The sequence below is a fragment of the Type-E symbiont of Plautia stali genome, assembly GCF_059731115.1.
This window is the reverse complement of sequence record NZ_AP035906.1, coordinates 1,897,515-2,012,857: the sequence shown is the minus strand read 5'-3', so window position 1 is coordinate 2,012,857 and position 115,343 is coordinate 1,897,515. Positions and strand designations below refer to the sequence as shown.

Here is a 115,343-nt window from a genome sequence, read left to right as displayed (position 1 = left end):
TTTGCCGTGGCGGCTGGGGCTAAAATCCGCGCTATTCAGGCCTCACAATATTTGGGTAACGGGCTGCTGGTTAAAAAGGATAGCGCCGTCCATACCATTGCCGACCTCAAAGGCAAAAAGGTGGCCACGGTGAAAGGTTCATCGGGTCAGAACATGGTGCTCAACGCGCTGCACCAGGCCGGTTTGCCTGATGACAGCGTTAACTTTGTTTTCACCACGCCTGCTGAGGCGACATTGGCATTGGATAACGGTGCCGTGGATGCGGTGGCGACATGGGAACCGTATGTCTCTTTTGCGGTGGCTCAGTCAGGTGATCGCATCGCCATTGACGGCAAGGAGGCACCGGTCTCCAACTATCTGGTGGCGACCGATAGCGCTATCAGTAATAAACGTGCAGAGCTGGCTGATTTCCGACAGCGTCTGATTCGCGCTCGCGCCTGGGGCGTGGATCATCCGCAGGAGTATGCCAATGGCATCGCGTCTTTACTGCGTCTGCCAGATGCCGTCGCCTTGAGTAAGGTTCAGCGTGAAAACAACGCTCCGGTGGAAGACTACACGCTGGTGGCGCAACGCCAGCAGGCTGCGATTGATACCTTCGCACGCAGCGGGTTAATCAAACCCGGCTTGCAGGCGAGCAGTCTGGTCGATGCGTCATTTTTTGCCAAAGCTGGAGCCACTAAACCATGATGAACCTGGCGCTGTACCTCGACTCAGGCATTCATCAGGGTGGCTGGCGTCATCCGCAAGCCGCCACGACCGGTGGCCGCAACTGGCCGCTGTACCGCAAAATTGCCCAACGCGCTGAAGCGGCAAAACTCGATATGATCTTTGTTGCGGATAAGCTGGCGATTGATGATGTGTATGGCGGACATCTGGCGCACACCGTGCAGCATCGCCAGGTGGGCTGGTCTGAGCCGCTCACCTTGCTGGCCGCGCTGGCGGCGGTCACCGATCGTATTGGCTTAGGCGGCACCGTCTCATCCTCCTATTCCGAGCCCTATACCACCGCTCGACAGCTGGCCAACATCGATCACATCAGCGATGGGCGTGCCGCGTGGAATGTGGTGACTTCATTAACCCATGCCGAAGCACGTAATTTCGGCCGCAGCCAGCACTTCAGCCATCAGGATCGCTATCGCCGCGCAGCAGAGTTCATCGACGTGATGAAAGCGCTCTGGGACAGCTTCGAAGAGGATGCATTGGTGGTGGAAAAATGCAGCGCACGCTTTGCCGATCCGGCACGTTTCCACCGCTTCGACCATCAGGGCGAGTCATTCGAGGTACAAGGACCGTTGAACCTGCCCCGGCCACCGCAAGGGCATCCGGTAGTGATTCAGGCTGGTGTTTCTGAGGCATTTATTGACCTGGCGGCCCAACACGCGGAGATGCTGTTTGTCGTGCAACCTAACCGGGAACGCGCTCAGCAGTTCTACCAAACGATCAAGGAGCGTGCGCAGCACTATCAGCGACAGCCTGATCAGCTGCGAATCCTGCCGGGATTAGTGCCGATTGTCGGCCACAGCGAGCAGGATGCACGCGACCGCGCTGAATACCTCAAATCACTGATCACCGTGGAATCCGGGCTCAGTTTTGTTTCTGCCAGCATGAACATCGATCTGTCACAGTATCCGGTGGATGGACCGGTGCCCGACTTGCGCGAGCAGATTACCGGCAGTAAAGGACGTTTTCAGTATGTGATTGCCAACGCCATAGAGCAGAAACTCACTCTGGGGGAGATGGCCAAACGCTATGCGGAGAGCTTGTCGTTCCCTTCACCGACCGGCACGGCGGATCAAATCGCGCAACAGATGATTGACTGGTATCAACATCAAGCCTGCGATGGGTTTGTGATTCTCCCCACCTACATTGATGAAAATGAAGATCTGTTCCTCAGCCAGGTGGTACCCCGTTTGCAGGATGCGCGCGTGTTTCATCAGGATTATGCTGCGGGCACGCTACGCGAACGTTTAGGCCTCGTGAAACCAGCTAATCGCTTTCATTGATTAATTTTGATCATCGCAAGCAATCTCAAAAGACATGATTTTTGAGATTACTTGCGATTACTCAGTGTTTTTTTAGCCACTCTTTCAGTTTCCATAAGGAGACTGGCGCCTGATACACCGTGCCCTTTCCCTCCTTAATCGGTCTTAACAATCCAAGATCGGCCAGATTTTTCAGCCGACTGCGTGCGGTATTATCGGCGACACCCAGTCTTAATTTCACCCCTGCTGCGCTCAATAGCGAACCCGGCGCATGTAGCGCAATCGCCATGATGTCCAGCTCACCTTTCGCCAACGACATATTTTCCTCTACCCAATGCACCAGACGCGCCCGTTCCTGACGCAGCGTAGTGATTTGCTCTGTGAAGGCATTCACCGCACGCATCACAATTTCACACTGGAATTGGACAAAATAGGTTAGATCGAGCTCATCCGTTTCGCTGTAAAGGTATGACATACCGTATTTAATGGAGGCCGCCTTGAGGAGTTTGCTGATCGAAATGTATCGGAAGGCGTGATAACCACGACGAATCAAATGATGATAGAACAAGCCCCGTGCGGTGCGGCCATTGCCATCATTGAAGGGATGAATATAACCAATGGCAAAGTGCAAAACACAGGCCACCAGCAATGGGTGTGTTCCCTGCTGTTCCAGGAATTCGACTTCAGCGCACAACTCATCCAGCATTCCATTCAATGCGGAGTGATCGGGCGGCTGATGGATGATTTCGCCATCACGACCTGCCACAAAAACATCATTGTTGCCGCGCACCTCACCGGGCCGATATTTTTCGTCATTGATGCCTGCACACGCGATGTGATGCATGTGCAGGATATCGGCACGCGTTAGCGGTCCATCGCCCATGGCGGCAATATGCTGCATCAGCCGCCAATTGCCCATGATCATGCTCTCATCTTCGTTGCGGGGTTCCCGCCCCACCGCCAACAGTTCCATCGCCACACGCGAGGTCGTTGCTGCGCCTTCGAGTTGACTGGAGGAGATCGCTTCTTCCATGATCAATTGTGACATCAGATAGGAGGCCGCGTCCTCATCAGTGGGCTCACCATTGCGCGCAAAGGTCATGCGATCCACCAGGGAAATAGCCGCGTTGATTTTGGCGGTAAAGTTGCAACTGACGTCTTGTGACGCAATGACAAAATGTTGAGCCGTACTGCGCCGTTTAAATTTTAACGCGCTCCACACCGCCAACCGTTCATCCGCATCCCGGATTCGACGACTAAGTTCGTCAAAATGCAGATAGCGCAAATCCCACTCAGTATATCGGCTCAGCATCTCAGCACTTTCAGCGCTCGTCTGGGTATCAAGCAGTTGTTTGGGCGGGCGGCGTAATCTCATCGCGAGAAATCTCAAAAATGACGTATTTTGAGTTTACTTGAGATATAAGTATGAGGCAAACGTAAACAATCAATGGTTAATTTATTGATTTTACTAATTAACTAACATCAAAACTAAATAAAACACAAGGCAGATAACCATGCATTAAAGACGATTAATTCGTAATTTTTCATGTCTGAATAGCTTATTCCAGCGGCGATCACAGAATCAGGATAAGTGTGAGACAAATAAAAGTGCTTTGTCTTTTTTGCCAGAAAAGCGTGTGGCTTTAATGAAAATTCCATGCAAATGACCGAGGCGCAACGCCACTTTTGTCGTCAGACTTGAATGTCAGGAAAAGTAAATAACCCCCGATAAGAGGTTGCCCTGCGATGTCTGAAAGTCACATCCTAATCAAAAATGCTGAAGTTATTGATCCCGCCAGGAATATCCAGGAGCGCCAGGATATTCATATCCTCGATGATTTGATTGCCTCTCCCGATACCCCCGTTAGCGCCCGTACCGAGATCGTTGATGCTAAGGATTGCTACCTGTTTCCAGGACTGATTGATTATCATGCGCATGTCTTTTATGGCGGAACGCACAGTAGCGTCCCGCCCGATCTCGCCTCATTACCTTTCGGCGTGACCACCATTGTTGATGCCGGCTCCGCAGGCTCTGCGAATGTTGAAAGTTTTTTACGTGACCAGATTCCCCGCAGCCTGGTGCGTATCAAAGCGTTTGTGACGGCTTATCCCGGCGGACAACTTTGGCAAGAGGAAAACCATAACCCGGACTATTTTGATTTCCCCCGTCTGCAGCAACTGTTCCGCCGTTATCCCGAAACGCTGCTGGGGCTGAAGCTGAAACAGGAGCGTGCAGTCGTGGGCGAGCTGGGTTCCCAGCCCTTTCTTCGCGCGGTAGAGATGGCCACGCAGCTCGACTGCCGTGTGGCTGTTCACATGACCGATCCGGTGCATACCACCGAACAACTGCTGGAAATATTCCGCAGCGGAGACGTCTTCGCGCATTGCTTCCACGGCAAGGGTGACACCCTGCTCGACGACAATGGCCGGGTCAAAGCTGCGGCTCGACAAGCTCGCGCAAGAGGCGTGATCTTTGATTGCGCACACGGACGCAATAATTTCTCTCAACGCGTCGCACAGCTGGCCGTCGCCGATGACTTCTTACCCGACATCATTAGCAGCGACCTCTCCGCTCTGACGCTCAATCGCCCGCCGGTGTTTGGCCTCCCCTGGGTGATGTCTAAATTCCTTGCCATGGGCATGTCACTGTTTGATGTGGTGGAGCGCTGTACTGCACGCCCGGCTGCATTGCTGGGCATGTCTCAACAAATAGGCACTCTGCAGCCTGGCAGTTGTGCCGATGTGGCACTGTTCCGACTCGAAAAACGCGATGTCACCTTCACCGATGTCCATCAGCATACCCTGACGGGTAGCCAGTTGCTGGTGCCTCAACTCACTCTGAAATCCGGCATGCCACTGTGGCGCGCCAATTTTGGCCTTCACTGAGGTATTCCCTATGCGATCTCCCTGGCTTCGTATCGGCGGTACGCTGATGTTTGGTATGTTTATCTCCTACATCGACCGCACTAACCTTTCCGTCACATTAAAAGAGGTGGCGAGTGATCTTGGCTTCAGTGGCGCAGATTTTGCCACCACCTCAAGCCTGGTATTAACCGCCTTCCTGATTGGCTATATTGTGGCCAACATTTCGGGTGGCATTTTCACCACCCGCTACGATCCAAAAACCATCGCTATCGGCATGATGGCGCTGTGGTCTGTCGCGACACTGGCTACCGGCTTTGCCAGTACCGTCATGCTGTTAGTTGCCTGCCGATTTGTTCTGGGTGTGGCGGAAGGCATCTATTGGCCACAACAATCCCGTTTTGTACGCTTATGGTTTACTCCTTCGGAACTGACGCGCGCTAACAGCCTGATTCACTATTACGGGCAGTTTCTGGCGCTGGGCCTTGGCTTTATCATTTTAACGCCACTGCATGACCTGATGGGTTGGCGCAATCTGTTCTTCCTGTGTGGGGGCATTGGTTTACTGATCATGGTGCCATTGTATGCACGCGTATTATTAAACACGCGCGATGCACCGGTTCAACAGGAAAAGGTCGCCCCACGTCAGTCGCGCCTCACACGTGCAGATTTCGGCGGACTGTCATTTGTATTGCTGATCGTTACCTATCTCACACAGGGCATGTTGTTCTGGGGGATTACGTTATGGATTCCAATGGCGGTAAGTTCTCTGGGCTTCAGTGGCTGGAGTGCAGCCATCGCGAGTTCGCTGCCTTATCTTCTCGCCGTGGTGCTGGCCATACCGATGTCCTGGCTCAGCGATAAAACCGGCAAACGTATTCTTATCGCTTCGCTTGGGTTGCTAATCCCCGGCGCCATGTTACTGGTGCTGCCACTGGTACAGAGCGGCGTGATAAAAATGACGCTGATAACGCTCGCTATGGGTTATTACGCCAGCAGTTTCACGCCAAACATCTGGTCGATTATCCAGTCCAGCGTGCGTCCTCACGCGGTAGGCGCGGCAGCCGGGATCGTTAATGGCCTGGGTGCGGGAGGTGGTGGCACACTGGCGGGCTTTATGGTTGCGATTTTGTATGCCCGAACCGGAAGCTATACCTCAGGATTCGCCCTGCTCGGTGCACTGGTGATTGTTGGCGGCCTTTCATTGTTGGCATTTGGCTGGTGGCGTAATCGCCACCCGATGGCTCAGGTACAATCCGCCGCACTATAAAAGAACGCTTATGTGATCATGCTGGTGCAGACAGACATACAATGGGCGTCCTGATGGTCGCCCTTGCTACAGAAAGGCCTTACCTTGTATATCCGCGCTAATTGTTAGCAGCCTTACCATTCTGGCATCAGCTTTGCTTAATGAATCCTGTGTTCTACTTCAGGAGTCGCGCTATGCAAGCATCCTCTACTCGCTACACTATTTTTTCACTGCTGTTTCTCATCGCGCTGATCAACTACGTTGATCGCGGCGCACTCTCGTTTGCTGCTAACGCTATCTCTCAGGAATTTCACTTCACCAAAGTTCAACTGGGTGCGGTATTGGGCTATTTCGGTTTTGGCTACCTGTTCGGCTCGCTGTGTGGCGGTTTTCTCGCTGATAGATTGGGCACCAAAAAAGTGTGGTTGATGGCGGGGATTCTTTGGTCCTTGCTGGAAATTGGCACTGCATGGGCCGGTGAAGTCGGCATGGCGCTGTTTGGTGGTTCAGCCATTATGGGATTTGCTGCATTGCGTATCCTGTTTGGTTTTTCCGAAGGCCCGGCCTATGCGTTGATGAACAAAACCATTGCCCACTGGGCCCCGGATAATGAACGCGGTTTTGCGCTGAGCATCGGCTTGCTCAGTACTCAGGTGGGTTCACTGCTGACCGCACCCATTGCCGTGGGCTTGCTGCTGTTAACCGACGACTGGCGCATGATGTTTATCCTGCTCGGTGCCTTCTCACTGCTGGCGATGTTGCTGTTTGCACGCAACTTTACCGACACACCGCTGCTGCACCCACGCGCCAATGCGGCCGAACGTCAGCTGATCATCAATGGACAAAAGCCTGAAAGCCAACATGAGGGCGCACTGCCGTGGTGGCGTTTCTTTACCAGTCGCACGCTGGTGTGCAACGCACTTGGCTACTTCAGCTTCCTCTATATCACCTTCACGCTGGTCACCTGGTTGCCCAAATATCTGCAGGATAACTTCCACTACGATCTACATTCGTTATGGTACGTGGCGATGATTCCGTGGAGCGGTGCCTGTTTCACCGTGTTGCTCGGCGGACGTATAGCTGATCGTCTGCTGGCACGCTTTAACAACCTTCGCCTGGCAAGGAACGTCTTCGCAGCCGTCACGCTGTGCGCGACCGCCTGCTGTTTTATGGCGATTCCGTGGGTGAGTTCAGCGGCAGGGATCATCGCTCTGATGACGCTAGGTAACGCGCTCAATGCGCTGGTGAATAACGTGTATTGGTCGGTGGTGATTGATGTGACGCCAAAAGCTTCGGTAGGTGCTTACAGTGGCATGACGCTGGCGATAGCCAACCTTGCCTCCATCATCTCCCCGATGCTGTGCGGTTGGCTGGCGGAATATTACGGTTATAACGCCATGTTCACCGTTACCGCCTGCATTGCGTTTGGCAGCATGCTGGCGATGACGCTATTACAACCTGAGAAACGCCTGCAGGCTGATGCACCCACAGTGGCAGCACAGCAGGCGATGTAATTTTACACCGCGTGCCGCTGGCAGAAGGCAGCAATGTCTGGCGATTGAAAATCCGCCAGATGCGTCATCAGCTTCTCCAGCGGCCAGTTCCACCACGCAATCGCCTGCAACTGCGCCGCGATTTCTGGCGTGAAGCGGACACGAATGGGTTTCGCAGGGACACCGCCCACAATGGTGTAAGGGGCCACATCTTTGGTCACAACCGCGCCAGCCGCCAATACCGCGCCGTCACCAACGGTCACGCCCGGCAGCACAATGACGCCATGACCAATCCACACATCATTACCGATGATCACGCGGTCCTCTCGACGGTTGGCAAAGAACCCGGCATCACGCTGCGCCTGCGTATCATAATATTCCGGGCAGTAGGTAAAACGATGTTGGGAAGCACGATCCATCGGATGATTTGGCGCACCAATACGCACCTGATTGGCTATCGCGGTAAAGCGACCAATCTGCGCATCAGCGACACAACAGTGCTCGCCGAGGTAAGAAAAATCGCCCAACTCGCTATATTCAAGATAACTTTCGGCGAGGATCTCACATTGCTGACCAATGTGGGTTTCGCGCATACGCACGCTAGGATCGATGACGGTGTGTTGCAGTTTAGCCGGTTGGACAGCGGCAAGGGCCATAGCAAGCTCCAATGTGGTCAGAGGTCTGGATACCGGGTTGTAATAGGTCAAGCGCGAAGCACAACACTAAAGCGGCAAGATGACAGAAATGCTATCGTAGCGGCTTCGTTTGAGGCCATTTAAGGAAAGGGAATGAGAACACCGTGGTCACTGTTAGCTCTATTGTGGTCTTCTGGCCAGGCGTCAGCGGCACTGCCCGCTGATATCAAAGCAGGTGATATCGTGCAGGTGCAGTTATCACAATTGCATCCCACGCAAGCCGCGATTGGTTATCGCCAGTTGGATTACAAACTGCACCGTTACCAGGCCGATCCCAAAAAGCTGTTCGATGATTTTTGTGAAAGCATGGGGCAGAAAGGCGTAGACAAGTTCAACAGCAAATCACGCATCTCCGATCCTGACAGCTTCACCTGTAAAGCCCCGGTGGGTGCGCAGCCAGGACCGATGAAAACTGCCGTCATCGCCCCGGATAATGCGCTCTATCTCACTGATGGGCATCACACCTTCAGTAATTTCGCTGATGTTGGTGGTTTGAAAACGCGCGTACAGGTGCGCATCACCAATGATTTCCGCAGTCTGAAAACGATGAATGCGTTCTGGCAGCAAATGGAAGCCGCCCATCTGGTCTGGCTGGATACGCCTAAAGGCAAAATCACCCCGCATGACCTGCCGAAAGAGTTGGGCCGTAAACACATGCAGGATGATGAATATCGTTCGCTGGTCTATTTCGTGCGCGATATCGGCTTTGAGAAAGAGGACAATCCGCCGCCGTTCCTTGAATTCTATTGGGGTAAATGGCTTGAGACTGAACTGCCACTGAAATCATTCGACCTGCATGACCGCAAAGGCTATGGCGCTGCAGTTACCGCCATTGCTGAAAAAATCACCGAAGTGCCCAAAGACACGGTCATTGCCCAGAGCGATGCCGGGCCGCTCACCGCTGAAAAGCTGGGGGCGATGAAAAAGGTCAACGAGAAGAAACTCGATAAAATAATTTCTGCGGATGGAAAATTGGGTTGGGCATTTAAAGAATAATAGTCAGTACGGGGACATGTCGTGCCCCCGTACTGATCTCCATCTTCCGATGCGATTAACCCCTTACGCCAGCTCGCAATCCTTAACATCCGCGGAAGGGGCTAAGAGATTTTTATCAAACTCACGCAAGGGTGCTGCATCACGGATACGCATCGGCCAGTCGGGGTTGGCCAGCGCGCTTTTACCCAACGCGACATAATCAGCGCCCTGCTCCAGCGCCTGAGACGCGCTGCCGCTGTCTGACAGCGAACCATTCGCCACAATAGTCAGGCTTGGTGCCGCCTCTCGCGCTATCTGTACCAGCGAAAGCGCATTGTCCGCAAAAGCGGGCTGAAGTGCGTTGTATTCGGTGAGATGCAGGTAATCAATGCCTGACTCAGCCAATAAGCGAAACACCTGTTTTGCCCCCGCTTCCCCTTCCTGCCACTTATGATGGAAATCATTCACTTTGCCTTGTGAAATACGCACACCTAAAGTGACATCGTGGCCTATACGCTGGCGTACCGCGCGGATCACCGCCAGGGTCAGTGAAAGGCGGGCAGCGATATCACCGCCCCAACGATCACCACGCTGATTGGTGTAATCCGTAAAGAATTGATCGAGCAGGTAGCCATTGGCACCGTGAATTTCAATGCCATCAAATCCCGCTACGCCAATGGCGCGCGCAGCGGTCTCGGCAAAACTGTCAATCGCCTGCTGAATCTGATCTTCGCTCATTTCTCCTGGCAACGCATAGTCGCCATGACCATGATAAAAGCCCAGCTGTTCTCCACGCGGTTGCACGACGGAGGGAGCCAGGGTATCGCGTCGGTAAATATTGCCCTGGGAAATCGCGCCGGCATGCATCAGCTGCGCAATGATCTTGCCACCATGCTGATGCACACCATCAGTAATGGCACGCCAGCCTGCGACCTGGCGGCTATTAACCAGCCCCGCTTGAAACGCATACGTCTGCGACCAGGCTTCGTCGATATACAGCCCTTCGGTGATGATGGTGCCAAAACCCCCCCGCGCGAAACGTTCGTAATAGTGCTTCATGCGGTCGCCCGGTACGCCATCTACCGTGGCGGAGATGCGCGTCATGGGTGCCACCATGATGCGGTTTTTCAGCGCGAGTCGATTTAATGTCCCGCTCTGAAATAAGTGTTTATCGGCCATTTGCTACATCGTGTTCCCTGATTATCGTCAGAGCGCATTGTAGTGTGTCGCTTTAGCGGCAAAAATGACCGAAGATGATACGTCTGTATAACGGAAATCGTTACAATGAACTCCAAAGATATTGAGGTTTTCCTGATGGTGTCGCAAACGCGCAGCCTGACGCAGGCGGCACGGCGGCTGAATACTACGCCGATGACGGTGTCGCGTCGGCTGGCCTCGCTGGAGGACGATCTCGGCGTGCGGCTGATGCACCGCACGACTCGCGCCATCGCGCTGACTGTGGAGGGCGAAGAGTTTCTGCCCTATGCGAAATCGCTGGCGGAAACCGAACAGAGTGCACGCAATCTGTTTTCACCACACCAGCAAGGTGCGACTGGTCAGTTGCGAATTACGGCGCCTTCTGGCTTTGGTCGTCGCACCATCATTCCGCTGTTGCCAGCCTTGATGGAGGCCAACCCGGAACTGCGCATAGAATTTCAGCTGAGCGATGACGTCACCGACCTGGTAGGGTTGGGCTACGATGTCGCTATCCGCATTGCGCCGCTGCGTGACTCCCGTTTAGTGGCTCACCGTCTCGCTAACAACCCGCGTATGCTGTGTGCTTCACCCGATTATCTCCAACGCTTCGGCACGCCTCAGACATTAAACGACTTACATCATCACAACTGCCTGCGACTCTCAGGCGTGGTGCAGTGGAGCTTCATCATTGATGGGCATATTTCGAGCTTAAGCGTGGAAGGCCGTTTCAGTGGCAGTAACGTGGAAGGGGTGCGTACTCTGTGCGTGGCGGGAAGCGGCATTGCTCAGTTATCTGAGTGGGACATCCGTGAAGAGCTTGCTTCGGGCGAGCTCATCGCCATTGAATTACAGGATGCTCAACCGCAGATGCTCGGTGTCTGGGCACTGTTCCCGACGACTCGTCAGTTGCCAGCACGGGTGACGGTATTTCTTCATGCGTTAAAACAAGCGATGGAAAAAACAGATAAGTTACCTGTCACGGCACCCCGTTTATAGGCTTAAATTGTTGACTCACTGATTCACTTCATGGAGGCCCCTTTTGAAACCAGAAATTCAAACCCTCACATCGACAGAGATCTATCGTAACCGCTGGATGACGTTAAAAGAGGACAAAATTCAGCGTGCCGATGGCAGCGAAGGCCTCTATTCGGTGATCGAAAAAAACGATTTTGTCGTCATCCTTCCGGTGGAGCAGGACAGCATTTTTGTGGTGGAACAGTATCGTTATCCGATAAGTGAACGCACCATTGAGTTGCCGCAAGGCAGCTGGGAGCTGGACCCTGGCGCGACACCGGAAGCACTGGCGGCGGGCGAACTGCAGGAAGAGACGGGATTGATTGCCGATCGTTGGCAGTACGTGGGCTATCAAAAACTGGCGCAGGGATACTCCGCGCAGGGTTATTACATCTATCTTGCCAGCGAATTACGCTATGAAGGGCAGAATCTGGATGCCGAGGAAGTCGGACTCACTGCACGCAAAATGAAAATCAGCGAGTTTCTGCAGCTCGTGCTGGAAGGTAAAGTGACCGATGCCACTTCAGTGACCGCGTTTTTACTGGCGCGGGCCAAAGGGTTGCTTGATTAAGCCGGGTAACGCACAGAGCCACATTGATGTCAGGTCGCTGTGCGTTTGAAGAGTGCGCATTGCTGCGCACTCCTCCCTGAACAATGACGCTTAGTGACTCGCTATCTCCGCCAGCACTGCTTGCGCATCTGCCGCAGCAACCGCGACACCATCAATGTAAAGCTGGCGCGTTTCTCCGGCTGGCAAAGCAATTTGCAGCGTTTTCCATGCTGGCTGATAATCGCCTTTGCGTGTGAAGCTCAGGTGGATTGCCTCGGCATCGCTGCGCATCTCCCAGCTTAACCACAGCGCATTACCCTGCTGATAACCCCAGGACTCACCGTCATCTTCAAATACCAGGCCTTTGCTCTCGCCTTTACCCTGTAATGGATAAAGTTGCAGCGTGCGACGGTCATCTGCTTGTGCATCAACATGACGCAGACGCTGGCTCAGTGGCAAGGCCGCACCGGCGCGAACCAGCATCGGCTGGGTTTCCAGCGGTGCTGGCAGCGTGATCCATTGACCGCCGCTGTACCACTGTTGCGTTGCGAAGTCATACCAGCCAGTTTGGTTATCTGGCAGCCACAAACTGCGTTCACGCTGTCCTGCTTCCACCACGCTGGCCACCAGCAAATCGCGGCCCAGCATAAACTCATCGCACTCGGCGAAAGTCTGTTTATCCTGCTCATGGTCGAGGAAGGTTGGACGCAGCATCGGCTCATCATCAGCATGCGCTTGCCACAGTAAGGTATACAGATACGGCAACAGGCGATAACGCAGTTCGATTGCAGCACGAATCGCAGGCGTGACCGACGGATACATCCACGGCTCATTCACCGTGTGATCGTCATTCCACGAGTGAATGGTGAAACGCGGGTGCATTACGCCGTTTTGTACCCAGCGTACAAACAGTTCAGCGTCCGGCTTATCACCTGAAAAACCGCCGACATCGTGCCCGACGTTATACAGACCCGACAAGCTCATCCCCAGGCCCATACGGATGTTGTAACGCAGTGACGTCCAGTTAGTACGGTTATCGCCGCTCCATGTCTGCACGTAGCGTTGCATACCGGCACAGCCAGAACGCGAGATCAGGAAAGGACGCTTCTCTGGCGCGAAACGCTGCTGCGCTTCCATCGACGCACGCATCATCAACAACGGCATCACCGGGCGAATATGCTTGATGGCGATGGGCGTACCAAAGCCATGGCAACGCGCTTCGCCGTCCCACACTTCATATTCGTTGTTGTCATTCCAGGTCGAATCGATGCCCTTCGCCAGCAGCTGTTGGGTGACGTTCTCCTGCCACCACGCCACCGCCTGAGGATGGGTGAAATCGAGGTGTGAACCCTCGTCGTCCCAGAACACTGAACGCTCTGGCGCATCTTCTTCTGAATCGCGAATAAACAAGCCCTGCGCCGCGACTTCTTCGTAGCGCGGATGGTCCTGCAACAGGCAAGGTTTGATGTTGGCAGCCAGACGCAAACCGGCATCGTGGAACGCCTGGCTCATCACTTCCGGCTGTGGCACTTTGTCGTAGTTCCAGTTGAACACATAGCGCTTGTTATTGATCGAGGTATAACCCGATGACAATTGGAAAGAGTCGCACGGAATATCATGCTGTTCGCACAGGCGAATGAAGTTCATCAGCTGATTTTGTGCATCCGGTGCATCGGTGTAGTGCATGGTTGAGCCGCTGTAACCGAGGCTCCATTTTGGGCCAAACAGCGTTTTACCGGTCAGGCGCACAAAGGCCTTGGTGACATCCAACACTTTGTTGCCAACAAACAGGTAATAATCAATATCCCCGCTTTCCGCCTGCCAGCGGCGATAAGGCTGATGGTAGTTATCCAGCTCGTTACCGAGATCAAACCAGCTGCTGCTGAGGTTATCGTAGTAAAGACCGAAACTCACATCGCTGCGGCGCGTAATGGTAAACGGCACGTGTTTGTACAGCGGATCGGTTGACGAGGCGTTGTAGCCCATCGCATCGAGGTTACGCATCTCATAACGTTTGCCATTGCGTTGAAGGTCACCGGTTTTCTCGCCCAGACCGTAATAGGCATCGTCATTCATACGGCGCTGGTAGTGCGCCACACCATCACCGTGCGCGTTAATCAGGTAGGCACTGGTTGGGCGGTCGCAGGTCAGCAGTTGCCAGGCGCCAGCGCTATCACGATGTTGCCACTCCAGCGCCAGTGGCTGATGGACAATCACGCGCAGCACATCGGTGGAAACCACCAGCGTGTCGCCCTCTTCTTCCAGCGTGAACCCTGGCAGGGTAAAGCCCGCCAGGCTGTCACGTGGACGCCCTTCCCACTGCACATCGCTGTCTGGCGCTATGCTCCAGGTGCGGTCCAGTGCATAGCCGCTCTGACGTTTAATCGAAACACGGAACATGCCTGATTCCAGCACGAATAGGTTCAGCTGGTACTTCCCATCGACGGTTAACGCAACATGGTGTTGATCAGAATGCGTGAGTGACCAATTCTTTAAGGTTTTCATTGTTACCTACTTTAATCAGGCGCGCTGGGCGCGACGTTCAGCAATAAATGCAATCAGGAAGACCGCGCCAATCAGGTCGAAGAAGCCCATGGCGACAAATAACGGGTTAAAGCCAATCTTGTCGGCGGTGACACCAATTACCAGTGAGAACAGGAAGCTGGATATCCACGCGAAGGAACCGCGCATGCCATTGACGGTGGCCATCTGGCCTTTATCAAACTTCTCCACCACCAGCGCGCTGAGCATGCAGGAGATGATCTGGTGACCAAAACCGCCAATCGAGATCAGTGCAATCGCGACGTAGGGATCTTTGGTCATTGCCACCAATGCGAGGGAGAGCATCAGGAAAGCGCCGGTGACCGAACTGGCAACCACGGAGTTGACCAGTCTGAAACCAAACAGGCGGGTATAGAGGCGCGTCAGATAGCCACTGGCGACGCTACCGAGATCCGCCGCGAGGAATGGCATCCAGGCGAACATGGCGATCTGTTTGAGATCCATGCCGAGATCTTTCGCCAGGTAGAGCGGCACCCAAAAACTCAGCACGCCCCACGCCGGTTCGGCCATAAAAGCGGGAATGGCGATACCGTAAAAACGTTTATTCTTTGAGACACTTTTCAGGGCTTTAAAGAACGGTAATTTGACGGCAGGCGGTTCATTATCCTGACGAATAAATTCCAGTTCCGATGCAGACAGATTGGGATGAATTTCCGGATCGCGATACAGCAACCACCAGAGCACCACCCACGCCAGTGCCAGGCAACCCGTAAACAGGAAAGCGCCCTGCCAGCCGAAAGAAGCGTGCGCGAAGTAGATGATGGGCGGCGCCAGCATAGCGCCAATTGAGAAGCCCACGCCGGCCCAACCCGCTGCAACCGGACGCTCTTTTTTCGGGAACCATTCCCCTATCACTTTGGCGTTGGCTGGCGTGGCTGCGGCTTCCGCTCCGCCCATGACAAAACGCAGAATGGCAAGATGTACCCAGCTCGCCGCGCCGGCATGGAACAGACAGGCGACCGCCCAGACCGAGGCACAAATCAGGAAGCCGACTTTCAGGCCGATGACATCAATCAGCCAGCCGCAAATTGGTTGAAAGAAGGTGTACGCCAGCTGAAACGCACCGACGATCCATGAATATTGTTCAGTGGTGATGCCCAGGCTGGTTTTCAGCTCAGGTGCCAGAATGCCTAATGAGTTACGCGTGATGTAGTTGACGGTAACGCCCGCTAAGAACAACACCAATACCCACCAGCGCAAATTGCGGAAGGTGCGTTTGCTGCCAGCAGCAGCGATCCCTGGATTCAAACTGCGGTTCATCTGGTTCTCCATTCTTTATTAACATCATGAGCTTACAAATCCTGTGGTGAATGCGCGGGCAAGCGATAAACCGGAAATATCGCTGGCTGCCGCCCAGGAATTGCTGCTTGTTGTTGAGGAGCGACTTCAGTGAGTCATCTCTAACCATCCGCCAGGAGTGAACCACAGATGCGGAACCTGGTCGCCACTCAGATGCCGCATTTGTGATCTGGTTAACCAAAATGGCTTGCGAGGTTGACATCAGACGTTAAAGAGCCGAATTTTAGGCTCTGAGAGCGCAATCCACGCCATAAGCGGTGCGCTAACCGATTAATAGGTCAACCAATATAAGAATTGTCCTGGGTTTCATTTTCAGGACCTAAAAGAGGTAACAACATGAAGCAGACCTGGCGCTGGTATGGCCCAAATGATCCCGTTTCTCTTGCCGATGCACGACAGGCTGGCGCGACCGGCATCGTCACCGCCCTGCACCACATCCCTAACGGCGAAGTGTGGTCGGTGGACGAAATTATGCAGCGCAAAGCCATCGTGGAAGCCGCTGGGCTGGTGTGGTCAGTGGTGGAAAGCGTGCCGATTCACGAAGAGATAAAAACCGGCAGCGGTGAGTGTCAGAAGTGGATCCGTCATTACCAGCAGTCTCTGCGAAATCTGGCGCAGTGCGGTATTAAAACCGTCTGCTACAACTTTATGCCGATTCTCGACTGGACGCGCACAGACCTTGAATATCTGTTACCCGATGGCGCGAAAGCGCTGCGTTTCGATCAGATCGAATTTGCCGTATTTGAGCTGCACATTTTGCAACGTCCCGGTGCGGAGAAGGATTACAGCGCCACGGAAATAGCGCAGGCAGCTGAGCGTTTCGCCAACATGAGCGAAGCACATAAAACCCGCCTGACGCGCAATATCATCGCTGGTTTACCGGGTGCAGAAGAAGGTTACACGCTGGACCAGTTCCGTGCTCAATTAGCCCGTTATGACGGCATCGGCAAAGCTGAGTTACGTGAAAACTTCGCCACCTTCCTGCGCGCGATTATTCCAGTGGCGGAAGAGGCGGGTGTTCGGATGGCAGTGCATCCGGATGATCCCCCGCGTCCGATTCTGGGTTTACCACGCATCGTCTCTAACGCAGAAGATTTGCAGTGGATGATCGATACCGTACCCAGCCCGGCGAATGGCTTCACCATGTGCACCGGCTCTTACGGCGTGTTGGCAGATAACGATCTCGCCGGCATGGTGAAACGTTTTGGCCCACGCATTTACTTCGCACACCTGCGGTCAACCAAACGCGAAGAGAACCCGAACACCTTCCACGAGGCAGCGCATTTAGGCGGCGATGTTGACATGTTCGCCGTCATTAAGGCGATTGCTGAAGAAGAACATCGTCGTAAAGCGGCCGGTCAGGAGGATTTGATTCCGATGCGCCCGGATCATGGTCACCAGATGCTCGACGACTTGAGAAAGAAAACCAACCCCGGCTATTCGGCGATTGGTCGTCTGAAAGGGTTGGCGGAAATTCGCGGTGTGGAGCTGGCGATTCATCGCGCTTATTTCTGATGGCATTCGTTGCTGCCGGGTGCCATTGATGGCGCACCCGGCTAGATGGAGTTTACATGAAACCTAACCTCGCCAATGGCGAACTGAACGTGACCCGCCCCGCCTGGAACCATCAGCGGCTGGTGCCGCGTATTGTGCATATCGGCTGTGGCGCCTTTCATCGCGCGCATCAGGCGTTGTATCTGCATCACCTGCTTGAAATCAGTGACACTGACTGGGGCATCTGTGAGGTCAACCTGATGTCGGCGAGCGGCAAACTGTTGGTCGAACAACTGCGCCAGCAAGATCTGCTCTACAGCGTGACGGAAAAAGGTGCCGGGCAGAACGACGTTCACCTCGTTGCGGCCATCAAAGAAGCCTTGCATCCTGCACTGGATGGACACGACGGCATTATCGAAGCGCTGGCTCGTCCGGAAACCGCTATCGTTTCATTGACGGTGACGGAAAAAGGCTATTGCACTCAGGGTGCCAACGGTGAATTGGATGCGGATAATGCACTTATTCAACACGATGTTGCGCACCCTGGCACGCCGAAATCCGCCATTGGTTTTATTGTCGAAGCATTACGTGTGCGTCGTGAGCGTGGTTTAGGGCCGTTTACTGTGCTCTCCTGCGACAACCTGCGTGATAACGGCCATGTCGCGCGCGCCGCTGTGATAGGCCTGGCGCGGTTGCACGATGCGGCACTGGCGCATTGGATTGATGAGAACGTTACCTTCCCCAGCAGCATGGTTGACCGCATCGTTCCCGCAGTGACCGACGAAACACATCAGGAGATTCGCGACTTGCTGGGCGTACCCGATCCCTGCGGCGTGGCCTGTGAGCCGTTTCGCCAATGGGTGATCGAAGATAACTTTGTCAACGGCCGTCCTGACTGGGATCGCGTGGGCGCGCAGTTTGTGGCAGACGTTGCCCCTTTTGAAATGATGAAACTGCGTATGCTCAACGGCAGTCACTCATTTCTTGCCTACCTCGGGTATTTGGGTGGCTGTGAAACCATCGCTGACACAATGCAACTCCCGGCCTATCGCCAGGCGGCATTGGCATTGATGATGCAGGAACAGGCACCTACGCTCTCAATGCCAGAGGGTATCGATCTGCAGGCCTATGCTAATCAGTTGATCGAACGTTTTAGCAACCCTTCCCTGCGCCACCGGACGCAACAGATTGCGATGGATGGCAGTCAGAAGCTGCCACAGCGCTGGCTCGATTCCGTGCGCTATCACCTGAAGCACGGCAGTGACTATCGCCACTTGATGCTGGGAATTGCCGGCTGGATGCGTTACGTGCTTGGGCAGGATGAGCGTGGTGAGCCTTATGATGTGGTTGACCCATTACTTGCCACGTTGCACGACATCAACCAGCACACGCCAGAAGGCGATGCGCGCGTTAGCGCCCTGCTTGCCGTGAGAACCATTTTTGGAGACGATTTGCCCGCCAATCCGCGCTTCGTCAGCCATCTTCAACAGGTGTACGCGCAGCTTTGCCAGCATGGTGCCCGCGCCGCCGTTGCATCCCTGAATCAGGAGCCGAAATGAAGCACTTTATGGATGACGATTTCCTGCTGCAAAGCGACGTTGCGCGTCGTTTGTACCATGACTATGCGGCTGACATGCCGATTTATGACTACCACTGCCACCTCAATCCGCAAGAGATCGCCGAGGATCGTCAGTTCGCCAACCTCGGACAAATTTGGCTGGAAGGTGACCATTACAAATGGCGCGCCTTGCGTGCTGCGGGCGTGGATGAATCGCTGATCACCGGTAAATCTACGAGCGATTACGATAAATACCTCGCGTGGGCCCACACCGTGCCCAAAACGCTGGGCAATCCGCTCTACCACTGGACTCATCTGGAGCTGCGTCGCCCGTTCGGCATCACCAATACGTTATTTGGGCCGGACACCGCACAACGCATATGGGACGAATGCGCCGAGAAACTGGCAACCCCGGCATTTTCTGCACGCGGCATTATGCGTCAAATGAATGTACGTATGGTTGGCACCACCGATGATCCGGTTGATTCGCTGCAATATCATCGTCAGATTGCTGAAGACAGCAGCTTTGATATTGATGTCGCCCCAAGCTGGCGCCCTGATAAGGTGTTCAAGATTGAGCTTGAAGGCTTTGTTGAATACCTGGGACGGCTTGAGGCAGCAGCGGATGTGGCGATCACCGACTTTGATGCGTTGCGCACCGCGCTGTTGCGCCGGTTAGATCACTTCTCTGCCCATGGCTGTCGCGCAGCGGATCACGGGATTGAAGTGCTGCGCTTTGCACCTGTTCCCGACGATAGCGTGTTGGACGCCATTCTGGCGAAACGTCGCAATGGCGACACGCTAAGCGAGCTGGAAATCGCGCAGTTTAGCAGCGCGGTGCTGGTCTGGTTGGGTTCCGAGTATGCACGACGTGATTGGGTGATGCAGTTACACATCGGTGCCATTCGCAACAACAGCACTCGCTTGTTCCGTTTGCTGGGTGCCGACAGCGGTTTTGACTCGATTGGCGATAACAATATTGCTTTGCCGCTCTCGCGCCTGCTGGATGCGATGGATGTTAACGACCAACTGCCAAAGACCATTCTGTACTGCCTCAATCCGCGTGACAACGAAGTGCTGGCGACGATGGCAGGTAACTTCCAGGGTGCGGGCATCGCCGGTAAAGTGCAGTTTGGTTCCGGCTGGTGGTTCAACGATCAGCGCGATGGCATGCTTCGCCAGTTGGAGCAACTGTCGCAAATCGGTTTGCTCAGCCAGTTTGTCGGGATGCTGACCGATTCACGCAGCTTCCTCTCTTACACACGCCACGAATACTTCCGCCGTATTCTGTGCAACCTGCTCGGTCAATGGGTGCAGGATGGCATTGTGCCGCACGATGAAGCGGTACTCGGCAACATGCTGCAGGATATCTGTTTCAATAACGCACAGCGCTACTTTACCCTCAATCCACGTTGAGAATTCCGCCCTGTGCTATAGTGCAGGGCGCCATTGATGGCAGCGTCAGTGGTCGTCAACTTCTTAATCAGCAGAAAAGAGCTCATGAAAACACAAGCATCAGCGCAGCGCCCTTATCAGGAAGTGGGGGAAATGTTGCGTAACATGATTATGCAAAAGCAGTATGCCGTGGGCGAACGCTTGCCGCCTGAGCGTGAACTGGCTGCGCTGCTGGATGTCACGCGTACGCTGGTGCGTGAAGCACTGATCATGCTGGAGCTGGAAGGCTTGATTGAAGTGCGTCGTGGTGCCGGGATCTACGTGGTAAACGACAGTCCTGCACCGCGTGCAACGGCACAAGCCGCCTGTAACGATGCCGGCCCGTTTGAGATGCTGCAGGCGCGTCAATTGCTGGAGAGTAATATCGCGGAGTTTGCCGCGTTGCAGGCCACACGTGAAGACATCATCAAGATGCGTCAGGCGCTGGAACTGGAAGAGAGAGAACTGGCATCCGGCGCCGTGAATGAGAGCGAGAACGGCGATCGTAACTTCCATTTAGCGATTGCCGAAGCGACCCATAACAGCATGCTGGTCGAGTTGTTCAAACAATCCTGGCAGTGGCGTGAAGATAATGTGATGTGGAGTCAGTTACATCGTCATCTGGTGAACACTCATTATCGTAAGCAGTGGCTCGACGATCACAAGAAGATCCTCGCCACATTGATCAAGAAAGATGCACGCGCCGCCAAGCAAGCCATGTGGCAGCATCTGGAAAATGTGAAACAGCGACTGCTGGAATTTTCAGATGTCGATGACATCGATTTTGATGGTTATCTGTTTGAATCCTGGCCGCTGGACAGTGCCAACGGCTAGAACAAGCCCTTGTTACCAAGGGCTTTCAGGCGATTACTGCGGTAATGAAGCTTTCAAACGCTGTGCTGCTACGGCCAGATTGGTTTCCGATACTGAGGCATACGAAATACGCAGCGTTGAAGTATCTGGATTATCACAGTAGAAAAACTCGCCCGGGACATACACCACACCCTTGCTCAGCGTGGTTTTCAGCCATTCGGTGGTGTTGAAAGCTTCCCTGAACGTTGCCCACAGGAACATGCCACCCAGCGGGCGATAGAAGTGTAGCTTATCCCCCAACTCCGTCTCCAGCGCTGCACATAATGCATCGCACTTCTGCTTATAGGCCGCGCGGATCAAGCGAATCTGCTCCGGCAAGCGACCGGTTTCCAGATAATGACGCGTCAGGGATTGTGACAAGGCACTGGTGTGCAGATCCGTTGCCTGCTTCAGGTTCACCACTGATGACTTCAACCAGCCCGGCATGGTGATCCAGCCAACGCGCGCGCCCGGTGCCAGGATTTTGGAGAAGGTCGAGGTATAAATCACATTCTCGCTGGCCCCCATCGCTTGCGCATGGGATTTTAATGGGCGGAATGTCTGATTGGTGAAGTTGATCTCGCTGTAGGGATCGTCTTCAAAAATCAGGAAATCATACTGCTTCGCCAGCACGACTAACTGCTGACGACGCGCATCAGATAAGGTGACGCCGCTTGGATTGCCAAAGGTCGGAACGATATACACGGCTTTGATTGGTGTCTGTTTGACTAGCTCTTCCAGCTCATCAACAATCATGCCTTCGCCGTCAGTGCCAACAGATTTGAACTGCGCTTCAGCCAACTGGAAAACCTGCAATGCGGCGAGATAAGTTGGACGTTCCACCACCACCACATCACCGGGGTTGATCAACGCGCGGGCGAGAATATCCAGTGACTGCTGGGAGCCAGAAGTGATCACCACGTCGTCTGGCGTGCAATCAATACCGCGGTCGGCTGAAATGCGGCAGATCGCTTCACGTAACAGCGGATCACCTTCACTCAAGCCATATTGAAATGCGTTGTGACCATCCTGCGACAAGGCGCGATCCATGGCGATCTGCAGGCCTTCGGTATCAAACAGGTCGGGATTTGGGATGCCACCACCCAGAGAAATCACCCCTTCCATTTTGCTGTGTTTCAATAAATCACGAATGGCAGATGAATGAATGCGTTGAACGCTTTTGGACAATTTTTGCGACGACATAAAACCTTTACCTGATTATTTTTTTCTAAGACTAAATTCATAACATAAGTTAGCTAAGCTGATAATCACATTTTCACTGTCTGGCAAAGAGAATTTAGTGCCGGAAGGTAACTACAGGCATTGAGAAAAAATCACCCGGTGAAACTAACGAAAAAAGGCGGAGGGGTGAGCTCCGCCTTGCTTCAAGTTCCGGTCAATGTGCCTGACCGGTCAGTTGCAAAAGGGCAACGATGATTTGCAGGACGACCCGGACCAGGTCCAGGAGCAATCGAACAAGTTCCATCACTTTCCTTCTCCTCTGACAGGAGCGCGCTTTTCAGCCTTCGGAGCTTTGACTCCACCCGCCGATGGCCTGAGCACAGCTGTGAGGAGTGCTGAGCGCCACTCATTGTGGAAGCCACAGGCCAGCACCACCTGAAACCTGCCGGGATTTGACAATCCGCGCCCCTGGGAGTCATCAGAAAACAATGAGACTGCGCTCGCCACTCAACACCTGTATAACCATACAGTACTTTTGCGAAACTTGAAATATTTCCCCGCACATTTTATGATTTGATTTGTGAGGAGTGCTGAGCACCCCGTTCGCAGCGCGGTTACCAGCCGGTTAGCGAACATAAAAAAAGGATTTGGCTATCAAGCCAAATCCTTTTTTATTGCCTGCAGAAATCAATTGGCAGAGCTGATACGCCAAATGGCATTACCCGCATCATCCGCGATCAGCACACCGCCCTGCTGATCTGACGCCAGTCCGACCGGTAAGCCCCGTACCTGTTTTTGGTCATCGGTGAGGAATCCGCTCACCACCGGCTGTGGCTGACCAACCGGTTTCCCGTTTTCGAATTTCACCCACACCACCTGATAGCCATTCAACGGCGTGCGGTTCCAGCTGCCGTGCTCACTGATAAATGCCCCTCCGCGATACTGCGGCATGTTATCTGCGCCATAGAACAGCAAGCCAAGCGGTGCCACGTGTGAACTGAGCGCGTAATCTGGCTTGATGGCTTTTTCTACTAAGTCAGGCCGCTGAGGCTGCGCCCGCACATCGACATGTTGGCCATAATAGCTGTATGGCCAGCCGTAAAAGCCTTTGTCCTGCACCGAGGTCATATAATCCGGCACCAGATCCGAGCCAATCTCGTCGCGTTCATTAACAATCGCCCACAGCTTGCCCGTTTGCGGCTCCCATTGCAGACCGGTGGGGTTGCGCAGCCCACTGGCATAGATACGGCTGGCACCGCTCGCCGCATCGACTTCGAGTACCGCCGCTCGACGATATTCGGCACCAATGCCATTTTCCGTAATGTTACTGTTCGATCCGACCCCGACATACAGCTTGCTGCCGTCGGGGCTGGCCAGCAGTGACTTAGTCCAGTGATGGTTAATCGGCCCGCCGGGCAGTTCAGTCACCACCACCGGCGGCGTACGAATCTCAGTTTGTCCGGTTTCATACGGGAATTTCACCAGGCTATCGGCGTTGGCAACATACAACGTATTGCCCACCAACTGCATGCCAAACGGCGCGGTCAGGTTATCGATAAATCTATGCTGCTCCCACTTGCCGTTCACATTACGCAACAGCGTAATGCGATTGCCACCGGCCCCGCCTTTGCCCGAAGCATTTTTTACGATGCCGGTAATGAGATCTTTCGGCGCGGTTGTCGGTTTCGGTGTGCCGTTGGATTCGGCCACCAGCACATCATTGTTCGGCAGCACCAGCACCTGACGTGGATGCTGTAAGTTATCAGCGATCTTTTCAATCTTCAGCCCCTCCGCCACTTTTGGCATTTCACCGGCTTTCCAGGAAATACCCTCCGGCACCTGCATCGGCGGTACAAAGAAGTTTTGCGCCTGAGGGAGTTCAGGATTGGGGCCAATCTGTTTTTGCGGATCGATAAGTGCGCCATCATCACAGGCGCTGAGAAGCATGGCGAGGGTCACAGCACTCAGAATCTGTTTCATGCGCGACCTCCTGCTGTGGTGCGTCCACGCAGCGCTAACTGCACGTTGGCGAGCAACAGCAGTGCCACCACCAGAGTCGATAGCGTTACCCCTAGCGGTACCACGGCATACGCATCACGACTGTGAATAAAGGCATTTGCGATAGCCACGACGATGGCCAGCAGTGACAGCCAGAAATGGGTCTTTTCACTGGGATAAGATCCGCGGAATAAGTAAACAAGACTGATTAATCTTGGCAGGATGGCGAGCACCAGACCGATAGCAATCAACCAACTGGCTGATTTGGTCCACATGATGACGAAGGTTTGCAGATAGATGATATCGAACAGCCAGGCCGCAACAAAAAAGCCCAGCGGTAGCGGTTCCAGCAGAGCGTAAAGCCCCACCGCAAACGCGGAACGTCCCGAGGTATACAACATTTCACTCTCCCTATTACGTTTATTATTCAGGCGACGGCTGCGTTTCGCTTCCCCGAAATCGCAGCCAACCGCCTGTAAAATATTAGTAAAGATGAAGAGTAATGCGCGCGATTACCGCAAAAAGCCTAAAGGTTATGACTTATCAGCAGGCAGCGTCACCCAGTAGCCCGGCTGATAAGGCAGTGGCAGAAACTTCTCATGGAACTCACGGAAGGTGGCGTCAGGATCGAGATCTTTGAACAGATCCGGATGCAGCCACTTGGCCATCGCCTGAATCGCGACAAACTGATATGGGCTATCGTAGAACTGGTGCCAGATGGCGTGTGCATTGCCGTTGTGGGCAACCGGCAAGGTTTTAAACGCATCGCGCATCATCAGCAATTTCAGACGTGCCGTGGCTTCTTTGGTGTCTGCGCCAGGGCCAACGCCCACCCATTTGCCCACGGTGTTGTAGTTCTTCCAGTTGGCACCGGTCACTACCACCACATCCGGACGGCTGGCAATGATTTGCTCTGGATTTAGCGTACCGAAGGTGCCAGGGATCAGATCTTTAGCGATATTGCTCCCGCCGGAGATTTCGACCATCTGACCAAAGTTCTCATTACCAAACGACATACAGCATTCATCGGTGTAGCCGCCTGCACGGTCAATCATCACTTTAGGACGTGTACCGCTGAATTTTTTCAGGCGATCGGTCACCTTTTCGATCTGCGCGCGGCGGAAAGCCACAATCTCTTCAGCACGCTGCGGGTTGTTGACCAGTTCGCCCATGATGCGGATGCTTTTCTCGGCGTGCTCCATCGGCTTCTCGCGGAAGTCGATAAACACCACCGGAACGCCAACCGCCTGCAACTTCTCAATCAACTTGCCTTCATCCGTCGCCGCTTTGGATTCCAGATTCATCAGCACCAGATCCGGTTTTAACGTCAGGGCTTGCTCAACGTTGAAGGTGCCGTCTTTTGCGCCACCGAAGGTCGGCAGCTTTTTAATTTCCGGATACTTTTTCTCATAAGCCATATAACCGTCATAGTCGGCCTTATGGAAATCATCACGCCAGCCCACTACGCGATGGAAAGGTGCGGCGGTATCGAATGCCGCCAGCAGATACATCTGACGCCCTTCACCCAGAATGATACGTTTGGATTCTTCTTTGACTTCAACCTGACGCCCTGCGATGTCAGTGATGATTTTTGCCGAAGCAGAACCCGTTACAGCCAGTAACCCCAGTGCTAACAGCCATTTTTTCATTATGTCTACCCATACAAATGATAATGATTATTATTAAAATTTCGCGGCGTCACTATTACCTGGCAGAGGCGAAATGAAAAGCCCCTGAGACACATTTTTTTACATCCCCTTGCCGTTTTTCTTACTGTGTAGCCGCTCACAAAACGACCTTCTTTCGTGAAAGTGCTCACAGCACCCCATGCAACTGCCCAGGTAATGACCTTCTCTTCCCGCACTTCACCTAATGCGTAAACAAATTGTGAACGCTAAATTACGAATTGAAACGCTGTTTTATTTTTAATTTAACGCTCGCCCTGAGCATGTAAATCCTGTCTGGAGGTCTTACCGTGAAGATCAGCGCCATTGATGTCACTCTCTTTACCTACCCTACGCGCCGCGTATCAGATAGCGCGGGCCACTCGCACCCTGGTGCAGAAACCGATGCGCAAATGGCGCTGCTCACGCTGACCAGCGAAGACGGCGATTGCGGATATGCTTTCGCACCAGCCGAAGTCATACGGCCGCATGTGGTCAACGCCTTCTTCCGTAAGGTGCTGATCGGGCAAAACGCCTTTGATCGTGAACGCTTGTGGCAGGATTTGGTGCACTGGCAGCGTGGCAGCGCGCACCAACTCACTGAGCGCGCACTCTCCGCTGTCGAACAGGCGATGTGGGATCTCATTGGCCGCAAACTCAAGCAACCGGTGCACAAACTGCTGGGCGGCTATCGTGAAAAAATTCCCGCCTACGGCAGCACCATGTGTGGCGACGAACTGGAAGGCGGCCTCTCAACGCCGGATGAGTATGCACAGTTTGCTGAAAAGCTGGTGGCGCGTGGTTATAAGGCGATCAAGTTACATACCTGGATGCCGCCGGTCTCCTTTGCACCCAGCACCACGATGGACATCAAGGCCTGCGCGGCGGTGCGTGAAGCGGTGGGCCCGGATATCGCCCTGATGCTGGATGGCTACCACTGGTATAGCCGCAGTGAGGCGCTCACCATCGGCAAAGCGCTGGAAAAGCTTAACTTCGTCTGGTTTGAAGAGCCGATGGAAGAGGAGAGTATGGCCTCTTACGCCTGGCTGGCGGAGAACCTCAGCATTGACGTACTCGGCCCGGAAAGCCTCGGCGGCAAACACCACAGTCGCGCTGATTGGGTGCGTGCAGGTGCCTGTGACATCCTGCGTGCCGGAGCCAACGGCGTCGGCGGAATTTCTGCCACCATGAAAGTGGCCAGCCTGGCAGAAGCCTTCGGCATGGATTGTGAAGTCCATGGCAATGGCGCGGCCAGCATTGCGGTGGTGGGTGCGATTCGTAACTGCCGCTGGTATGAACGGGGGTTGTTGCACCCTTTCCTCGATTATGAACAGCCAGCGGCCTATCTCAACAGTCTGGTCGATCCGATGGACGATCAGGGCTTTGTGCACCTGCCTACCCGGCCTGGACTCGGGGAGGACATTAATTTCAGCTGGATTGAAACCCATACGCTCAATCGCTGGTAAGCGTCGAACACAAGCAGTACGGCAAACAACTACAAACCTCTGACCTGCTGGACTTTGCTTATGAACATCTCTCGTTATTGCAGAGCGTGGTGCGCCGCGCTGCTGCTGCTCACGGGTAGCCCGTCGCTGCTGGCCGCCACGCCAGACGACCAGCTGATCGTGGGCATGAACATGAACAACCTGTTGACGCTTGACCCCGCCGCGATGACCGGCAATGAAGTGGTAGGCATTGTGGTCAATCTCTATGATGGGCTCGTCGAGTTAGATCCGCGCCAGCTCACCCACGTGCGCCCTGCTCTGGCGGAACGCTGGGAGATCAGCGCCGATCATCGCCAACTCACTTTCCATCTGCGCGACGGCGTGCATTTCCATTCCGGTAATCCGCTCACCAGCGAAGACGTGATTTGGTCGATGCGCCGGGTGTTGCACCTTAATCTGGCGCAAGCCTCCGTGTGGAAATCCTACGGCTTCACTAAAGACAACGTGGATCAGATGATCACTGCACCGGATGCCCGCACGGTGGTGATCCAGCTGCCTAAGCCTAACGATCCGCAACTGGTGATCTACTCCCTGGCAGCACTCGGCAGCATGGTGGTGCTGGACAGTAAAACTGTACAGGCCAACGCGGTGAACGATGACTGGGGCAACCGCTGGTTGACCACGCACGAAGCCGGTTCCGGCCCGTTCCATCTTGATGTCTGGCAGGCCAAAGATGTATTGCGCATGAGCAGGGATGAAAATTACTGGCGTGGCACTCCCAGGTTAACCCGCGTGGTTTTCCGCCATTTGCAAGAGTCACAAACCCTGCGCTTGATGATGGAGAAAGGCGATATCGACATTGCCAGTAACATGGCGATCCCCGATGTGCAGGCGCTGCGCCACGATCCGGATCTCACCATTGATGCGGTGCAGAAAGGCACCCTTTACTACCTGGCGATGAGCATGAAGGATGACCATTTCGCCAATCCGCAGGTGCGCGAAGCCGTGCGCTACTTAGTCGATTATCAGGGCATCAATAAAACCCTGATGGCCGGTTATGGCACCTTGCATCAGCGTCCAATCCAGTCTGGTATGCCTGAAACACTGCCCGATCCCGGTTATCGCCTCGATGTGCCGCGAGCCAAAGCGTTGCTGGCCGCAGCGGGCTACCCTAATGGCTTCGACACCACCTTGCGTGTGCTGGCTGATCAGCCGTTCCTCAATATCGCCATCGCCATTCAATCCACGCTGATGCAGGCAGGCATTCGCGCCAAAATCATCACCGGCACTGGCAACCAGATTTACGGTGCGATGCGTGAACGTCAGTTCAATCTGCTGGTGGGCCGTGGCGGCAGTGGTGTGGAGCCGCATCCGCACTCCAGCCTGCGTTCGCTGGTGTATAACCCCAACAATGCTGACAGCGCCCGACTCACCAACTTCCAGGGCTGGCGCACCGGCTTCTACGATGCTCAGCTTAATCAGATGATCGATAAGGCGCTGCTGGAACGAGACAGCACCAAACAGCAGCAGGATTACGTCGCCATCCAACAGCGCTATGACCAGCTTATCCCCGCACTGATGCCGATTTCGCAGATGACCGATTCCGTGGTAGTGAATAATCGCGTGCAGGATTACGTGCCGCATCCTTCTGCCACCACCTTCCTGCGTGATGTATGGAAAACGCCAGACAGCCTGGCCGGAGGTGTCCAATGACCTTAACCAAACGTCACTGGCGGCGGGTGCGTAGCCGCGCATTGCAGGTCGCCATCACGCTGTTCGGTCTGTTGCTGCTGACCTTCTTTATTGGCCGCGTGATGCCGCTCGACCCGGTACTGGCCATTGTCGGGCCAGACGCCGACCACGCCACTTACCAGCAGGTTTATCACCAGTTAGGCTTTGATAAACCGCTGTGGATGCAGTTCTGGATCTACCTGCAAGGCTTGCTGCACGGCAACCTGGGCCTGGCGCTGCTCACCGGGCAGCCGGTGATCAACGATATCCTGCGTGTGTTCCCGGCCACCCTGGAACTCGCCACGCTGGCGATTGTACTTGGCACCGGACTCGGCGTACCGCTGGGCGTCTGGGCTGCGGCACGCCGCAACAGCCTGGTGGATTATCTGGTGCGCATTATCAGTCTGGCCGGTTACTCCACGCCAATCTTCTGGGTTGGCATGATCGGTTTACTGCTGTTCTACGCGCATTTGGGTTGGGTTGGCGGTGCCGGTCGGGTTGATTTCAGTCTGGATGGCATTGTGCCGCGCCGCACTGGCCTGCTGCTGGTGGATGCGCTGCTGGCGGGCAATATCACGGTGTTTAACAACGCGCTCAATCATCTGATCCTGCCCGCTTCGCTGTTGGGTTTCCACTCGCTAGCCTACATCAGCCGCATGACGCGCAGCTTTATGCTGGCGCAGCTGTCACAAGAGTTCATCCTGACCGCGCGGGTGAAAGGACTGACCGAGTGGCAAGTGATTTGGCAACACGCTTTCCGCAATATTCTGGTGCAACTGCTGACGGTGGTGGCGCTGGCATATGGATCCCTGCTTGAAGGGGCAGTGTTGATTGAAACCGTGTTCTCATGGCCCGGCTTTGGCTCTTATCTCACGGGCAGTTTGATGCTCGGCGATATGAATGCGGTGATGGGTTGCGTATTGGTGGTCGGCCTGATTTTCGTGCTGCTTAACCTGCTCTCTGACCTGCTTTATCAGGTATTCGATCCGAGGACCAAAGTATGACTGCCTCTCTCGATCTGCTTCATGCCAGCAGCACGCGCGAACGTGTGGCGCGCTATCGTCGTACGCTTTCGCGAATCGGCCATTTCCTGTGGCAAATGGCTTGTAACCCTCTCACGGCCATCGGCGGCGGCATCATTTTACTGTTGCTGATCGTGGCGCTGTTTGCGCCGTGGATCGCCCCCTACCACCCCTTGATTCAGGATTTGAATAACGCACTCACGCCGCCGAACGCGCAGCACTGGTTTGGCACCGATGAGTTTGGACGCGACATCTTCAGCCGCTTAGTGTGGGGCGCGCGCATTACCTTGTATATCGTCATGCTGGTGTCGATCACCGTCGGGCCATTAGGCCTGCTGTTGGGCGTCACCGCCGGCTACTTTGGCGGCAAAGTGGACAGCGTATTAATGCGCGTCACCGATATCTTCATCTCATTCCCGAGCCTGGTGCTGGCGCTGGCGTTTGTCGCGGCACTGGGCCCCGGCCTGGAACATGTGGTGATGGCGATTACCCTCACCGCCTGGCCGCCGATTGCCCGTCTGGCGCGAGCAGAAGCGCTGTCGCTGCGTCAGGCGGACTTTGTCTCTGCCGTGCGCCTGCAAGGTGCCTCGTCTCTGCGTATTTTGTGGAAGCACATTGTGCCGCTGTGTCTGCCTTCGGTGATTATCCGCATCACCATGAATATGGCGGGCATCATTTTGACCGCGGCAGGTCTGGGTTTCCTCGGTTTAGGCGCGCAGCCACCCGACCCGGAATGGGGCGCGATGATCGCCAGTGGCCGCACGTATATGCTGGAGTGCTGGTGGGTGGTCACCGTGCCGGGGTTAGCGATTCTGATCAACAGTCTGGCGTTTAACTTCTTAGGAGATGGCTTACGTGACATCCTCGATCCTCGCAGCGAATAGCGCTGCTCCCCTGCTCGACGTGCAGGATCTTCAGGTTAATTTCGTTAACGGACGCCAGATTACCCCAGCAGTGCGCGGCATCTCTTTTCAGTTGGGCAAGGAGAAGCTGGCGATTGTCGGTGAATCGGGCTCGGGCAAATCCACGGTGGGCCGCGCGCTGTTGCAACTGCATCCGCGCAGCGCGCAAGTCACCGCCCAGCGCATGCAGTTTGCTGATGTCGATCTGCTGCGGGCTTCCCCTGCACAGATGCGTGCCGTGCGCGGCAAGCGTATTTCGATGATCATGCAGGACCCCAAATACTCGCTGAATCCGGTTGTGCGTGTTGGCGAGCAAATTGCCGAAGCCTGGCGCAGCCATCATCCGGGGCAGCGTGACATTGCACGTCAGCGAGCAATGGAGATGCTCGAAGTGGTGCAGATTCGCGATCCCCAGCGCGTTTATCAGTGTTATCCGCATGAGATTTCAGGCGGTCAGGGACAGCGCGTGATGATCGCCATGATGCTGATTACCGACCCGGAACTGCTGATCGCCGATGAACCGACCTCAGCGCTGGATGTTTCCGTGCGCTTGCAGGTATTGACGCTGCTGGATGGACTGGTGCAACAGCGCGGACTGGGTCTGATCTTCATCAGTCATGACCTCAATCTGGTGCGGCGCTTTTGCGATCGGGTGTTAGTGATGTATGCCGGACGCGTAGTCGAGTCGCTGGCCGCCGATCAACTCGATCACGCCCAGCATCCTTACACCCAGGGATTACTGGCCGCGCTGCCGGATATGGATGCGCGCCGTTCTCGGTTGCCAGTGCTACAGCGCCAGGCCAGCTGGTTACAACCTTAAGGAGAGAGCATGAGCGAGATGATCCGTATAAGTCACCTTAACCTGAGCTTCGGCGACGATGAACAGCGCAATCAGGTGCTGTATGACGTTAATTTGTCGGTGCGTGAAGGGGAAATTTTTGGCCTGGTCGGCGAGTCCGGATCGGGGAAAACCACGGTGCTGAAATGCCTTGCCGGGCTGTTTACCCATTCGGATGGTGAGCTAGCGATTGCCGGAGAAAAACTGGAGCATCGCATTGCCCGCGCACGCTGCCGCGAGGTGCAGATGGTGTTCCAGGATCCTTATGGCTCGTTGCATCCGCGCCATACTATTGGCGACATTCTTGAAGAGCCGCTGCATATTCACGGTATCGGACAACGTTCCCAGCGCGTGATGACCATGCTGGAAAAAGTGGGCTTGAACCGCGCCTGGCAAACTCGTTATCCGCATCAGCTTTCGGGCGGTCAGCGTCAGCGTGTGGCGATTGCACGTGCGTTAATCCTCGAACCGCGCGTGCTGTTACTGGATGAGCCGACCTCGGCGCTGGATGTTTCGGTACAGGCGGAGATCCTGAACCTGTTGAGTGATTTACAGCAGCAGGAGAATCTCACTTATTTAATGGTGACACACGATCTCGGTGTGGTGGCGCATCTGTGCCATCGGGTTGCCGTCATGCAGCACGGGAAAATGCTGGAGACGCTGGATGTCGATGCATTGGTGGGGAATCGCGCGCAGGTGGCGTATACACAGATGTTGGTGGAGTCGAGTCGGGCTTAAACGGTACGGGTTGCCATTAACGGGGATGGCGCTGAGGTGAGTTCTGGTCAGGTGCGCAAGGGTGCGCACCTGATTTGAGTAGCAAGATCCGCTTAACAGCAGCGCATTACAGCAATTCACGCACGTATCGCACGATATCCTGATTCTGTCCGTGTTCGAACAGGCACTCCTGCAAACGCGCCCCGCTCACTGCGGTTTTTACCAACTCAGGGTCCAGCGCGCGCAGTGAATCGAGGTAATTGTCTTTCATCAGCGCGGCTTTGACTTCATTGAGAATGCCCGCATTGCGCACCTGCGGCTCTTTGCGCTCTGGCGGATAGCCCAGGCCTTTCTCGCCGGTGAAGGCTTTCTCGAAGATAAAGCGCAGATTTAGCTCGGCACCCCAGCCAAAACCTTTGGCGAACGGCAGCGAAAGCGCATTGCCATTATTAATTTGGGCAAACAGATAGGCATCAGCAGGATCGATACAGTAGCCACACACCACGCCAGGATGCAGGTTGAGCGATACCAAGGCGCCCTGTCCGGTGCCACAACCGGCGACCACAAAGTCCACCGCTTTGCTGTTCAGCAGCACGCTGGCCATGATGCCGAGGTGAATATAAGTCAGATGGTGATCCTGCTCGTCGCTCATGCCGACGTTAAATACCTGATGGCCGAGCGGTTGCGCGACGTTTTGCAGTTCTTTCCATACGGTTGCGTTCTTAGCGGCCTGGCTATTTTCCATCATCAAAGCGATTTTCATGATCCATCCTCAAATTAAATTGAAACACTGTTTCATTTTAATCAAGATGCGCTAAAATGCAGCCCTGAAATGTCCCTTTTGGTGTGAGTTACTTCACACATTAATGAAGTCACTGGTGAGGAGAACCCATGTTTATTTATAAAAGCGCAACCACTCAGGAAGACCTCGGTAACGGCGTGAAGAGGCGAGTCATGGCCCACGGGGGACGGATGATGGCAGTCGAAGTGACCTTTGAGAAGGATGCGGTTGGACCGTTGCATCATCATCCACATGAACAACTGACCTACGTGTTGTCGGGCCGTTTCGCTTTTACGATTGATGGGCTTACGCAGGAGGTCGGCGCTGGAGATACGTTGTATAAAGCGCCCAATGTGGTGCACGGCTGCGTTTGTCTGGAAGCGGGTACCCTGCTCGATACCTTTACACCGCAGCGTGAGGATTTTCTCGGAGCGCGGTAGATAGCGGATACACATGCAGTTGCATCTCTGGATAGTGCATGAGTTCCTGCTGGATTACCGCTTGTCTGTTAAACGACCAGCGTGAACGCAGTCTGGGGCCCCTTTGGGGCTGGCGGTCCTCGCACCGCTAACGCGGTGCCTTCACGTCATTCGTTTGCCTTAGCACGAAAAAAGCTGCCACTCCGAGAAGTGACAGCCTGGCTAAGCAGTAATCCTATCTGTCAGTCAATACGCTGTTTAGCGCGATCTGACATTCACTTACGCGCTAGCTAAATTTTTCCGCCCACCAGAGCCGCAATTTCAGTCCCCAACTGCTGCTCCAGCCGGTGGTGGTGCTCACCACTTTGCCCTGCTGCAATACGATAAAGGTCGGTGTCACGCTGATGTCCCAGCGTTGACTCACTGCACCGTTCTCATCGTTCACCGCCGGACCGCGCAGACCTTTCTTCTCCAGCCAGGTCGCGACACGCGGGTCATCACCCGATCGCAGCGCCACAGTCACCACCTGCGTACCGTTCTGGCTCAGTGCAGCCACCGTTGGCGTGGTAAGTTTGCACACCCCACACCAGGTGGCCCACACATACACCAGCACCGGCTTGTCCTGGCTTAATGTGGCCAGATTGACTTCGCCTTGCAGCGTCGTTAGCGGCTTTTGTGCCAGATCGGCTGGCAGCTGCGGCGCGCGCAGCCAATCCATGCCCCAGATTATCGCCGCGGCGATCAGCACCAGCACTGCTGCTTCACGCAGCCAGCGCTTGAGACGCATCATGGCTTCGCCTGCAACGCGCCTTTCACTGCCGCTTCCAGTTGCGCATAAGGCACCGCGCCGCTGATCAGCTCATTGCCCACCAGCGTAGCAGGCGTGCCCTGAACACCTAACTGCTGCGCCAGCGTCAGATTCTCATTGATGGTGTCGAGGCTGGCTTTGCTGGGTTCTTTCAGCTTGATACCGGTTTTATCCAGCGCCGCGGCAATGCTCGCTTCGTCGTGGTTGCCCTTTTTCGCCATCAACCGCTCGTGGAGTTTCAGGAAGTTTTTAGGTTGCTGTTCCCAAACCGTCAATGCCAGACGCGCGGATGTCAAGGAGGTTTCGGCACGATACGGCAGCGGTTTTAATACGACCGCCACCTGTGGATAGGTTTTCAGCAGCTTCTCAATATCCGCATCGAATTTCTTACAGAACACGCAGTTGTAGTCAGTGAAGTACACCAGCGTCAGCGCGGGTTTTTCAGCGCCGATGCGTGGTGAACCCGCATCGTTGAACAAGGCATCGTGGTTTTTCTTCACCATCTGCGCGACAACGCTCTGCTGCTGTTTCGCCGCTTCTTTATCAAAGGCATCCGCTGCTTCGGCCAGAATCGCCGGATTCTGCACCAGCGTTTCTCGAATCAGCTGTTTGATGCGTGCCTCTTGTTCAGGTGTAAAGGGTGCCGCCGCCAGCGCAGGCAGAGTCAGAAACATCAGGGACAGTAACAGGGATTTTTTCATCATTTTTTGGCCTCAGAGAGAGTAGAAATCACCGCTTCACGACTCAGCAACGGTGACAAAATGTGGCCATGCGGCAGTGCCGGGCCATAAATTTGGTTAAAAGGGATGGCGACACGGTCGCGTTTACGCAGGAATTCACCGATCGCCGGATCGGGCTGGGTCCAGTCACCGCGCAGCAGCACCACATCGTCGGCTTTCAGCGCGGCGCGCACGTCAGGTTGATTCAGCACGCGGGATTTATTCACCTTGCAGGTAATGCACCAGTCGGCGGTGACATCGACAAACACGCGCTTATCTTGCTCCAGCGCCTGATTGATTGCCGCTTCGGTCAGCGGCTGCCAGTAGAGCGTTTCCTCCTCTGGCTCAATGCGCGTCATCAGGAATACCGCCCCCACCAACGTCAGAGTGATAAATACCACACCGGCTTGTTGCAGCGCCCGACGCTGAATTAACCAGCCACAGAGCACCAGCAGCAATACGCCACCCACTACCGTGGCAACGGTGCTACCCCAATGCGGGATCAACAGCGTGACCAGCCAGAAGGTGGCGAGCAGCATTAACAGACCAAGCAGAGTACGCAGATGAATCATCCAGCGCCCCGGACGCGGCAGACAGCGCGCCAAACCTGGCAATGCCGCCACTAGCAGCCATGGCAGGCTCATGCCAATACCCAATGCAGCAAACAGCAGCCACAGCTGCGGCAAGGGTGCGGTAAGCGCATAGGCCACTGCGGTTCCGAGAAACGGCGCGCTGCATGGCGTCGCCAGTAACGTAGCAAAAGCCCCCTGACCAAAATGCCCCAGCAGCCCGCTACCGCCCTGCGTTGCCAGTCGAGTATTAAGGCCTGAAGGTAAACGGAAATGCAGTAAATCGAACAGACTGGCGGTGAACAGGAACATCACCAGTACCATCAATAGCAGGAAACCACTGCTCTGGAACTGGATGCCCCAGCCCAGCGCCTGCCCGCTTAGCCGCAGGCCGGTCATCAACGCCGCGAGCAGCAGGAACGAAAACAGGATCCCAGCGCTGGAGGCAAGAAACTGCTGCCTGGTCTGACGCCGCGATTGGCCTTGTTGCTGCACCAGACCGCTGAGTTTTATGGCCAGCACCGGCAGCACACATGGCATCAGATTGAGGATCAATCCGCCCAACAGCGCCAGCAATATCACCGACCATAGGGTCTGTGATGTGCTGTCGGAGACAAGGGGCTGAGCGCCGATGATCACCGAACTTTGCTGGGCAATACCCGCGTCAACAACCACCAGCGACAAGGTTTTACCGCGCAAATCGGGTGCTGCTTCGCCCCACTCATCGGTGATCGCGACCCGAGCGCTGAGTATGTCGCCCTTCACCGTGATCTGCGGTGCAGCCAGCATGCTCCCTTGTGGATAGTCGAAGAACAGCTCAGGTTTAGTCCATCCACCCTGACGCTGAGCGCGGATTTGCAGTTCGCTATTGACGTTGCTGACGTCCAGTTGATCGGTCAAACCGCTTTCAGCGGGGATCTGCCCCATCGCCCGGGCGTAATCGCGGGCAAAATCGGGGTCAGCCTGCTGGTCGAGATCCAGCGTGAAAGGGAAATCGGTCAGAATGCAGACATCGCTACAGGTCGACAGCGTGAGCGTGCCGGCGAGGTGTTTATTTGACACCTTCGCCAACGCTATCGGCAGCGTGATATCGCCTTTATAGCCTTGGGTGGTGAGTCCGCTCACGTCAAAACGAGCAGGTGCTGGCCAATACCACGTGGCATTGACATCGGGGGTTTGCCAGCGAATTTCAGGGGCCACGCCGCCTTCCCCCGGCGACCGCCAGTAGGTTTTCCAACCCTTTTCCAGGCGGATATCCAGCATTGTTTGCGCATCAGCGCCATCATTTGCGCTGCGTAAGCGCACTTCTGCATTGCTGTTTTGTGCATTACGCAGCCAGCCTGTGTCGGCAGCGTGCACAATACTCGTGCAACTGACCAACAGGAGCAGCAGGCTCCTGATAAAGAGATTCATGAATTTTTCTCCGGTGAATAACAAGGTTTACGCGATGGACAGCGTGGTGTTATTCCCGGAAGACACAGAAGGTCAGATGCCGCCGCTGTATCGGCGGAAAGAGGGGTTCGCGACGATAGGCGCTAACCGCATTAGAAGTGCATAGCGTGGTAAACAGAGCCACGACCATCAATAAAAACGGCATGACGCTGTCAATAATCGGGGCAGCCGCGTGCAGTGATTTTCCGCTGATGGAGCAGAGTTTTTCGCCACCGAACGTTTCATGATCGCTGAACGACGAGGCGCTGATCTGCGCCTGAGGGGCACTTGGCAGATTAAAGCTACGCTGGGCGAGACAGAACGCCAGCACCAGACAAAGCAGTGCCAGAATCCATTTTGCGCGTTGTGCTGATTTGGTCATGCCATCGCCCCAGAGTAAAGTGCGGGCATTTTATTCACTTGCAGCAGAAACACCAAGCTTTGCTGTGTAAACTTTTGTCTTGGTGTTTTGCATATCGATAGCGTAGCAGCGCAATACTTTCTGGCAGCTTGATTGCTGTCAGAAGGCGCGATAAATCTCGCCGCTACGGTTTTGTGCTTACCATCAATGGTTAAACAATATCATCCACCACACCGCCATCGACGCGCAATGCCGCGCCGGAGGTAGCTGATGCCTGTTGTGAACAGACGTATACCACCATATTGGCAACTTCATCGACCGTTGCCGCGCGCTGAATCACCGAGCTCGGCCGCTGTGCCATCACAAACTCTTTTGCCAGCACCTCTAACGATTTTCCGGTACGTTTTACCTCGTCTTCCATCATCGCGGCAAAGCCATCGGAGATCGTAGGGCCAGGCAGCACACTGTTTACCGTCACGCCGCTCCCTGCCGCGACTTTCGCCAGCCCACGCGCCAGGGAGAGTTGCGCGGTTTTGGTCACACCGTAATGCACCATATCCGCGGGGATATTGCGCGCCGATTCAGAAGAGATAAACACCACACGCCCCCAACCGCGTTTCACCATCTCCGGCAACAAAGCGCGAGACAGACGTACGCCCGACATCACATTGGTCTGCCAGTACGCTTCCCAGGTTTCATCATCGGTGGCGTAAAAGTCCTGCGGACCATAAATCCCCGCATTGTTGACCAGAATATCGATGGGAGGTAACCCGTTAAGCAACTGCTTCACGCCTTGCGCGCTACCCAGATCGGCAATAAAAGTATGAATTTTGGCCCCCGCCACCAATCCATTCAGCTTCTCACGCGCACGGCTTACCGAGGCTTCACTGCGCCCGTTAAGCACCACTTCGGCCCCACTCTCAGCCAATCCCTGAGCGATGGCGAAGCCAATGCCGCCCGTTGAGGCAGTGACTAATGCGGTTTTACCGTGCAAATCAATTTTCATACAGATCTCCTTGATGGATGCGCAATATCATGCAGAACATCCATCAAGCCTGGTTGAGCATATGAAATATGCCTTATCAAATCATGCGGTTATTATCACGATCCGGGATGACCATAAGCGTTTGCGGCCCGTTTTCTTCCCCGCCAAATCGTCCACAGCGCCACCGTCAGCAGTAATAAAAGTGCCGGGGCAAAACCGCTGACGCCGACGCTATGCAATAACGTACCCCCGAGGATTCCGCCGCCGGCAATCGCCAGATTCCAAACCGTGACCAGCATCGATTGCGCAACATCCACCGCATTACCGGCATGCTCCACCATCGCGGTTTGGAACAGTGTGGCCGCTCCGCCAAACGCCAATCCCCACAACATGACCGCTAACCCGATTGCCATTGCCGAGGTGGAAAACAGTTGCAGCAGCAGCGCGGCAGCCATAAACAACAGAATGCTGATCAACAATATCGGCTGTAAGTAGCGGTCCACCCACCAGCCTGTGATAACAATGCTGATCAGCGAACTGATACCAAACATCAGCAATATCGCGTCAGCGCAGGGGGCCAGCCCGGCAGGTTGTAAAAATGGCACGATAAAGGTGTAGAGGATGTTGTGCGCCAGCACTACACAGAGCACCAGCATCAGCACTCTGGCCACACCGGGTAGTATTAACACCTGGCGCAAAGGCAAACGCTGCTGCGCCGGGTCTGCTGGCTGCTGTGGCGCAGTCAGCCGCAATATCAGCATCAGCAGCAGCGATAAACCACTCAGTGCGGCAAAACTCAGGCGCCAGCCAATTACGTTGCCCACCAGGGTTCCCAGCGGCACGCCAAACGCCAGCGCCAGGGGCGTGCCGGCCATCGCCATGGCGATGGCTTTGCCCTTCTGCTCAGGCGGTACCATGGCGGCGGCGTAACCCGCCAATAGCGCCCACAGCAGACCCGCTGCCATACCGGCCAGAATCCGAGCCACTAGCATCAATGAATAGTGGCTCACTAGCGCGGTTGCCGCGTTGGCGGCGGTGAATCCTGCCAGCGCAAAGAGCAGCAGGCGACGTCGTGGTATGCCCTGCAACAAGGCCATCAGCGGTATGGCAGCCAGGAGGGAACCTATCGCAAAAGTCGACACACTCTGGCCCGCAGCAGCCACTGATACCTGTAAATCTTGAGCCATGGGTACCAGTAATCCGGCGGGCAAGGCTTCGGTAACGATGGTGACAAACGCCGCCAGACTGAGTGTGAACAGAGGCACTAACGGTAAACGTGCGCTCATTCGGCCCCCTGTAATGCCTGGTAAACAGCATCGCGCAGGTCATTAACAAATTGTCCGGACATGCCTTCATAAAGCGTGTTGGTAAAGGCCACCACACTCAAAGCCTGTTGTGGATCGACAAACCATGCGTGACCGTAAGCGCCACCCCAGCGCCAGGTGCCAATAGATTCAGGTGAGTCTGCCAGCAGCGGAGCGCGCAATACCGAGAAGCCCAGTCCAAACCCGACCCCGGGCATATCCGGCAAGACGTGCTCGCTGACTTGATCCCGGGCCATCTCTGCAATCCACTCTGGCGACAGTAGAGTACCGCCTCCGCTGCGCAGCATTTCCAGCAGCGTCATGAGATCACTGACCGTTCCGACCATGCCTGCGCCGCCAGACGGAAACGCCTGTGGATCGTATACACGAGCAGGGCTATACGGGATCCCCACCGTCCCTTCAAACGGGGCAACCACCTCTCCTTCGCTCAGGATATGTGGACGCGGCGTGTCGCTGACATAAGCGGTTGCAACAGATTGGTCGGCTGACAGTGAGAAGCCCGTCTGTTTCATCCCCAGTAACCCGGTGACCAGAGAACGTATGGCCTCAGGCAATCGCTGCTGCTGGACCTGTTCAATGATCGCCCCCACAACATCCATAGCCAGTGAATAGCACCACGCTGTTCCCGGAGTGAACAGCAAGGGAACCGTACTCAGTCTCTGAAGGTTCTCCTGCAGGGATAATGGGGTCGCATCCATACCGTCCGAGACCCCTGCCCGCGCATAGGGTCCATCGGGTGTGGCTTCAAGGAAGCGATAGCTAAGACCGGCGCTGTGGCTTAGTAGTTGACGCAACGTGATCAGCGCCCGGCTGCCGTCAGGCTGCAGCGGTTTAAACGTTGGCAGCCAGCGCGTGATATCGCTATCCAGTGACAGCCTTCCCGCTGCGACCAGCATCACCGCCGCAGTACTGACTATTGGCTTGCTGACGGAGGCGAGGCGAAAACGCTCACCCACGCTCATCAGTCGTTGGCTTTCGCGATCGGCATAGCCCGCTGCCTGATGGAACAGGGTTTCGCCATCGCGCTTCACCATGACCTCCATCCCCACCAGACGCTGTTCATCCAGTGCCGTTTGCATCACCTGCTTAAGGATCTTTTGCATCGTTCTCGCTCCTGAGTCATAAGTCCGATTAAGGTAGCCACTTCCCGATTACGGAAAAAGTAGGGTACATTTCATGACTCACAGGACATTTTTGTCCTGAATAAGGGGTCAAGATGGACAGCCTCAATGGATTTATGGTGTTCGTTCAGGTGGCGGAAACACGCAGTTTTGTGGCGGCGGGACGACATCTGGGGGTTACGGCGTCGGCGGTCGGGAAGAGTATCGCCCGTCTGGAGGACCGGTTGGGTGTAAGGCTGTTTCACCGCAGCACGCGTAGCATCACCCTCACCGCTGAAGGCACGCTGTTTCTGGAGCATAGCAGGCGTATTCTTGCCGAGATAGAAGCAGCCGAAAGCGAATTATCGCAGGCCGCACAGCGTCCGACCGGGCGATTAAAACTCAGCCTGCCAATCGTTAGCTCACTGATTTTGCCGGCGCTGGGTGATTTTATGGCGGCCTATCCTGATATTCAGCTGGATCTCGATTTTAGCGATCGCCTGGTGGATGTGATTGCCGAAGGCTATGACGCGGTCATGCGTGGCGGCCCGCCGACGGATTCTCGTCTTTCGGCGCGCAAGTTGGGTTATGCCTGCTCGCTTGCCGTCGCGTCACCCGATTACCTGGCGCGTCACGGCACGCCGCAGATGCCGGAAGATTTGCAACATCATGCCTGCCTGCATTATCGCTTCAACACCACCGGCAAGCTGGAACGCTGGGTACTACGCGGTTATGAAGATGAACATGAGCTGGCTTTGCCTTGCAGCATGGTGTGCAACAACATCGATACGCGAGTCTGTTTTGCGAAGCGAGGTTTAGGGATTGCTATGCTGCCTGATTTCTCAGTGCGGGAAGCCCTCGCGCAAGGCACACTGGTCGAAATCCTTAGCGATTACGCCTGTCACCGCAATGTGTTTCATCTGCTGTGGCCCGCCAGTAAACATCCTTCACCCAAAGTCCGCGCGTTAATTGATTTTCTCAGCACGCGCGTCTTTTCGCCGGGTTAACGGTTGTATTTGCTTGCACTTCCCTGCACACGATCCTTTTAGCACGTTCCATACTGAGAAGTTAATGCCTGAAGGAGTTATCGTGATGACAACCATTGCTATCGCCGCACCCGGCGCTATGGGCGCGGCCATCGGGGCTGTGCTTGCCCAGCACGGGGCGCGGGTGATTACCCCGCTAAGCCAACGCTCCGCCCAATCTCAACAGCGTGCACAACAGGCAAATATTGTCGACTGCAGCGCAGAGGCACTGTGTGAGGCCGATATTATCCTGTCGATCCTGCCGCCCGAATCGGCACTCAGTTGGGCGCAGCAGATGGCCCCGCTTCTGCAAGCTGCCGTACATAAGCCGCTGTATGTAGATTGCAACGCCATCAGTCCGGAGACGCTAAAGCAGGTGGCTCAGGTGATCGAAAGCACCGGCACACCCTTTGCTGATGCAGCGATTATTGGCTTGCCGCCGGGCGAGCAAAATCCCACCGGACCACGCTTCTGGTTTGCAGGGCCCCATGCCGGGAAACTGGCGCAGTTAAGTGATTATGGATTGCGGATACGGGTGATGAACGCTGAAAACGGCGCCGCCTCAGCATTGAAGATGGCGTACGCCGGTATCAACAAAGGCATCACTCTGATGACCTCAGCAATGCTGATTAATGCCAGCCGCGTGGGTGCTGCGGATGCGTTACGTGAAGAGATGCAGGAGAGCCAGCAGGCGTTACTGAAACGAATGGAAAAAGCCGCCCCGGATATGCTGCCAAAAGCCTGGCGCTGGGCGGCGGAGATGGATGAGATTGCCACGCTCAATCACGGCGAACTCGCCACCGATCAGCTTTATCGGGCTTTAGGGGAAATTTGCCGCCAGCTGGCTGACGATCGTCAACACGATCAACAGTTCAGCACTTTGCTGGCGGACTTCTTTCAACCGGATGCAGATAAAGCAGGCTGAGCACTCACCGGCAGCCGCAGCTGGCGCTGCAACCAGGCAATCGCGGCCGCTTCATCCGGATCGGAGGCATCAAGTTGCAGCACCGGTCCGAGCGCCATCGGCTGCGCCGTTTCCGCCAGCTTTCGCAGTTCCGGCAGATATTCGGCACCTGGATGGCCCGGCATGCGATCGGTCAGTCGTGACTGATAGCGCGCGACCGCTTCGTCCGGTGTGATGGAAAGCCACAGCTCCAGTACCCGGGTAATACCCGCCTGCTGCAATCCTTGCTGCAGCACTTCTTTGGGCTGGAAACCAAACCAGGCGTCAATCAGGTAAACGCAGCAGTTGGGAGCCTGTCCGACCACCTTCCAGATCGCCTGATAGGCCGCGCACCCCAACTGCCGGTTACGCAGTCGGTCCACCGGCGCGAAACTGGCCATAAACGGTTCTTTCAGGCTGTCCAGCGTCAGCACTGGAAAACCAAACTGCTCCGCCATGGCGCGTGTCAGGGTGCTTTTCCCCGAGGCTGGAATACCGTTGACCAGCACCACCACCTTTTCTGCAGTGTGAGAAGTCATAGGATTTCTATCACCTCCGCCACACTGCTGGCCTGGCGTAACCGCACCAGCGTCTCTTCATCTTCCAATAATGAGACAATTGCGCGAATGCCCTCTTCGATGTGCGCATTGCTGTCGCGCGCGCCGAACATGATCACGATATCGGCTTTGTCACTCCCTTCAAAAGAGATCGGCTCATCCAGCACAATCATGCTGAAGCAATCTTTCAGCACGCCCGTTTCCGGACGCGCATGCGGAATAGCTATCCCTTCCTCAAACACATAATAAGCGCCGTGCGTCAGGGTATTGGCTATCACCGCCTCCGGATACGAATCCTTCACATATCCACCGCTTACCAACGGTTGTGCGGCCAGCGCGATCACTTCGCGCCAGTCCGTGGCGCTGATCCCCACCTGAATCGCATTCGCTTCTTGCAGCAGTCGCTTAATACTCATACTGCCTCCTTAAATTGATTTGCGGATGGTATTACGCAGTTCATCAATTTTAACGAACAGCGGATCAATTTCCTGACGAAAACGGCGGCTTTTCGCAAAGATATTTAATGCACGATTATATTCCAGCATTAATTGTTTCTGCGTATCAACTGCCTGCGGATTAACAGCGAGCTGTTGTTCCAGCTCGCTAATTTTTCCACTGATGGTTTCTGCCTGAAGATCTATTTCTTGTGAATCCTGGCTCTTATTTTCTGAGCCCTTTTTCAAGAATCCAAACATAGCGTCTCCTGCCCCGAATGGCGCCAGGGCACCTCAGGTTTATTACGTCATGAGTGAGTCGTACTTAACGGAACAGTGAAATCTTTTCTACCAGCACATTGGTAACGGCATCATTTGCGGGCACCAGGAAGTTGCGTACGCTGTCATTCACTTTACCTTTTTCAAACGTCTGCTTGCAGTTTGCCACCCACTGCACATTCATTTCCGTGCCGACGTTCACTTTTTCGATACCGCTGCGCACGGCCAGGCGCATGTCTTCATCACTCACGCCCGTACCGCCGTGCAACACCAACGGGGTTTTAGTCGCTTCAGTAATATCGGCCAGACGCTGATGCTGAATATGCGCTTTACCGGTATACAGTCCATGTACAGTACCGATGGAGATGGCCAGCATATCAACGCCTGTTTCATCCACGAAACGCTTAGCATCATCTACGGTGGTAAAGGACGCATCGTTCATTTCGACTTCTTTACCGTCTTCTGAACCACCGATAGCACCCAGTTCGGCTTCAACCGATACCTGCAATGGACGCGCCATATCAATCACGCGACGCGTATTGGCAATATTCTCTTCAATCGATAAATGCGAGCCGTCGTACATAATGGAGCTGAATCCGGCGTCCAGTGCCGTTTGAATCGCATCGAGATCTGAACAGTGATCCAAATGCAGGCACGTCGGTACATTACGGCTTTCAGATAATGAGCGAATCGCATCCACTAATAATTTGTGTCCGAGATATTTCGCCGTACCGGTTGAGATCTGAATCATTAATGGACTGTTGGTTTTCTCTGCTGCTTTAAAAAAGGCCGGTAACATTTCCAGGCAGTGCAAATTAAAGGAACCTAGCGCTTTAAATTCACGTTGTTTAGCCACCTGTAACAGATCGGTAAAGTTATAAAGTTTCATGAAGCTTTTCCTCGTGGGATTTAGGGGATTTTCCGTTAACAAACCAGGCGATCAGAGTGATAAAGACAATAAAGAGTGCGACGAACAACCAGTTGCCCTGGAACGCATGACCCAATACCAGTCCGGTACTGATGACGTCAGAGTCACTGAAGGTCACTCCGGTGAAGCCGTAGCTTTCGAGCATCGGTACCAGAATGGCCGGCAGGAAGGTGATAAACAGACCGTGTACAAAGCCGCCAATCATCGCTCCGCGACGTCCACCCAGCGCGTTACCAAACACGCCAGCGGTGCCACCGGCAAAGAAGTTAGTGAGCAGGCCAGGCAGAATCATCGCCAGACCGAACATCGGGAACACCAGCATACCGACCACGGAACCCAGCGTTGTCGCCAGGAAGCCGACGATCACGGCATTTGGTGCGTAAGGGAACATCACCGGGCAATCGAGTGCCGGTTTGGCATCCGGCACCAGGCGCATAGCGATACCACGGAAGGCTGGCACCAGTTCGTTCAGCAGTAAACGCACACCGCTGTACAATACGAATACACCCGCAACAAACTGAATCGACTGCATGAAGGCATACATCAGGTAGTTCATGCCATTGCTGTACTGACCGATAAATTCTGGGCCTGCTGCCACTGCCGGGATCAGGTACATCGGTACCATCACCACTGCCATCGACAGATAGGTGTCCTGCAGGAACTTGAAGTTGTCTGGCAGCTTGAGATCTTCCGTTGAGCGCGAGCCTTTACCGACCACCTTCGCCACTGCCGCTGTCAGCAGGTAGCCAATGGTGCAGAAGTGCCCCAGTGCAACATCATCGGAATCCGTGATTCGGCGCACCACCGGCTGAGCCAGCGCTGGCATCACGACCGCCATAATGCCGCCGAAGATGCCGCCCGTCAGGATCAGCGGTAAACCTGTCAGCCCGGCTTTGTAGCCAATCACCGCGCCGATGGTTGCCATCCACAGCAGCGCCTGGCCGGTGAGGAAGATGTATTTGAACGGCGTCAGACGCGCGATGATGATGTTGACGATAAAGATCACCAACAATGTCAGCGCCACTTCTGATCCCAATTCGCGGCTGGCTAATCCGGCAATGGCGGCCACATCGGTGATATAGCCCTTCATGCCAAAACCGTGGGTGAAGATGGTATTCAGGAAGGTCAGCGTACCGACAATAATGTTGATACCCGCCATCATAATTAAGAAACCCAGCAGCGTTTTAAAGGTGCCTTCCACCACCTTACCTGCGGATTTTTTCTGCAGTAGCAGACCAATCAGGGCAATAAAGGCGATCAGAATCGATGCCTGCCCTAATAAGTCTTTTACCAGGAAGTTGATCACACTATTCATGGTTAGCAACCTTCAGATTACGTTCTTTCATAAACGCCACGATTTTTTCTTCAATTTCTGCCTTGTCGGTCAGCTTATTGAGAATAATCACCCGTTTGATTTGCTCGGGGCTGGCATCGGCATTCAGGACATCCGCAAAGGCTTTTTGGGTTAGAATCATGTCGGATTTAAAAGCATTGGCTTCTGAAATCGTGGTGTGATCAATATCCGCTTCAATTTCGAGTTTCTTTAATACGGATTTGGCACTCATTTCGATAGCGAAACTGGAGCCCAGACCACATCCACAGACACATAATATTTTCAGCATGGCGTTTTCCTCACAGAATATGCAGTTGTTTAGCGAGTTTGTAATGATGCCCTTCGGTATCAACCAGGCGTTTTTTCATGCTTATAAGATCAATCGGTATCGGTCGATTACTGCCATTAATAATCACCGCTTTGTTGCGCATCCCCGACTGAATACAGCGCGCAACTTCACTGGCCATAATGGTGCCTTGATAAATCTCTTCACAGGTCGGGTCACCACTACGCAAGCCGTAACCAATAATAGTTTTACGAATTCGTACCCCTATTAGCGGCTCAATCTGTTTAATTAAGGTATCAATCGCGCCCTGAAAGCCCGGCGAGTATTCGCGGGTGTAGCCTTCAGAGCAGAGGATTACCACACTGTTTTGTGCAGCAAGTCGTTGCGTGATGCGCTCTGCCAACTCTTGTGTTGGGATTTGGCACTCCGGAATCAGCGCAAAATCAGCATTGGATTTGATCGCTGACTGCAGCGTCAATTCACCACAATAACCGCCGAGCAACTCCACCATGAATACGCGACCTGTTAATGCACGGCCGGTATTTCTTAACTTCGAAACTTCTTTTAAGACTTGCTCACAAGCGGTAGAGAAACCAATGGTGTAGTCACTGCCAAAAACATCATTATCAATGGTCATACCTACACCAAAGCAATTCACGCCGAATTTACTTAATGTATGTAAAAACTGTAATGAGCCATCCCCCCCGGCCATAATTAATACATCAATGCGCAGCGATTTGAGTTGTTTGGCGATCATCTCATACTCAGGGCGAATTAATTTTCGCGTGGTTCGTCCTGATTGCATCACGGGAATGGAAGTGATGGCATAGTCCACCAGATCGCGCTGTGACATTTCCTGATGGCGATTTTCTAATAAACCGGGAATGCCGCCATTAAATAACACCATATCCGCCTGCGTCATACGTGATATCTGAAACACAAAGTTATTTATTCCGGTAACATCGCCACCGCTTATCACTATGCCAATTCTCATTGTCATCACTCCGTATGCTGCGCGTCTGACATTCATTCTTTCGGTGAACGACTTTTCTATTTGCAACAGAGATCACATTTTTGCCATGTATTTCATTCCATCTGACGTTGACAAGGATTAATAGTCACTGTTTTTTGTGATGATTATCACATTGCAATTTTCACCCATCATTTAACAAAACCAATAAAATCATCCGGTTATATTTATTTCATGGTGTGAAACGCATTTAGCCTGCCATCACGTTTTTGCCTGAGTTTCTTTCGATCTGAATTGTGATTGCCCGCGCATTTTTATCGGTACGCCGACTTTTCCCCACGAAAGATAAAGGGATAATGATTCAGTGCGTTATTTGTTGATCAGTGCCGATGAATGATTGACGTCACGTTTATCTGGCTGTCCAATATCGCAGCAAATAAATGACGAAGAAGAGAAAACATGACCAACTCGCAGGAGATGTTGCGTCAGCTCGCTGGCATAGTGGGCGACAAACAGGTATTGATCCATGCTGATGATAAAGCCTGGTACAACAAAGGATTTCGTGTCGGTCGCGGTGAGGCACTGGCAGTGATATTGCCGCAAAACTTGCTACAACTTTGGCAAAGTCTACAGATATGCGTGGCACAGGACGCCATTATCCTGATGCAAGCCTCGAATACCGGTGTGACCGGCGGCTCAACGCCGGATGGCAATGATTATGACCGCGAAGTGGTGATCATCAGTACCCGACAGCTCAAGGGCGTGCAGGTGATCGATCAGGCGCGTCAGATCATCGCCTTCCCCGGCACCACCCTGACCGAACTAGAGCACACGCTGCAACCGCTGGGACGCGAACCGCACTCGGTGATTGGTTCCAGCTGCATTGGCGCTTCTGTCGTGGGCGGTATCTGCAACAACTCGGGCGGTTCGCTGATTCGCCGGGGCCCCGCCTTTACTGAAAAATCACTGTTTGCCCGTATTCATGATGATGGGCGCTTAGAAATGGTCAATCATCTGGGTATCGATTTGGGTGAAACGCCGGAAGCAATGCTGAAGAGTCTGACTGAGCAACAGTATCAGACCGGCGACCAGGCAGACTGGGACGGCAAAATCTGGGCCGATGATTACGCCGATCGCCTACGCGATGTCAACGCCGACTCCCCTGCGCGTTTTAATGGTGACCTGCGCTATCTGCACGACAGTTCTGGCAGCGCGGGTAAAGTGGTGGTGTTTGCGGTGCGCTTGCCCACCTTTGAGGCCAGCGCGGGTAGCGATACCTTCTACATTGGCACAAACGATGAACGCGAGTTGGTGGCACTGCGTCGTTTTCTCCTCACCGAGATGAGCGAACTGCCGCTGCAGGCAGAATACATTCATCGCAACGCCTTCGACTTAACCGTGCGGTACGCCAAGCATATGTATCTGGCGATCCGTAAACTCGGCCCGCAGGCTATTCCTAAAATGATGAGCAATAAAGCGAAGTGGGACGTGCGTGTCAGCCATCTGCCCTTCCTGCCGCGTAATTTTATTGATCGGGTGCTGCAATGCTTTAACCAGCTCACGCCGAGCTTTATTGCCCCGCGCATCATGGCTTATCGCGATGAATATCAACATCATCTGATGATTAAAGTCGATGCCCAGCAGACCCCTGAATTGCAGACGTTATTGCAGCAGTTCTTTGCCGGGCACAGCGGCGGCTTTTTCCATTGTGATGCCCGGGAAGGCGCAGATGCCTTCCTGGTGCGCTTTGGCGTGGGCGGTTGCACCATCTCTTATTGTGATGCGCTGAGTTATAACCCGAATGAAAGGCTGGTGGCCTTCGACGTGGCGCTACGCCGTAATGATGAGGACTGGCGTTTAATCTTACCCGATCACTTAGCAGCACAGGTGCAGGTTGATTCCTGCTGCGGGCACTTTTTCTGTTATGTGAATCATCAGGATTATGTGTTGAAAGAAGGGGTCGATGCGAAGGCGTTTAAGGAGGCGGTGAAAGTCTATCTGGCTGAGCGTGGTGCAAAGTATCCGGCTGAGCATAATGTGGGGCATCTCTATCAGGCATCGTGCGAGCATGTGGATCACTGGAAGCAGTTGGATCCGACTAATAGCTGCAACCCTGGCGTGGGTAAAACCAGTAAGAAGAAGTATTGGGCGTAAAGGCATAACCTGGCACCATCCTATCTTCCCAGCCGTTACGCATCCTGATCCCTGTCCCGAAACAGGATGCGTAACCTTACTTTACTGACACGCCGTGTGAATTACTTCGCGTACGCTTCGGTAGACAAGGTCAGCGTCACATCATCGCTTACCGCTGGCACATATTTATCCAGTTTGAAATCCGAACGTTTGATCACGCCTGTAGCATCAAAACCAATCGCCTGCTTCTTCACCATCGGGTGCATGCCCTGTTGATTCAACGTCGCGTGCAGCGTGACCGGCTTAGTGATGCCTTTCAACGTCAGATTGCCTTCCACATCAAACTTATTGTCACCCTTCGCCACCACTTTGGTGCTGTGGAACACAGCTGAAGGATATTTAGCCGTATTGAAGTATTCCGTACCGAGGAACTCTTTGGTCAGCGCGGGCACATGCGTATCAATCTGTGAAACCGGCAGCGTAACGTCGACGCGCGACTGCTCTGGATGATCCTTATCAAACACCAGCGTACCTTTGCTGTTGGGGATGTCAGCTGTTGGATGGGAAAAACCGAAGTGCGTCCAGGTCACAATAACCGAGGTATGCGCGGGGTCGAGGTCATAATGCATCGCCGCAGCCTGAGAAACAGGTGCATACAAAGCAGCGGCTGCCAACATTGGCAGGATTAAACGGGTAACGTTTTTCACTCAGCGTTCCTTTTAGATCGGGAGAATCTATTGAGTGTCTCCAAATCGGAGGCTGAGGAATAGTGAAGAGATTTGCCCGTGACTTTCAAATATATTCAAAAATATCAGTGGGTAATGGTTTAGTGTGGTGAAGGTTTCATAACTTTTCGGTCGCAACAAGTATTCGCCAGCGGCGGCGTTCGCGCATTAAGCGAGTATGAAGTTGCTGAATAAGGGGCAACGTCAGGGATGCAATCGCATCACGCGTGAGGGTCGGCAATCCCTGCTGTTGTCGTAATCCCTGTAGTGCGGCTTCCGCGTTATCGCTGCTATCGCACTGTTCGCGCAGTGTGGCTTGCCAGGCCGCTAAGGTTTGCGCCGTGATAGCATCTAGCTCTGCCACGATTTCGCGTAAAACGCGTTTGCAGTGTCCAAGCAGCGTTTGCCATGGAATCTGTGGCGACTGCAGTGCCAGCATTAGCCCATCGACATCCGCCACGCGCTGGTAGCGTGCTGACACCACATAGCCAATTTGCTGATCGACCCGTAATCGCTGGAAAAAGCGCGGTTCCAGCAACAACGACAGCGCGCGCAATGCGGCTAATTGCCTGTCATCAGCTAGCGGCAGCGGAATAAACAGCAGCAGTGCCTGATCACCTCCGTTACATGGAACCGGCTTAATGCCCCGCTGCAAGCGCGGCGGCTGTGCACCGCTTACTAAATCAGGCGTGAAGTCGCTGAGCAGATGCGATACTCGCTGATGCAATGACGTGTGCTTACCGCACCATGCTACCAGCCATCGAGTGTCACTGGCCGGGGCAATCAATTGAGCGGGCAAGGCGGCAAGAAGCTGCCGAATCACAATCGTTTGGGCATGCGGCAGCGGTTTTGGCTGGGGCGTCAGGTTCAGTGCCTCAAGTGCATGATGCACAGCCAGCAAAGCGTGTGACTCACAGACAGGCAGATTCAGCACCAACTGCCAGACCCCCTGCTTCTGCTGCCAACTGCCACTTCCTCCAGCATGCCGCAACGCCGCCAGCACTGGACGCAGCCGGATTTGCCGTGCCTGCGCTTCGGCATCACTCATCGTGTAATAAAAAGCGGGTCGCAACAGCAAGGTTTCAACCTGTTGCCGGGGCGCAAAACGCGGCAGCGGCATTGCTATCGGTGATAACAGTGGCAATACGGCCGGTTGCGCAGTGGGATAGAAAAAGAATGCAGGCGTTGAAAATGTGCTCGGACTTTGCGGCAGCCCTTTTTTGCGCAAGAGCGTGAAACCTTGCGTCTGGACGAATTCTGGCGAATCCAGTTGCTGCTGTGTGAGCAAACGTGAGCAAGGCACCTGCGCCAATGCGGCTATAAAAGCACTGAACCCCTGCGGCACATAATCGGCAGGCGCAAAGCCCAGCGCCCGGCCACGCAACTGCTCCAGTGGCGATAAGCAGGCAAAATCGTGCCGCGCCAGCTGCGCATAATGTTGCTGTTGCTCCGAAGAGCAGAGTTTGATGGCGTCTAAATGCTGCCAGAAGCAGTGTTCAATGTGATGAGCCTGCTCCGCACTGATTTTAGGCCCGCTGAAGCGCAGTGCTAGCCAACCGTGCTGCGCATCCTGCCACAGCCATTGTCCCTGCAGCGTATCGCATAATTCAGCTTCTCTGAGCGCGCTCAGCAGGCTGCCTGGCGCCTCATCTTGCCAGAACACACTGAGCAAGGTGACATTGTCACGTAAAGTCCGTTCATCACCGGATAACATCAACGTCAGCCAGAAGCTTTCATCACCTGCCAGCTGCAACATCACGTCGCCTGGAGGCTGTGTGAGTGTGAGATTTGAAGGTAAGATTTTTGCCGAGCTGATCGAAGAAAAATGCAGCGCCAGTTCCGCCAGCTCATCTAACGATTGCGGTCCCTGCAACCACAACTCCATGGCATTCGCGTGATAAAAGCGCTGATGGAAGTCGCGCAACGCAACTTGCAATGAAGTGACATTGTCACCAAAAACCTGCTGATTGCCGACGCGAAAACGTTGAAATGCCCCGCCCAACCTATCCACCAGCGCCGTTTCACAAAGCGTGTCGGCATGCTGTTGCAGAAGTTGACATTCCGCATCAATCACCGCCACTTCCTGCTCAATAGCCTGCTGACTCAACAGTGGTGCGGCGATCATATCGCTCAACCGCTGCACACCCTCAGACAGGTTCGCCGCGGGAAGCTGGAAAAAAAAGGCGCTGTGGCTAAGTTGCGTGGTGGCGTTGACCTGCCCGCCGCGCTGTTGCACCCTCGGCATCAGGCGCTCAACGTCTTTAAAACGCTCGCTGCCGCAGAACAACAGGTGCTCCAGCAAGTGCGCCAGCCCCGGCCAGCGGTCGGGTTCATCCAGACTGCCAGCCTGCACGCGAATCAGGGCTGCAGCGTCGCGAGCATCGGCCTGATGATGCAGGTGGCAACGCAGGCCATTGGCTAACACCAGCTGGCGAGAGGTCATCAGGTGACTCGCTGCTTGAAGATCAGTTCGGAGTTGGAACGATTGCGGAACTGAAGCTGGGCGATTTTGATGTCGCTGCAGGTAGCTTCGCGGCGCGCTTCCAGGATCTTGCCGTGATGGGGTGACTTACTGCATACCGGATCGGTGTTATCCGCATTGCCGGTCAGCATGTAGGCCTGGCAACGGCAACCACCGAAGTCTTTCTCTTTCTCATCACAGGAGCGGCACGGCTCCGGCATCCAGTCATAGCCGCGATAACGGTTAAACCCAAACGAGTTGTACCAGATGTCTTCCAGACTGTGCTCAAGCACTGATGGGAACTCAACCGGTAACTGGCGTGCGCTGTGGCAAGGTAACGCCGTACCTTCCGGTGTCACACTGAGGAAAATTGAACCCCAACCGCCCATACAAGGCTTTGGCCGCTCTTCGTAATAATCCGGCGTGACGAACAGCAGATTCGTGAGGTTACCGGTTTTGCTCATACGCTCACGGTACTCCGCTACCACCGCTTCGGCATGCGCAATCTGTTCCCTCGTCGGTAATAAGCCCTGGCGGTTAAGATGCGCCCAGCCATAGAATTGGCAGGTCGCCAGTTCCACGTCGTCCGCTTCCAGCTCAATGCACAGGTCGATGATTTTATCGATCTGGTCGATATTATGGCGATGCAGCACGAAGTTCAGCACCATTGGATAGCCGTGTGCTTTTACCGCTTTCGCCATTTCCAGCTTCTGCTGGAAGGCTTTTTTCGAACCGGCCAGCGCGGCATTGAGGGTTTCATCACTTGCCTGGAAGCTAATCTGAATATGATCCAGACCCGCATCCGCGAAAGCGTCGAGTTTTTTCGCCGTCAGACCGATACCGGAAGTAATCAGGTTGGTGTAGAAACCGAGATCGCGCGCTGCCTTGATCAACTCGGGCAGATCTTTCCGCGTCAGCGGTTCGCCGCCCGAAAATCCCATCTGCACACTGCCCATGGCACGCGCCTGACGGAACACCTCGATCCACTGCTCAGTCGTCAGCTCTTTCTCCTGTTGCGAGAAGTCGAGCGGATTCGAGCAGTATGGGCACTGCAGCGGGCAGCGATAAGTCAGCTCAGCCAGCAGCCACAGCGGCGGCGTGGCGGTTTTATTCAGGTTCACGACACTGGATCCATTTCTGTTCTACGGCGGATTGCAGGAATTCCTTCACGTCATCATCCACGCCGCCCGCTTCCGGGAAACGGCTGTTGAGAATGGCGATGATGGCGGCCACATCCTGTTTGCCGGTGACCAGTTCAAGGATCGCCGTCGCGGTTTCATTCAGCTTCGCCATGCCTTCGGGATACAGCACCACATGGCTATCCTGCGCCGCTTCCCACTGCATGCGATAGCCACGACGGAAGGCCGGAATCAGATTATCTTTTATCATGTTACACCAGTCTTGTGCTGTGCCAGGACACCTGATCGGTGACCGTGTGATAAGGCGGGCGTTGCAAAGAATACGCCATGGTCATGGCATCCAGCAGCGTCCAGAGAATATCGAGTTTGAACTGCAGAATTTCCAGCATGCGGTTCTGCTGCTCAGCAGTGGTGAACACTTCCAGCGCCAGCGCCAACCCGTGCTCCACATCGCGGTTTGCCTGGCTCAGGCGGCTGCGGAAATAGAAGTAACCCTCTTCTTTGATCCACGGATAGTGCTGCGGCCAGCTGTCGAGGCGCGACTGGTGGATTTGCGGTGCAAACAACTCAGTTAATGAGCTACAGGCCGCTTCCTGCCAGTTGGCGCGACGGGCGAAGTTAACGTAGGCATCCACAGCAAAACGCACGCCCGGCAGCACCAATTTTTCGGACAGCAGGACTTCACGATCCAATCCCACCGCTTCACCGAGTTGCAGCCAGGCTTCAATACCGCCTTCCTGGCCGTTGCTGCCGTCATGATCGAGGATGCGCTGCACCCACTTACGGCGGGTTGCGGGATCCGGACAGTTCGCCATAATCGCCGCGTCTTTCAGGGGAATATTGGTCTGGTAATAGAAGCGGTTCGCGACCCAGCCCTGAATCTGTTCACGCGTCGCTTCACCATTATGCATCGCGATATGGTATGGATGATGAATGTGGTAAAACGCGCCTTTGGCACGCAGCGCCTGCTCAAACTCTTGAGGCGATAAGGCTTCGGTGATGATCACGATGCGCTCTCCTGCAGATGAATCGCCATCCCGTCCCAGCTCACTTCAATGCCCTGCTGCGTCAGATACTGACGCTGCGGCGACTGCTCGTTGAGGATCGGATTGGTGTTATTAATGTGAATCAGAATTTTGCGTGGTGCAGGCAGTGACGCCAGCAGCGCCATCAGGCCATGCTCTTCCGCGAGGGCCAGATGCCCCATCGCTTTGCCGGTGTTTTTACCGACGCCAGTGGCGAGCAACTCATCGTCTTGCCAGACGGTGCCGTCAATTAACAGGCAATCGGCTTTCTCCAGCCACGGCATGATCACCGCATCGGGCTCGCCCAGACCTGGCGCATACAGCAGCGTCTGCCCATTGGCGGTATTTTCAATAAACAACGCGACGTTATGACCCGGTAACGGGCGGTCGCGATACGGTGAGTATGGCGGCGCGTTGCTGAGAATCGGAATCGCGGTGAACTGCAGGTTACGACAGACATCGACGCGGAACGGTTCGAGTGGCGTAAGACCATGATGCTGCAGCCCGCCATTCCAGTGCTGCAACATGGTGAAAATCGGGAAACCGCTGGTGAGATCGGCATGCACCTCGGGCGTACACCACACCTGATGCGGGCAACCTTCGCGCAGACTGAGTAAACCGGTGGTGTGATCGATCTGACTGTCGGTAAGGATGATGCTGCCAATCGCCGTGCCGCGCAGCACCCCTTTTTTATTCAGTTCGGGTGTGTGGGCGATCTGCTGGCTGATATCTGGCGATGCGTTACACAGCACCCAATCTTCGCCGTTGTCACTGACAATGATCGAGGATTGCGTCCGCGCCTGAGCCTGAATCGTACCGTTGCGCAGGCCGCTGCAATTGGCGCAGTTACAGTTCCACTGCGGAAAGCCGCCGCCTGCCGCTGAACCGAGCACTTTAATAAACATGAGAGATAACCAGAATGAAAAATAAAATGCCCGCACGAACGGCGGGCAGAAAGTCTTAGCGGTTGGAGATGTACAGAGTCACTTCCAGGCCCAGACGCAGGTCAACAAATTCAGGTTTTTTCCACATAACTTTCTTCCTCAAAACAAATAACGCAGAGCAGGCTCTGCTGGAAATGCTTGCACCAGTAAACGAATTTTCTGGCAGCAAGGCACGACGCGGGCTGATGTTGCGCCAATGTAGCGGACAGATCAACCCTGATTCGGTAAGGGAATTGTGCTAATCCTGCCAAATCCGTTGCAGGACGCGCAGCCAGTTCCCCCAGGCAAACTGCTCAATCATAACTTGATCATAGCCGAGCGACGTCAGCAGCGCATAGAGATGCGGTAGCCCTGAAACATCTTTCAACGCATCGGGCACGCTAATGCCGTCGAAATCCGAACCAAATGCTACGTTTTCTGGCCCCATTATTTCAACTAAATGATCCAGATGTTTAACAATTTCGATCAATGGCGTATCACTATCACGCTTGCCATCCGGTCGTAAGAAAGCGTTACCAAAATTAATCCCTACCACTCCGCCGCTGTCGCGAATGGCACGCAGTTGCTGGTCGGTAAGATTGCGCGGCTGGGCGCAAAGCGCGTGCACGTTAGAGTGGCTAGCCACCAGCGGTGCCGTTGACAGCCGTCCTGTGTCCCAAAACGCTTTCTCATTCATATGCGACACGTCAATCATCATGCGATGGCGATTGGCAGCAAGGATTAACTGCTCACCGGCGGGGGTCAGGCCCGGTCCGGTGTCTGGCGAATGCGGGAAAGCACCGTTTACTCCCTCACCAAATCGGTTAGGTAAGTTCCAGAAAGGCCCGATGCTGCGCACGCCTGCCTGATAAAAGGCATGCAGATCTTCGCCATCGGCATCGAATCCATCCGCCCCTTCAATATGCGCGACCATCGCCAGCACGCCATCGTGGCGACAGCTGGCAATATCCGCCGCCGTCAGGCATAGACGGGCGCGCCCGCCGGACTGCGCTGCCAGCGTTTTGAGGATATCGAGTTGTTGCCAGAGAATATCGAGCGGCTGCCACTGCTCGTTTGCACGTTGCGGCGCGACCTCATTGATGTAACGCTGCGGCGGGACAAACAGTGCAAAGAGCCCACCGGCAAAACCACCCTGCTGCATACGAGGAAAATCCAGATGCCCTTTCTCAATGCCAGAAAAAAAGGCGCCAGCGGGATCGTCACGATGATGCAGCCACAGATTAAGCAGCAGGTCGTTATGACCATCGAAGGTTTTAAATAACATAGGGGATCACACAGCGAGACAACGTAGGCGCTATGCTACTCGCGCCCGGTTGATTCGCCAAACAAAGGGGCACAAAGCGTTAGTTTTGTGCAACCTTTAGGCCATGATAAAAGGTGGGTTTGACGTCGAGATGCTGCTTAATCAGGCCCTGTTTTTGATAAAAATCGGCGGTGTCCTGCTGTTGTGCGATGGTGGCGTCATCAATGGCTTGCCAATGCGACTGGCGGCGTGCAAAGGACTTCGCCGCGGCTTCTTTCGGGAAGCCGATGATTTTCGCCAGCGTGGTGGAGTACGCATCAACATGGCTGTTCGCCCAGCGATCCGCCGCCGCAAGGCGATTAACGTAATCCTGCAGCGCTGCACGTTTGGCCTCGTCATTGATTGCCGCATCGGTCGCCGCGAGGAAGCTGTTGCCGCTGGAGAGGCCAACGCCATTGATCAGCACACGTCCAGTATGCGTGACTTCCGCCAGCGCGGTATAAGGATCCCAGGTTGACCAGGCATCGACTGAACCGTTGGCTAATGCGATGCGTGCATCGGCGGGCGTCAGGAAGCGAAAGTTGACGTCTTTATCCGTTAAACCGGCCTTTTCCAGTGCTTTCAGCGCTTCAAAATGGCCAATGGATCCACGCCCGGTGGCAATATTTTTCCCTTTGAGATCGGCCACGGTTTTAAGTTTTGAATCCGGGCTAACCAATACCGCTAAGCCTTCAGGCACAGATTTACTTACCGCCACCGCTTTCACCTGCGAACCCGCCGCCAGCGAGAACAGCAGCGGCGCATCACCAATAATACCCGCATCGACGGCGCCCGCATTCAGTGCCTCCGCCAGCGGTGCCGCTGCCGGGAACTCCGCCCATTCGATTTTATAATTGAGATTATTGAGCTGCTGCGCCGCTTCCATCTCGGCATGCATATTGCCTTTCTGGTCGGCAATGCGCAGTGTGACGGTTTCCGCCGCAGCGGTTCCACTGGCAAGCATCACTAACAGGGCTAAAGCTTTTCTTTTCATTCTATTTTCTCTTATAGCGCAAAATCCCAGACTACCCTGTTGTGCTAAAAGCCCAGATGCCGATTTCGTCTGAGGAAAATCATCCTGCGCATAAGCAGTACAACGCTTTTGGCCGTCGATTCTCATCATCCCACATTTGTTGTGAACGGTTGGGATAGCGAGGGTTCACAGAATGTGGGCCCGGCTGCTGCGGCAACTTCGCAACGAAATGTCAGTTACGCAATGTAGCTTGTCAGTTATGCGTGAGCAGCGTGCGGCGATGTGGTCCAGACTGAGTACAGACCCATAAGGAGAACCTCATGCTGAACCACCCTGCTGAAAAATATCGCCCCTTCCCGGTGATCGATTTACCCGACCGTCAGTGGCCATCGCGCCAGCTCACCCAGGCACCGCGCTGGCTTTCTACCGATCTGCGCGACGGCAACCAGGCGCTGGCTACGCCCATGGACAGCGCCCGCAAGCTCGAGTTTTGGCAGCTATTGCTGCGCTGCGGCTTCAAAGAGATTGAAGTGGCGTTTCCTGCCGCCTCACAAACTGATTTCGACTTTGTACGCCTGCTGATTGAGCAGCATCATATTCCGCAAGGCGTTGCGATTCAGGTACTGACGCAAGCACGCAGCGATCTGATTGATCGCACCTTTGAAGCCCTGCGCGGCGCACCGCAGGCGATTATTCATATGTACAACGCCACGGCACAGTTGTTCCGCGAACGCGTATTCCGCCAGAGCAAAGCAGAGATCATTGAGCTGGCCTGCGCTGGGGCACGGCAAATCCGCGCCCAATGTGAAGCACAAAACGACACCGCCTGGACCTTCCAGTATTCACCTGAAACGTTCTGCTTTACCGAACCAGAATTCGCGCTGGAGATTTGTGAAGCAGTCGCAGCGATCTGGCAGCCGGGGCCTGAACGCCCGATGATTATTAACCTGCCCGCCACGGTGGAAGTGAATACTCCGAACGTCTATGCGGATCAGATCGAGTATTTCTGCCGTCACTTTAGCCAGCGTTCACAGGTGGCGATTTGCGTGCATCCGCACAACGATCGCGGCACCGGCGTGGCCTGTGCCGAGCTGGCGATACTGGCCGGAGCCGATCGCGTTGAAGGCTGCTTGTTCGGTAATGGTGAGCGCACCGGCAATGTCGATATCGTGACGCTGGCGCTCAATTTGTATACTCAGGGCGTGGCACCGGAACTCGATTTCAGCGATATCCAGCAGGTGCTGGAAGTGGTGACCCGTTGTAACCAATTGCCGGTGCATCCGCGCCATCCGTACGCTGGTGAGCTGGTATTTACCGCGTTTTCGGGTTCGCATCAGGATGCGATTCGTAAAGGCTTTGCCGAACGCAATGAGCGTCAGGAAGCCATCTGGCAAATGCCGTATCTGCCACTTGATCCGATCGATATCGGTTGCAGCTACGAAGCGGTGATTCGCGTCAACAGTCAGTCGGGTAAAGGCGGAGCGGCCTGGCTACTGGAGCAAAACCATGGACTGCAGTTACCGCGTGGGTTGCAGCAAGACTTCAGCCGCATTGTGCAGCAGCAAACCGATGCTCACGGCCAGGAAATGACGCATCACGCACTGTGGCAACTGTTCTGTCAGCATTACGGCTTAACACAGCCTGCACGGCGCTTACTGGACGCGGAAAGCCATAGCGATGAGAAAGGTGAAACGCGATTTAAAGCGCGCCTGCAGGATGGCGGACAAACGCTGACGCTGGAAGGCAAAGGCAACGGACTGCTGTCGGCGGCGGTCGCGGCACTGCGTCAGCGCTATGATCTGGCAATCAGCATTGAGGATTACCACGAGCATACGCTGGGTAAACGCAGTGACAGCCGCTCCGTCACTTACATCAGCTGTCTCAATGCGCGCGGCGAACGCGCCTGGGGTGTCGGCATCGATAATGATGTAGCACGCGCCTCGTTACAGGCTTTGCTCAACGCAGCCCACGCTTTTCTGCCGCAGGAAAGTAGTTCGCCGGTGTAACGCCGAGCACGCGGCGGAACATCGCACTGAAGGCGCTCGGGCTGTCATAACCGAGTTCGAGCGCCACCGTTAACACCGTTTCGCCCTGCGCCAGCCGCGCCAGCGCCACGCTGAGGCGTGCGCGGCGCACCCAATCGCTGAACTGCAAGCCCGTTTCGCGGTTAAAATGTCGCGCAAGCGTGCGTTCAGCGACACAGAGTTCGCTGGCCGCTCTCGCGAGTGTCCAGATCTCGCCCGGTTGCTGATGGATTTGCTGGCACAGTGCACGCATCCTCTCACTTTCCGGCCACGGCAGGCCGAAGGGCAGCACATCCATTACGCGAATTTCATCGAGAATCAATTCATAAATGCGTTCTGCACGGCTGCCAGAAGCGTATTGATCCGGCAATGCCAGAGCACTGACGATCAGCTCACGCAGCAGCGGGGAAATCTGCACCACCTGACAGCTGGCAGGCAAATCCGCCCGCGCCAGCGGATCAACAAACAGCGTGCGGGCCGCCACCGACCCCACAATATGCAGCGCATGCTCCGTGCCTGCGGGTAACCACACGCCACGACTTGGCGGCACAATCCAGCTGCCCTGCCGGGTTTCGACTTTCACTACGCCGCTCAAGGTATGGATCAGCTGCGCACAATCGTGGTGATGCCATGACTCAGCATCACCGTGCACATAATCGTGCGCATAAGGCACAAGCGGACGAAAGCTGAAATCGAAGTTGAGCCGCTGACTCATTTAGCGTTTCAGGTACTGGTAGACCGCCGCCAGGTCCTGCTCGCCGTAACCGGCATCGACCGCTTGCTGCCAGACGTCAACGATGTTCTCCAGCGCGGGCAGCTTGCTATCACCTGCGGCATCCAGCGCCAGTCTGGCATCTTTCAATGCCCACACCAGATGCATCTGCGGGGTGTAATCACCACTGGCGATCATACCCAGTTTCATTTTGGCGTACGGGGCTGCCAGCGGGCCGCCATCCAGCACTTTCCACAGATCGTCGGTGCTGAAACCAAACTGCTCCGCCAGGCGTGTACTCTCCGCCAGACTTTGCATCAGGCCAATCAGCCAGCTGTTGACCACCAGTTTCATACGCGAGCTGGCACCCGCCTCACCCAGCCACTGTGTGCCTTTTCCAATTGCAGCAAACACCTGCTCAGCGGCCTGCGCTTTGCTTTGATCGCCGCTGGCCATCACCAGAATCTGCGCATTTTCGGCAGGCGCTTTGGTACCGGAAACCGGCGCATCGATAAAGAGCACATCCGGACGTGCGTGTTGCAGGTCGGCAATCAGCGCATCAGTCGCTTCCACGCCAATAGTCCCCATCTGGCAGACGGTCGCGCCCTGCTTCAATGCACTGCTTGCTTCGGTCAGGGTCTGACGCGTGGTGTCGCCGTCAGAGAGCATGGCGATCACCACGTCTGCGCCTTCAACGGCCTGCGCTGCGCTGTCAGCCAGTTGCAAACCGGCATCCAGCAGATCTTCACCCTTCGCACGTGTGCGGTTCCAGCCACGCACCACGAATCCTTTTTTCAGTAAGTTGGCGGCAAATGCATGCCCCATTGCGCCTAAACCTAATACCGCGACAACCGGTTGCTGACTCATTTTCACTCCCTTTTGTGCTTGCAGACAAAACCGCCAGACTGACAGAAAATCGTGCTGACAGCCAGGCGAGAGGTGCGGGGAAAAACATGTTTCACGTCTGCAGGACGCTCACAAACGCCATTCGATTATTTTTAGGCGTTCACTTATAATCAATTGGAAATATTCACACTATAAATCATTACTTATGGCATCAGATATTCAAACCACAAAAGTGACACGCGAGCGTGGCAGGCCAAGAGTCTTTGTCATGGATGAAGTCCTGGATAAGGCAATGATTGTCTTCCGGAAAAAAGGATACCACGCATCATCCATCGCTGACCTTGGCGAAGCCATGGGCCTGACAGCGGGAAGCATATACAAGGCTTTTATCGATAAACGCACGCTGTTTTTGCGCGTTTTTGAACGCTACATTGCCATACGCAATGCGGACTTGCGTCAACGCCTGCAGCATTTTCCGAATGGCAGAGCGCGCATTGAAGAGTTGCTCCAGTTCTATCTGGATTCCGCTGTTGAGATTGAAGGCCGCAGAGGATGCCTGGTGGTCGGAAGCACCGTTGAACTTCAGACGCTCGATGAAGAGTTGTCCGAGCTTGTTCGGCAAGCCGTGATGCGCAACCAAAATTTTCTGATTTCGCTTGTCGCGGATGGCCAAAAAGATGGCTCTATTTCATCTCATGTTGATGCTGAAACAGCAGCAGGGCTACTATTGTGCGTGGCATTTGGCATGCGCGTGGTGGGTAAGGTACAAGATGTGACTAACGGAAAAAAAACCATTAGTATGGTCATGAAGGTTTTGGATTAATTCATTTGCCCTATTAGGAAATATGCATTTCCTAATTAAACCGGGTTATTCACCCTGATGGATTGTTGTCGAACAGGCTTAAGCGAGCCGTAAATGGCAAGACATGCGCAGCCCGATGTTTTTAACTTTTGCGATTAGCCTTAGGGAAATTAATATGTGCACCAATGATGCAGCAGATTCAAAAAAGCCTTTAACCGGGGATGAAGCAGAAAATCGCTCAGAAATTTCTGAAGAGGAAGCGCTGGGAAAACTCGTGGCCGAAATTTTAAGTTCAGGTAAAACGTTGAGCAGAAAAACGCTTTGCTTTGAGTTATTGAAACAACTTGACGTCTGCGAAGAGGCATCTGCAAAACAACACTATGCAAATATATTCAAGAAATTACTCTCCTGTTAAGGACAGCACGAATAAGCCAACCGTTGGATGACTGCTTTTCAGTTGCCCAGAAAATAGACACTTTCTGCGCACTGCTTTCAGGTGTTTTCACAGGGAACATAGCAATGCGATTTTACGCCTCGGTTATATTACTGCGTAGATGCCAGATTATTAGCAAACTGAATGATTTCACCCCAACACCGAGACATTGAAGTAACACTGACTCTCATCGGCGTTGAGGGTAATCCACTGTTATGCCACTACCCTCTCTATTTAAAATGCGATGCTCGCTTTGATATTCAACCTGCTACCTGATACGGACCCCGACCAGAGAGCCAGAATGCTGGCAAACGCATAGGGCAATAAACCCGCTACGCTTTAGGATTAAATCGCTCTCTTCCATGAATCAAAGTACTACGCCTGCTTTTTATACGGAACCGGGCATGATTAATAACAGTTCTCCAGAGCGGATCTGCGGTACTGCTTTGAAAACTTTCGAGTTTATTGAGAAGTTCCGTCCACTTAACCACCTGATAATCCTTATCTTTATCTAATGAATCTTTCATGTCTTGTATGATCTTATCGACACCTTCTTTTGCGTGCTTTAGGCTAGCGCCTGACTGGTGCTCAGCTGCGTGCTTTTTTATCAGGCGTGCAAAAACATCAACATCATTTTCATATGCGTCCAAGCGCACCTCTACAATGTTAGAAACTGCATATATCAATAGTGGGTTCCAGTGATTAATAAAGCGAAGCGGAATTACTAAACTTAAGATGCATATTAAATATATTTATTAGCCTTACTGTAATTTACCTTCAGTCAGATGAAAACGCATGGGTGACTTTGAATAAAATTGTACGGAATTTGACTAAATTTTGCTTTCTTTTATTAATCGTAGATTCATACACTATTTTTGAACAACTTCACAGGAAAAACTCACGATCAGCACTCCAGACATTCATAACTGTGAGTTTTATTTCATTTATTTTGAATGAATATAAAGATATAAATAATATACATGTCAGACCACACGAATTGATCATGAGCTTATTGTACAAGTTTTTAATATTTGTATAAATTTGATTGCCTGAGCAAGCCTTGTTGTGGATACCGAGCCGTGATGGCTAGGAAGATCGCTTCTCTTTTCAAAATTGTAGTTTTAAGATAACCCAATCTTGCTGGATCCTGCAATAACGCTAACGGATACACATAACTTCTACCCTTACTTTAATTGAGGCTTTTATGCAAGAATCGACTACCGCTAAGTCTCGACTACTCGACTATTTCCAGACGACTGGCGAGCAATATTTAAGCGAACGCGTGATTATTTCTGAAATCCGCATGGAACTGCTGGCTAAAAAACACCGCATTACCAATAAGGATATCATTCTTGCACTGATATTAAGGCTTGAGTGCGAAAGTGACATTATTAAGCAGGATATTTACCGAAACGCACTGGAAATAGTTGTCCAGCGCACCCCGGATGACATTTCATAAACAAAGATTTAAGTGGAACCCGCGTTGTGATGAGCAAGGATGCCTAATCAATGTATACAATGCACACCCCGCGGTTTAACTGCTTACATTCACCCTGCATATTTTCAGCCCAAAGATGCCCCAGATTCGTCCCCTCTCTCTGTCGATGCCATCAAATACGTTGTCTTATCCCCATTAAAAACAGGCCCAATGGCCGCATTTATTGAATAAATTCGCTGAAAATGTAATACCCTGTATCACCAAAAAAGAATTATTCTATGCGCGATTAATGTTCCGCCTGGTTCATTCCACGTCTTTTATACGGTCTTTCATAATGAAAATAGCTTTACTGCGACAGGCACCGTTGCTGATGCTGCCTGCATTATTCCCCCTGCAACTGATGGCGGCGGATAGTGCCAGCAATACCATGGTGGTCAGTGCCGCGCCAGCCGGCAGCGGTTTGTCCGAGCTGGACACGCCCGCGGCGGTGAGTGTGGTGTCCGGTGACGATATGCGTCATGCAGCACCACGCGTCAACCTCTCGGAAAACCTCGCCAGCGTGCCAGGCATGCAGATTCAGAATCGCCAGAACTATGCGCAGGATTTGCAAATTTCCGTGCGTGGATTTGGTTCGCGTTCGACTTTCGGTCTGCGCGGTATCCGCCTGTATGTTGACGGTATCCCCGCCACGATGCCGGATGGCCAGGGACAAACCTCAAATATCGACATTGGCTCGATTGACCACGTTGAGGTGCTGCGCGGCCCGTTTTCCGCGCTGTACGGTAATTCTTCAGGCGGCGTGATTAACGTTGAAACCCAAACCGGCCAGCAGCCTACCACGCTGGAAGCCAGCACCTGGTACGGCAGCTACGGCAGTTGGCGCAACAGCGTCAAAGCCAGCGGCACCACCGGTGATGGCACCCACGCCGGTGACGTGAATTACACCGTATCGGCCTCGCGCTTTACCACACATGGCTATCGCGACCACAGCTCGGCACAGAAAAACCTCGGGAACGCCAAACTCGGCGTGCGCATTGATGATGTCAGCACCCTGACGCTGCTGTTTAACAGTGTTCATGTGGATGCACAGGATCCCGGTGGTTTAACCGAAGCGCAGTGGAAAGATAACCCGCGTCAGGTTGCCAGCAACGTGACGCTGTATAACGCGCGCAAAACCGTCGACCAAACCCAGGCTGGGCTGCACTATCAGCGCCAGATGAGCGAGAACGACGACCTCAGCGTAATGATGTACGCCGGTGAACGTGAAACCACGCAGTATCAATCGATCCCGGCTAGTGCGCAGATTAATACTAAAGGACATCCTGGAGGCGTGATTTCGCTGGCTCGCCATTATCAGGGGATTGATACGCGTTGGACGCATCGCGATACCGTGTTCACCCTTCCCGTGACGCTAACCGCCGGTCTCGACTATGAAACCATGACCGAAAAGCGTAAGGGTTATCAGAACTTCACCACCAGCAATGGCGTGACGGATTACGGCGTTCAAGGCGACATGCGCCGCAATGAACGCAACCTGATGTGGAACCTCGATCCTTATCTGCAAACGGCGTGGCAGTTCACGGATAAGTGGTCACTGGATGCTGGTGTGCGTTTGAGCACGGTGAATTTCGACTCTAACGATTATTACGTCACTTCCAGCGATCCCGATGACAGCGGTAATCGCCGTTATCACCGCTGGCTGCCAGCCGCCTCACTGAAATATGCGATTGATAATAGCTGGAATGCCTATGTGTCTGCGGGCCGTGGCTTTGAAACGCCTACGCTAAATGAGTTGTCTTATCGTTCTCTGAGTCAGTCTGGGCTAAATTTAGATCTCAAACCTGCAACGAGTGACACGGTGGAATTAGGCACTAAAAAAAGAATAGGCAACGGCCTTATCACTGCTGCAATATTCCAGACAGATACCTCTAACGAGATTGTTTCAGCGGGAAGTTCTAATGGGCGTTCAATATACAAAAATGCCGGTGAAACCCGTCGTCGCGGGCTGGAGTTGGGTCTGGATCAGGAGTTTGGCTATGACTGGCACCTGAAAGCGGCGTGGACCTTGCTGGATGCGCGCTATCGCTCTAACGCCTGTGGCACTGAAAGCTGTGACGGCAACCGTATTCCAGGCATCGCACGTAATATGGCCTATGCCGGGTTAGCCTATGCGCCGGATCAAGGCTGGTATGCCGGCGGTGATGTGCGCTACATGAGCGACATTGCAGCGGACGATGAAAATGATGTCAAAGCACCCTCTTATACCGTATTTGGCCTGAACTCGGGTTATAAGTGGCTGGTGCAGAACTGGACGCTGGACTTGTTTGGTCGCGTGGATAACCTGTTTGACCGCACCTATGTGGGTTCAGTGATCGTCAATGAGAGCAACGGTCGCTATTACGAGCCGGCACCAGGACGCAACTACAGTGTAGGTCTGACGGTAAGTTATGCGTTTCAGTAACTGACATCGCGTCTGACAAAAAGCCCTGCAACCTTATTCGGATTGCAGGGCTTTTTTTATGCCGTTTCGACAGTGCGCATGCAGTGCATGAGCATGCCTGACCAGTCGTTTACTTCAGCAGAGCCAGCACGTCGGTGGTTGAGCCGGTTTCGCCCAGACGCGGGAAGATACGCTCAACGCTGTTTTGATGAGTATCGGCGTTCAGGCAAGTCATCGCATCTGTTGCCAGCGTGACGTTGTAACCTAACTCGTAAGCCTGACGCGCCGTTGATTCCACGCCAATGCTGGTGGCGATACCGCACACCACCACCTGAGTGATGCCACGCTGCTGCAACTGATCGTGCAGATCCGTGTTGTGGAAACCACCCCAGGTCTTTTTCGTCACGGCAATTTCATCGGCTTTCAGCGCCATTTCCGGCACCAGCACAGCCCAGTCGGCTGGCAGTTCGCCACTATGACGAGCCTGCTCGTTACGGCCTGGTGCGCCACCGGCGACATTCACTTTCACCACCGGCAGGTTTTTGTCATGAAACGCCTTAACCAGCTGTGCACAACGCTCAACCACGACATCGGCTGACAAAGGCGCAACAGGAAGACGGACAATCCCGTACTGCAGGTCAATCACAATCAGGGCGGTTTTTGCGTCTAAGGTCGTTAAAGCCATGGGAATTCCTCTCAGGATTATTGGTCGGCAATACGTTGCAGTAAGGGAATAGCGGCCATTAAAATTTTCTGTTCCGCACTATTAAGCGTGGTTGCCATGCTCTGGAGTAGCCAGTCATCACGTTGTGCACGATTGGCGGCGATCAGCGTCAGGCAGCTTTCGGTCGGCAGATAGCGGGTTTTACGGCCGTCCAGCGGATCGGCTTCGCCTTTCACGAGTCCCTGCGCCTGCAAGCTGGCAACGGTTGCACCCATCGACTGACTGCGCACGCCTTCTAACCCGGCCAGTTCGGTTACCGTCATCGCGCCATCGCGCACCAGATAACCCAACACAGAAACCTGTGGCCAGGTGAGATCGCCCGGTGGGGCCGATTCGCGCAGACGTCGCGCCAGTTTGCCATTCACGCTGCGTAGAGTCGCAGCCGCGCTATTCAGGTCGCTCATGGCACCTTCTCCTTACTGATGAAGCGCGAGTATATAAATACGAAGGCAAACTGTGTAGTTTACCTTCGTATCAATTTGTAGTTGGCACTCACGGCCGCTTGATGTAATGAATCAGACTGTGAAAACGCAGCGGCGTGCTGAGGGGATTGCGATAACTGTGCGCGACATCCGCCGCAAACTGGTGCGCTTCGCCGTTGAGCAGGCGACGCCAGGTTCCCTCCACGCACAGCAGCAGCTCACCTTCCAGCACCACCACCTGCTCAATCACGCCACTTTCGTGCGCGGAAGAGTCGCTTTGTGCACCGCCAGCAAGCGTGACTTCCAGCAGATCAAAACGCAACGCGGCATCATATGGCAGCAGCGGCTTCACCTGCATTTGCGCATTGGGTTGGCTAAACGTCGCGGCGATACCCGGCGGTTGATCGCTACCCTGAACAAAAAACGAGAAAGGCACATTGAAACCGGTAGCGATTTTCCACAATGTCGCCACCGTCGGGCTGGATTCACCGCGTTCGATTTGGCCCAACATCGCTTTGCTGACACCGGTGCGATCCGCTGCCAGTGTCAGGCTCCAGCCGTTCGCCTGGCGCAATTGTTTTAACGCCTGGCTCAAATGTTGATGCAGATTTTCCATGCTATCTCCTGGCAAATTCGCGCGCAGTGTAGCACTTGTGCGTTATAACACACTCGTGCAATAGTGTGCGTTATAACGCACAGCAGGATGCAAATCGATGATCACCGCCACTTCGCGCAACGCTTTCTCTTTCCCTATGCTGGTTTCCGGCTTTATTGCGGTGCTGGTGGGATACAGCAGCACTGCCGCATTGATTTTCCAGGCCGCCCAGGCTGCAGGCGCCTCGCCGGAACAGATCGGCGGATGGCTGTCGATGCTCGGCATTGGCATGGGTTTAGCCTCTTTTGGTCTTTCGGTGTGGACACGCATGCCGATTCTGGCCGCCTGGTCGACGCCGGGGGCGGCCCTGTTGGCCACCAGCGTGCAGGGCCTGACCTTAAATGAAGTGGTCGGCGTGTTTGTAGCGACCAATGCGCTGATCGTACTGAGTGGCGTGACCGGACTGTTTGCCCGCTTGATGAACCACATTCCGCAATCTTTGGCCGCGGCGATGCTGGCGGGGATTTTACTGCGCTTCGGGATCGGCACCTTCACCGGTTTACAAGGCAACTTTGCGTTGTGCGGTAGTATGTGTCTGGTGTGGCTGTTAAGCCGACGCTGGCTGCCGCGTTATGCCATCATTCTGGCGCTGATCGCTGGCGTGCTGGTGGCGGTGGGTCAGCAGGCGATTCATTTCCCGCCGCATGCCCTGACGCTGAGCGTGCCGGAATTTATCATGCCGCAGTTCACGCTGGCATCATTGATTGGTGTGGGATTGCCCTATTTCCTGGTCACCATGGCCTCACAAAATGCGCCTGGGATTGCGACCTTACAGGCGCATGGTTACCAGCCTCCTGTCTCTGCCCTCACCGGCTGGACCGGTTTTATTGCGCTGATCTTGTCTCCTTTCGGCGGCTTTTCGGTGTGTATAGCGGCCATTACCGCTGCCATTTGCATGGGAGAGGATGTGGATGCCGATCCGAAACGACGCTGGATGGCCTCAGCCATTGCCGGCATTTTCTATCTGCTGACCGGCTTTACCGGCGCGCTGATTGCCATTCTGTTAAGTGCCTTGCCGCAGGTGCTGATCGCCACGCTGGCCGGGCTGGCGCTGCTGGCCACCCTCTCCGGCAGCCTGCAACGCGCTCTCGCCGAGCCCGATCACCGTGACAGCGCCATCGTCGCCTTTTTAATCACCGCCAGTGGTATCTCTCTGCTGGGGATTGGTTCTGCCTTCTGGGGATTAATCGGCGGCATGATCACCCATCTGGTGCTGAGCCACCGCGCACGCGCTTAAAATTTCAGCAACCGACCCTTACACGCGGGAAAAACACCCTGTTTTTCCCCCTTTATCAGCCGTTTGATTCCCTGCATTTGGCTTAAGATCACCAGCATCGCCAATTACACACACTGTTTTGCTTTAGGCAACCACCGATAAGGGCCCTACGAGTGGCAAAAACTTTTCTGCGCAGCGGCAATCTGGATTCGGTACTGGCACTGGGTGAAAACGGCCAGCCGGTCTGGGCCTCTGCCCTGCAAATCCGTGAAACACTGCGTTTACGTCGCCAGACGGCGCTGGCTAATTGCCTCGCCATTCCCCAGGCCAACGAGCGCGGGGACCGCCTCGACTGGTATGCGCCCTTTAACGGCAAAGTAAAATCCTGGCGCAGTGCCAGCGATCATGAACGGCAAAAAGCGCTGGAACTCCTGACGCTCAATCAGCAGGATTTACTGGCTGCAAGTCTACGCGCGCGTGACGCTGAGAATCCGGCGATGCGCCTGTTTGGCGCCCTACTGAGCAAGACGCTGCAGTTCCCGGATCAGCAGTACGTTTATCTGGTCGACGGCAAACCCGTCATCACCTTCTGGGGCTTTGTCGATCCGCAGGCGCGCTCTCGCGATGACGCACTGGCCTGCCTGCGCGACAGTCTGGAAGAAGATTTACCGCCGTTGCTGCCAGAACCACCGGCTGCGGTTATCGTGGCACCGGTTATTGCGCCTTTGATTGAAGTGCCTGCCGTTGTGGCTGCACCCGTGGTGGAAGAGCCCGTTGAGATCGCCCAGCCTGAACCTGAAGCGCCACAACCCGCACCTGAGCCTGAGCCTAAAGTTGAGCAGCCGCCTGTTCGCCGCCCTTCCGCATTGCGTCCATTGGCATTGCTGCTGCCGGTTGCCGCCGTGGCTGCGGCTGGCGTAGCGTTCTGGCTGCACAGCACAGCGCCTGAAGCCACACCGCCTGCCCAGGTTGCCGATGCACCGGCTCCCGTTTTCACGCCACCGCCAGTGGTCGCGAAAGCTGAGAAACTGGCCGCCACGCTGCCACAAAAAACCGCCACGGTCACCGCTGCGCCTGTGCCTGCCGCGCCTCCTGCGCCGCCTGAGGTGATTGCTGAACATACTGAACCGGCCAAGGCCGATGACCTGGTGATGACCACCGAAGATGCGCGTATCGGTTCCGTGAAGTTTATCAACGGGACCTGGCGCGTGATATTACGACAGACTAACCTGCCAACCGGTAAGCCACCGAGCCTGCGCTATCAGCTGCGCAACGGCAAAGGCATCGCTACCATTACACAAGGCGATAACATCCGCTGTAAAGCCGATGTGACTGCCGCAATGACGGTGGACGGCACCATGGTGGTTCGCAGCCGCTATACTGCGACCTGCAGCGACAAATCGCGCTACCGCATGCCGGAACTGGTGTGTAAAGCCGGTGATGGCATTGCCAGTTGCACTGCGCAGTACGGCGCAGATCAGGTCTTCCCGTTGACGATTAAGCGTGAGAGTAAGTAAACATGTTGGCTCCCCTCATCGATGACAAACAAAAAATCACGCTGATTGAAGATAGCGGTGTGCAGTTTCTCGATTTTGGCTTACGTCTGCCTGCCTTGCAGGCGCGCCGCCAGTTCGTTCGTCAAACCGCTAACGGTCCGCTGCTGCGACTGAACGTGGACGGTAACAGCGGCAAATTTTTGCTCTATCCCGAAGATGGCGGTGCAGCAGAGGTGGTACGTCCCGAGTCGGACATTGCACTGGCAGATTCGTTAACGCTGCTGGCGCATCAATGGCTGCCGCTGCCGGTGCTGCGCTGCACCAGCGGTCGCCGTTTTATTGGCGGCCCGGATAACTGGGCACGCCTGCACCTGGCACCGCTGGCACAGCCCGATGCCGCAGGTAACACCCATCGCATTACGCTGGCGTTTGATACCCGTATCGTGCCGGAACAGGACGGCGGTGAACAGCACGGTCTGAGCAAAGCCGATGCGCAAAACGGCGTGAGTTTCGCCCTTGCCTGGCACAACTATGAACTGGGTGAGTTTCTGGACCACACCTGGGTGGATGGCTGGCTGCGTGAAACCTTTACTCAGCAGGTCAACGCGCTGGAATCTCGCCGCGAGCAGGAGCTGAATCAGGCGCTGCGTGAGTTTGAGTATCAGGCACATTATCTCAACCTGCTGGAGCTGCTGGGTGAGCAGTTGGACCTGGCCGAGATCTACATTCAGGCCACCTCGCTGCAAACCCCGGCGGTGAATGTCGATATCATCCTCGACGTCGGTAACTCGCACACCTGCGGCATTCTGGTGGAAGACCACGCTGAAGAGAGCAACGGACTGCGCCAGACTTACGAACTGCAACTGCGCGACCTTTCTGAGCCACATCAGGTCTACAACGAGCTGTTTGACAGCCGTCTCGAATTCGCAGAAACCCGCTTTGGTAAAGCAAACTTCTCGCTGGAAAGCGGCCGCGAAAACGCTTTTATGTGGCCATCGCTGACGCGCGTTGGCCGTGAAGCCAGCCGCCTTGCCCTGCTGCGCGCGGGCACAGAAGGCAGCACCGGTCTCTCCAGCCCGCGCCGTTATCTGTGGGATGAAGCACGTTATCAGCCAGGCTGGCGCTTTAACGCCCATGGCAGCAGTGATGAGCCACAGGCAACTGCGCTGCCTTTCACCCTGTTGCTGAATGACGAAGGCCAGCCGCTGCACGCGCTGGCGGAAGACGATCGCCTGCCGGTGTTCTCTGCCAGCTACAGCCGCAGTTCGCTGATGACCTTTATGCTGTGTGAGCTGCTGGCTCAGGCGATGATGCAGATGAACAGCGTGGCACAGCGTCAGCGCATGCCGCAGAGCCAGGCTCCGCGCCAGCTGCGTCATGTGATCCTCACGCTGCCTTCCGCGATGCCGAAACCGGAACGCGAGATTTTCCGTCGTCGCATGCAGGAAGCCATCGCGCTGGTGTGGAAAGCCGAAGGCTGGCATCCGGCTGAGGAAGATTTCAGCGTGCAGAGTCAGGCGAAAAGCCTGCGCCCGGTGCCGGATGTGCAGATGGAATGGGATGAAGCCACCTGCGGACAAATGGTGTGGCTGTTCAATGAAACCCAGGTGAACTTTGCCGGGCGTGCGGAAGATTTCTTCAGCAGCATGGCGCGTCCGGATCGTCCACGTGAAGTCGACGAAGTACCGGGCAAAAGCCTGCGCATCGCTTCTATCGATATTGGCGGCGGCACCACCGATCTGGCCATCACCCAATATCGTCTCGATGACGGCCAGGGTAATAACGTTAAAATCACCCCGCGCCTGCTGTTCCGTGAAGGCTTTAAAGTCGCAGGCGACGATATTCTGCTGGATGTGATTCAGCTTTGGATTCTGCCTGCACTGCAACAAAGTCTGCAGAAGGCTGGGCTGACGCTGGCCGAACCGCTGATGAACAAGCTGTTTGGTCACGACAGCCGCATGGATGGGCAAGCCACGCTGCGTCAGCAAGTCACCCTGCAGCTGTTCATCCCGCTGGCGCAGGCCGTGCTGGAACGCTACGAAAATTGGGATCCGCTCGACAGCCACAGCGAAATCAATGCGCTGTTCGGTGAGCTGGTGTCACAAAAACCGGCCAGCAGCGTGCTGGCGTTTGTTAACGGTGAGATTCAGCGCACGCTGGGCGGCGACAACCGCTTCGATCTGCTGGATGTGCCTTTGGTGGTCAGCATGGCGCAGCTGCACGGTGAGTTCCTGCAGCATCGTATGGCGATCATCCCGGCCCTGCGTGCCATGTGCGAAGTGGTGTCGCTGTATCAGTGCGATGTACTGCTGTTAACCGGCCGTCCTTCGCGCTTCCCCGGCATTCAGGCACTGGTACGCCATCTGCAGCCGCTGCCGGGCAGCCGTATTTTGTCGCTGGAAGGCTATCACACCAGCGACTGGTATCCGTTCAACAAACAAGGCCGCATTGATAACCCGAAATCCACTGCTGCCGTCGGCGCGATGCTGTGCCTGCTGGCGCTTGATCTGCGTCTCAGCAGCTTCTGGTTCCGTGCGGGTGATTTCGAGCCTTATTCCACCATTCGCTATCTCGGCGTGCTGGATGAAACGGCCACGCTGAGCGATGACAACCTGTGTTACAGCGAGATCGATCTCGACAAAGGGGATTTCGCTCTGGATCGTAAAAGCAGCTTCCGCATTCGCGGCAATGTCTGCCTCGGTTTCCGTCAGCTGGATAATGACCGCTGGCCAGCTTCACCGCTTTACAGTCTGAGCATCACCGATCCGAATCTGGCGCGTAAAGTGGCGGGCGAAAGCATCCTGCGTATTAAGCTGGCGGTGCAGCCGGGGCCGGACAATTTTGGTCCGGAGCGCCTGGTGCTGAGCGATGCCCGCATGGATGACGGCACTCGCGTGCCGCTGGAACAACTGAGTCTGAAACTGAATACGCTGTCTGCGACCGGCAATGCCAACGCGCAGTATTGGATTGACAGCGGGAGCGTCTGCAAACGATGAGAACTGCCAAGAGAGCCACCTCTGTTACGCCCGCCAAACGTCTGAGCCTGATGCAGGAGACGCTGGACGGCGCACTGAACTGGATTGAAACCCATCAGGCGCAGGCACCGCGTCTGGCACTGGAAGCGGATACGCTGCGGCTGCAACTGCGCCGCGCGCGCGTGGAGAGTCATGCGCTGGCGCGTCAACTGGCACGTCCGGTGACGCTGGCGATGTTTGGCCAGTCACAGGCGGGCAAAGCCTGGCTGTTGAGTGAAATGGTGGGTGATGCGCAGGGCCAACTGATGGCGCGTCTGGGCGATAGAATCGTGAACCATTTCCAGAACATCAATCCCGGCAATCTCGATTTTGCCATTGCCACTCGCTTCAGCCACCAGCGTGAAACCCAGTCCAGCGCCTGGCCACTGGAGATGACGCTGCTCAATGACGTGGAGCTGATTCGTCTGGTGCTGGCCTGTGCCAAAACTGAAGCACAGCCAGACAGCGCGGTGATCGATGCCGCGCTGCAGCGTTTACAGCGCCATCGTCAGGACGAGCCGCAGCCGGGCCTCGACAGCGATGCGTTGATTACATTGTGGGCGTGGAGCCGCCGCCAGCATCGTCACGCCGAGGTACTCGATCGTCACTTCTGGCCACAGGCGGTGGAACTTGCTCCGTGGTTAAATGTCGATGACCGCATTCAGCTGTTTGCGCTGCTGTGGCCTAATCAGGCGGCGCTTAACGAACAGCTGCGTAATCTGATGCACCTGCGTCATCAGCTGCGCCAGGCACCGCGCCTGCTGGCACCTCTGAGCCTGTTAACCGATGACGCCTCGCTGCCTGCGGAAAAACTGATTAGCAACGATGCCGACTGGCAGGAAATGATTGAAGTCTGCCCGATTGTCGCCAATCGTGTCGGCAAACCACAGCAGGTGCCGCTGGGCCTGCTGGCGTTGCTAACGCTGGAAATCACCGTTCCGCTGAATTCAACGCCGCGTCAGGCACTGTATGACGAAGCCGATATGCTGGAGCTGCCAGCGCCCGGCCAGCCTGCCGACGTGGGTCAGCAAGAAGAATTAGCCCAGCTGCGCAAACGCGATCCTCTGCGGGCGGCGCTGCTGGAGCAGAAACGCGCAATGCTGCCGGGACTGTATGCCGCGCGTCAGGGCATCGACCTTATGCTGATCTGTACCGCCGCCAGTCAGCGTCAGGACACCGACATTGCGGTTAACGCACTGCGCGAATGGCATATTCATCAAACCGTAGCGGCCAGCGGTGAAAAGCCACGCCTGATTTGGGCGATCACCCCGCACGATGCGCGCTATCAGCAGCAGCAGATTAATGTTGATGAAGCCGTGCAGCGTCAGATTGGACAACCAGGGCAAAGCTGGGGCTCCATGCTGGCGCTGGATCGCGCTGGCGTCGATCGCATGGGCAGCTGGTTGCAGGATGAAATGCAGCCGGAGGCGCGTCGTGATCGTCTGGCCCAGCAGTTAAGCACCTTGCAGCAGAAGCTGGTAGAACGTTTGCAGCCGTGGACTGAATCTACCGCTACGCCAGAGCAGGCGGCACGCAAGCAGGCGATTTCCGATACCTTGCTGAAGTGCTTGCAACATCGCACTGGCCTGCACGGCGAACTGCTGGAGCGCTTGCAGCCTTCGCGCGAAGCGGTGCGTCAGCTGTGGCTGAGCCAGAGCAGTGGCACTGTCGTGCAGCACAGCGCGAAAACCGCTGCGGCTGAGCAGAGCTATTTTGGTATTGGCTTTGAGTTTGACCTGTTTAAAGATGAACCGGTGGCCCCTGCGGAACCGCGTAACAGCAGCGGCCAGCGCGATCAGCAATTCCCGCAGCAGGTGTTTGCGCTGTGGCTTGAACATCTGCGACAGTTGCCGGAAAGCCGGAGTTTGCTGACGCTGCTGAACGTGGATAAGCCGACCATGGAATTGCTGGTAGAAGAGCTGATTACCGCCAGCTTCCGCCTGAAGGTATTAAGTAAGCTGCAAAGCGCGCTTAACGAACCGGATGCGCAGGCCAGCGCGCATGAAGCGCGGACCGATCGTCAGGTCTCGCGCGCGATGACGGTGTTGGGTGATTTTGTCGCCTGGCTCGGCTTCCTGCAGCGTCCGGAGAGCGAGCGGCCTGAGAGTCGTGTTAATCGCGGACAAACCATCTTCGCCCGACCACCTGCGCCGAGCGTGAGCTTCTCGCCAGGTCAACGTTTAACACGTTTGTCAGCCGCACCCGCCAATCATACCGCCTATTATATCTATGACTGGCTGGTGGGATTAAATTCGGTCATTGTGGAAAACAACGGCTATACCGGCGGCAGCGACCTGCCCGCCAATGCCCGTCAGATGCTGGCGATTCTACTGCTGCCGCTGCACGCGTAATCAGTCATGAATCAGGCGCAGCTCGCCTCGCAGCTGCTGCGCCGCCTCTTCCATCAGCGCCAGCACCGGTGCAAATTCCGCCTCACTGGCCAGTGCAACATGACGTAAATGCAGTTCAGCCGGCAACGCAATCCCGCCTGTCAGCCAATCCCACAGCGCATCCAGATTGCAGCCAAACTCCCCGCTGCAGCCGCTTTGCGCCACAAACTCACTGTAAAACGCCTGGCGATCGGCCAACTGCTGGAAATCAAAAGAGAGGGTCAACATGGTTAGTTCACCTGTTTGAAGCTGCGATAGTGATCGGTGGTGAGAAAGATCAGCCCATCTGAAGAGTAAAGCAGACGATCGGCATCGCGGTGGCCGCAGTCGTAATTCACATCGGCTTCATACCACTGACGCCCTTGTTTCATCGGCAGACGCTGCTCACGATTGCTAAAACGATCGCCACCAATCGCCCGGCCAGGCAATACGTTGCACAAGTCGCCTTTGCTGGGGTTCCAGCCCTGACGGCGTGCTTCACTTTTGGTGAGATAAAGATCCGGCAACTGATGATTTTGCTGTAACCACTGCGCCACCGTGTGGGCATCGGTGAGTTTGGCAATATCTGTGCCCTGTGCGGCGGTTTTACCGGTTAAATGCGGCTTGAGTCCGGCCCAGGTGGCGGCCAGCGCGAGAATGAGTCCAATCCAGAGTTTCTTTGACATAGTGACATCCCGAAGTGCAGGACGCCGATAATAGCAGGATTATCGTGAAGAAGAACGCGGGCCAGCATGGCTGGCCCTGGCGGAGGTATTACTGCATCGCACTCGCGGCTGGCACGGCATGTCGACGCCATGCGCCAGGCGCCACGCCATACTGACGTTTGAAGCTGCGATTAAACGACTGCTGCGAATCAAACCCCAGTGAAATCGCCACATTGAGGATCGGTTCGTTGGTGGTCGTTAAACGGTCCGCCGATTTTTTCAGTTTCTTATTACGAATGTACTCGCCCAGCGGATAGCCGGTGTGCTCTTTGAACATACGCTGCAGGTGCCATTTCGAATAACCGGCGCGCCCTGCTACGGTGTCCAGATCCAGACGTGCTTCAATGTTGTTATCAATCCAGTCGATCAGATCGTGAATAAATGCGTCGCTCATCATCCCATTTTCTCCCGTCGCCTTAACGAACAGTATCAGTATCAGTTGCAATTACACTTTAAGGGTGACTGACTATGACATTTAATGCAAGTTTTATTATTGCATTAAATGCCGCACTCGCCGTAGGGGCTTTTCCCCACTGAAACGAATCGATCAAAACAGCACATAAAGTGTATCAGATATTCTTGCAGATGCAGTTTGCAGCAGCCTACACTCATCGCGTTTTAATGCAATCTTAAAAGTTGCAGATTTTTCGTACATGTCCTTTCTTTTTTCACACCAACGCGGAATAACAACAATGCATCTGCAAACATATGGGGTTCGTCGGGCAGTAAGCCTGTCAGGAGTGATGTTGCTGGGAAGCCTGCTGGCCGCTTGCGATCGGGGTGTGGCGCAAAACGCCCCGCCACCGCCGCCCGAAGTGAGTGTCGCGCAGGTGGTCGAACAAAAAGTCAGCCAATGGGATAGCTTCAATGGTCGCTTTGAAGCGGTGCAGAGTGTGCAGCTGCGCCCTCGCGTTTCCGGCTATATCGATCAGGTTAACTATCGCGAAGGCGATGACGTGAAAAAGGGTCAGGTGCTATTTACCATTGATGACCGCACCTATCGCGCGACGTTAGAGCAGGCACAAGCTGAACTCGCGACCGCGCGCAGTCAGGCATCGCTGGCGCGCAGTGAGTCGGCACGCACCGATAAACTGATTGGCACCAATGTGGTATCCCGTGAAGAGTGGGAACAGCGTCGTTCTGCAGCGAGTCAGGCGCAGGCCAATGTGCTCTCCGCGCAGGCCGCCGTTGATATGGCGCAGCTGAATCTCGATTTTACCCGCGTCACTGCCCCGATTGATGGCCGTGCCAGCCGCGCGATGATCACCACCGGTAACCTGGTGACCGCCGGTGACAGTGCCAGCGTGCTGACCACGCTGGTGTCGCAGGATCGTATGTACGTCTATTTCGACGTCGATGAAGCCACCTATCTGCAGTATCAGGCGATGGCACGTCAGGGACAAAATCGCGGTTCGCTGCCGGTGGAAATCGCGCTGACCGGCGAGCAAGGTTATCCGCATCGTGGCACCGTTGACTTCCTCGACAACCAACTCACCGCCAGCACTGGCACCATTCGCATGCGTGCCACGCTGGATAATCATGAACGTCAGTTCACCCCAGGTCTGTTTGCCCGCGTGCGTTTACCCGGCAGCGCCGCGTTTAACGCGCTGTTGATCGACGATAAAGCGGTGCTGACCGATCAGGATCGTAAATACGTGTATGTGGTCGATGCGCAGGGTAAAGCCGAGCGTCGCGATATTCAGGCTGGCGAGCTGGCTGATGGCCTGCGCATTGTGCAATCCGGTTTGAAGCCGGGTGACAAGGTTATCGTCAATGGCCTGCAGAAAGTCTTCATGCCTGGCATGCCGGTGAAAGCTCAGCCGGTGGCAATGCGCTCCGCTCAATAATAATCGAGACTGCCTGTTATGGATTTCTCCCGCTTTTTTATCGACCGACCGATTTTCGCGGCGGTGCTGTCGATCTTGATATTTACCACCGGTCTGATCGCCATACCGCTGCTGCCGATCAGTGAATACCCCAACGTGGTGCCACCCAGCGTGCAGGTGCGCGCGGAATACCCTGGTGCCAACCCCAAAGTGATTGCTGATTCGGTGGCGACGCCGCTGGAAGAGGCGATCAACGGGGTGGAAAACATGATGTACATGAAGTCAGTGGCCGGTTCTGATGGCGTGCTGGTCACCACCGTCACCTTCCGTCCAGGTACCGATCCAGACCAGGCGCAGGTTCAGGTGCAAAACCGTGTGGCGCAGGCAGAAGCTCGCTTGCCGGAAGAGGTGCGTCAACTCGGTTTGACCACGCAGAAGATGTCACCGACGCTAACGCTGGTGGTGCACATGTTCTCGCCGAAGGGCAAGTATGACTCACTCTATCTGCGTAACTACGCCACCCTGAAGGTGAAAGATGAGCTGGCACGCCTGCCGGGTGTCGGCCAAATTCAGATCTTCGGGGCGGGCGAGTATGCGATGCGCGTCTGGCTCGATCCGAATAAGGTGGCCGCACGTGGCATGACCGCTTCTGATGTGGTCAGCGCTATGCAGGAGCAGAACGTGCAGGTGTCTGCCGGTCAGTTGGGCGCAGAGCCGACCAAAAAGGCCAGTGACTTCCTGCTGTCGATCAACACCCAGGGTCGTCTGGAGAGCGAAGAACAGTTCGGCAATATCATCCTGAAAACTGCCGATGACGGCTCGCTGGTGCGCCTGCGTGACGTGGCGCGCATTGAGATGGGTTCCGGTAGCTACGCCCTGCGCTCGCAGCTGAATAACAAGGATGCGGTCGGTATCGGTATCTTCCAGGCACCGGGTGCCAACGCCATCGACCTGTCTAACGCCGTGCGTGACAAGATGGCCGAACTGGCCACCCGCTTCCCGGACGATGTGCAGTGGGCGGCACCGTACGATCCAACCGTGTTCGTGCGTGATTCGATCCGTGCCGTGGTGCAAACGCTGTTTGAAGCGATTGTGCTGGTGGTACTGGTGGTGATCCTGTTCCTGCAAACCTGGCGTGCATCGATCATTCCGTTGCTGGCCGTGCCGGTTTCGGTGGTGGGAACGTTCAGCGTGCTTTACCTGCTGGGCTTCTCGCTCAACACCCTCAGTTTGTTCGGGCTGGTGTTGGCGATAGGTATCGTGGTGGATGACGCCATTGTGGTGGTAGAGAACGTCGAACGTAATATCGCGATGGGACTCTCACCGACGGCGGCTGCGCATCAGGCGATGCGCGAAGTGTCGGGGCCGATTATCGCGATTGCGTTAGTGCTGTGTGCGGTATTCGTGCCGATGGCGTTCCTGTCTGGTGTAACCGGTCAGTTCTACAAGCAGTTTGCGGTGACGATTGCCATCTCCACGGTGATCTCCGCCATTAACTCATTGACGCTCTCTCCGGCGCTGGCGGCCAAGCTACTGAAGTCGCATGATGCACCGAAAGATATGCCGACGCGTCTGATTGATCGCTTGCTCGGCTGGATTTTCCGTCCGTTTAACCGCTTCTTCCAGCGCAGTTCTGATGGCTACGAGTCAATGGTCGGCAAAACCCTGCGTCGGCGCGGTGCGGTATTTGGCGTTTACGTCATACTGCTGGCGGGCGCGGGCTTTATGTTCCACACCGTGCCGGGCGGCTTTATTCCGACGCAGGATAAGCTGTATCTGATTGGCGGCGTGAAAATGCCAGAAGGTTCGTCACTGGCGCGTACCGATGAAGTGATTCGCAAGATGAGCGAAATCGGCATGAACACCGAAGGCGTGGCCTATTCGGTCGCCTTCCCTGGCCTGAATGCCTTGCAGTTCACCAATACGCCGAATACCGGCACCGTATTCTTCGGCCTGAAGCCGTTTAATGAACGTACCCGTACGGCTGCGGAAATTAACGCTGAAATCAACGCGAAAATCTCCAAAATCCAGCAAGGCTTTGGTTTCTCGATTATGCCACCGCCGATTCTGGGGCTGGGTCAGGGTTCGGGTTACTCGCTGTATGTGCAGGATCGTGCGGGCTTAGGTTACGGTGCGTTGCAAACCGCCATCAATACCCTTTCCGGTGCGGTGATGCAGACGCCCGGCATGATGTTCCCGATCTCCTCGTATCAGGCCAACGTGCCGCAACTGGATGTGCAGGTGGATCGTGACAAGGCCAAAGCGCAAGGTGTTTCTTTGACTGACCTGTTTAGTACGTTGCAGGTGTATCTTGGCTCCTCTTACGTCAACGACTTCAACAAGTTTGGTCGTACCTGGCGTGTGATGGCGCAGGCGGACGGGGATTTCCGTAGCAGCGTACAGGATATTGCCAATCTGCGTACCCGTAACAATCAGGGCGAGATGGTGCCAATCGGCAGTATGGTCAACATCACCACCACCTATGGCCCCGATCCGGTGATTCGTTATAACGGCTATCCGGCGGCGGATTTGATTGGTGATGCCGATCCACGCGTGCTCTCTTCAGCGCAGGCAATGGAGAAGCTGGAAGCGATGTCGGGCCAGGTGCTGCCGAATGGCATGAACATCGAATGGACCGACCTGAGCTATCAGCAAGCCACTCAGGGCAACACGGCGTTCATCGTCTTCCCGGTTGCGGTACTGCTGGCGTTCCTGGTGCTGGCGGCATTGTATGAGAGCTGGACGCTGCCGCTGGCGGTAATCCTGATTGTGCCGGTCACCATGCTGTCCGCGCTGGTTGGCGTGTGGCTCACCGGCGGTGATAACAACGTGTTTGTGCAGGTTGGTCTGGTCGTACTGATGGGGCTGGCATGTAAGAACGCGATTCTTATTGTCGAGTTCGCCCGTGAACTGGAGATGCAAGGCAAAGGGATTGTCGAGTCCGCGCTGGAAGCCTGTCGCCTGCGTCTGCGCCCTATCGTGATGACCTCGATTGCCTTTATCGCCGGTACCATTCCGCTAATCCTGGGTGAAGGTGCCGGTGCTGAAGTGCGCGGTGTCACCGGGATTACCGTGTTCTCGGGCATGCTGGGCGTGACGCTGTTTGGTCTGTTCCTGACGCCGGTGTTCTATGTGACGTTACGTAAACTGGTGACGCGAAAGCAGCCGGATGCGGAAGTTCAGACGGTGTAAATCTGTTTTAGGGTAAATTGGGGCGGCCAGAGATGGCCGCCTTTTTTATAGGGGAACGAAAAGCTGGAAGCAGGCACCCGGCGCGGGTTTCAGGGCAATGTCGCCGCGATGCAATTGCAGCATGCGACGAACGATGACCAGCCCCAATCCTCCATTATCGCGACGATCCGGATCGATGATTGAGGGACGTTCAAACAGGGTCTGACTGACTTCCGGTGAGATACCCGGACCGTTGTCTTCCAATTCCATCATCACTTTTTCCCCTTCCAGCCACAGACGCAGGGTAATGTTTCCACCCGACGGCGTATGACGGATGGCATTATCCACCAGGTTGGTCAGAACACGCTCTATCATCGACATATCCGCGTCGATCATGGGCAAACCCGACGCGATATCAACCGACAAATTCAGGCGGAATTTTTCCAACGCAAGTTCAAATTTCTGGATGACGTCCTGAACCAAATCCGGCAGCGAAAACCGTTCGTACTGTGGCGTGACGACACCATGTTCCAACCGCGCTAATTCAAAGAGTTGCTGCGCGAGCATGCCGACCTTTTCACTTTGCGTCAGGGCAATCTGCAAATATCGGCTGCGCTCCGCTTCGGTCAAGCTGGCAGCTTTCACTGCCAGCGTCTCCAGATAACCCTGAATCGACATCAGCGGCGTGCGCAAGTCATGCGAAATGTTGGCGACAAACTCACGACGCTGCTGATCTTTCAGCTCCAGCGTCTGTACCTGAGCATCAATACGCTGCGCCATATCGATAAAGGCGTTTTGCAACTGCGCCACTTCATCCTGTTGCGGGGAATGAGGTAGCGCGGCAAGGCGTTGTAGCGCATCCGCACCCGCTGTCACCTTTTGTGTCAGCTGTCGCACCGGTCTTGTGACCCAATAATAGGCCGCACCACCCGCCATCAATCCAAGCAGGACGATAACCACCACCGACCAAAGCATGGCGCTGCGCAGCACGGACATTTTAACGCCCTGCTGCAGATGTTGATAATTCTCCCCCTGCAAAATCACATAGAGATAACCCACCGTTCTGTTGCCATCCAGAATAGGCGCAGCGCTGAACACTTTGAGCGCGGAAGGTGAACGAGGATCCTCACCATACACCGGCAGTGGCGCCCCATTCAGCCACTTTTGCAGTGGACGCACGTCGACCCGATCGCGATGGACATGGCCGGCTGGCGCATCATTGGCCAGAATCTGTCCTTGCGCATCCAGCAGGTAAACTTCAACGCTCGGGTTGTAGGACATCATCTGGCCGAACAGCTGCTTGAGTGCCGGAGCATCGGTGTTACCGGCACTCATCAATGCGCTACTTTTGGCAATAGAAGCGGCCAGATTTCGCGATAAATTCTGCATCATGGCATCGCTGTATTGCTGGCGGTTGTTGTCCTGAATCAACAGGATCAGCGCACTACTGATTAGTAGCATCAGGGCAAAGACCAGCGTCAAACGCTGAGTGAGTGACAGACGTTTCATGTAACCTGATCTCCCTCACCCGGCACCACGAATTTGTAGCCCTGTCCCCACACCGTAAGAATCCAGCGTGGCTCAGCTGGCGTCGCTTCAATTTTGAGGCGTAATCGGTTGATATGGGTGTTAACCGTGTGCTCATAACCTTCGTGCTGGTAGCCCCACACCAGATTCAGCAAGCTAAGTCGCGAAAAGACCTTTCCTGGATGACGGGCAAAATAGTAGAGCAACTCGAATTCACGAGGCGTCAGCTCAATTAGCGTCTGAGCCAGCCGAACCTCTCGGGCAACCGGATCAATACTCAGGCTGCCAAGACGCAGGTTTCCCGCATCCTGACGTAAATTTTGGCTCATCGCTTCCTGGCGGCGGAAAAGTGCTTTAACGCGCGCCACCAGTTCCAGCATCGAGAAGGGTTTGGTTAAATAGTCATCAGCGCCCAGTTCCAACCCCAGTACACGATGCACTTCACTGGCGCGAGCGCTGATCATCACAATCGGCGTGTAGTGCGGCATATTGCGTGCACGACGGCACAGTTCTAGCCCATCAACGCCAGGCAACATAATGTCAAAAATCAAGGCATCCCAACGCTGGCTTTCCAGCAGCTGACTGCCACTATCACCATCCGCAGCATGCGTAATATCAAAGCCCTCGTCACGCAGATGAATGTGCAACAGCTCGGCAATATTGCCATCGTCTTCAACGATTAAGATCTTCTTCGCCATGTTGACCGCCTCAATGAACATCTTTTAAATCTTATACAGAATTGCCCCCCGGAGTTATCACATTTTGTTTAACTCTGCGTGAGGACTCTGTGATCAATATCGGCGCAAAGTCTCTTCATTCCAGACGGCATAGCAATATGCAGAGGTGCAGAGTGAAATGTGCTCCCGATAAAAAGGTTCATCCGTTGTGGTTGAGATTGACTCACTGGATCAATGCCGTTGCGATGACATTAATGATTCTCAGTGGCTGGCGGATTTATAACGCGTCTCCTTTATTTCCATTTGATTTTCCCAATAGTTATACCCTGGGAGGATGGCTGGGTGGTGCACTGCAATGGCATTTTGCGGCAATGTGGCTTTTTGCCGGTAATGGCGTGCTCTATCTGACGCTGAATCTTCTGAGCGGACGTTTTCGCCAACGTTTTCTGCCCTTAAGCATGACTCAATTAGTAAAAGATGGCCTATCTGCATTAAAAGGACATCTTAGCCATCACGATTTACGCCAATATAATATGGTGCAAAAATTTGCGTATTTGCTGGTGGTCATTGATGGCATGTTATTAGCCTTTTCAGGGTTAGTCTTGTGGAAGTCGGTGCAATTTCCATTTTTGCGAGAAGTATTGGGCGGCTATGACACGGCTCGCTTCATTCACTTTTTTGCCATGGCCTTTTTATGTGCCTTTGTTGTTATCCATCTGATCATGGTGGCACTGGTACCTAAAACGTTATTATTGATGACACGCGGACGCTAAAAATGACGATGAAAAAGATTGAACGTCCCAGCAGTGAAACTGACGCCCTGTTAAAAGACGCCACCACGATTCTGGCGAAAAAAATGTCTGGCCATTCACGACGTCAATTTCTGCGCATGGGCTTGACTGCGGGCGGTGTGGCGTTGCTGACCGGGTGCGACATCGACAATAATCCTGACATCGAAAACATTTTAAGCCGCATGTCACGTTTTAATGACCGTATTCAGGGATGGTTATTCAGCGGTTATCAAATGGCGCCAGAATATACCCTAAAAGATATTACGCGGCCCTTCCCGTTTAATGCCTTTTACGGTGAAGAGGATATTCCGCAGGTAAACGGTGATGATTACCAGTTGCAACTGAGCGGACTGATACGTGATAAACGCAGCTGGCGAATGCCTGAGTTATATAAATTATCTCAGCATGAACAAATCACCCGCCATATTTGTGTAGAAGGATGGAGTGCCATTGGCCGCTGGGGCGGCGTTCGATTCAGCGACTTCCTGCAACTGATTGGGGCTGACACCAAAGCGAAATATGTCAGCTTTCGCTGTGCCGATGATTATTACACCAGCATTGATATGGCGACGGCATTGCACCCGCAAACCTTATTAGCACTGAGTTGGGATGGTCGGATATTACCGCCGGAATACGGTTATCCCATGAAATTACGGATTCCGACCAAACTGGGCTACAAAAACCCCAAGCATATTATTTCAATTGAAATCACCAACCGCTTCACCGGTGGCTACTGGGAAGACCAGGGCTATAACTGGTTTGGCGGCAGTTAATCTCCCCAAAACCCTGTAAGGAAATGAAGATGAAAAAGATTATTGCAACTGTATTCGCTGGCGCACTGTTGATGGCTTTCTCTGGCGCTTATGCTGCTGACAATATGGCTAAAGATGGTATGCAGAATGAAAGCGGTATGTCGCACGACGGCATGAAAAAAGACCACATGAAAAAACCGATGAAGAAACATGACAGCATGAAGAAAGATGGCATGTCTAAAGATGGCATGGCTAAAGACGGTATGGCGAAGGATGAGATGTCTAAGTAAGGGTGCGGGTTACCGGGCTAATGTCCGGTAACCGTTTTACTGATTTCAGCGGGATTTTTTGCAGAGATCGTCGATTTCCAGGTCAGGCAGTTCATCGCAGGCGCTGGTATCATGTTTCTTCAGCTCAGCCAGCGCATCTGCCACCGTCCGCGTCTCCAGCACTTTCAGCGAGGCTTCTTCTGCCTCTTCTGCAATCGATTTGAAGTACCAGCACAGGTTGGCACTCACCAGACAACGCGGTGCGACATCAGGGCGTGAAGCCCAGAGCTTTTTGTCTTCAATCACAGAGGTATAAATATCGCGCAGCGTGATCTCTGCGGCCGGACGCCCGAGGTGAATCGAACCAGTACGGCCAAGCGTAGAGACAATGATGCCATCGCGAGTTAACGGAACCATCAGTTTCCGAATGAAACTGGGGTTCGCTTCAAGACCATACGCCAAAATAGCACTGGTCGAGCGTTTGCCCAGTTGCTCCGCCATCGCTACGCTCAAAACCATCTGCAAAGCTGTCGGGAAGCGGTAATCAAGCATTTCTGTATCCTGAGTTGCGGTTTATCTTATTGTTTTTTTGCCGCGGCAGTGAGTAATCAATGAGCAATAAATATAACAAACACTGTTGCTTTTTAGAAGCGAGCTGCTGTGATCAAGGCACGTATTCATCATTTGATCAGGCAGAAGCGCACAGGCTGCTTAGTTTACGGCTCCCTTTTGCGGTTGCGGATTGGGCGCGGGCAATTTCTGCTTTAGCACGCCCACCAGCACCACATTCACGAACGCCAACAGGCACAACAGCCACAATGTGGCATTCGCCCCGAGCTGCTGAAAAACATATCCCCCTACCAGCGGCGTTAATGCCTGACCAATCAGTGCAGGACGCGCCATGCGCCCTACCACAATGGCGTAGGCCTCTGGTTTGACCATGACCAGCGGTAAAGTTCCCCGCACTATCGCCCGCAAACCGTTTCCAGCACCGTATAGCATCATACTGACCAGCGCAAACTGCGGAAATAAGGTCAACAACAGCAATCCGATGGCCACCAATCCTACCGAGAAAAACGTCGTCCAGATCGGATGTCCCCGTTTGAACGCGATATCCACAATCCGCGAACCAACCTGACAAGGACCCAGAATCGTGCTGATGGCTAAGGCGGCGGTTAATGAGTGGCCGCTGGCTTGTAATAGACTAATCAATTGCACCGAAATAGCGGTCATGATCACTGAAGCAAGGGTAAAAATGCTGCATAGCAGCCAGAATAGCGCCGGTGCCAACTCACCACTGGCGTTATGCTGCTTTTTCGCCGTTTTCACGATGGGTTTAATCGGCGCAGGCAGTGCATACCAGTAGGCTGGCAGCACGGTGAGCCATAACAGCGCGGCGATGGCAAAACAGGCGCCGCGCCAGTCAAGCCAGTGAATCAGCAACGCAGTCCCCGGCCACACCAGCGTGGTGCAAAAGCCGGAGATTAAGGTAATGCCGGTAATCGCGCCACGAGCCTGTCCACCATAAAGCGTTCCGAGGGTGGCAAACAGGGCGTCATATAAACCCATCGCCATGCCGATGCCGATAATCAGCCAGGCAAACAGAAACAGCAGCAGATGGTGGCTTAATCCCATGATCACCAGGCCCAGCGCCATCACCGCCCCGCTCGACGCCAGCAGCACGCGGCCATAACTGCCCGCAATCAGTCGGCCACTTAAGGGGGCTAACAGGCCAGAAACCAAAATACCTAAGGATAATGCGCCATACACCCACTGCTGCGACCAGCCGGTTTCTGCAACAATCGGATTCGCCATCACGGCCATAAGATAAAACGAACCGCCCCACGAAAGGATTTGAACGCCTCCCAGTGTCACAATGGCAGGAACCGCAGGTTTAGGGTGATGCTCCACGACAGGTTTCCGTTAGCAGGCAAAGCATTGTTATAACATGTTCATCCTGCTGGAAAAATGTTTGTGTGCCCTGCTTAGCGAAATCACGTTTCAGAGTGGAAGATTGGCACCAAATACGATAAGGTAAATGGTATGTTGTAACTATGGAGCGTAACATGTCTCGCTATGATCTAGTGGCTGATTTGCACGAGTGCGTCAACGCACTGGAACGCGGTTTAAGTAGCCTGCGCCAGCAAGTCGAACAGCAGCCGTTGCTGATCGCGCGCGCATTCAGCTTGCCCGAAATCGAGAAAGGCCACGAGAATGATGAAATTGAGCGTATCGCCGTGACTCAACATCTCGGGCAGAAAGCGCGAGACATGGCGCTGGCTCACTACTGTCGTCTGTTTATGCAGCATCAGTCGGAAAAACTCAGCACCAAGGCTGCGGTGCGTTTGCCTGGCGCCATCTGTATAGAAGCGGATGAAGCCGTCAGCGAGCACATCAGTCAGCAGGTGGCCGATATCAATGCGCTTAAGCTGCGCCTGGAACACCTGATTACCGTGGAGTCGGGGCTGCCGAGTGAGGCGCGCTTTGAATTTGTTCACCAGCATTTGCGCGGTTTAATCACCCTGAACGCCTATCGCAGTGTGACCCTGCTGCACGCGCCGGATAGCCTGCGCTTTGGCTGGGCCAACAAGAACATCATTAAAAACCTGACCCGTGAAGCCGTGGTCGAGCAGCTGGAACGCAGCCTAAAGGCAAACCGTGCGCAAGCGCCCTGGACGCGCGAACAGTGGGCCGAGAAGGTGCAGCAAGAACTGGAGATGATTATGTCACTGCCCGTCGATGCCAAACTGAAAATCAAGCGTCCGGTTAAGGTCCAACCGATTGCCCGCGTCTGGCGCGCCAGTAATAAGAAGCAGGTGCAACTCGCCTGCCCTTCACCGCTGCTGGTGCTGTGTCGGGATAAAACTCAGGTACCGATTCTAGGGGAATTGCTGGACTATGATGCCGATAACGTCACGCATCGTCATAAGCCGCTAGCGCAGCCGCTGCATCTGGTGATCCCACGGCTGCACTTGTGGAGTGACAAGCTTTAATGAAGAAGCGGCCCTCAGGCCGCCTCTGTCATCGCCAATCATCGCTGAACTGAGCGGCATGACCCCTCAGTTATCGCAATAATTATTGCTTCATGCTGCCAACCATCTCTTCAGGACGCACCCACTCGTCAAACTGTTCTTCAGTCAGATAGCCGAGCTTCAACGCTGAGCCTTTTAGCGTCAGCCCTTCTTTATGGGCTTTCTTAGCGATTTCCGCCGCTTTGTCATAACCGATATGGGTATTCAGCGCCGTCACCAGCATCAGCGACTCGTTCAGCAACTGATCGATACGCTCGCGCACCGGTTCGATGCCCACCGCACAGTGATGGTTGAAGCTGTCCATCCCGTCGGCCAGCAAGCGAATGGACTGCAGGAAGTTGTGGATCACCATTGGACGGAACACGTTCAACTCAAAGTTGCCTGAAGCACCACCAATATTCACCGCAACATCGTTACCCATCACCTGGCAGCACAGCATGGTCAATGCTTCGCACTGGGTTGGGTTCACTTTACCTGGCATGATGGAGCTGCCCGGTTCGTTCTCTGGAATGGCAAGTTCGCCAATACCACAACGCGGACCCGATGCCAGCCAGCGCACGTCGTTAGCGATCTTCATCAGTGAAGCCGCCAGACCTTTCAATGCGCCATGTGCATGCACCAGCGCATCACAGGTTGCCAGCGCTTCAAATTTATTCGGCGCAGTCACAAACGGTTGCTGTGTCAGATCGGCCAGCGCTTTCGCCACGCGCACCGCATACTCGGGATGGGTGTTTAAACCGGTGCCTACGGCGGTGCCACCCAGTGCCAGTTCGGCCACGTGTGGAATGCTGTGTTCGATGTGCTTGAGGTTATGTTCCAGCATTGCCACCCAACCAGAAATTTCCTGGCCCAGCGTCAATGGCGTGGCATCTTGCAGGTGGGTACGACCAATCTTCACGATGTCTTTAAAGGCTTCAGACTTCTCGCTCAGGGTCTTTTTCAGCACATGAATCTGCGGAATCAGCTGCTCCCGCACGGCGATGACCGCGGCCACGTGCATGGCGGTGGGGAACACATCGTTGGAGCTTTGGCTCTTATTGACGTCGTCGTTTGGGTGCACCAAACGCGACATGCCACGCTCGCCGCCGAGAATTTCACTGGCGCGGTTGGCCAGCACTTCGTTCATGTTCATGTTGGTCTGGGTACCGGAACCGGTCTGCCAGATGGCCAGCGGAAACTCTTCACTGTGTTTATCAGCCAGCACTTCGTCAGCCGCTTTCAGAATCGCTTCTGCACGCTCAGCCGGAAGCAGGCCGAGATCGCGGTTCACCTGTGTTGCAGCGCGTTTGGTCAACGCCAAAGCATGCACCAGTGCAACGGGCATCTTCTCGGTTGAGATACGGAAATGCTCCAGCGAACGCTGGGTTTGTGCCCCCCACAACTTATCTGCCGGTACTTCGATCGGTCCCATTGAATCTTTTTCAATGCGATTCGCTGCCATGACTACGTCTCCTTAGCTCAGATTTGAGGTTTCCGCTCAGGTCGTCTTCCCGCGACGCCGTTGAGCGAGCAAGATTGTCACACACAAGAAATTAACATTATGCGAGCCCATCGCGTTTATTGCACTTGTTGATGTATTTTGTATGGCACTTTCTGCTTTAATAAGCCTATTTACTTACGGTTATTAAGGGTAAACGATGCAAAAAATGAACAATTCGCTGCAAAATTACGCTTGGGGCAGCAAAACTGCGCTGACCGAACTTTACGACATTGAGAACCCACAAGGATTACCGATGGCGGAGCTGTGGATGGGCGCTCATCCGAAGAGTCCGTCAACCGTTGAGATCAAAGGTGAAACGCGTTCCCTGCGCGATGTCATCAATGATGACCAAACCGCAGCCTTAGGCGCGGCCGTCGCACAGCGTTTTGGTGAGTTGCCGTTTTTGTTTAAGGTGCTGTGTGCCGATCAGGCCTTATCGATTCAGGTTCACCCAAGCAAAGCCGCAGCCGAAGAGGGATTTGCGCGCGAGAATGCCGCCGGTATTCCGATTGGCGCTGCTGAGCGCAACTATAAAGACGCGAATCACAAGCCGGAACTGGTGTATGCCCTGACACCATTCCAGGCGATGAACGGCTTCCGCGAGATGCACGAAATCGTCTCACTGCTTGAGCCGGTGGCCGGTGCTCATCCGCAGATCGCTCACTTCCTCGAAAAACCTGATGAGGCAAGCCTCGCCAAACTGTTCTCCACCCTGCTGTCGTTAAAAGACGAGCCTAAATCACTGGCGTTGGCGGTGCTGAAATCTGCACTTAACTCGCGTAGTGGCGAACCCTGGCAGACCATCAAAAGCATTGCGGCTGATTATCCGGACGATACCGGCTTGTTCTCGCCGTTGTTGCTGAACGTCATCACCCTGCAGCCTGGCGAAGCCATGTTCCTGTTTGCCGAGACGCCGCATGCCTATTTAAAAGGGGTGGCACTCGAAGTCATGGCGAATTCCGATAACGTTCTGCGCGCGGGTCTGACACCGAAATTCATCGATATTCCAGAGTTGATGGCGAACCTGAAGTTTGAGGCCAAACCGGCTGCCACGCTGTTGACGCAGCCTCAGCAAGTGGGCGACACGCTGAACTTCCCAATTCCGGTAGACGATTTTGCCTTTGCCATCCACGCTCTTTCCGCCACACCGCAGCCGTTAGCGCAACAGAGTGCGGCGCTGCTGTTCTGTATCGAAGGTCAGGCGGTGATTGAGAAGTCAGGTGAGCAACTGCTGTTGAAGCCCGGTGAATCATGCTTCGTTGCTGCCAATGAATCCCCGGTTAATGCCGCAGGTACAGGACGCCTGGCGCGGGTTTATAACGCGCTCAGCTGATCCGGCTGACGATACCAGCATTAACTGCTATTCTTTCAAACTATTACTTTAAAACGCCTGCGGGCGTTTTTCTTCACCGCCGCCCCCAAGCAGCGGCGTGCGGACCCAAGGATAAGGACGACTCAGCGATGAAAAAGACCAAGGTTGCCGTAGGTGTCATTGTAGCGATCGGCGTGATCTGGACAGGCGCGGCCTGGTTTACCGGCAAGCAGCTGGAAAGCCATATGGATCAGATGTTGCAGAACGCCAACACTCAGCTTAATGCCTATGCGCCAAACGCTCGCCTGACGCTCAGCTATCAGGATTACCAGCGCGGCATCTTCAGCAGCAAAACCAAACTGGTGATTCAGGCCAGTTCACAGACGGAAGACAACCCGCTGCTGAAACCGGGTCAAAGCATCGTGCTGAACGAAACCATCGACCATGGTCCCTTTCCCTTTGCGCAGTTGAAGCGCGGCAGTCTGATTCCGAGCATGGCTTCGGTGCATACCGAGCTGGAAAACACCGATGCGGTAAAGAAACTGTTTGAACTCACCAACGGTAAATCACTGGTGACCGCTGATACTCGCGTCGGGTACAGCGGTGCCACTGACACGGCACTGGATCTGCTGGCGGTGGATTATAACAACGCGCAGACCGGCGATCGTCTCGCCACCAACGGCGGCACCCTGGAAATCAGCGCGGACAGCAAAGGCGATAAAGTCAGCCTGAATGGCGATTTCTCCAGCATCGCTGTTACCAGCAAAAACCAGGTTGAGCAGCCGGTGCTGTTTACCCTTAACGGCCTGAAGCTGAAGGGTGATACCCATCTCAGCCCGGAAGGTGTGCGCGTGGGCGATCAGTCCATCAGTCTGGATAAACTCGACGCCAGCATTAACGGTCAGGAAGGTTTGTCATTGCAGAAGCTGGACACCCAATCCTCCTTCGATAATAAAGATGGCAAAATCGGCGGCGATCTGAATATGAACGTCGGCAACATCAGCCTGCAGAAGCAACCGTTCGGCGAAGCTAAGCTGGCGATGAAGTTTGCACAGTTTGATGCGCAAGCGGTGAAAACCTTCTCGGACAGCTACAACGCGCAGATGCAGGCACTGCTGAACCAGCCAGGTTTAGTCGAGGATCCCGTCCGCTATCAGGCTAGCGTGCAGACCATCCTGAAGAATAACCTGCCGACGCTGCTGAAGGGTTCACCGACCGTCAGCATCGCGCCGCTGAGCTGGAAAAACGATAAAGGGGAAAGTACCTTTAACCTCAGCATCGGCTTTAACGATCCCGCTACCGTCACCGGTGAAGCGCAGACGTTGGGCGCAGCAGTGGATCGCGTGCTGAAAACGCTCGATGGCAAGCTGAACATCAACATGCCAATGGCTACCGAAGCGATGCGTCATGTGGGGCTGGCTGAAGGTTATCAGAGCGACGATGCGCAGAAGCTGGCGGATCAGCAGGTGAAAGGTCTGGCGGCAATGGGGCAGATGTTCCGTCTGACGCAGCAGCAGGATGATAACATCACCACCAGCCTGCAATACGGCAACGGTCAGGTGACTATGAACGGCGACAAGATGTCACTGGAGCAGTTCCTGTCACGCTATATGCTGGGCGCGCAGACCAGCGAAGGGATGCCTGAGTAACAGCGATATACCCGCGGCGCGAGCTATCGCGCCGCTAAACGCCCCGCACCAACTGCGGCGGCACAATCAGCGTTTGCACTTCCGCATCCGGTTTCGCCAGTCGTTGCAGCATCCTTTCCCCCGCTCGCCTTCCCACATCACGCGCTTCACTACTGACAAACGTTAGCGAGGAGTCATACGACTCGCGTAGCGGATCGTCATTAAAGCCGACCAGCGCCAGCTTTTGCGTGAAGTAGCTGTCCACCGCATCTTCGCCCAGCGAGCGTCCGCTGTGGATCGCACCAAAATAGCAGCCGAGCGTGGTACTGGCGTTATGGGCAATGATAGCGGTGATGCGCGGATGGTGGTGCAGCAGGTCTTGCGTCAATGCCGATACGCTCTGCTGCCGGTCGTCACACTCAATGATCCAGTCTGGACGAAACGGTAAACCGTATTGCAACAGGGTCGCACAATAGCCGCCAATACGTTCCGCGCGCGTTAGAGAAGAACCCAATCCGCCGACCCACGCGATACGCTGATGCCCCTGACGGATCAGATATTCGGTGGCGATGCGCGCCGCCTGGCTGTTATCCGGACGCAAGGAATCGACCTTGTCGAGGCTACTGGCCCGCGCGGCGCAAATGAGCGCAATCTGTTGTTCATGCGCCTGCGCGACCAGCGTTTCCGCCTGCGCAACGGCACCACCCAACACAATGCCATCCGCGCCCTGAGCGGCCAGGGAATCGAAGCAGCGTTGCAGATGCTGCCCGTGTTGTCCGCTTTGCGTCAGCACCAGCACTTTTCCCTGCTGCTCCAGCACTTCACTCAGCCCCGCCGTCATCGCCGCATAAAACGGCTGGCTGAGATCGCGCACAATCAAACCTATGACACCACTCTCACCGCCACGCAGGATGGAAGCTGAACGGTTACGTACGTAACCCAACTGTTCAATCGCCTGATTAACCCGCTCGGCCGTGGCGGAAGAGATACGTCCTTTACCGGACAGCACCAGAGAGACTGTCGATACCGATACGCCAGCCGCCTGCGCGACATCGTGAATAGTAGTTTTAGGCTGAGACATCCGGTTCCGTTTCCAACAACTGATGAAGAAACAAAGAGGTAAAACGTTACACTGATTCACGCAAAAATAAAGCCTGGGATTAGTCACGCTTTGTGACTATAGCCACAAAACTGCTTGGTAAAACGTTTTATCATTCTTTACCATTTTGAAAATTTGCCGCTTTTTAACCAGGAGAGACTATGTCCGCCAGCCGACCCAAAATGTCACTTTGGGAATTTTTCCAGAGTCTGGGTAAAACCTTTATGTTGCCCGTTGCCCTGCTGTCGTTCTGCGGCATTTTGCTCGGGATCGGTAGTTCACTGAGCAGCCACGATGTGCTGACGCTGATTCCGATGCTCGATCAGCCGTTCCTGCAATACCTGTTTATCTGGATGGCGAAGCTGGGTTCATTTGCCTTCAGTTATCTGCCGGTGATGTTCGCGATTGCGATTCCTCTGGGCATGGCGCGGGAGAACAAAGGCGTCGCTGCCTTTGCCGGTTTTGTCGGCTACGCAGTGCTGAACCTGAGCGTGAACTTCTGGCTCAATATCAATGGCATCTTGCCGACCACCGATGCGGCGGTGCTGAAAGCCAACAACGTACAAAACATCCTTGGCATTCAGTCGATCGACACCGGTATTCTCGGCGCGGTGATTGTTGGTGTGGTGGTGTTCTGGCTGCATGAACGCTTCCACAATATCCGTCTGCCGGATGCGCTGGCCTTCTTCGGCGGTACGCGCTTTGTGCCGATTGTCACCACCGTGGTGATGGGCTTACTCGGCTTAGTGGTGCCTCTGATTTGGCCATTCTTTGCGCGCGCCATCACCGGCCTCGGCTGGATGATCAACAGTGCGGGTCAATTCGGCCCGATGATCTTCGGCACCGGCGAACGTCTGCTGCTGCCGTTTGGTCTGCAACATATTCTGGTGGCAATTATTCGCTTCACCGATGCGGGCGGCACGCTCGACGTCTGTGGAAAGAGCGTCAGCGGTGCCCTCACCATCTTCCAGGCGCAGCTGGCTTGCCCGGATACCCACGGCTTTGCGGAAAGCGCCACGCGTTTCCTGTCGCAAGGCAAAATGCCAGCCTTCCTCGGTGGCTTGCCGGGTGCCGCACTGGCGATTTATCACTGCGCACGTCCTGAAAATCGTCACAAAATTAAAGGGCTGCTGATTTCGGGTGTGGTGGCTTGCGTGGTCGGCGGGACTACCGAACCGATCGAATTCCTGTTCCTGTTCGTCGCACCGGTACTGTATTTGATCCACGCCCTGTTGACGGGCCTGGGCTTCACTGTGATGGCGATTCTCGGCGTGACCATCGGTAACACCGACGGCAACGTTATCGACTTCTTCGTGTTCGGCGTGCTGCACGGCCTCTCCACCAAATGGTATTGGGTGCCGGTGATTGCGGCGGTGTGGTTCGTGGGTTACTACGCGATCTTCAGGTTTGCTATCACCCGCTTCAACATCAAGACTCCGGGTCGTGAAGCAGAAGCCAGCAGCGTGGAACAGCAGGTCAGCCGCGCGGGCGTGGGGAAATCAGGTTACAACACCCCGGCGATTCTGACGGCGTTGGGCGGCGTGGACAACATCACCTCGCTGGATAACTGCCTGACGCGTCTGCGCCTCACCATTGCTGACATGAGTAAGGTGGACGATGCCGCGTTAAAAGCCAACGGTGCAATTGGTGTGGTGCATCTCAACCAAACCAGCCTGCAAGTGGTGATCGGTCCACAGGTGCAGTCGGTGAAAGATGAAATGGCGCACCTGATGAGCGCGACGGTGTCATGATGCAGAGGTTTGATTTCGACCAGGCCGTGGATCGCCACGGCAGCTGGTGTACGCAGTGGGATTTCGTGGCGGACCGCTTTGGTGTGGAGGGCTTATTGCCCTTCACCATCTCCGATATGGATTTCGCGACGGCACCCTGCATCATTGAGGCCCTGCAACAGCGGTTAAACCATGGCGTATTGGGCTACAGCCGCTGGCAGCATGAGGACTTTACCTCGGCGATTCAACACTGGATGCAGCGCCGTTTTGCCACAGAGGTTGAGGCGCAATCGCTGGTTTACGGCCCGTCGGTGATCTACATGGTGGCGCAGATGCTGCGCCACTGGACCAAACCCGGCGATGAAGTGCTGATTCATACGCCTGCCTACGATGCATTTCATAACACCATCAACGGTAATCAGCGCCGCGTGCTGGAACTGCCGCTAAAGCGCCAGGGTAATGACTGGCAGTGTGATATGACGCAGCTGGAACCGCTGCTGGCACGACCCGATTGCAAAGTGATGCTGCTGTGCAGCCCGCACAATCCTACCGGCAAAGTGTGGCGGCGTGAGGAGTTGCAGCAAATGGCCGCGCTCTGTACGCGTCATGATGTGAAAGTGATCAGCGATGAGATCCATATGGATATGGTGTTGGGCGACGCACAGCACATCCCGTGGAGCCAGGTGGCGCAATCTCCCTGGGCGTTGTTTACATCGGCATCAAAGAGTTTCAACATTCCGGCGCTGACCGGCGCGTGGGGCATCATTCCGCATGAAGCCGATCGCCAGGCCTGGTTCCACGCACTGAAGCAGCAGGACGGCCTATCGTCACCGGCGGTGATGGCCGTCGCGGCGACCATTGCCGCGTATCGTGAAGGTTCAGCCTGGCTGGATGCACTGCGCGATTATTTGCAGGCGAATATGCAGCACATCGCGCAACGGCTTAATGCCGCGTTTCCCGCTCTAAACTGCCAGCCCCCTGCCGCCACCTATCTGGCATGGATTGATCTTACTCCGCTCGGTATTGATGAGCAGGCACTGCAACAGCAGCTGATTCATCAGTACAAGGTGGCGATCATGCCGGGTTCGACTTACGGTGATGCCAGCCGCGGTTATCTGCGCCTCAACGCGGGTTGTCCACGTAGCAAACTGGATGACGGGCTGGATCGCCTGATTGCGGCTTTAAAATCGTATTAAATGCGCTCGGATGCTGATTAATTCAGCATCCATTTCATGACTTGCGCAAATCACTGGCGCTGTTGCGCAAGATGTTTTTATAATGCTCTGCACTTTATGAAACTTTAGCGAGTGCGACATGATTGACCTGAAACTCCCCCTGACCGACATCCACCGCCACCTTGATGGCAACATCCGCGCACAAACCATTCTTGATTTAGGTCGCCAGTTTAATCTCGCACTGCCAGCCAATTCGCTCGACGATCTGCGTCCGCATGTGCAAGTGACGGCCAATGAACCCGACCTGGTGAGCTTCCTGCAGAAGCTGGATTGGGGCGTGAAAGTGTTGGGCGATTTAGATGCCTGCCGCCGCATTGCGCTGGAAAACGTGGAAGATGCCGCTCGCGCAGGGATTCATTATGCAGAACTGCGTTTCTCGCCGGGCTATATGGCGATGACGCATAACCTGCCGATTGCCGGTGTAGTGGAAGCCGTGATTGATGGCGTGCGCGCTGGCGTAAAACAGTATGGCGTGGATGTGAACCTGATCGGCATTATGAGCCGTACCTTTGGTGATGAAGCCTGCCTGCGCGAACTGGAAGGTCTGCTGGCACACCGCGATGGGATTACTGCTGTGGATCTGGCTGGTGATGAGCTCGGCTTCCCGGGCAGTGAGTTCCTCAGCCACTTCAATCGCGCGCGTGATGCTGGTTTCCGCATTACCGTGCACGCCGGTGAAGCCGCTGGCCCGGAAAGCATCTGGCAGGCGATTCGCGAGCTCGGTGCGGAGCGTATTGGCCATGGTGTGAAAGCGATTGAAGACCGTGCGCTGATGGACTTCCTGGCTGAGCAGCGTATTGGCATTGAATCCTGCATGACTTCGAACATTCAGACCAGCACCGTGGCATCGCTGGCCACTCATCCGCTCAAAGCCTTCCTGCAGCATGGCATTCTCGCCACCATCAACACCGATGATCCGGCGGTTCAGGGAATTGAGCTGGCGCATGAGTATGAGCACGCTGCGCCGCAGGCAGGACTCACTGCCGAAGAGATGCGCCAGGCGCAGGAAAATGGTGTGACGATTGCCTTCCTCAGCGATGCAGAGAAAGCGGCACTGCGTCAGCGCGTGGCGGGATAACGCGCCTTAAAGTAAAAAAGGTGCGCATCGCTGCGCACCTTTTAATCAAGCCGCACCTGGGTGAACTGAGCTTTTGATGGCATCGGTTCCCGCAGGGTGCGCTTTCGTTTTATCACTTCAGCGACATCGTCTGGCGCTTCTCAGCGGACTGTAAGCCGAGTTCGATCAACTCCATCACCTGAATCGCCTCTTCAGCCTGTACCGGGTTTTCACCGGTGCCCGCAATCGCATCACGAATTGCTGCATAGTAAGCCGGATAGTTACCCGGCAGCGTCAGCAGCTCTTTCTCCACCATCACATCGCCTTCTGCCAGCGTCAGGGTACCGTTGCGCATGTCGTAGCCCCAGTCTTCCTGCGGTGGACGTTCACCCACTTTCAGACGATCTTCCTGCGGATCCAGGCCGTATTTGACGTAACTGCCCCGCGTGCCGTGCACCACGAAGCGCGCCGATTCTGCCGCCACCAGCATGCTGGCGTGCAACACTACACGACGGGTAGGATAGGTCAGCACTGCGTGGAAATAATCGGTGGTTTGCGCACCCGGACGCAGTTCAGCCATATCCACGTTGATCGCCACCGGCGGACCAAATAATTGCAGCGCCTGGTCCAGCACATGCGGTCCAAGATCAAACCAGATACCGCTGCCCGGGCCTTTCATCTCACGCCAGCGCTGACGAACTTCTGGACGGAAGCGATCAAAATGCGATTCGAGATAACGCACATCACCTAAGGCGCCATCAGCCAGCAAGGTTTTCAGCGTCAGGAAGTCACTGTCCCAACGACGATTATGGAAAACGGAGAGCAGCAGCCCTTTAGCCTTAGCCAGTGCATCCAGCTCACGCGCTTGTGACAGTGTCACGGTGAACGGTTTATCCACCACCACATGTTTACCGGCATTCAGCGCCGCTTTGGCTAACGGGAAGTGAGTATCATTTGGCGTGGGTATCACAATCAGTTGCAGTGTCGGGTCATCCAGCAGAGCTTGTGGATCAGAGACCACCTGCACCGAGGGCCAATCTGCATGCACCTTGCTGGCATCGCTGCTGGAGACGGCTGCCAGTTCAACGCCTGGCGTACCGACGATCAAAGGAGCATGAAAGGTTTTGCTGGCAAAACCGTAGCCAATCAGGCCGACACGTAATTTATCGCTCATTCTCATTCCTCTTGTTCGTTACCAGACTGATTTAAGACGAATCAGCCGGTAACAACAAGGCGGAATCACCTGAAAACTCAGGAGATCGCACTCCGTGCCGGTTGCCAGCTTTCCTGCGCCACCAGGGCATCGTGCGCATCCTGACTGCGACGCCGGAAATCACTGGGACTGACACCAACCCGTTTACGGAACACGCGAGAGAAATAGAGCTGATCGTCATAACCCACTTCGCGCCCGACCGAGGCAATGGGCTCCTGAGTGGTTTGCAGTAACAGTTTGGCGCGGATCACCCGCTGATCTTCGCGCCAGCGCAGCAAATTGATCCCCATCTGTTCGCGAAACAGATGCGCCAGTCGTGATGGGGAAAGACACACATGGCGCGCCACTTCCTCGATTTTTACCTCGCTTGCCAGATGGTTAGTGACGTATTGGCAGGCTTCAATCACGCGCGGATCGCGGATTTGCTGATGACTGCGCGGATCTTCTTCCACCGCACGCAACAGCAAGCGCTCCAGCAGATTCATCGCCAGTTCCTCGGCAAAGCGACGGCCTGAGTTGTGGGTTTGCTCAATGCTGGCAAACAGACGATCAAACTCGGCACGTTGCGCTTCCGGCAAGCTTAACCGCCCCACGCCCTGACTCTCATCCTGCCACTGCAACCAGTCCGTCCAGTAAGCCCGTGGACGGAAATAGACCCAGCGGTGGAACCAGCATGGGCTGTCTGGTGAACGGCCATAGTAGTGCGGGGTTTTAGGCTGGAACAGCAGCAAGTCACCGGGTTCGCAGTCAAACGCAGATTCGCCATCAAAAATGCGGCCCTGACCTTTGATGGTCAGATTAAGGATGTAACCCTTCATGCCGAGCGGTCTGTCGATAAAGAAGTCCAGCTGATCGTTGGCATTGATCGGTGTTAAGCCCGCCACCAGCCAGGCATTAAACGGATAGCCGGGTAGCAGTGGGTTCTGCTGCTCACTGGGGGGTTCACGATGGTACATAGTGCCCTCACGGTAACCTGTAAATGCGCAGTGCCGCGCGCCAGAAGGGCGACCATTTGGCCGCCCTGCCTCATCTTTCACGGCTGGAATCAGGCCGCTTTGTTTTTCTGTTTGTAGCGGTCAAAAATCACCGCCGCTAACAGTATCAAACCGCGCACCACATACTGTGAGAACGGCGAGATATTCAATAAATTCATCGCATTCTCAACCGTACCCAGAATCAGCACGCCCGCCACCACATAAGAGATCTTACCGATGCCACCTTTCAGCGAAACGCCGCCCAGCACACAGGCTGAAATCACGATCAATTCATAACCGAGTGAAGTCATCGGCTGACCACTGGTCATGCGCGAGGCCAGAATAATGCCCGCCGCCGCCGAAACCAGTCCCGAAAGAATGAAGATGATGATGCGGGTACGCACCACCGGCACTCCAGCCAGACGTGCCGCTTCTTCATTACCGCCAATCGCCAGCGTGTTGCGGCCAAAGGTGGTTTTATTCAGCACGAAGCCAAACACAATCATGGTGGCGATGGTCAGCCAGATCGGCGCTGGCAAGCCCAGCCAGTTGGCATAACCGAGGGTGAAGAAGCGTTCATCCTCGATGCCCACCGCTTTACCGTCAGAGAAGATATAGGCCAGACCACGCACAATCTGCATCGTCGCCAGCGTGGTGATCAGCGCATTGATCTTCAGCCGGGCAATCACGAAGCCATTAATGAATCCGGTGGCCATACCGAGCACTAAACCGGCCGCAACACCCAGCCACAGGCTCTCTGTCATGTTAATCACTACAGCGGTCACTACGCCGGCGCAGGCAATCACCGACGCTACGGAAAGGTCAAAATCGCCTGACGCGAGGCAGAACAACATGCCGCAGGCCACCATGCCGGACATCGACATGGCAAGCCCCAGCCCTTTCATGTTGATGAACGTGCCAAAGTTGGGTACGAAGATAGTGCAAACGATAAACAGCAGTGCGAAGACCACCAGCATGCCGAAGTTATCCCAGATACGCCCCAGTTGCAGGCCGTTACGCTGCACCGGTGGCGTGTTGGAAGTGGTAGATGAAGCCATTGTTGCTCTCCTTTACATCAGGCCACGGCGGCCGCTTGAGGGGTTTTCGGCATCGCCAGGCTCAGCGTCAGCTGCTCCGTGGCCGCGTCGTGTGGCAGTTCTCCGGCAATTTCACCTTCGCGCATCACCACGATGCGGTCAGCCAGCCCCATGACTTCGGGCAGATCGCTGGAAGCAAACAGCACCGCGATCCCTTTATTTGCCAGTTGGTAAATCAGGTTATAAATCTCATGTTTGGCACCGACATCAATACCGCGCGTCGGCTCATCCAGCAGAATCACGTTCATCTCTTCGGACAGCCAGCGGCCCAGAATCGCCTTCTGCTGATTGCCCCCTGAAAGGTTCATGATCAGCTGCTGCGGCCCTGGCGTTTTGATATTCAGTGAGCGGATGTGGAGATCGGCGTTTTTCGCCTCCCAGCCGGGTTTAATCAGACAACCCGCCGTGAGGTTATGGCGGCGTGCGCTGATATTGATGTTGTCGCGCACCGAGTGCACCGGAATAATCCCTTCGGATTTACGATCCTCCGGGCACAGCATGATGCCCGCGCGGATCGCATCGATCGGCTGACGGATGTTGAGCTTTTTGCCATCCAGCGACACGCTGCCGCCGCGCAGTTTGGTGGCACCAAACAGCCCTTTCATCAATTCGCTGCGCCCCGCCCCCACCAGCCCAAACAGGCCGACGATTTCACCGGCTCGCACCGTGAGCGAAATCGGCATGCGCACGCCTTTGGCTTCGACCTGGTCAAGCTGCAAACGCACTTTGCCTAAGGCACGCGGCGCATAACCGTAGATATCGCCGAGGTTACGCCCCACCATCGCCTGCACCAGGTCGTCATGATGCGTATTCGGCATATCAGTGAAAGTGCGCACGTAGCGACCATCTTTGAACACGGTGATCGCATCACTCAGGGCAAAAATTTCCTCCATGCGATGCGACACATACAGCACGGTACGGCCCTGATCGCGCAGCTGTCGGATGACGCGGAACAGATGCTCGATTTCACGCGCCGAAAGTGAACTGGTCGGCTCATCAAAAGCGATGATGCGCGCATTGCGCGCCAGCGCTTTGGCAATCTCCACCATTTGCCACTGGCCGAGCGACAGATATTTCAGCGGCATATCAGGATCGATATCCATGCCAAGATTTTTTAGCTGCAAATCCGCTTCGTAGCGCAGCAGTTTGCGATTCACCAACCCGCGTTTATGGGGTAATTGGCCGAGATAGATGTTTTCCGCCACGCTCATCTCAGGCACCAGATGCAGTTCCTGATATATAATCGCCACACCCGCATCCAGCGCATCCACGGTGTTGTTGAAGCTTTTGGTTTCGCCTTTGATGCGAATTTCACCTTCAGTCGGCTGATAACTGCCGCTGAGAATCTTTAACAGCGTGGACTTTCCCGCGCCGTTTTCGCCCATCAGCGCATGCACTTCCCCGGCGCGGCACTGGAATGAGATATCCTGCAGCGCCTTGACGCCCGGAAAGGTTTTACTGATGCCATGAAAGGACAGAAAAGCTTGATCAGTTTCCATGGAAACTCCTCTTCGCCTCCATCCTTCGCGCCATTGCCGCGTTGTCTTCGCGCTTTGCCCCAGCCATTAATGAAACTGGAGCAAACGCGATGGCCAACCTGCTGCAACACCAGGGGTGGAGGCTGCGTTTATCAATCAGGCGACTTACATCAGCCCTTTCTTCGCCAACTCAGTTTTGAAGTTGTCGCGGGTAATCAGCACCACATCGGTGACTTCGGTGAATTTCGCGGGCTCTTCGCCTTTGGTCACCCAGTTGTAGAGCATCTGGCTGCTCTTATAACCGTGCACATCCGGGCTTGGCAGCAGCGAACCGTAGAAGCCGGTTGGCGCACCTTTAGACAGCTCGCTCACCGCGTCCACACCGTTGATGCCAATGCCAATCACGTCGGGCGCTTTAAAGCCCTGGCCTTCGGTCGCGCGCACGCCACCCAGCACGGTGTTGTCATTCATGCCGACAATCAGCCAGTGTTTCACTTCTGGATGCTGCACCAGCAGCGAGTTACCGGCATCAAATGCCCCCGGAATATCGTTGGATTTGGTTGGCACCTGATAGATCTGTTTCTCCGGGAATCCGGCCGCTTTCAGCGCGTCCATCGAACCGCCGGTGCGACGACGCGCAGTGTCCAGCTCATTGGCGGTAATCGCCATGACACCGGTCTCTTTCGCATCCCAGCCGCGTTTCTGCATCTCTTTGTAGAGTTCCTGGCCCTGGCGCTCACCGATTTTGGTTGCGGCCATCATCACCAGCGGCACGGTGTCCATTGGCTTGCCTTTGGCGGTAACAAACTGGTCATCAACCGCAATCACTTTCAGGCCATAGCTACGCGCTTTCGCCACGATGGCTGAACCCAGTTTCGGGTCCGGTGTGCAAATCACGAAGCCTTTGGCCCCGCTTGCCGCCAGGCTATCAATGGCATTCAGGGTTTTCTCGCCGTCGGGTACGGCAATTTTGATCACGTCAAAGCCGAGATCTTTGCCAGCCTTGTCTGCGAACTTCCATTCGGTCTGGAACCACGGTTCCTCCGGTTGTTTGACGAGGAAACCGAGTTTCATGGTCTCGGCGATAGCGGATTGTGACATAACCGCGGCAAGACCTACCGCCGCCAGCGCTTTAGTGAATTTATGCATGATGCTCTCCGGCACAATGATGTTTTATCGCTATTAATAACGAATCGGTGTAAACGCTACCAATTGGATTTCACGTTTGGGTACAGCGCAAAATCAGCGCGTTAGCTCAAAGGTTGTACAAAGGCTATGCAAACGCTGGGCTAGTTGTAGCGGTAATGGCGAAGAAAAATGTAGAGCGGTATCACATCCCAAAACGATGACCAATTCCTCCATATATTCAGCGAAATTAACCAGTCATTAACTTTTGCTGCCGATCACAGAACGGTTCCGATGACAGAAAAGTGCATATTCTCAGCCAGCGATGACTAACCGCTTATGCACCCGCATTCCAGGATAGAGCCAGATAACTCACACAGGAGAATCCCAATGGGTGCTGGCGCCATAACAATTGGGCTGGATTTTGGCAGTGACTCGGTGCGTGCCCTCGCCGTGGACTGCCACAGTGGTAAAGAGCTGGAAAAGGCGGTGGTGAACTATCCACGCTGGGCGAAGGGTGAATTCTGTGACGCGCACGCCAACCGTTTTCGCCATCATCCACAAGACTATATCGACGCGCTGGAGCAGGCGGTGGTCGCGGTGGTGCAAGCGTTAACTCCCGAACAACGCGCTGCCGTGGTGGGGGTAGGCGTGGATTCAACGGGTTCAACCCCTGCACCGATTGACCGTGACGGCAACGTGTTAGCCTTGCGCCCGGAATTCGCCACCAACCCCAACGCTATGTTTGTGTTGTGGAAAGATCACACCGCGATTGAAGAAGCGGAAGAGATTAATCAGCTGTGCCGCAATGGTCATTTCACCGATTACACCCGCTATATTGGCGGCGTGTATTCGTCGGAGTGGTTCTGGGCCAAGATTCTGCACGTGTCACGCCAGGATGCAGCAGTGCGTGATGCGGCAGTGTCTTGGGTGGAACTCTGCGATTGGGTGCCTGCGCTATTGAGCGGTCGCACTGCCCCGACGCAGCTGCGGCGCGGACGCTGCGCCGCCGGGCATAAATCGCTGTGGCATCCTGAATGGCAGGGTTTACCGCCCACAGATTTTTTCCGTGCACTCGATCCGATGTTGGTTGAGCAGCTGGATTCTCCATTGTTTACCGACACCTTCACTGCTGATGTACCGGTGGGCACGCTTTCCAGCGAATGGGCGCAGCGTTTGGGATTGTCTGAGCAGGTGATTTTGTCCGGTGGGGCCTTCGACTGTCATATGGGTGCGGTCGGTGCGGGCGCGCAGCCTTATACGCTGGTGAAAGTGATTGGCACCTCAACCTGCGACATTTTAATTGCCGACAGCGAGAAAGTCGGCGATCGCGCCATTAAAGGCATTTGCGGCCAGGTCGATGGCAGCGTGGTACCGGGCGCCATCGGCTGCGAAGCGGGTCAATCGGCGTTTGGTGATATCTACGCCTGGTTTAGCCGCTTGCTGGGCTGGCCGCTGCAGCAGGCCGTGACGCGCCATCCTGAGTTGCAGCCGCAACTCGCCGAGATGCAGCAGGATTTAATCCGTTCCCTTACCGAAGCCTGGGCTGCCGATCCCCAGCTTGATCATCTGCCCGTGGTTCTCGATTGGTTCAACGGGCGTCGAACACCGGATGCCAATCAGCGCCTGAAAGGCGTAATCACCGATTTGAATCTTGGCACCGACGCGCCTGCGTTGTTTGGTGGTCTGGTGGCTGCCACGGCCTTTGGTGCCCGCGCCATTATGGAGTGTTTCGAGAAGCAGCAGATTCCGGTGGAGAGCATTCTGACGCTCGGCGGTATCGCACGGAAGTCCCCCGCCATTATGCAAGCCTGTTGCGACGTGATGAACCGTCCGCTGGATATCGTGGCTTCTGACGAGTGCTGCGCGCTGGGTGCTGCCATTTTTGCCGCCGTCGCCGCAAATGTGTATGCCGATGTGCCTGCCGCACAGCAGGTGATGGCAAGTCCGATCGCTGTGACCTTGCAACCCAACAGTCTGCGCGTGGCGGGCTATCAACAACTTTATCAACGCTATCAAAACTGGTGCCAGGCCGCTGAACCTCAGTATGCCGCCCGCGCCACATCCGCTAAGTAAAGGAGCGAGAAATGGAACAGAACGTTTGGTTTGTGATTGGAACGCAGCATCTCTACGGAGCGGAAACCTTGCGCCAGGTTGAACATCACGCACGCCAGGTGATGGACGGATTGAATCAGGCGGGCACGCTGCCGGTGCCACTGGTGTTGAAGCCGCTGGTGAAATCACCGGATGAAGCGCTGGCGCTGTGCCGCGAGGCCAATCACGACAATAGTTGTGTCGGCATCATGACCTGGTTACACACCTTCTCACCGGCCAAGATGTGGATTGGTGGACTGAGCATCCTGAATAAGCCGCTGCTGCAATTCCATACCCAGTTCAACGCAGAAATTCCGTGGGACAGTATGGATATGGACTTTATGAACCTGAACCAGACCGCGCACGGCGGCCGTGAGTTTGGCTTTATCGGCGCGCGTATGGGCCTGCAGCACAGCGTGGTGACTGGCCACTGGCAGGATAAGACCAGCCAGCAACGCATCGGACGCTGGATCAATGCGGCACTAGCGAAGCAGGCCAGTCAGCAGCTGAAAGTGGCGCGCTTTGGCGACAATATGCGCGAAGTGGCGGTGACCGAAGGCGATAAGGTGGCGGCACAGATTCAGTTTGGTTATTCGGTCAACGGTTGGGGCGTGGGTGATTTAGTCGAGGCGGTGAACAGCGTCAGCGATGGCGATGTGCATGCGCTGATCGATGAATACGAGAGCCAGTATTTGTTCAGCGAGGCTGCCGCCGTGAATGGCGAGAAGCGTCAGAACGTGCTGGATGCGGCGCGCATTGAATTAGGTTTGAAGCGTTTCCTCGATGATGAGGGCTGCAAAGCCTTTACCACCAATTTCCAGACTCTGCACGGCATGACGCAGTTGCCAGGCTTGGCCGTTCAACGTTTGATGGGCCAGGGTTATGGTTTTGCCGGTGAAGGTGACTGGAAGACCGCTGCGCTGCTGCATATTTTGAAGGTGCAAGCCGGGAATCGTGCGGGCGGTACTTCATTTATGGAGGATTACACCTATCACTTTTCCCCGGGCAATGATTTGGTGCTGGGTTCACATATGCTGGAAGTGTGCCCTTCGATTGCTAAAGAGGCGAAGCCGTTAATTGACGTGCAGTTCCTTGGCATTGGTGGCAAAGCGGATCCGGCGCGCATGATTTTCTCCACGCCGGCTGGTCGCGCGGTGAATGCCAGTGTGATTGATATGGGCGATCGTTTCCGTTTGCTGGTGAATGTGGTGGATGCGATTGAGCAGCCGAAACCGCTGCCGAAATTGCCGGTCGCGCGTGCCTTGTGGCGTGCCCAGCCCTCACTGGCTACCGCTTCCGAGGCATGGATTTTAGCAGGTGGGGCGCACCATACGGTGTTTAGTCAGGCACTGGATTTGGATGATATGTATCTGTACGGCGAGCTGAACGGCATTGAGGTGCTGGTGATCGATGAGAATACGCGTTTGCCGGCGTTTAAAGATGCATTGCGCTGGAATGAGGCGTATTACCGGTTAGCGCGCTGATCGTGTTATGACCTGTTGAAGCCGCGTTGAGTCGCGGCTTTTTTGTGGCTAAAACCTGCGTTTATGTCGGCAAAAGTGGGTTTAGTAACTTAAAACGTGCGGTTCAGTCGACAAAGGTGGGCGTTACGTAAAGTCGGCGTGAATACATCCCTGTAGCCTCGGACGCCGCATCCATGCGGCGTACGCTTTACTCCAGTGCCCACCTTTGTCTCCTTTATGCAGGTTCGTTGCGGTTTTTTGGGAGCTGAATTTGAATCGAATTTTCAGGTTTGCACTAACTACAGCAATGACAGTTCTACCCACCTTTGTTTCTTTTATGCAGAATTATTGCGTTTTTTGGGAGCCGCATTTGAATCGAGCATTCAGATTAGCACTGACTACAGCGATGCCCCCCTCAATTGCCCCATAAAGGCCAGCCCGAAGAGCAAAGCGTTCGCGCCAGGGATGGCGCGGCCGATCTGCATGGATGCGGGGTTCCTTTGCGATCGGGCTGGCCTTTGTGGGGCTTCGCACCGAACCATCAGCAACTCCACCTAACTTTCAAAGATGGGCGCTGTGACTACAAACGTGCGGTCCAGTCAACAAAGGTGGACGTTACGTAAAGTCGGCGTGAATACATCCCTGTAGCCTCGGACGCCGCATCCATGCGGCGTACGCTTTACTCCACTGCCCACCTTTGTCTCCTTTATGCAGGTTCGTTGCGGTTTTTTGGGAGCTGAATTTGAATCGAATTTTCAGGTTTGCACTAACTACAGCAATGACAGTTCTACCCACCTTTGTTTCTTTTATGCAGAATTATTGCGTTTTTTGGGAGCCGCATTTGAATCGAGCATTCAGATTAGCACTGACTACAGCGATGCCCCCCTCAATTGCCCCATAAAGGCCAGCCCGAAGAGCAAAGCGTTCGCGCCAGGGATGGCGCGGCCGATCTGCATGGATGCGGGGTTCCTTTGCGATCGGGCTGGCCTTTAGGGGGCTTCGCACCCAACCATCAGCAACTCCACCTAACTTGCCACGATGGGGGCTGTGGCTAAAAACGCGCGCTCCAGTCAACAAAGGTGGACGTTACGTAAAGTCGGCGTGAATACATCCCTGTAGCCTCGGACGCCGCATCCATGCGGCGTACGCTTTACTCCACTGCCCACCTTTGTCTCCTTTATGCAGGTTCGTTGCGTTTTTTTTGGCGCTGAATTTGAATCGAACGCTCAGGTTCACACTGACTACAGCTAGAACAGCCCTGACCACCGTTGTCTCTATACGGAGGCTTGGTGCGATGTTTTATTAGTCCAGTACTGAATAGAACTTTCAAGTTTGCACTGACTACAGCAATGACAGTCTCAATTGCCCCATAAAGGCCAGCCCGAAGAGCAAAGCGTTCGCGCCAGGGATGGCGCGGCCGATCTGCATGGATGCGGGGTTCCTTTGCGATCGGGCTGGCCTTTAGGGGGCTTCGCACCGAACCATCAGCAACTCCACCTAACATCCCCCGAATCTGAGCACCGATACAAAAAAGGTGCGCCAATTTGCGCACCTCTTGAACATCCCACTCACGACTACGAAGTTAAACGCTTAACCGGTGCATTCTTCTGACGATCCCACATCACGGTCAGCAGGCGCTGCAGTGCGATAAACGCGAACAACAGAATACCGATGGCAATCTTTGTCCACCACGAACTCAGCGTTCCATCGAAGTTAATCCATGTCTGAATCAGACCCTGGATCAACACCCCAAACAGCGTGCCGAGCACCGTGCCGACACCACCGGACAGCAAGGTGCCGCCAATCACCACCGAGGCAATCGCGTCCAGTTCCACGCCCAATCCTGCCAGGGCATAGCCGGCTGAGGTATAGATCGAGAACACAATCCCCGCCAGTGTCGCCAGGGTGGTGGAAAGCATATAAATCTTGATGGTGGTGGCGCGCGTCGAAACGCCCATCAACTGCGCTGATGTCAGATTGCCGCCAATCGCATACACCTGATTACCAAAACGCGTGCGATGCGCGAGGATGATCCCGCCAATCACCACCACCAGCATAATCACTGCCAGCAAACTAAGACGCCCGCCGCCGGGGATCTTCCACGCCAGGCTCGACAGTGTGGAATAGAGTGGATGATCGATGGGAATCGAATTCTCCGACACCAGATAGCTGCAACCGCGCAGGAAAAACATCCCCGCCAGGGTAATAATAAAGGCCGGGATCTTCAGCGCATCGATCAGCCAGCCCATCATGGCGCCAAACAGTGCTCCCATCGCCAGCACAATCGCGAAGGCAAGAATCGGATCGACGTGATAATCACCGATAATTTTCGCCAAAAATACACCGCTAAAGGCGATAACGGCCCCCACTGACAGATCGATACCGCCTGACAAAATCACAAATGTCATGCCCACGGCGATAATGCCGAGAAACGCGTTATCGGTCAGGATATTGCAGATCACACGAGTCGAGGCAAAACCGGGAAACTGACTCAGGCAGAACAGATAACCGGCGACAAACACCAGCAGCGTAATCATTAATGGCAGATGGCGTTTGATCATTTTGGACGTCTCCCTTTCAGCATGGCGATAAAGCGCGGCGATTGCAGCAACAGCACACACATCACCACCACCGCTTTCACCACCTGATTCAGCTCCGGCGGGAAGCCAGACAGCAAAATACCGGTGTTCATCGACTGAATAATCAGCGCGCCAACCAGCGACAACACCAGATTAAAACGCCCGCCCATCAACGATGCACCGCCAATCACCACAGCGAGAATGGCATCCAACTCCAGCCATAGTCCGGCATTGTTGGCATCGGCACCCCGAATGTCTGCGGCCACAATCAGGCCCGCGACAGCCGCACACACACCGCTGATGGCATAGGTGGACATCACCACTAACCATCCGTTAACACCGGCATTGCGTGCAGCACGCAGGTTAATTCCCACCGCTTCGATAAACAGGCCCAGCGCGGTTTTGCGCGTCAGCAGCCACACTAACAGTGCCACCAGTAGCGTTATCCACACCGGAACCGGCAGCATCCACAGCGAGCCGCTGCCAAACCAGCCGAGGCTGTCGCTGTTAAAGGTCACAATCTGACCCTGGGTAATCAGCTGAGCGATACCGCGCCCGGCCACCATCAAAATCAACGTGGCCACAAACGGCTGAATCTTCAGCAGCGCCACCAGCACGCCGTTCCATAAGCCGCAGGCCAGGCCGGTGCCGAGTGTGGCGAGAATAATAAAACTCAGGCTGTGTCCCGCAACCGTCAGCGTGGCCGCTGTCGCCCCCGCAATCGCCATCACTGCGCCGACCGACAAATCAATCCCGCCGGTGGCAATCACCAACGTCATACCGACCGCCAGTAAGGCGACGGGTGCAGCGCGGTTGAGGATATCAATCGGGCTGCCGAACAGGCGGCCGTCCTGAATATGCACGGCAAAAAAATTGTTGGCGACCAGGCTATCCACCAACAGCACCAGAATCAGCGCGACGATTTGCGGCATGCCTGGCGGTAACTTCGGCTTACGCCGTTCAGGTTTTGGATGTGTCATAGGGGATTCAAGCATGTTGTGCTCCTCCATCGGCGATGGCATTGACGATCGATGCCACCGACAGCTGCTCCAGCGGGATTTCAGCCACCTGCTTCAAATCACGCATGATCAACACGCGGTCGGCATAGCCCACCAGCTCTTCGAGTTCAGAGGAGATAACCAGTAACGCCAGTCCATCGGCGCACAGGGTTTCAATCAAACGAATGATCTCGGCATGTGCACCGACGTCAATGCCGCGCGTCGGTTCGTCGAGAATTAAGAATTGCGGCTTCGTCACCAGCCAGCGTGACAGCAGCACCTTCTGCTGATTACCGCCGGAGAGTAATTCCACCGGCTGATCGGCATGTGGCGTGCGAATTCCCAGGCTTTTAATAAAGCGATCGGCGATGGCCTGCTGCTCACGCCGTTTAATCGGTCGCAGCCAGCCGCGTTGGGCCTGTAGCGCCAGAATAATATTCTCGCGCACCGATGCAGCGCCGATAATACCGTCGGTTTTACGATCTTCCGGGCAGAACCCCATGCCCAGATGGGAGGCTTTGGCCGGTGTCCGGATGTGCTGCACTTTGCCTTTGATGGTGGCAGTACCCCGATCCGCTCGACGGATACCAAACAGCACTTCGGCGGTTTCCGTGCGCCCCGATCCCAGTAATCCCGCTAAGCCCACCACTTCTCCCGGACGCACCTCCAGGTCGAAAGGCTCAATGGTGCCCTTCTTGCCGTAATCTTTAAATGACACCACCGGTTGATTGCTTTTCAGCGTGCTGCCCTGACGCTGCAAGGCAGTTTCCAGTAACTCGCGCCCCAGCATCAGTTTGATCAATTCGATTTGCGGCAGCGATGCCGTATCACGCGTGGCGATAAACTGGCCGTTGCGCAATACGGTGATGCGATCGGTAATGCGGTACACCTGGTCTAAAAAGTGTGTGACAAAAATCAGGCTCATCCCTTTGGCTTTCAGTTGCGCCATCAGCGTAAACAGCATTTCGACTTCACTGGCATCGAGGCTGGCGGTGGGTTCGTCGAGGATTAACACCTGAGCCGAGAGATCCACGGCGCGGCAAATTGCAATGATCTGCTGCATCGCCACCGAGTAATGGCCCAGGGGACGCGCCACGTCGAGCGCAAAACCGTAGTTGCGCATCAGCGCATCGGCATCGCGCACCATACGTTTACGGTCGATCATGCCAAAGCGGCGCGGCTCGCGGCCGATGTAGAGATTGTCTGCCACCGACATATTCGGCAGGAGATTCACCTCCTGATAAACCGTGCCGATGCCCATTTGCTGTGCATCGGCGGTATTGTGCGGTGAAATGGCAGTGCCATTCAGGGTGATGGTGCCTGCATCACGGGTGTACACGCCGGTCAGCACTTTAATCAGCGTGGATTTCCCGGCGCCGTTTTCGCCCAGCAGCGCCATGATCTCGCCTTTGCGAATGCTGAATGAGACATTATCCAGCGCTTTCACGCCGGGGAAACCTTTGCTGATACCGTTGAGAGTCAGGAGTGCGGATGCATCTGCGGTGCTCATCAGGTTCTACCTCGCCTTACGTCATGAATAACCGCCCCGAAGGGCGGTTGCGGGGATCAGTAACCCATGCCTTTTTTGGTGTCGAGCTGTGCCTGCGCTGAGTCTGGCAGAAACAGTTTCGATTCGGTTTTGATGATTTTTGGTGGCATCGTGCCGTCTTTTTTGAATTTCTCCAGCGCATCGAATGCAGGACCCGCCATGTTTGGCGTCAGCTCGACGTTGGCATTGGCCTCACCCGCCAGCATCGCTTTATAGATATCCGGTACGCCGTCGATAGAACCGGTCAAAATATCTTTGCCTGGCTTCAGACCCGCTTCTTTAATGGCCTGAATGGCGCCGATCGCCATATCATCGTTGTGCGCATACACCATGCAGATGTTCTTGCCGTTGTTTTCCGCTTTGATAAAGCTCTCCATCACCTCTTTACCTTTACTACGGGTAAAGTCGCCGGACTGCGAACGGATCACTTTGATGTTTTTGTGACCCGCGATGGCTTCGGCGAAGCCTTTTTTGCGGTCGATGGCTACGCTGGCACCTACGGTGCCTTGTAACTCAACCACGTTACACTTCTTATCGCCGACCGTTTTCACCAGCCAGTCACCGATCAACTTGCCTTCCAGCACGTTGTCTGCGGTCACCACCGCCATGTACAGCGACTTATCTTTCACCACGATGGCGCGATCTAACAGGAACACCGGGATTTTGGCGTCTTTGGCTTCTTCCAGCACCGGTTCCCAACCGGTTTGTACTACCGGAGCGATGAAGATGGCGTCAACGCCCTGTGCGATAAACGAGCGCACCGCTTTGATTTGGTTTTCCTGCTTCTGCTGACCATCGGCGATTTTCAACGTGATACCGCGCTTTTGCGCTTCGCTTTTCGCCACGTTGGTTTCTGCTGAACGCCAGCCAGACTCCGAGCCAACCTGTGAGAAGCCCACCGTCATGTCAGCGGCAAGTACCGAAGCACTGAGTGCTGAACTGACCATGGCGGTTAAGAGTAAACGTTTCCACATAATTTCATTCCTCTGAAGGGAGTGTGCTGTAGGGGTACAAAACGCAGATTAAGCCTGGCGCAAAAGCGAGAAAACAAGCGCGACATGCCTCACAAAATAGAATGAATTAAAGGAGTTACGAAATTATCCATGTAAGAAGTCATACCAGCTATATGGACAATTTGCCTGATATTTATTTCAGTGACGGTTAAATAAATGTAATAAACAGAATCGGTTAGGATGGTGGCTACTGGAAGCGATTACAGAC

General features: G+C 54.8%; 101 protein-coding genes (1 of these 101 only partly in view). 44 read left to right on the top strand and 57 right to left on the bottom strand.

What is annotated here, in order from left to right:
• Together AC6I8L_RS09250 and AC6I8L_RS09245 are read left to right on the top strand one after the other, a co-directional pair.
• Nucleotides 1-687, top strand: partial view of an aliphatic sulfonate ABC transporter substrate-binding protein gene (locus AC6I8L_RS09250; protein WP_058959949.1) — the 3' portion only. 243 nt of this gene lie to the left of the window's left edge; only the last 687 of its 930 coding nucleotides appear in the window; its start codon lies off the left edge, out of view; the stop codon is at nt 685-687.
• Complete coding sequence (locus AC6I8L_RS09245) at nt 684-2,003, top strand: NtaA/DmoA family FMN-dependent monooxygenase (RefSeq protein ID WP_082678105.1); 1,320 nt, start codon at nt 684-686, stop codon at nt 2,001-2,003. The genes AC6I8L_RS09250 and AC6I8L_RS09245 overlap by 4 nt, the downstream gene beginning before the upstream one ends.
• Nucleotides 2,004-2,064: 61 nt before the next feature.
• Here AC6I8L_RS09245 and AC6I8L_RS09240 read toward each other — a convergent pair whose 3' ends face one another.
• Nucleotides 2,065-3,294 (bottom strand): Fic family protein, encoded by a 1,230-nt coding sequence (locus tag AC6I8L_RS09240; protein WP_236699730.1) that lies wholly within the window; start codon nt 3,292-3,294, stop codon nt 2,065-2,067.
• Nucleotides 3,295-3,728: 434 nt separating this feature from the next.
• Between AC6I8L_RS09240 and AC6I8L_RS09235 the strand changes: the two genes are divergently transcribed.
• The 3 genes from AC6I8L_RS09235 to AC6I8L_RS09225 all read left to right on the top strand — a co-directional run bounded on the left by AC6I8L_RS09235 (nt 3,729) and on the right by AC6I8L_RS09225 (nt 7,607).
• Complete coding sequence (locus AC6I8L_RS09235; protein WP_058959951.1) at nt 3,729-4,868, top strand: metallo-dependent hydrolase; 1,140 nt, start codon at nt 3,729-3,731, stop codon at nt 4,866-4,868.
• 10 nt (nt 4,869-4,878) lie between these two features.
• The gene (locus AC6I8L_RS09230) at nt 4,879-6,114 is read left to right on the top strand and encodes an MFS transporter (protein ID WP_058959952.1); all 1,236 of its coding nucleotides are present in this window, start codon (nt 4,879-4,881) and stop codon (nt 6,112-6,114) included.
• A gap of 173 nt (nt 6,115-6,287) precedes the next feature.
• Nucleotides 6,288-7,607, top strand: a complete 1,320-nt coding sequence (locus AC6I8L_RS09225) for an MFS transporter (RefSeq protein ID WP_058959953.1) — start codon at nt 6,288-6,290, stop codon at nt 7,605-7,607.
• 2 nt (nt 7,608-7,609) lie between these two features.
• Here the strand turns inward: AC6I8L_RS09225 and AC6I8L_RS09220 are convergent, their stop codons facing one another.
• On the bottom strand, nt 7,610-8,242 hold the full coding sequence (locus AC6I8L_RS09220) for a DapH/DapD/GlmU-related protein (RefSeq protein WP_058959954.1): 633 nt from the start codon (nt 8,240-8,242) through the stop codon (nt 7,610-7,612).
• 132 nt (nt 8,243-8,374) lie between these two features.
• Between AC6I8L_RS09220 and AC6I8L_RS09215 the strand changes: the two genes are divergently transcribed.
• Nucleotides 8,375-9,277, top strand: coding sequence for a ParB/Srx family N-terminal domain-containing protein (locus tag AC6I8L_RS09215; protein WP_058959955.1), 903 nt, complete (start codon nt 8,375-8,377; stop codon nt 9,275-9,277).
• Between the two features lie 63 nt (nt 9,278-9,340).
• On the opposite strand, the gene AC6I8L_RS09210 is transcribed toward AC6I8L_RS09215, so the two are convergent.
• Nucleotides 9,341-10,435, bottom strand: a complete 1,095-nt coding sequence (locus AC6I8L_RS09210; protein WP_058959956.1) for an oxidoreductase — start codon at nt 10,433-10,435, stop codon at nt 9,341-9,343.
• A gap of 105 nt (nt 10,436-10,540) precedes the next feature.
• Here AC6I8L_RS09210 and AC6I8L_RS09205 point away from each other — a divergent pair, with 105 nt between their 5' ends.
• Nucleotides 10,541-11,449 carry a LysR family transcriptional regulator gene (locus tag AC6I8L_RS09205; protein WP_034827224.1) on the top strand — a complete coding sequence of 303 codons (909 nt, stop codon included), beginning with the start codon at nt 10,541-10,543 and terminating at the stop codon, nt 11,447-11,449.
• Nucleotides 11,450-11,492: 43 nt separating this feature from the next.
• Nucleotides 11,493-12,038, top strand: a complete 546-nt coding sequence (locus tag AC6I8L_RS09200; protein ID WP_082678106.1) for an NUDIX domain-containing protein — start codon at nt 11,493-11,495, stop codon at nt 12,036-12,038.
• Between the two features lie 90 nt (nt 12,039-12,128).
• Here the strand turns inward: AC6I8L_RS09200 and AC6I8L_RS09195 are convergent, their stop codons facing one another.
• Together AC6I8L_RS09195 and AC6I8L_RS09190 are read right to left on the bottom strand one after the other, a co-directional pair.
• On the bottom strand, nt 12,129-14,522 hold the full coding sequence (locus tag AC6I8L_RS09195) for a glycoside hydrolase family 31 protein (protein ID WP_058959957.1): 2,394 nt from the start codon (nt 14,520-14,522) through the stop codon (nt 12,129-12,131).
• A 15-nt stretch (nt 14,523-14,537) separates the two neighbouring features.
• Nucleotides 14,538-15,839, bottom strand: a complete 1,302-nt coding sequence (locus AC6I8L_RS09190) for an MFS transporter (RefSeq protein WP_034827231.1) — start codon at nt 15,837-15,839, stop codon at nt 14,538-14,540.
• A 375-nt stretch (nt 15,840-16,214) separates the two neighbouring features.
• Between AC6I8L_RS09190 and uxuA the strand changes: the two genes are divergently transcribed.
• The 4 genes from uxuA to uxuR all read left to right on the top strand — a co-directional run bounded on the left by uxuA (nt 16,215) and on the right by uxuR (nt 21,198).
• Entirely contained in the window at nt 16,215-17,393 is a 1,179-nt protein-coding gene (gene uxuA / locus AC6I8L_RS09185; protein WP_058959958.1) for a mannonate dehydratase, read from the top strand.
• Between the two features lie 56 nt (nt 17,394-17,449).
• The gene (locus AC6I8L_RS09180; protein ID WP_058959959.1) at nt 17,450-18,931 is read left to right on the top strand and encodes a fructuronate reductase; all 1,482 of its coding nucleotides are present in this window, start codon (nt 17,450-17,452) and stop codon (nt 18,929-18,931) included.
• Entirely contained in the window at nt 18,928-20,346 is a 1,419-nt protein-coding gene (gene uxaC, locus AC6I8L_RS09175) for a glucuronate isomerase (RefSeq protein WP_058959960.1), read from the top strand. Before AC6I8L_RS09180 ends, uxaC begins: the two co-directional genes overlap by 4 nt.
• An 84-nt stretch (nt 20,347-20,430) precedes the next feature.
• Nucleotides 20,431-21,198 carry a Uxu operon transcriptional regulator gene (gene uxuR, locus AC6I8L_RS09170; protein ID WP_058960025.1) on the top strand — a complete coding sequence of 256 codons (768 nt, stop codon included), beginning with the start codon at nt 20,431-20,433 and terminating at the stop codon, nt 21,196-21,198.
• A gap of 33 nt (nt 21,199-21,231) precedes the next feature.
• Here the strand turns inward: uxuR and AC6I8L_RS09165 are convergent, their stop codons facing one another.
• From AC6I8L_RS09165 to AC6I8L_RS09150, 4 genes are all read right to left on the bottom strand, one after another.
• Nucleotides 21,232-22,419: an aminotransferase-like domain-containing protein gene (locus AC6I8L_RS09165; protein ID WP_058959961.1), complete on the bottom strand. Its 1,188-nt coding sequence runs from the start codon at nt 22,417-22,419 to the stop codon at nt 21,232-21,234.
• 666 nt (nt 22,420-23,085) lie between these two features.
• On the bottom strand, nt 23,086-24,378 hold the full coding sequence (locus AC6I8L_RS09160; RefSeq protein ID WP_058959962.1) for a PQQ-dependent sugar dehydrogenase: 1,293 nt from the start codon (nt 24,376-24,378) through the stop codon (nt 23,086-23,088).
• A complete protein-coding gene (locus AC6I8L_RS09155; protein WP_058959963.1) occupies nt 24,375-24,797 on the bottom strand; it encodes a DUF2231 domain-containing protein in 423 nt (140 codons plus the stop codon). Before AC6I8L_RS09155 ends, AC6I8L_RS09160 begins: the two co-directional genes overlap by 4 nt.
• A 132-nt stretch (nt 24,798-24,929) precedes the next feature.
• On the bottom strand, nt 24,930-26,045 hold the full coding sequence (locus tag AC6I8L_RS09150) for an ABC transporter substrate-binding protein (protein WP_058959964.1): 1,116 nt from the start codon (nt 26,043-26,045) through the stop codon (nt 24,930-24,932).
• Between the two features lie 326 nt (nt 26,046-26,371).
• Here AC6I8L_RS09150 and AC6I8L_RS09145 point away from each other — a divergent pair, with 326 nt between their 5' ends.
• From AC6I8L_RS09145 to AC6I8L_RS09120, 6 genes are read left to right on the top strand one after another with little or no spacing between them, the layout of a single operon-like run.
• Nucleotides 26,372-27,526: a mandelate racemase family protein gene (locus tag AC6I8L_RS09145; RefSeq protein WP_058959965.1), complete on the top strand. Its 1,155-nt coding sequence runs from the start codon at nt 26,372-26,374 to the stop codon at nt 27,524-27,526.
• 60 nt (nt 27,527-27,586) lie between these two features.
• The gene (locus tag AC6I8L_RS09140; protein WP_058959966.1) at nt 27,587-29,218 is read left to right on the top strand and encodes an ABC transporter substrate-binding protein; all 1,632 of its coding nucleotides are present in this window, start codon (nt 27,587-27,589) and stop codon (nt 29,216-29,218) included.
• Nucleotides 29,215-30,240 carry an ABC transporter permease gene (locus AC6I8L_RS09135; protein ID WP_034827253.1) on the top strand — a complete coding sequence of 342 codons (1,026 nt, stop codon included), beginning with the start codon at nt 29,215-29,217 and terminating at the stop codon, nt 30,238-30,240. The genes AC6I8L_RS09140 and AC6I8L_RS09135 overlap by 4 nt, the downstream gene beginning before the upstream one ends.
• On the top strand, nt 30,237-31,142 hold the full coding sequence (locus AC6I8L_RS09130) for an ABC transporter permease (RefSeq protein WP_058959967.1): 906 nt from the start codon (nt 30,237-30,239) through the stop codon (nt 31,140-31,142). The genes AC6I8L_RS09135 and AC6I8L_RS09130 overlap by 4 nt, the downstream gene beginning before the upstream one ends.
• Nucleotides 31,114-31,980: an ABC transporter ATP-binding protein gene (locus AC6I8L_RS09125; protein ID WP_058960026.1), complete on the top strand. Its 867-nt coding sequence runs from the start codon at nt 31,114-31,116 to the stop codon at nt 31,978-31,980. The genes AC6I8L_RS09130 and AC6I8L_RS09125 overlap by 29 nt, the downstream gene beginning before the upstream one ends.
• A gap of 18 nt (nt 31,981-31,998) precedes the next feature.
• Nucleotides 31,999-32,736, top strand: coding sequence for an ABC transporter ATP-binding protein (locus AC6I8L_RS09120; protein ID WP_058960027.1), 738 nt, complete (start codon nt 31,999-32,001; stop codon nt 32,734-32,736).
• A 106-nt stretch (nt 32,737-32,842) separates the two neighbouring features.
• On the opposite strand, the gene AC6I8L_RS09115 is transcribed toward AC6I8L_RS09120, so the two are convergent.
• On the bottom strand, nt 32,843-33,478 hold the full coding sequence (locus AC6I8L_RS09115; protein WP_058959968.1) for an RpiB/LacA/LacB family sugar-phosphate isomerase: 636 nt from the start codon (nt 33,476-33,478) through the stop codon (nt 32,843-32,845).
• A gap of 128 nt (nt 33,479-33,606) precedes the next feature.
• Here AC6I8L_RS09115 and AC6I8L_RS09110 point away from each other — a divergent pair, with 128 nt between their 5' ends.
• Entirely contained in the window at nt 33,607-33,936 is a 330-nt protein-coding gene (locus tag AC6I8L_RS09110; protein ID WP_034827258.1) for a cupin domain-containing protein, read from the top strand.
• A 265-nt stretch (nt 33,937-34,201) separates the two neighbouring features.
• Here AC6I8L_RS09110 and AC6I8L_RS09105 read toward each other — a convergent pair whose 3' ends face one another.
• From AC6I8L_RS09105 to AC6I8L_RS09075, 7 genes are all read right to left on the bottom strand, one after another.
• Nucleotides 34,202-34,705 carry a protein disulfide oxidoreductase gene (locus AC6I8L_RS09105; protein ID WP_058959969.1) on the bottom strand — a complete coding sequence of 168 codons (504 nt, stop codon included), beginning with the start codon at nt 34,703-34,705 and terminating at the stop codon, nt 34,202-34,204.
• Nucleotides 34,702-35,424 (bottom strand): DsbA family protein, encoded by a 723-nt coding sequence (locus tag AC6I8L_RS09100; protein ID WP_045814387.1) that lies wholly within the window; start codon nt 35,422-35,424, stop codon nt 34,702-34,704. The genes AC6I8L_RS09105 and AC6I8L_RS09100 overlap by 4 nt, the downstream gene beginning before the upstream one ends.
• On the bottom strand, nt 35,424-37,424 hold the full coding sequence (locus tag AC6I8L_RS09095) for a protein-disulfide reductase DsbD family protein (protein WP_058959970.1): 2,001 nt from the start codon (nt 37,422-37,424) through the stop codon (nt 35,424-35,426). Before AC6I8L_RS09095 ends, AC6I8L_RS09100 begins: the two co-directional genes overlap by 1 nt.
• 49 nt (nt 37,425-37,473) lie before the next feature.
• Nucleotides 37,474-37,824 (bottom strand): hypothetical protein, encoded by a 351-nt coding sequence (locus AC6I8L_RS09090; protein WP_058959971.1) that lies wholly within the window; start codon nt 37,822-37,824, stop codon nt 37,474-37,476.
• Nucleotides 37,825-38,014: 190 nt separating this feature from the next.
• On the bottom strand, nt 38,015-38,809 hold the full coding sequence (locus tag AC6I8L_RS09085) for an SDR family NAD(P)-dependent oxidoreductase (protein WP_034827267.1): 795 nt from the start codon (nt 38,807-38,809) through the stop codon (nt 38,015-38,017).
• 95 nt (nt 38,810-38,904) lie between these two features.
• Nucleotides 38,905-40,074, bottom strand: coding sequence for an MFS transporter (locus AC6I8L_RS09080; protein WP_058959972.1), 1,170 nt, complete (start codon nt 40,072-40,074; stop codon nt 38,905-38,907).
• Complete coding sequence (locus tag AC6I8L_RS09075) at nt 40,071-41,216, bottom strand: serine hydrolase domain-containing protein (RefSeq protein WP_058959973.1); 1,146 nt, start codon at nt 41,214-41,216, stop codon at nt 40,071-40,073. Before AC6I8L_RS09075 ends, AC6I8L_RS09080 begins: the two co-directional genes overlap by 4 nt.
• A gap of 113 nt (nt 41,217-41,329) precedes the next feature.
• On the opposite strand from AC6I8L_RS09075, the gene AC6I8L_RS09070 reads away from it, so the two are divergent.
• The gene (locus AC6I8L_RS09070; RefSeq protein ID WP_058959974.1) at nt 41,330-42,220 is read left to right on the top strand and encodes a LysR family transcriptional regulator; all 891 of its coding nucleotides are present in this window, start codon (nt 41,330-41,332) and stop codon (nt 42,218-42,220) included.
• Nucleotides 42,221-42,305: 85 nt separating this feature from the next.
• Nucleotides 42,306-43,163 (top strand): NAD(P)-dependent oxidoreductase, encoded by an 858-nt coding sequence (locus AC6I8L_RS09065; protein WP_058959975.1) that lies wholly within the window; start codon nt 42,306-42,308, stop codon nt 43,161-43,163.
• Here the strand turns inward: AC6I8L_RS09065 and AC6I8L_RS09060 are convergent.
• The 7 genes from AC6I8L_RS09060 to AC6I8L_RS09030 form a co-directional block, all read right to left on the bottom strand.
• A complete protein-coding gene (locus AC6I8L_RS09060; RefSeq protein WP_058959976.1) occupies nt 43,136-43,720 on the bottom strand; it encodes a P-loop nucleotide/nucleoside kinase family protein in 585 nt (194 codons plus the stop codon). The genes AC6I8L_RS09065 and AC6I8L_RS09060 overlap by 28 nt on opposite strands.
• Complete coding sequence (locus AC6I8L_RS09055; RefSeq protein ID WP_038647128.1) at nt 43,717-44,154, bottom strand: PTS sugar transporter subunit IIA; 438 nt, start codon at nt 44,152-44,154, stop codon at nt 43,717-43,719. The genes AC6I8L_RS09060 and AC6I8L_RS09055 overlap by 4 nt, the downstream gene beginning before the upstream one ends.
• A gap of 9 nt (nt 44,155-44,163) precedes the next feature.
• Entirely contained in the window at nt 44,164-44,433 is a 270-nt protein-coding gene (locus AC6I8L_RS09050) for a hypothetical protein (protein ID WP_034827286.1), read from the bottom strand.
• A 64-nt stretch (nt 44,434-44,497) separates the two neighbouring features.
• Nucleotides 44,498-45,340, bottom strand: coding sequence for a class II fructose-bisphosphate aldolase (locus AC6I8L_RS09045; protein ID WP_045814340.1), 843 nt, complete (start codon nt 45,338-45,340; stop codon nt 44,498-44,500).
• A complete protein-coding gene (locus AC6I8L_RS09040; RefSeq protein ID WP_034827290.1) occupies nt 45,327-46,694 on the bottom strand; it encodes a PTS sugar transporter subunit IIC in 1,368 nt (455 codons plus the stop codon). Before AC6I8L_RS09040 ends, AC6I8L_RS09045 begins: the two co-directional genes overlap by 14 nt.
• Nucleotides 46,687-47,001 (bottom strand): PTS sugar transporter subunit IIB, encoded by a 315-nt coding sequence (locus tag AC6I8L_RS09035; protein ID WP_034827292.1) that lies wholly within the window; start codon nt 46,999-47,001, stop codon nt 46,687-46,689. Before AC6I8L_RS09035 ends, AC6I8L_RS09040 begins: the two co-directional genes overlap by 8 nt.
• A gap of 10 nt (nt 47,002-47,011) precedes the next feature.
• Nucleotides 47,012-47,992 carry a 6-phosphofructokinase gene (locus AC6I8L_RS09030; protein ID WP_058959977.1) on the bottom strand — a complete coding sequence of 327 codons (981 nt, stop codon included), beginning with the start codon at nt 47,990-47,992 and terminating at the stop codon, nt 47,012-47,014.
• Between the two features lie 435 nt (nt 47,993-48,427).
• Between AC6I8L_RS09030 and dld the strand changes: the two genes are divergently transcribed.
• Nucleotides 48,428-50,122 carry a D-lactate dehydrogenase gene (gene dld, locus AC6I8L_RS09025; RefSeq protein WP_058959978.1) on the top strand — a complete coding sequence of 565 codons (1,695 nt, stop codon included), beginning with the start codon at nt 48,428-48,430 and terminating at the stop codon, nt 50,120-50,122.
• Between the two features lie 101 nt (nt 50,123-50,223).
• Here dld and AC6I8L_RS09020 read toward each other — a convergent pair whose 3' ends face one another.
• The 9 genes from AC6I8L_RS09020 to AC6I8L_RS08980 form a co-directional block, all read right to left on the bottom strand.
• Nucleotides 50,224-50,778 (bottom strand): YceI family protein, encoded by a 555-nt coding sequence (locus AC6I8L_RS09020; protein ID WP_202403396.1) that lies wholly within the window; start codon nt 50,776-50,778, stop codon nt 50,224-50,226.
• Between the two features lie 166 nt (nt 50,779-50,944).
• Nucleotides 50,945-53,269 carry a pyrroloquinoline quinone biosynthesis protein PqqF gene (gene pqqF / locus AC6I8L_RS09015; protein WP_058959980.1) on the bottom strand — a complete coding sequence of 775 codons (2,325 nt, stop codon included), beginning with the start codon at nt 53,267-53,269 and terminating at the stop codon, nt 50,945-50,947.
• Entirely contained in the window at nt 53,269-54,408 is a 1,140-nt protein-coding gene (gene pqqE / locus AC6I8L_RS09010) for a pyrroloquinoline quinone biosynthesis protein PqqE (protein WP_058959981.1), read from the bottom strand. The genes pqqF and pqqE overlap by 1 nt, the downstream gene beginning before the upstream one ends.
• Nucleotides 54,395-54,676 carry a pyrroloquinoline quinone biosynthesis peptide chaperone PqqD gene (gene pqqD / locus AC6I8L_RS09005; protein ID WP_064511334.1) on the bottom strand — a complete coding sequence of 94 codons (282 nt, stop codon included), beginning with the start codon at nt 54,674-54,676 and terminating at the stop codon, nt 54,395-54,397. Before pqqD ends, pqqE begins: the two co-directional genes overlap by 14 nt.
• Before the next feature lies 1 nt (nt 54,677).
• Nucleotides 54,678-55,433 carry a pyrroloquinoline-quinone synthase PqqC gene (gene pqqC, locus AC6I8L_RS09000; protein WP_038647148.1) on the bottom strand — a complete coding sequence of 252 codons (756 nt, stop codon included), beginning with the start codon at nt 55,431-55,433 and terminating at the stop codon, nt 54,678-54,680.
• Nucleotides 55,430-56,356 carry a pyrroloquinoline quinone biosynthesis protein PqqB gene (gene pqqB / locus AC6I8L_RS08995; protein WP_058959982.1) on the bottom strand — a complete coding sequence of 309 codons (927 nt, stop codon included), beginning with the start codon at nt 56,354-56,356 and terminating at the stop codon, nt 55,430-55,432. The genes pqqC and pqqB overlap by 4 nt, the downstream gene beginning before the upstream one ends.
• Before the next feature lie 55 nt (nt 56,357-56,411).
• Complete coding sequence (gene pqqA, locus AC6I8L_RS08990; RefSeq protein ID WP_010617686.1) at nt 56,412-56,483, bottom strand: pyrroloquinoline quinone precursor peptide PqqA; 72 nt, start codon at nt 56,481-56,483, stop codon at nt 56,412-56,414.
• Nucleotides 56,484-56,633: 150 nt separating this feature from the next.
• A complete protein-coding gene (locus AC6I8L_RS08985) occupies nt 56,634-57,659 on the bottom strand; it encodes a dipeptidase (protein WP_058959983.1) in 1,026 nt (341 codons plus the stop codon).
• 79 nt (nt 57,660-57,738) lie between these two features.
• Nucleotides 57,739-58,686: an ABC transporter substrate-binding protein gene (locus tag AC6I8L_RS08980; RefSeq protein WP_445515028.1), complete on the bottom strand. Its 948-nt coding sequence runs from the start codon at nt 58,684-58,686 to the stop codon at nt 57,739-57,741.
• A 284-nt stretch (nt 58,687-58,970) separates the two neighbouring features.
• Between AC6I8L_RS08980 and leuA the strand changes: the two genes are divergently transcribed.
• Complete coding sequence (gene leuA / locus AC6I8L_RS08975) at nt 58,971-60,656, top strand: 2-isopropylmalate synthase (RefSeq protein WP_058959985.1); 1,686 nt, start codon at nt 58,971-58,973, stop codon at nt 60,654-60,656.
• On the opposite strand, the gene AC6I8L_RS08970 is transcribed toward leuA, so the two are convergent.
• Together AC6I8L_RS08970 and AC6I8L_RS08965 are read right to left on the bottom strand one after the other, a co-directional pair.
• Nucleotides 60,607-61,389: an AraC family transcriptional regulator gene (locus AC6I8L_RS08970; RefSeq protein ID WP_058959986.1), complete on the bottom strand. Its 783-nt coding sequence runs from the start codon at nt 61,387-61,389 to the stop codon at nt 60,607-60,609. The genes leuA and AC6I8L_RS08970 overlap by 50 nt on opposite strands.
• Nucleotides 61,390-62,253: an NAD(P)-dependent oxidoreductase gene (locus AC6I8L_RS08965; RefSeq protein ID WP_058959987.1), complete on the bottom strand. Its 864-nt coding sequence runs from the start codon at nt 62,251-62,253 to the stop codon at nt 61,390-61,392.
• A 184-nt stretch (nt 62,254-62,437) separates the two neighbouring features.
• On the opposite strand from AC6I8L_RS08965, the gene AC6I8L_RS08960 reads away from it, so the two are divergent.
• Nucleotides 62,438-63,055: a TetR/AcrR family transcriptional regulator gene (locus tag AC6I8L_RS08960; RefSeq protein ID WP_320442520.1), complete on the top strand. Its 618-nt coding sequence runs from the start codon at nt 62,438-62,440 to the stop codon at nt 63,053-63,055.
• Nucleotides 63,056-63,209: 154 nt separating this feature from the next.
• Nucleotides 63,210-63,449: a biofilm development regulator YmgB/AriR family protein gene (locus AC6I8L_RS08955; protein ID WP_058959989.1), complete on the top strand. Its 240-nt coding sequence runs from the start codon at nt 63,210-63,212 to the stop codon at nt 63,447-63,449.
• Between the two features lie 350 nt (nt 63,450-63,799).
• Here AC6I8L_RS08955 and AC6I8L_RS08950 read toward each other — a convergent pair whose 3' ends face one another.
• Complete coding sequence (locus AC6I8L_RS08950; protein ID WP_153012280.1) at nt 63,800-64,117, bottom strand: hypothetical protein; 318 nt, start codon at nt 64,115-64,117, stop codon at nt 63,800-63,802.
• A 554-nt stretch (nt 64,118-64,671) separates the two neighbouring features.
• Between AC6I8L_RS08950 and AC6I8L_RS08945 the strand changes: the two genes are divergently transcribed.
• Both AC6I8L_RS08945 and pqqU read left to right on the top strand, forming a co-directional pair.
• On the top strand, nt 64,672-64,926 hold the full coding sequence (locus AC6I8L_RS08945) for a biofilm/acid-resistance regulator YmgB/AriR (protein WP_058959991.1): 255 nt from the start codon (nt 64,672-64,674) through the stop codon (nt 64,924-64,926).
• Nucleotides 64,927-65,239: 313 nt separating this feature from the next.
• The gene (gene pqqU / locus AC6I8L_RS08940; RefSeq protein ID WP_201785675.1) at nt 65,240-67,366 is read left to right on the top strand and encodes a TonB-dependent receptor PqqU; all 2,127 of its coding nucleotides are present in this window, start codon (nt 65,240-65,242) and stop codon (nt 67,364-67,366) included.
• 109 nt (nt 67,367-67,475) lie between these two features.
• On the opposite strand, the gene AC6I8L_RS08935 is transcribed toward pqqU, so the two are convergent.
• From AC6I8L_RS08935 to AC6I8L_RS08925, 3 genes are all read right to left on the bottom strand, one after another.
• Nucleotides 67,476-68,030, bottom strand: a complete 555-nt coding sequence (locus AC6I8L_RS08935) for an isochorismatase family protein (RefSeq protein WP_058959993.1) — start codon at nt 68,028-68,030, stop codon at nt 67,476-67,478.
• Nucleotides 68,031-68,047: 17 nt separating this feature from the next.
• A complete protein-coding gene (locus tag AC6I8L_RS08930; protein ID WP_058959994.1) occupies nt 68,048-68,473 on the bottom strand; it encodes a MarR family winged helix-turn-helix transcriptional regulator in 426 nt (141 codons plus the stop codon).
• Between the two features lie 88 nt (nt 68,474-68,561).
• Complete coding sequence (locus AC6I8L_RS08925; protein WP_034827330.1) at nt 68,562-69,107, bottom strand: helix-turn-helix domain-containing protein; 546 nt, start codon at nt 69,105-69,107, stop codon at nt 68,562-68,564.
• A gap of 97 nt (nt 69,108-69,204) precedes the next feature.
• On the opposite strand from AC6I8L_RS08925, the gene AC6I8L_RS08920 reads away from it, so the two are divergent.
• The 4 genes from AC6I8L_RS08920 to AC6I8L_RS08905 all read left to right on the top strand — a co-directional run bounded on the left by AC6I8L_RS08920 (nt 69,205) and on the right by AC6I8L_RS08905 (nt 77,223).
• Entirely contained in the window at nt 69,205-70,383 is a 1,179-nt protein-coding gene (locus AC6I8L_RS08920; RefSeq protein WP_058959995.1) for a benzoate/H(+) symporter BenE family transporter, read from the top strand.
• Between the two features lie 152 nt (nt 70,384-70,535).
• Nucleotides 70,536-71,879 carry an SrfA family protein gene (locus AC6I8L_RS08915; protein WP_058959996.1) on the top strand — a complete coding sequence of 448 codons (1,344 nt, stop codon included), beginning with the start codon at nt 70,536-70,538 and terminating at the stop codon, nt 71,877-71,879.
• Between the two features lie 2 nt (nt 71,880-71,881).
• Nucleotides 71,882-74,854 carry a virulence factor SrfB gene (locus AC6I8L_RS08910; RefSeq protein ID WP_058959997.1) on the top strand — a complete coding sequence of 991 codons (2,973 nt, stop codon included), beginning with the start codon at nt 71,882-71,884 and terminating at the stop codon, nt 74,852-74,854.
• A complete protein-coding gene (locus tag AC6I8L_RS08905; protein WP_058959998.1) occupies nt 74,851-77,223 on the top strand; it encodes a virulence factor SrfC family protein in 2,373 nt (790 codons plus the stop codon). The genes AC6I8L_RS08910 and AC6I8L_RS08905 overlap by 4 nt, the downstream gene beginning before the upstream one ends.
• Here AC6I8L_RS08905 and AC6I8L_RS08900 read toward each other — a convergent pair whose 3' ends face one another.
• The 3 genes from AC6I8L_RS08900 to AC6I8L_RS08890 all read right to left on the bottom strand — a co-directional run bounded on the left by AC6I8L_RS08900 (nt 77,224) and on the right by AC6I8L_RS08890 (nt 78,363).
• Nucleotides 77,224-77,490, bottom strand: a complete 267-nt coding sequence (locus AC6I8L_RS08900) for a barstar family protein (RefSeq protein ID WP_058959999.1) — start codon at nt 77,488-77,490, stop codon at nt 77,224-77,226.
• A gap of 2 nt (nt 77,491-77,492) precedes the next feature.
• Nucleotides 77,493-77,927 carry a ribonuclease domain-containing protein gene (locus AC6I8L_RS08895; RefSeq protein ID WP_058960000.1) on the bottom strand — a complete coding sequence of 145 codons (435 nt, stop codon included), beginning with the start codon at nt 77,925-77,927 and terminating at the stop codon, nt 77,493-77,495.
• A gap of 88 nt (nt 77,928-78,015) precedes the next feature.
• A complete protein-coding gene (locus AC6I8L_RS08890; protein ID WP_034827340.1) occupies nt 78,016-78,363 on the bottom strand; it encodes a helix-turn-helix domain-containing protein in 348 nt (115 codons plus the stop codon).
• Between the two features lie 295 nt (nt 78,364-78,658).
• Between AC6I8L_RS08890 and AC6I8L_RS08885 the strand changes: the two genes are divergently transcribed.
• Together AC6I8L_RS08885 and oqxB are read left to right on the top strand one after the other, a co-directional pair.
• Nucleotides 78,659-79,813 carry an efflux RND transporter periplasmic adaptor subunit gene (locus tag AC6I8L_RS08885; RefSeq protein ID WP_058960001.1) on the top strand — a complete coding sequence of 385 codons (1,155 nt, stop codon included), beginning with the start codon at nt 78,659-78,661 and terminating at the stop codon, nt 79,811-79,813.
• Nucleotides 79,814-79,831: 18 nt separating this feature from the next.
• Entirely contained in the window at nt 79,832-82,984 is a 3,153-nt protein-coding gene (oqxB, locus tag AC6I8L_RS08880) for a multidrug efflux RND transporter permease subunit OqxB (protein WP_058960002.1), read from the top strand.
• A 45-nt stretch (nt 82,985-83,029) separates the two neighbouring features.
• On the opposite strand, the gene AC6I8L_RS08875 is transcribed toward oqxB, so the two are convergent.
• The gene (locus tag AC6I8L_RS08875; protein WP_058960003.1) at nt 83,030-84,472 is read right to left on the bottom strand and encodes a sensor histidine kinase; all 1,443 of its coding nucleotides are present in this window, start codon (nt 84,470-84,472) and stop codon (nt 83,030-83,032) included.
• Entirely contained in the window at nt 84,469-85,188 is a 720-nt protein-coding gene (locus AC6I8L_RS08870) for a response regulator transcription factor (RefSeq protein ID WP_064511335.1), read from the bottom strand. The genes AC6I8L_RS08875 and AC6I8L_RS08870 overlap by 4 nt, the downstream gene beginning before the upstream one ends.
• Before the next feature lie 137 nt (nt 85,189-85,325).
• Here AC6I8L_RS08870 and AC6I8L_RS08865 point away from each other — a divergent pair, with 137 nt between their 5' ends.
• Genes AC6I8L_RS08865 through AC6I8L_RS08855 form a run of 3 tightly spaced genes read left to right on the top strand, consistent with a single transcriptional unit; the run spans nt 85,326 to nt 87,000 of the window.
• The gene (locus AC6I8L_RS08865) at nt 85,326-85,940 is read left to right on the top strand and encodes a cytochrome b/b6 domain-containing protein (protein WP_058960005.1); all 615 of its coding nucleotides are present in this window, start codon (nt 85,326-85,328) and stop codon (nt 85,938-85,940) included.
• 8 nt (nt 85,941-85,948) lie between these two features.
• Entirely contained in the window at nt 85,949-86,731 is a 783-nt protein-coding gene (locus AC6I8L_RS08860; protein ID WP_167347105.1) for a molybdopterin-dependent oxidoreductase, read from the top strand.
• Between the two features lie 29 nt (nt 86,732-86,760).
• Entirely contained in the window at nt 86,761-87,000 is a 240-nt protein-coding gene (locus AC6I8L_RS08855; protein WP_058960007.1) for a pentapeptide MXKDX repeat protein, read from the top strand.
• A 45-nt stretch (nt 87,001-87,045) separates the two neighbouring features.
• Here the strand turns inward: AC6I8L_RS08855 and AC6I8L_RS08850 are convergent, their stop codons facing one another.
• Both AC6I8L_RS08850 and AC6I8L_RS08845 read right to left on the bottom strand, forming a co-directional pair.
• Nucleotides 87,046-87,531, bottom strand: a complete 486-nt coding sequence (locus tag AC6I8L_RS08850; RefSeq protein WP_058960008.1) for an RrF2 family transcriptional regulator — start codon at nt 87,529-87,531, stop codon at nt 87,046-87,048.
• 159 nt (nt 87,532-87,690) lie between these two features.
• On the bottom strand, nt 87,691-88,890 hold the full coding sequence (locus AC6I8L_RS08845; protein WP_498014418.1) for an MFS transporter: 1,200 nt from the start codon (nt 88,888-88,890) through the stop codon (nt 87,691-87,693).
• Nucleotides 88,891-89,045: 155 nt separating this feature from the next.
• On the opposite strand from AC6I8L_RS08845, the gene tus reads away from it, so the two are divergent.
• Nucleotides 89,046-89,972: a DNA replication terminus site-binding protein gene (gene tus, locus AC6I8L_RS08840; RefSeq protein ID WP_058960009.1), complete on the top strand. Its 927-nt coding sequence runs from the start codon at nt 89,046-89,048 to the stop codon at nt 89,970-89,972.
• An 82-nt stretch (nt 89,973-90,054) separates the two neighbouring features.
• On the opposite strand, the gene fumC is transcribed toward tus, so the two are convergent.
• Nucleotides 90,055-91,452: a class II fumarate hydratase gene (gene fumC, locus AC6I8L_RS08835; protein WP_058960010.1), complete on the bottom strand. Its 1,398-nt coding sequence runs from the start codon at nt 91,450-91,452 to the stop codon at nt 90,055-90,057.
• Between the two features lie 196 nt (nt 91,453-91,648).
• On the opposite strand from fumC, the gene manA reads away from it, so the two are divergent.
• A complete protein-coding gene (gene manA / locus AC6I8L_RS08830; RefSeq protein ID WP_058960011.1) occupies nt 91,649-92,824 on the top strand; it encodes a mannose-6-phosphate isomerase in 1,176 nt (391 codons plus the stop codon).
• A gap of 128 nt (nt 92,825-92,952) precedes the next feature.
• Nucleotides 92,953-94,452, top strand: a complete 1,500-nt coding sequence (locus tag AC6I8L_RS08825) for a YdgA family protein (protein WP_058960012.1) — start codon at nt 92,953-92,955, stop codon at nt 94,450-94,452.
• Nucleotides 94,453-94,486: 34 nt separating this feature from the next.
• On the opposite strand, the gene malI is transcribed toward AC6I8L_RS08825, so the two are convergent.
• Nucleotides 94,487-95,512 carry a Mal regulon transcriptional regulator MalI gene (gene malI / locus AC6I8L_RS08820; protein ID WP_034827374.1) on the bottom strand — a complete coding sequence of 342 codons (1,026 nt, stop codon included), beginning with the start codon at nt 95,510-95,512 and terminating at the stop codon, nt 94,487-94,489.
• A 179-nt stretch (nt 95,513-95,691) separates the two neighbouring features.
• Between malI and malX the strand changes: the two genes are divergently transcribed.
• The 3 genes from malX to add all read left to right on the top strand — a co-directional run bounded on the left by malX (nt 95,692) and on the right by add (nt 99,573).
• Nucleotides 95,692-97,281 carry a maltose/glucose-specific PTS transporter subunit IIBC gene (gene malX, locus AC6I8L_RS08815; protein ID WP_058960013.1) on the top strand — a complete coding sequence of 530 codons (1,590 nt, stop codon included), beginning with the start codon at nt 95,692-95,694 and terminating at the stop codon, nt 97,279-97,281.
• Entirely contained in the window at nt 97,278-98,456 is a 1,179-nt protein-coding gene (locus AC6I8L_RS08810; RefSeq protein WP_058960014.1) for a MalY/PatB family protein, read from the top strand. The genes malX and AC6I8L_RS08810 overlap by 4 nt, the downstream gene beginning before the upstream one ends.
• A gap of 118 nt (nt 98,457-98,574) precedes the next feature.
• The gene (add, locus tag AC6I8L_RS08805) at nt 98,575-99,573 is read left to right on the top strand and encodes an adenosine deaminase (protein WP_034827380.1); all 999 of its coding nucleotides are present in this window, start codon (nt 98,575-98,577) and stop codon (nt 99,571-99,573) included.
• 112 nt (nt 99,574-99,685) lie between these two features.
• Here the strand turns inward: add and AC6I8L_RS08800 are convergent, their stop codons facing one another.
• From AC6I8L_RS08800 to AC6I8L_RS08780, 5 genes are all read right to left on the bottom strand, one after another.
• A complete protein-coding gene (locus tag AC6I8L_RS08800; RefSeq protein WP_058960015.1) occupies nt 99,686-100,726 on the bottom strand; it encodes an oxidoreductase in 1,041 nt (346 codons plus the stop codon).
• Between the two features lie 77 nt (nt 100,727-100,803).
• On the bottom strand, nt 100,804-101,721 hold the full coding sequence (gene araC / locus AC6I8L_RS08795) for an arabinose operon transcriptional regulator AraC (RefSeq protein ID WP_058960016.1): 918 nt from the start codon (nt 101,719-101,721) through the stop codon (nt 100,804-100,806).
• 89 nt (nt 101,722-101,810) lie between these two features.
• Nucleotides 101,811-102,797 carry an L-arabinose ABC transporter permease AraH gene (gene araH, locus AC6I8L_RS08790; RefSeq protein ID WP_058960017.1) on the bottom strand — a complete coding sequence of 329 codons (987 nt, stop codon included), beginning with the start codon at nt 102,795-102,797 and terminating at the stop codon, nt 101,811-101,813.
• Nucleotides 102,798-102,814: 17 nt separating this feature from the next.
• Nucleotides 102,815-104,335: an L-arabinose ABC transporter ATP-binding protein AraG gene (araG, locus tag AC6I8L_RS08785; protein ID WP_058960018.1), complete on the bottom strand. Its 1,521-nt coding sequence runs from the start codon at nt 104,333-104,335 to the stop codon at nt 102,815-102,817.
• 144 nt (nt 104,336-104,479) lie between these two features.
• Nucleotides 104,480-105,463 (bottom strand): arabinose ABC transporter substrate-binding protein, encoded by a 984-nt coding sequence (locus AC6I8L_RS08780; protein ID WP_034827390.1) that lies wholly within the window; start codon nt 105,461-105,463, stop codon nt 104,480-104,482.
• A 366-nt stretch (nt 105,464-105,829) separates the two neighbouring features.
• Between AC6I8L_RS08780 and AC6I8L_RS08775 the strand changes: the two genes are divergently transcribed.
• Together AC6I8L_RS08775 and araA are read left to right on the top strand one after the other, a co-directional pair.
• On the top strand, nt 105,830-107,515 hold the full coding sequence (locus tag AC6I8L_RS08775) for a ribulokinase (RefSeq protein WP_058960019.1): 1,686 nt from the start codon (nt 105,830-105,832) through the stop codon (nt 107,513-107,515).
• Nucleotides 107,516-107,526: 11 nt separating this feature from the next.
• On the top strand, nt 107,527-109,017 hold the full coding sequence (gene araA, locus AC6I8L_RS08770) for an L-arabinose isomerase (protein WP_058960020.1): 1,491 nt from the start codon (nt 107,527-107,529) through the stop codon (nt 109,015-109,017).
• Nucleotides 109,018-110,570: 1,553 nt separating this feature from the next.
• Here the strand turns inward: araA and yjfF are convergent.
• From yjfF to ytfQ, 4 genes are read right to left on the bottom strand one after another with little or no spacing between them, the layout of a single operon-like run.
• Nucleotides 110,571-111,557 (bottom strand): galactofuranose ABC transporter, permease protein YjfF, encoded by a 987-nt coding sequence (gene yjfF / locus AC6I8L_RS08765; protein ID WP_038647220.1) that lies wholly within the window; start codon nt 111,555-111,557, stop codon nt 110,571-110,573.
• A complete protein-coding gene (gene ytfT, locus AC6I8L_RS08760; protein WP_058962433.1) occupies nt 111,554-112,570 on the bottom strand; it encodes a galactofuranose ABC transporter, ATP-binding protein YtfT in 1,017 nt (338 codons plus the stop codon). The genes yjfF and ytfT overlap by 4 nt, the downstream gene beginning before the upstream one ends.
• Nucleotides 112,563-114,083: a galactofuranose ABC transporter, ATP-binding protein YtfR gene (ytfR, locus tag AC6I8L_RS08755; protein ID WP_058962432.1), complete on the bottom strand. Its 1,521-nt coding sequence runs from the start codon at nt 114,081-114,083 to the stop codon at nt 112,563-112,565. Before ytfR ends, ytfT begins: the two co-directional genes overlap by 8 nt.
• Before the next feature lie 56 nt (nt 114,084-114,139).
• Complete coding sequence (ytfQ, locus tag AC6I8L_RS08750; RefSeq protein ID WP_058962431.1) at nt 114,140-115,096, bottom strand: galactofuranose ABC transporter, galactofuranose-binding protein YtfQ; 957 nt, start codon at nt 115,094-115,096, stop codon at nt 114,140-114,142.
• Between the last annotated feature and the right edge of the window lie 247 nt (nt 115,097-115,343).

What these genes read in the sequence shown, in the direction of transcription:
- AC6I8L_RS09245 (WP_082678105.1), top strand. Translation starts at nt 684, where the DNA reads ATGATGAACCTGGCGCTGTACCTCGACTCAGGCATTCATCAGGGTGGC.
- AC6I8L_RS09240 (WP_236699730.1), bottom strand. Translation starts at nt 3,294, where the DNA reads ATGCTGAGCCGATATACTGAGTGGGATTTGCGCTATCTGCATTTTGAC.
- AC6I8L_RS09235 (WP_058959951.1), top strand. Translation starts at nt 3,729, where the DNA reads ATGTCTGAAAGTCACATCCTAATCAAAAATGCTGAAGTTATTGATCCC.
- AC6I8L_RS09230 (WP_058959952.1), top strand. Translation starts at nt 4,879, where the DNA reads ATGCGATCTCCCTGGCTTCGTATCGGCGGTACGCTGATGTTTGGTATG.
- AC6I8L_RS09225 (WP_058959953.1), top strand. Translation starts at nt 6,288, where the DNA reads ATGCAAGCATCCTCTACTCGCTACACTATTTTTTCACTGCTGTTTCTC.
- AC6I8L_RS09220 (WP_058959954.1), bottom strand. Translation starts at nt 8,242, where the DNA reads ATGGCCCTTGCCGCTGTCCAACCGGCTAAACTGCAACACACCGTCATC.
- AC6I8L_RS09215 (WP_058959955.1), top strand. Translation starts at nt 8,375, where the DNA reads ATGAGAACACCGTGGTCACTGTTAGCTCTATTGTGGTCTTCTGGCCAG.
- AC6I8L_RS09210 (WP_058959956.1), bottom strand. Translation starts at nt 10,435, where the DNA reads ATGGCCGATAAACACTTATTTCAGAGCGGGACATTAAATCGACTCGCG.
- AC6I8L_RS09205 (WP_034827224.1), top strand. Translation starts at nt 10,541, where the DNA reads ATGAACTCCAAAGATATTGAGGTTTTCCTGATGGTGTCGCAAACGCGC.
- AC6I8L_RS09195 (WP_058959957.1), bottom strand. Translation starts at nt 14,522, where the DNA reads ATGAAAACCTTAAAGAATTGGTCACTCACGCATTCTGATCAACACCAT.
- AC6I8L_RS09190 (WP_034827231.1), bottom strand. Translation starts at nt 15,839, where the DNA reads ATGAACCGCAGTTTGAATCCAGGGATCGCTGCTGCTGGCAGCAAACGC.
- uxuA (WP_058959958.1), top strand. Translation starts at nt 16,215, where the DNA reads ATGAAGCAGACCTGGCGCTGGTATGGCCCAAATGATCCCGTTTCTCTT.
- AC6I8L_RS09180 (WP_058959959.1), top strand. Translation starts at nt 17,450, where the DNA reads ATGAAACCTAACCTCGCCAATGGCGAACTGAACGTGACCCGCCCCGCC.
- uxaC (WP_058959960.1), top strand. Translation starts at nt 18,928, where the DNA reads ATGAAGCACTTTATGGATGACGATTTCCTGCTGCAAAGCGACGTTGCG.
- uxuR (WP_058960025.1), top strand. Translation starts at nt 20,431, where the DNA reads ATGAAAACACAAGCATCAGCGCAGCGCCCTTATCAGGAAGTGGGGGAA.
- AC6I8L_RS09165 (WP_058959961.1), bottom strand. Translation starts at nt 22,419, where the DNA reads ATGTCGTCGCAAAAATTGTCCAAAAGCGTTCAACGCATTCATTCATCT.
- AC6I8L_RS09160 (WP_058959962.1), bottom strand. Translation starts at nt 24,378, where the DNA reads ATGAAACAGATTCTGAGTGCTGTGACCCTCGCCATGCTTCTCAGCGCC.
- AC6I8L_RS09155 (WP_058959963.1), bottom strand. Translation starts at nt 24,797, where the DNA reads ATGTTGTATACCTCGGGACGTTCCGCGTTTGCGGTGGGGCTTTACGCT.
- AC6I8L_RS09150 (WP_058959964.1), bottom strand. Translation starts at nt 26,045, where the DNA reads ATGAAAAAATGGCTGTTAGCACTGGGGTTACTGGCTGTAACGGGTTCT.
- AC6I8L_RS09140 (WP_058959966.1), top strand. Translation starts at nt 27,587, where the DNA reads ATGAACATCTCTCGTTATTGCAGAGCGTGGTGCGCCGCGCTGCTGCTG.
- AC6I8L_RS09135 (WP_034827253.1), top strand. Translation starts at nt 29,215, where the DNA reads ATGACCTTAACCAAACGTCACTGGCGGCGGGTGCGTAGCCGCGCATTG.
- AC6I8L_RS09130 (WP_058959967.1), top strand. Translation starts at nt 30,237, where the DNA reads ATGACTGCCTCTCTCGATCTGCTTCATGCCAGCAGCACGCGCGAACGT.
- AC6I8L_RS09120 (WP_058960027.1), top strand. Translation starts at nt 31,999, where the DNA reads ATGATCCGTATAAGTCACCTTAACCTGAGCTTCGGCGACGATGAACAG.
- AC6I8L_RS09115 (WP_058959968.1), bottom strand. Translation starts at nt 33,478, where the DNA reads ATGAAAATCGCTTTGATGATGGAAAATAGCCAGGCCGCTAAGAACGCA.
- AC6I8L_RS09110 (WP_034827258.1), top strand. Translation starts at nt 33,607, where the DNA reads ATGTTTATTTATAAAAGCGCAACCACTCAGGAAGACCTCGGTAACGGC.
- AC6I8L_RS09105 (WP_058959969.1), bottom strand. Translation starts at nt 34,705, where the DNA reads ATGATGCGTCTCAAGCGCTGGCTGCGTGAAGCAGCAGTGCTGGTGCTG.
- AC6I8L_RS09100 (WP_045814387.1), bottom strand. Translation starts at nt 35,424, where the DNA reads ATGAAAAAATCCCTGTTACTGTCCCTGATGTTTCTGACTCTGCCTGCG.
- AC6I8L_RS09095 (WP_058959970.1), bottom strand. Translation starts at nt 37,424, where the DNA reads ATGAATCTCTTTATCAGGAGCCTGCTGCTCCTGTTGGTCAGTTGCACG.
- AC6I8L_RS09090 (WP_058959971.1), bottom strand. Translation starts at nt 37,824, where the DNA reads ATGACCAAATCAGCACAACGCGCAAAATGGATTCTGGCACTGCTTTGT.
- AC6I8L_RS09085 (WP_034827267.1), bottom strand. Translation starts at nt 38,809, where the DNA reads ATGAAAATTGATTTGCACGGTAAAACCGCATTAGTCACTGCCTCAACG.
- AC6I8L_RS09080 (WP_058959972.1), bottom strand. Translation starts at nt 40,074, where the DNA reads ATGAGCGCACGTTTACCGTTAGTGCCTCTGTTCACACTCAGTCTGGCG.
- AC6I8L_RS09075 (WP_058959973.1), bottom strand. Translation starts at nt 41,216, where the DNA reads ATGCAAAAGATCCTTAAGCAGGTGATGCAAACGGCACTGGATGAACAG.
- AC6I8L_RS09070 (WP_058959974.1), top strand. Translation starts at nt 41,330, where the DNA reads ATGGACAGCCTCAATGGATTTATGGTGTTCGTTCAGGTGGCGGAAACA.
- AC6I8L_RS09065 (WP_058959975.1), top strand. Translation starts at nt 42,306, where the DNA reads ATGACAACCATTGCTATCGCCGCACCCGGCGCTATGGGCGCGGCCATC.
- AC6I8L_RS09060 (WP_058959976.1), bottom strand. Translation starts at nt 43,720, where the DNA reads ATGACTTCTCACACTGCAGAAAAGGTGGTGGTGCTGGTCAACGGTATT.
- AC6I8L_RS09055 (WP_038647128.1), bottom strand. Translation starts at nt 44,154, where the DNA reads ATGAGTATTAAGCGACTGCTGCAAGAAGCGAATGCGATTCAGGTGGGG.
- AC6I8L_RS09050 (WP_034827286.1), bottom strand. Translation starts at nt 44,433, where the DNA reads ATGTTTGGATTCTTGAAAAAGGGCTCAGAAAATAAGAGCCAGGATTCA.
- AC6I8L_RS09045 (WP_045814340.1), bottom strand. Translation starts at nt 45,340, where the DNA reads ATGAAACTTTATAACTTTACCGATCTGTTACAGGTGGCTAAACAACGT.
- AC6I8L_RS09040 (WP_034827290.1), bottom strand. Translation starts at nt 46,694, where the DNA reads ATGAATAGTGTGATCAACTTCCTGGTAAAAGACTTATTAGGGCAGGCA.
- AC6I8L_RS09035 (WP_034827292.1), bottom strand. Translation starts at nt 47,001, where the DNA reads ATGCTGAAAATATTATGTGTCTGTGGATGTGGTCTGGGCTCCAGTTTC.
- AC6I8L_RS09030 (WP_058959977.1), bottom strand. Translation starts at nt 47,992, where the DNA reads ATGAGAATTGGCATAGTGATAAGCGGTGGCGATGTTACCGGAATAAAT.
- dld (WP_058959978.1), top strand. Translation starts at nt 48,428, where the DNA reads ATGACCAACTCGCAGGAGATGTTGCGTCAGCTCGCTGGCATAGTGGGC.
- AC6I8L_RS09020 (WP_202403396.1), bottom strand. Translation starts at nt 50,778, where the DNA reads ATGTTGGCAGCCGCTGCTTTGTATGCACCTGTTTCTCAGGCTGCGGCG.
- pqqF (WP_058959980.1), bottom strand. Translation starts at nt 53,269, where the DNA reads ATGACCTCTCGCCAGCTGGTGTTAGCCAATGGCCTGCGTTGCCACCTG.
- pqqD (WP_064511334.1), bottom strand. Translation starts at nt 54,676, where the DNA reads ATGATAAAAGATAATCTGATTCCGGCCTTCCGTCGTGGCTATCGCATG.
- pqqB (WP_058959982.1), bottom strand. Translation starts at nt 56,356, where the DNA reads ATGTTTATTAAAGTGCTCGGTTCAGCGGCAGGCGGCGGCTTTCCGCAG.
- AC6I8L_RS08985 (WP_058959983.1), bottom strand. Translation starts at nt 57,659, where the DNA reads ATGTTATTTAAAACCTTCGATGGTCATAACGACCTGCTGCTTAATCTG.
- leuA (WP_058959985.1), top strand. Translation starts at nt 58,971, where the DNA reads ATGCTGAACCACCCTGCTGAAAAATATCGCCCCTTCCCGGTGATCGAT.
- AC6I8L_RS08970 (WP_058959986.1), bottom strand. Translation starts at nt 61,389, where the DNA reads ATGAGTCAGCGGCTCAACTTCGATTTCAGCTTTCGTCCGCTTGTGCCT.
- AC6I8L_RS08965 (WP_058959987.1), bottom strand. Translation starts at nt 62,253, where the DNA reads ATGAGTCAGCAACCGGTTGTCGCGGTATTAGGTTTAGGCGCAATGGGG.
- AC6I8L_RS08960 (WP_320442520.1), top strand. Translation starts at nt 62,438, where the DNA reads ATGGCATCAGATATTCAAACCACAAAAGTGACACGCGAGCGTGGCAGG.
- AC6I8L_RS08955 (WP_058959989.1), top strand. Translation starts at nt 63,210, where the DNA reads ATGTGCACCAATGATGCAGCAGATTCAAAAAAGCCTTTAACCGGGGAT.
- AC6I8L_RS08945 (WP_058959991.1), top strand. Translation starts at nt 64,672, where the DNA reads ATGCAAGAATCGACTACCGCTAAGTCTCGACTACTCGACTATTTCCAG.
- pqqU (WP_201785675.1), top strand. Translation starts at nt 65,240, where the DNA reads ATGAAAATAGCTTTACTGCGACAGGCACCGTTGCTGATGCTGCCTGCA.
- AC6I8L_RS08935 (WP_058959993.1), bottom strand. Translation starts at nt 68,030, where the DNA reads ATGGCTTTAACGACCTTAGACGCAAAAACCGCCCTGATTGTGATTGAC.
- AC6I8L_RS08930 (WP_058959994.1), bottom strand. Translation starts at nt 68,473, where the DNA reads ATGAGCGACCTGAATAGCGCGGCTGCGACTCTACGCAGCGTGAATGGC.
- AC6I8L_RS08925 (WP_034827330.1), bottom strand. Translation starts at nt 69,107, where the DNA reads ATGGAAAATCTGCATCAACATTTGAGCCAGGCGTTAAAACAATTGCGC.
- AC6I8L_RS08920 (WP_058959995.1), top strand. Translation starts at nt 69,205, where the DNA reads ATGATCACCGCCACTTCGCGCAACGCTTTCTCTTTCCCTATGCTGGTT.
- AC6I8L_RS08910 (WP_058959997.1), top strand. Translation starts at nt 71,882, where the DNA reads ATGTTGGCTCCCCTCATCGATGACAAACAAAAAATCACGCTGATTGAA.
- AC6I8L_RS08905 (WP_058959998.1), top strand. Translation starts at nt 74,851, where the DNA reads ATGAGAACTGCCAAGAGAGCCACCTCTGTTACGCCCGCCAAACGTCTG.
- AC6I8L_RS08900 (WP_058959999.1), bottom strand. Translation starts at nt 77,490, where the DNA reads ATGTTGACCCTCTCTTTTGATTTCCAGCAGTTGGCCGATCGCCAGGCG.
- AC6I8L_RS08895 (WP_058960000.1), bottom strand. Translation starts at nt 77,927, where the DNA reads ATGTCAAAGAAACTCTGGATTGGACTCATTCTCGCGCTGGCCGCCACC.
- AC6I8L_RS08890 (WP_034827340.1), bottom strand. Translation starts at nt 78,363, where the DNA reads ATGATGAGCGACGCATTTATTCACGATCTGATCGACTGGATTGATAAC.
- AC6I8L_RS08885 (WP_058960001.1), top strand. Translation starts at nt 78,659, where the DNA reads ATGCATCTGCAAACATATGGGGTTCGTCGGGCAGTAAGCCTGTCAGGA.
- oqxB (WP_058960002.1), top strand. Translation starts at nt 79,832, where the DNA reads ATGGATTTCTCCCGCTTTTTTATCGACCGACCGATTTTCGCGGCGGTG.
- AC6I8L_RS08875 (WP_058960003.1), bottom strand. Translation starts at nt 84,472, where the DNA reads ATGAAACGTCTGTCACTCACTCAGCGTTTGACGCTGGTCTTTGCCCTG.
- AC6I8L_RS08870 (WP_064511335.1), bottom strand. Translation starts at nt 85,188, where the DNA reads ATGGCGAAGAAGATCTTAATCGTTGAAGACGATGGCAATATTGCCGAG.
- AC6I8L_RS08865 (WP_058960005.1), top strand. Translation starts at nt 85,326, where the DNA reads ATGCAGAGGTGCAGAGTGAAATGTGCTCCCGATAAAAAGGTTCATCCG.
- AC6I8L_RS08860 (WP_167347105.1), top strand. Translation starts at nt 85,949, where the DNA reads ATGAAAAAGATTGAACGTCCCAGCAGTGAAACTGACGCCCTGTTAAAA.
- AC6I8L_RS08855 (WP_058960007.1), top strand. Translation starts at nt 86,761, where the DNA reads ATGAAAAAGATTATTGCAACTGTATTCGCTGGCGCACTGTTGATGGCT.
- AC6I8L_RS08850 (WP_058960008.1), bottom strand. Translation starts at nt 87,531, where the DNA reads ATGCTTGATTACCGCTTCCCGACAGCTTTGCAGATGGTTTTGAGCGTA.
- tus (WP_058960009.1), top strand. Translation starts at nt 89,046, where the DNA reads ATGTCTCGCTATGATCTAGTGGCTGATTTGCACGAGTGCGTCAACGCA.
- fumC (WP_058960010.1), bottom strand. Translation starts at nt 91,452, where the DNA reads ATGGCAGCGAATCGCATTGAAAAAGATTCAATGGGACCGATCGAAGTA.
- manA (WP_058960011.1), top strand. Translation starts at nt 91,649, where the DNA reads ATGCAAAAAATGAACAATTCGCTGCAAAATTACGCTTGGGGCAGCAAA.
- AC6I8L_RS08825 (WP_058960012.1), top strand. Translation starts at nt 92,953, where the DNA reads ATGAAAAAGACCAAGGTTGCCGTAGGTGTCATTGTAGCGATCGGCGTG.
- malI (WP_034827374.1), bottom strand. Translation starts at nt 95,512, where the DNA reads ATGTCTCAGCCTAAAACTACTATTCACGATGTCGCGCAGGCGGCTGGC.
- malX (WP_058960013.1), top strand. Translation starts at nt 95,692, where the DNA reads ATGTCCGCCAGCCGACCCAAAATGTCACTTTGGGAATTTTTCCAGAGT.
- AC6I8L_RS08810 (WP_058960014.1), top strand. Translation starts at nt 97,278, where the DNA reads ATGATGCAGAGGTTTGATTTCGACCAGGCCGTGGATCGCCACGGCAGC.
- add (WP_034827380.1), top strand. Translation starts at nt 98,575, where the DNA reads ATGATTGACCTGAAACTCCCCCTGACCGACATCCACCGCCACCTTGAT.
- AC6I8L_RS08800 (WP_058960015.1), bottom strand. Translation starts at nt 100,726, where the DNA reads ATGAGCGATAAATTACGTGTCGGCCTGATTGGCTACGGTTTTGCCAGC.
- araC (WP_058960016.1), bottom strand. Translation starts at nt 101,721, where the DNA reads ATGTACCATCGTGAACCCCCCAGTGAGCAGCAGAACCCACTGCTACCC.
- araH (WP_058960017.1), bottom strand. Translation starts at nt 102,797, where the DNA reads ATGGCTTCATCTACCACTTCCAACACGCCACCGGTGCAGCGTAACGGC.
- araG (WP_058960018.1), bottom strand. Translation starts at nt 104,335, where the DNA reads ATGGAAACTGATCAAGCTTTTCTGTCCTTTCATGGCATCAGTAAAACC.
- AC6I8L_RS08780 (WP_034827390.1), bottom strand. Translation starts at nt 105,463, where the DNA reads ATGCATAAATTCACTAAAGCGCTGGCGGCGGTAGGTCTTGCCGCGGTT.
- AC6I8L_RS08775 (WP_058960019.1), top strand. Translation starts at nt 105,830, where the DNA reads ATGGGTGCTGGCGCCATAACAATTGGGCTGGATTTTGGCAGTGACTCG.
- araA (WP_058960020.1), top strand. Translation starts at nt 107,527, where the DNA reads ATGGAACAGAACGTTTGGTTTGTGATTGGAACGCAGCATCTCTACGGA.
- yjfF (WP_038647220.1), bottom strand. Translation starts at nt 111,557, where the DNA reads ATGATCAAACGCCATCTGCCATTAATGATTACGCTGCTGGTGTTTGTC.
- ytfT (WP_058962433.1), bottom strand. Translation starts at nt 112,570, where the DNA reads ATGCTTGAATCCCCTATGACACATCCAAAACCTGAACGGCGTAAGCCG.
- ytfR (WP_058962432.1), bottom strand. Translation starts at nt 114,083, where the DNA reads ATGAGCACCGCAGATGCATCCGCACTCCTGACTCTCAACGGTATCAGC.
- ytfQ (WP_058962431.1), bottom strand. Translation starts at nt 115,096, where the DNA reads ATGTGGAAACGTTTACTCTTAACCGCCATGGTCAGTTCAGCACTCAGT.